Raw genomic sequence first — 115,343 nt, 5'->3', positions numbered from 1 at the left:
CTTTCGGGCTGACCGAGGCATTGATTACGTGTCGTTGGGTCATGCAATGATCCTTAAAACGATGTCATCTCAAGACTAGGCGATGGCATCCGAATAGTGTGTATCCATGAATGAAGATGGCACGATCTGCGCTATACCGCCATGTCCCCGTTGGACGCTGAAAAGATGAAAAGGAGCCCCAGCATAGCTAAATCCGCGCTAGAGGCGATAATGCGCCGGCCGGTTTTTTCAGTTAGCCCTTTTGTCGCTCAAGGAAGTCATTTGTGATGTTCGAGATTCAGCCGATGGACGCCGCCACCTTTCGCCAGCAGACGCGACGCAGCACGATCATCATCGCCGTGCTGTTCCTGGTGCTGGCGATGCTGTTTTCCAGCGTGGCGGTGGCGCTGTTCGGCGAGCCCGGCGGCGATAACCTGCGCTTCAATGTCGGCGGGGTGTTTGTCGCATTTCTGCTGACCGCTGCGTTATTGCGCGGGCGCTTCTGGAATCAGAGCTGGATGGCGCCAGCGGTGTACAGCTGGCGACTCAAGCGCAATCTGATGAGCATCACCAATGTGATGCATCAGGTGACGGCGGCGGTGGAGCAGAACGATCCGACGGCGATGAAGGTTCTACGCTTCTACCATCTGGGATTGACGCAAATGCACGAACTGGACGGTAACTCCAGCGATCACGGGCAGTTGTGGCGCGAAGCCGAAGCGCACAAGGAACGGATGCAGGCGCAGGGACTCGATACCGAGCAGACGCGCCTGGATCGGGCCTGGCTGGAGGCGTTGAAGCCAACTTCGCGCTGAAACGTCCGCAGTACAAGTTTCAGCCAAAGATCAGTGAGCGATGAGTACCTGCACCGGCGCGGGCCCCATCGCCAACTGCCAGCGCTACTGAACCGGCGGCCAATGCCGCATCTCCGCAGGCAAATACGCCGGCGACGCTGGTTTGTTGTGTCGCGTCAGTCTGAATAAACGCTCCCATCGGGCCATCCTCGAATGTACATCCCAATTGTTCAGCCAGCGGGCTGGCCATGCGTGTGCGTGGCATGGCGAACAGGCCTGCAACAGCGATGACCTGACCATCGCTGAGTACCACGTCCGCACGCTCGCCACGGATGTGACTGACCGGCCGGGTTTCCAGGGTTACACCGCGGCGATCCAGTTCCGTCAATTGCTCGGCATCCGGCTCGAACACGCCGTTGGTGAAGAACGTGGTCGGGCCCCAATCCGGCAGTAGCAGGGCGTGATGAATCGACATCGGTGACGTCGCCAATACGCCGATCGCGTCTTGATTCAGTTCATAACCGTGGCAGTACGGGCAATGAAAAACGCTTTGCCCCCAGCGTTGCCTGAGGCCGTCGATGTCCGGCAACTCGTCGATGACGCCTGAGGCCAGGATCAGTCGCTTGGCGCTGAGCCATTGGCCGCTCTCTGTGCGCAAATCGAATCCGCTGTCAGTCCGAGTCGCTTCAACTGCTGTATCCGTTAGCCATTGCACGCTGGGGTAAGCCAGTAATTGTGCGCGTGCTTCGTCAGCAATTTGCCCCGGTGCACGTCCATCCTGGCCGAGGAAACCGTGGGATGTTTCGGCAAAACGGTTGCGTCGCAGGCCCGAATCCAGCACCAACACATTGCGTCGGGCGCGGGCCAGTTGCAGGCCGGCGGACAGCCCGGCATAGCTGCCGCCAACGATGATGACGTCGTACACCATGAGCGAAGCTCCTCTTGAATTTTCAGAGCACACCGTAAGTTACGAGAAATATTGCTGTCAATAGTCTCGTAACTTCAGACCTTGCAAGTGATACTCGGCGCATCTTCGCAACGGCTTGAAAAAAGGATCATCGATGAGAAACGACACGCGGTTATCGCGCATGCTCCATGTGTTGATTCACATGGCCCGCCATGAAAAGCGCGCGACCTCGGAAACCATCGCCGGCATGCTTGGCACCAACCCGGTGGTGGTGCGGCGCACCATGGGTTTGCTCAAGGAGCAGGGTTTTGTGACGTCAGAGAAGGGCCATCAGGGAGGCTGGGCGCTGGCCAAACCGCTGGCGCAGATCACCCTGCTGGATATCCACCAGGCGTTGGGCACGCAGTCGATTTTTTCCATCGGCCTGTCGACGGATCACCCGGAGTGTCTGGTCGAGCAAGCGGTGAACGCCGCACTGACCCGCACTTTCGATGAGGCGCAGGCACTGTTGCTGTCGCGGTTGGGCGGCATCACCCTGGCGGACCTGGCAGCGGATTTCGAGGCCCGCTTCAAGTCAGTCGGCGAGGATAATTAAAGCGGCGAGGCGGCGCGACGATGTTTCCATGAGCGAATTGCCCGCCCGTACACCAACAGGTTGACCGCCAGCACCACGCTGCCGAGCGCCAGTTGAATCTGCGGGGTGAGCCCGGCCGGATAGATGATCGGCCAGATGTAATGCTCGATGAAGCCGCCGGCATATTCGGTCTGCCCGGCGGCGTGACGCATAAGGTTTTCCCAGTACGTCAGCGGGCAGGTCAGATGCAGCACCTCGACCGCCACGCCCCAAGCCGCAGCCGGCAAATGCAGCCACATCAATCGCGGCCATTTGAGGACCAGCAGCCCGCCAAACAGCACGAACAGAATGAATGACAAATGAAACAGCACCAGCCCGTCGGCTGCGATTCGGTACAGCATGTCGTCTCCCTGACGCGGTTGTGAATGGCGCTATGTTACGCCGCTCAGGGCATTAAAGGTCAGTGCGAAAATCCGCGAATTGCGCGCGCATCCGGCCGATTTCCCACAAGTGCGCAAGATTGTTCAAGCCAGATAGGCGAAATGGCTGGCACAGTCTTCGACCGTTTTCCTGGTTGAAGAACGTTTATGTCTGATTCAGTTATGCCGCGCAGTGCGTTCCTTCGCGGCGCTGCGGCGATCATGCCGTTGTCTCTGGCCACCGCGCCTTGGGGGCTGCTGGCCGGCTCCATGGCGATCGAAGCCAACCTCACGCCGCTGCAAGGGCAGGGCTTGTCGAGCATCGTGTTTGCCGGTGCGGCGCAGTTGGTGGCGATCGGCATGCTCAAGGGCGGTGAGGGGATCTTCTCGATTCTGCTGACCACGCTGCTGCTGACCTCGCAGCACTTGCTCTATGGCATGAGCATGCGCTCAGTGATTGCGCCGCTGCCGGGGCGCTGGCGCATAGGTCTGGGCTTTTTACTCACCGATGAGTTGTTTGCACTGACCAGTCAGCATGACCGCCAGCAGTTCAACCGCTGGTATGCGCTGGGCGTCGGCCTGACGTTCTACATCGCGTGGAATCTGTTCACTCTCGCCGGTATTGTCCTCGGCAGCAGCATTCCGGGGCTTGAGCACTTGGGGCTGGATTTCTCGATTGCCGCCACGTTTATCGCGTTGATCACGCCGGTTGTGCGTAACGTACCGACGCTGGTGTGTGTGGCGGTGTCGCTGTTTTGTTCGGTGCTGTTCAGTTACTGGCAATGGGGTTCGGCGCTGGTGTTGTCCGGACTGGCCGGAATGATCGCCGGGTTTATCTGCAACAAGCTGTATCGGGAGCGCACATGATGGTTTGGGCGGTGATTTTTGGTATGGGGCTTCTGGTGTTTCTCAACCGCTACGTGTTTCTCGAACCGCGTTTGCCGGTGCGTCTGAGTAGCAATGCGCGACAGTTTCTCGGGTTTGCGGTACCGGGGATGCTCACTGCGATCTGTGGGCCGATTGTCTTCATGCCCGACAAACAGCTGAATCTGCAGTGGGACAATCCTTACCTGCTTAGTTCGCTGGTGGCGATCGCTCTGGTGATCTACACGCGCAGTACTTTGCTCAGCATGTTGTTGAGCATGGCGTTCTTCTTTTTGCTGCGCTGGTGGCTGTAAGTTGTCTGTTCTACGCTTCAGGGATGAAAGGTTACTGATCACGGGAGGTGCACATGGCGACTGAGCAAAAGCATCCAGAGACGGATGACGAAGACACGGATGAACCGACGCAAGAAGAAATAGAGCGGGAGAAGCACAAGGAGCAGACCTGGAAGCACGATGATGGCCGAGAGCTTTCCGATCCTGACCGCAAGTTTTGAGTGACTTCTACGATAAAGCCCCACAAGTGTGGGGCTTTTTTACGGTTTCAAAGTTCGTCCAACTGCGTGAAATCGGGGTGTGTGGCCCGATATCCCAAGGTTCGATCAATCCACGCATTGAGCTCGTTGACCATCACCGGCGCGTGGCCCGGATACCCTTCAAGGGTGGTGCGCAGGACGCGTTCGATATCGGGTACGGCACGCAGGTTTCGGGTCTTGATGTAGTGGCCGATAAAACAGTCGAGTTCAAAGCGTTCTGTCATGGACAGATAAATACACTCCAGGCCGCTGACCTGTTTGATTGCAAAATCGTCGCGCAACTTATTTCTCTGCAAGGCTTGTAGACGTTAGGGGGTTCCTGGTTTGTTGACTCTTTGGTCAACTGGTATACCAAATGGAAATGCGGCGCGCATGCTAGCCGTAGTGCATCTAAATGTATGTATGACGGTTGAAATGTCAGACAGGCGGTTAGTTCATTCAAACGTGTGTTTTATGTGCGCCGTCTCAAAAATGAAACAGGGGTTGTAACGGCAGTGATTCGCTCTATGAGTTGGTAAAGTTTGCAATAGTTTTATTCCTTATAAAGCTGCGTCAAAAGATCGCAGCCTTCGGCAGGTTCTACATTGATAGACGCGTGAAGTCGGTAAATGTTTAAGTCTGCTCAATAATCAAACTGGCGCCCTGATTGCGTGCGTTACCGACAGCTTTGCCGACTTTGTACCACTCGAACGCTTCGCTACCTTCGCCTTCAAACAGCAGCATTTGCTCGGCGCGTTCAACCGGCGTCGCCGGATCGAGCCATTCGCGCGCCAACTCTGAGCGGAACACCACCGGTCGGCGATCATGGATATCGAGCATGCCGCCGACGGCATCGGCGGTGATGATCACGAAACCGTCGTCATCCCGAGCCGGCGTTTCGGCTGTCAGAAATTGTCCAATGGCCGCGCAGAAAACTGCACCGTGGTCCGCGCGACGGATCAGCCAAGGTTGTCGGGTTTTATCCTCGCTATCGACCCATTCAAACCAGTTGTCCACGGGCACGATCAAGCGATGTCGCCAGATCGCCCGGAAGAACGGGCCATGCGCAACTTTCTCGACCCGGGCATTGATCGGTGGTGGGCGATCCTTGGCCCAGTGCGGGCGCCAGCCCCAGCGCAGATTGTCGGCATGCAGGTGCTGCCCTTGTTGATGCAGGACGGCCAGCGCGGTGGTCGGCGCCGCGTTATAGCGATCAAGCGGCGCATCGCCGACGTGATTGATCAACGCGTCGGGAATGCTCAGCACCGCAACGAAGTCGTGAATGCCACGGTATTGCGAGAGTCTTCCGCACATGGGCCGATCTCCGGTTGGAGAGTTCAGCTTAGTCGCTGGCGCTCTGACCGGTGAAGGTGTCGCGCCAGTTCAAGCAGCGGCGTTCGAGCATGGCGAGTAGGCCGTCGCTGAATTTGCCGAGCAAGGCGAGCACGATGATTGCAGCCAGCACGATGTCCGGCCGCGAGGTTTCGCGGCCGTCACTGAGCAGATAGCCAAGCCCTTTGGTGGCCGCGATCAATTCCGCCGCCACCAGAAACATCCACGCCAGGCTCATGCCACTGCGCAACCCGGTGAACAAGCCGGGGAGGGCGGCCGGCAGCAAGATCCGTCGCACCAACTGCAAGCGACTGAAGCCATAGATGCGGCCGACTTCCACCAGTTTGCGATCAATGTTGCGAATGGCCGCGACCACGTTGACGTACACCGGAAAAAACGCGCCGATGGCGATCAGGACGATTTTCGAGGTCTCGTCGATGCCCAGCCACAACAGCAGCAGCGGCACCCAGGCCAGGCTCGGAATGGAGCGCAAGGCAGCGAAGGCCGGTTCCAGATAAGCCTCGGCTTCGCGACTCAAGCCGACCCAGGCAGCAAATACCAGCGCCAGGCTGGCACCGATGGCAAATCCAAGCAGCACGCGGATCAGGCTGGCGCCGATGTGTTTCCACAGCGCGCCTTCGGCGAGGTCAGTGAGGGTCAGGGCGATCTCGCTCGGCGCCGGCATCTGGTAGGACGGCAGCCAGCCGATGCGTACGATAATTTCCAGCGCGACGATGATCAGCAGTGGGAAGGCCAGGCCCTTGCAGCGGCGCTGCCATGCTGGACTGAAACCCGGAGTGCGCTGGCGTGGCGCAGCGAGCGGCGCGGGCAGGTCTTTGCTGTGAGTGGTCATGGTTTGGCTCCGCTCACGACAAATCCGCGACGGGCGCGGATTTGTCGTGAGGCTGATCGGTTACTGGTGGGCGACGGCTTGCTGCACACCGCTGTCGAGCAATTGATCGATGACTTGATCGACATTCACCCCGCGGCGCACCAGTTCCTCGGAGACCAGAATCGGCGCCGCTGCCTTGGAGGCGCTGATGTCCTGCTGGGTGAGTTGCGGGCTGCTCAGGTCAGTGCGCGACAGTTGCAACTTGGCTACATCCAGCGACAATCCGGACTCCTTGGCGAGAAGGGCGGCGAACTCATCGGGATTTTTCAGCGCCCAGTCGCGGGCCTGTTCGTAGGCTTTGATGACGGTGTCGACGGTTTGCGGATGTTCTTTGGCGTATTGCTCGGTGACGCTGACCACGCCGTAACTGTTGAACGCCGGGTTGCGATACAGCAGGCGTGAACCGGCCTGGACCTGGCTGGCGGCCATGTGCGGATCGAGTCCGGCCCAAGCGTCGACATCGCCTTTTTCCAGCGCGGTGCGGCCGTCGGGATGCTGCAGGTGAACCAGTTCCACGTCGTCTTTTTTCAGCCCGGCCTGTTGCAGACTGCGCAGGGTGAACAGATACGGGTCGGTGCCCTTGGTGGCGGCGATCTTTTTGCCCTTGAGGTCGGCGACGGTCTGGTAAGGAGAATCCTTGCGCACCACCAGCGCTGTCCATTCGGCACGGCTGTAGACGTAGACCGATTTGATCGGGCTGCCGTTGGCGCGGCTTAGCACGGCGGCGAGGCTGGCGCTGGAAGCGAAATCCACGCCACCGCTGTTGAGGTATTCCAGCGAGCGGTTGCTGCCCTGGCTCAGTACCCAGCTGACCTTAGTCTGTGGCAAGGCCTTTTCGAGGAAGCCGAAGTGCTTGAGCACCAGACTGACCGGCGAGTAATAGGCATAGTCGAGATGCACTTCCGCCGGTGCGTTTTCAGCCGCGTGGGCGAGTGGTTGCAGGCTCAGTGCCACTGCGCTGGCAGCCAGCAGGGTTTTGAGTCGAGGAAAGAACGATGTCATGGGGCGCTCCGGCAAAGGCACAGGTTTCTTATGTCCAAAAAGATATTTTCATCGAATGCTTCCTGCATGAATGGAATATTGCAGGCTCTGTGCCATGTGCTTGAAAGCGCCGGTTTATAAGGGTTTTAACGCCAGGTGCAGGATTTCAGCTGTTGCGTGGGCAACAGTGTGATTCGCTACTGTTGCCAAGCAAACAGCAACTATCAGGCGTCATGAGCTTATGCATTTATCGAATTTCAAAACCTTGAATCAACAGCGTTATGGTCTATGCAATTACCTTTGCAGGACTCGCCATGAAGCTTTCTCGTTTCCTCCACAGTGCGTTAATCACTGCACTATTCACCTCGCCGCTTTCCTACGCAGCCGAGCCATTGGTCCTGCATGTCGGCGATCAGAACTACTACAACATCCGTGCCTCGGTGGAGGCATCCGGCGTGTTGAAAGACGCGCCTTATACCGTCGACTGGAAACACTTCCAGGCCGCTGCACCCTTGGCGGAAGCCTTGCAAACCGGTTCACTGGATCTGGGCTTCCTGGGCGATTCCGGTTTTCTGTTTCTGGCCGCCAAGCAGGCGCCGGTGAAACTGATCGGCGTATCGCGGCAAAATCCCGACACCATCGCGTTGCTGGTGCCCAAGGATTCGCCAGTGAAAACCATCGCCGATCTGAAGGGCAAGAAAGTCGCCTACTGGCCCGGCGCCTGGAGCCAGCAATTGACCTTGCGCGCCCTGGAGCAGGGCGGTCTGCCGGAAAACTACGTCGACTTCGTCAAGCTGATGCCGATCGATGCCGCCGCAGCCCTGCCACAGGGCAGCATTGACGCTTTCCCGGTGTGGGAACCGTACATTTCCCAGCAGATCGTGTTCTCCGGCGCGCGACCGATCCTGACCGCAAAAAACCTGATGCCGGGGCTCAGCGCAATCGCCGCGTCGACGCCGTCCATCGACAGCAAACGCGCAGCCATTGCGGATTTTCTCGGGCGTTTGAAGCAGGCGCGGGCCTGGGTCGACAGCCATACAGATGAATACGCCGATCTGTGGGCAAAGAAAGCCAATCTCGATCAGCAGGTGTCGCGCCACTGGTTGCGTCAGGCGCACATGACCGTCGGGCCGGTGGACCAGCAGGCTGCGACGGACCTGCAAAGCACCGCCGATTTTCTGTTCAAGGTGAAAGCGCTGCCGGCACCGTTGGCCACCGCCGGGATTATCGACACGTCTTTTCAGCAGGCATTGGCTCACTGAGCGAGCGCCGGAACCAAACCCTGTGTACCTTATCCAACCTCCGCTCGCGGATCGGGGCGCAAGGATGGATAAGGGCGAGGGAGTTTTGCCAATCGACAACATGACGGCAGCTGCCGTGCTCAAGGCAAAACATGAAATCCGGATTCAAGCTTCTTTGTGCTGCGCTCATTGCTCTCGGACTGGCCGGTTGTATCGCTGCACCGATAGAAATGACTGCGCAAACCGAAACGCGCCTGAAAACCCAGGCACCGGTGCGCTTTCTGTTGACGTTTGACGATGGCCCCAGCGCTTCGAGTTTGTGGAATCCGTCGGCCACGGTGCTCGACAGTCTCAAGGACAACCCGCAGCAGCCGGGTATCAAAGCGGTGTTCTTTGTGCAGACACGCGCGCCGCGAGCGGGCAACAGTGACATCGGCCGCAGCATCATGCGTCGCGAGCATGACGAGGGGCACATCCTGGCGTTTCACACGGCGACCCATTGGCACACCAATCATCGCTTGCTCGACCCACAACAGCTTGAAGAATCGCTGAGCAACGGCACGGCCGATATCGCTGCCATCACCGGCGCGCCACCGACACTGCTGCGCCCGCCGTTCTGGAATTACGACAAGCGCACCTTCGCTGCGTATCAGCAGCACGGCTTGCACGTTTTGCTCACGGATTTAAGCGCCAACGACGGCAAGATCTGGGGCTTCAATGCCAGCCCGCGACGTCGGGCCAACATGTTGCGACAGCTGTCAGAAGTCCGTGAGCGTATTGCCCTTGGTGAATTGCCGACCGTGGACGGCGTTATCCCGGTGGTGGTGACGTTTCATGATCTCAACCGCTATACCGCGCGGCACACGCGCGAATATCTGCAGATTCTGCTGGATAGCGCGTCCGCCACGGGCGTGAGGCTGGCGGACAAACCTTTTTATGATGATCACGTCGCGCTGGAGAAGGCCGCACTGGCGCGCACGGTGGAGAACAGCTCGGAGGCGGTGAATTTGCCCGGAATGTGGAACTGGATCTGGGATCATGACGCGCACTGAGGGTGAGTCGGAAGTTGTGATCCGGTTGGCATTTTTGTATCGAGCAGGACACACATTGCTCATCTATGCTCATCGGGTCGACCGACTCATCGCCTGCGAGGCGTTCAGCCATGCTTGCCATTGACGATATCTGCCGGATTGTCGAATCCGGCTTTCCTGCGTTCAAGTGTGACTGCATTGCAGGCACTCAGGGGCTGCTGCAAATCAAGGTATATGAGCCGGACAGCGGGCGTGTCGAACTGCTGCTCAATGGCGTTTCCCCGGAACACCTCGTCACGATCCGTGACATTTCCAACTTCATCGGTGAATTACGCACCGAGATCAGCGCGGGCCGCCGAGCGTTCGCTGGTTAACGCCTCATAAACGCCGCTGAAACGCTTGAACGATGCGTAACGTCGCTTCGCTAGTGTTCAGATTGCGCACCGCGTCCAGCGGATGCCAGATGCAATCGATGATCTCGTTCTGTGGACGCACTTGCTCAAAGTCCAGCACGGATGCCTCGTAGACATGATGCCGCGTGCTGCCGCTCTGCAACTCCATTAAATACAACACATCGTCGGCGTCCAGGCCGGTTTCTTCTTGCAGTTCGCGCACGGCAGCCTCCGCTCGGGTTTCCCCGTGCTCGACCTTGCCGCCGGGCAATGTCCAGCGGCAGTGGGGTTTGCGTACCAGGAGAATGTGGCGATCCTGCTCGCATATAACGGTTGCACGTACTTTCATCTGTTACCTGTTTTTACTGTTTGTCACAAAATAGAAATAAAACTGCAATATTTGAGCCGAAGCGTGCGACAAAGGTTTCATTGGAGTTTGGAGCGTTCGCTGTGTTGAAAAGTGCCAGATCCTTGACTGTTGCGGCTGGCGACATCCGGTCGGCATTTCGGGCGGGTCAGGGTGTAAGGTAAAAGCGTGAAGCTGGATCTGACCGTCAGCAAAAATGGAGGTATCCATGAGCATGCCGATGTTGAACAAGATGCACATGAACGGCTATGACGTGCTTAGCGTGAACAATGGCCCATGGCGGGTTTGCACTCAGGGCGATCGGCTGGCGTCGTTTGGCAGCCGGGAGGAAGCACTGGCCTACGCCGCCGCGCTGCCTGGCTACAAAAAACGCTCGGCGCGCGTGCAAAGTCACACAACCCACTGACAAGCGGCTGTATCGAAAGAGCCCCGGCATGTGTCGGGGCTTTTGTGTTGGGGGAGGGTGGTCTCAGTGGACCTTGGTCCGGCTGATCGCGCGGGCTTTCACTTCCCGGGCATAGAGTTGCAACCGTTCTTCATCGCTTTGCAGCACCTCACAGGATCTCAGCACGCTTTGCGCATCTGCCTCATTGCCGGATTTGCGCAGTTGTTCTGCGATACGTTTCAGGTCGACCGCCGACCATCTCAAGTCCGATGCGACGCTTTGCAGGTCGCGTTGAAGTTCGTGTTCGTATTCATTGAGCCGCATGATCACCTCCAGAACATTCTCGGTAGAAAAGAGTAGTCGCATTTTTCGTCGATGGGCAAAGCCTGTTCATCATCACGCTGAACGGTTGTGAAAAGTTGTGCAGATTGCGCCAAGGGCGCGTTGCCACGATGGATGTAGAGCCGCTTACACGCTACATTCACTTTTTTCAGATCAGGAATACACCATGCGGATATGGATCGGGAGTCTGGCGTTGGCCATGTTGGCGGGTTGCTCGTTGCCGGCCTCGTTGGTGCCGGGTGAGCCGAATATCAGCAAGACCAGCGCCAAGTCGCCCAAGGACTATGCGGCGTGTTTATTACCGTTGTGGCAGAAGGATGTGGCCAAGACTTCGCAGACATCGATTTCCAACGGCTATCGCATCACGGCGCCGAGCATCATCACTGCGGACGAGATCCTCGACATCGTCAAGTACAAGGACGGAAGCCGGGTTTCGTTGTATCAGGGGCCGCCATGGGCGAAGTCCGGTTCGTTGCGCCAATCGGTGCGTGATTGCCTGTAACGACGCCTACAGAGACAAAAAAAGCAGAAGCCGTATCGTCGGTTTCTGCTTTTTTTTGGCTGCCTGGAGGCTGAAAGGTGTGGATCTGATTCGCGAAATGAACGGTGACAGTTGCGCACGAAGGGGTTCCTCCGTGTGCACTAGGCTTTTGCGGGGCGGTCGATAGTCAGGTCGGCCGGTCTTTCAAGGAGCCTCGGATCATGGATGATCTGGTCAAAGAAGTTATTCCGTTGTTGCAGTACCTGATTCCCGGCTTTTTGTCGGCGTGGATTTTTTACTCGCTGACGGCGTTCAAACGACCGGATACGTTCGGGCAGATTGTGCAGGCGCTTATTTTTACGTTTGTGATTCAGGGCGCGGTATTGGGGATCGGGGCAATTTGTCTATGGGTGGGTTCGAAAGGCTTTTCTGTAGGGAAATGGGATGCTCGGGCGGAGGCACTGTGGGCATTTATTGTTTCAGTATGTCTCGCAGGGCTTTTCTGTTATTTGGCTTCAAACGGGGTGTTGCATGTGTGGCTACGCAAGCGAAACCTGACACGTAAAAGCTCCCATCCCAGTGAGTGGTACAGCGCTTTTGAGCGACAAGATCGCCTTGTCACTTTGCAACTGAATGACGAGAGGCGACTGTTTGGCTGGCCCTTGGAGTGGCCTTCTGGCCCCTCGGAAGGGCAATTTATCTTGCTGAATCCACAATGGCTTGGCGATGGTAGCGAGGTGCTCACTTTTGGCGCCGAATTAATGGTGATAGATTCCTCAAAAGTTCAGTGGGTAGAATTCAATTCTGTCGAGGAGGTTGTTTCATGAGCGCAAAAGCACCCAATCCCATGCCGCCTCACGTGGCGCGTCTTTTCGTGGGTCCAGACGGCAAGCCGTTGGCAAAACCGCTGGTTAAAGGGCCGAGTGCGCCTCCACCGCCAAAGCGCTGATCAGCGTCGCGAGCCACTTAGCCCCAACCCTCAGCAACCGCCCGGCGAATCGCTTCCAGCAACATCGCAAACGCCGGGTTGTCGTTGTTCTCGCGCCAGATCAGGTGCAACTCACTCTGCACCCCTTCGCCCAGATCGATATCGCGAAATACCACATTCTTGAACACCACACTGGTAGCGCAACGCGGCACCAGCGCCAGGCCCATGCCGGCGTTGACCAAGGCCAGAATCGTCAGAGAAGAACCCAGCCACTGCACATAATCCGGCGCGACTCGTGCCGAGCGCAGCATGCCGGTCAGCAATTCGTTGAACGGCGGATACGCGGCGTGGGAGTACATCAGGAACGGTTGTTTATCCAGGTCACTGACCGCCACTTCAGCCGCCGTTGCCAATGGATGTCCACTCGGCACCGCCAATACAAACGGCTCGCGTACCAGGCATTCGGTGGCGTAGCCCGGCTCCAATAACGGCGCACGGGCGATGCCCAGATCGATGCGGCGGGCGCGCAGGGCTTCGTGTTGCTGGTAAGTGTTCATTTCCGACAGATCGATTTTCACCTGCGGCTGTTTCAGTCGCGCCTCGGCGATCACCTTGGGCAGAAACTCATACACCGCGCTGCCGACAAAACTGATGTTCACCGAGCCGATATCGCCCTCGGCAAACCGTCGGGCGGTGACGGCTGCCTGCTGCGCGCGCTCCAGCAGGTTCTGTGCTTCGATGAAAAATGCACGGCCGGCGGCGGTCAAGGCGACGCTACGGGTGCTGCGGGTAAACAGTTCGACACCGAGGTGATGCTCGAGCAATTGAATCTGCCGACTCAGCGGCGGCTGCGTCATGTTTAGTCGCTCGGCGGCGCGGCGAAAGTTGAGTTCGGTGGCGACGGTGGTGAAGCAGCGCAGTTGGGTCAGTTCGAACATTGATCTAATCCGGGTATCAATCGAATGCCAAGTTAGATTAGACGGGATCAATGATCGCCGTCCATGATCGGCCCATCGCTTTACGCCATCCCTAAAAAAACAAGATCGGGAGTCGCCCTTGAAAACCCTCCAGAGTCCGCTGGACGTCACGGTTCTCGCCCGTGCCGCCGCCAAGGTCAAGCGCCACGTGCTGCCGCTGTTCGTGGTGATGTTCATCGTCAACTACATCGATCGGGTCAACATCGGTTTTGTGCGCAGTCACCTGGAGACCGATCTGGGCATCGGCGCTGCGGCTTATGGCCTCGGCGCCGGTTTGTTCTTTATCGGTTATGCGCTTTTCGAAGTGCCGTCCAACATGCTCCTGCAACGTTACGGCGCGCGGGTCTGGTTGACGCGGATCATGTTCACCTGGGGCGCAGCGGCCATGGCCATGGCGTTCGTCAGAGGTGAAACCAGTTTCTATGTGCTGCGCTTTATTCTCGGCGCAGCGGAGGCGGGGTTCTTTCCGGGGATCATTTATTACTTCACCCAGTGGCTGCCGGCCTCCGAGCGCGGCAAGACCATGGCAGTGTTTCTCAGCGGTTCGGCGATTGCTTCGGTGATCTCCGGCCCGGTGTCCGGTGCGTTGCTGCATATCAGCGGTCTGGGCCTGCATGGCTGGCAGTGGATGTTCCTGATCGAAGGCGCGGCGTCGGTGGTGCTATGCGCATTCGTATGGTTCTGGCTGCAATCGCATCCGCGTCAGGCCAAGTGGTTGAGCGAAGAAGAACGCGAAGCGCTGGTGGCGGCGATTGCCGAGGAACAGCGCGCTCGTGAGGCGTCGCAGGTGGCCAAGCCGTCGATGTTCAAGCTGTTGGCGGACCGGCAGATTGCGCTGTTCTGCTTCATCTACTTCTCCATTGCCCTGACCATTTACGGCGCGACGTTCTGGCTGCCAAGCATGATCAAGAAGATGGGCAATCTCGGCGACTTCCAGGTCGGTCTGCTCAATTCGATCCCGTGGATCATTTCGATTGTCGCCATGTACGGTTTCGCGGCGATGGCTGGCAAGTGGAAATTCCAGCAAGCCTGGGTCGCGCTGACGCTGGTGATCGCGGCGATCGGCATGTTCATGTCAACCACTGGCGGGCCGATTTTCGCCTTCGTCGCCATCTGTTTCGCCGCCATCGGTTTCAAGGCTGCATCGGCACTGTTCTGGCCGATCCCGCAAAGCTATCTGGATGCGCGTATCGCCGCTGCAGTGATCGCGCTGATCAACTCCATCGGCAACCTCGGCGGTTTCGTTGCGCCGACGGCGTTCGGCATCCTCGAAGAAACCACCGGCTCCATCGAGGGCGGACTTTATGGCCTGGCGGCGACGTCACTGGTCGCTGCGGTGGTGATCTTTTTTGCCCGCACGGCGCCTGGCGCGAAAGGCAAAAACCTCGCAAAGCCGCATGAGGTCACCGCCGTTGTTGCGACGGCCAGCCCGGCCGCGAGCCACTGAATTGATTGTTGATCTGTCAGGAGCGTTATCTTGAAAATCACCCGCGTAACTGTGACCCCGATTGCCTTCCGCGATCCGCCGCTGCTCAACGCCAGCGGCATCCACGAACCCTTCGCCCTGCGCTCGATCATCGAGATCGAAAGCGACAACGGCTACATCGGCCTCGGCGAAAGCTATGGCGATGCCCCGGCGCTGGCGATTCAGCAGCAGTTGCAGGCGCAGCTGATCGGCCTCGATCCGTTCAACCTCAACCAGTTACGCGCGATCGTGCAGGCCACCGTTGCTGCGAACAAACCGGCCAGTCTTGCCGGTGCCGAACTGGCGCCCGGTTCCCACGCCAGCAAAGCGGTGAGCAATGCCTATTCGGCGTTCGAAGTGGCGTTTCTCGATTTGCAGGCGCATTACCTGAATGTGCCGCTGGTGGATCTGCTCGGTGGCGCGATTCGTGATGAAGTGCCTTTCAGCGCTTACCTGTTCTTCAAGTACGCACAACATGTCGATTCGCCGTACAAACCGGACAACTGGGGCGAAGCACTCAGCGAGCAGCAGATCGTTGCGCAGGCCGCGCGGATGATCGAGGCGTACGGTTTCAAGAGCATCAAGCTCAAGGCCGGTACGTTGCCGCCGGAGCATGAAGTGGCGTGCATCAAGGCGTTGAAAAAGGCCTTCCCGGGTTACCCGTTGCGCATCGATCCGAACGGCAACTGGTCGCTGGAAACCTCGATTCGCATGGCCGAGTTGCTTGGCGATGATCTGCAATATTACGAAGACCCGACCCCTGGCCTCGACGGCATGGCTGAGCTGCACAAGCGCACCGGTCTGCCGCTGGCGACCAATATGGTGGTCACCGATTTCGACGAGTTTCGCCGCAGCATCGCGCAAAACAGCGTGCAGATCGTCCTTGCCGACCACCATTACTGGGGCGGCCTGCGCGACACGCAGACGCTGGCGAAGATGTGCGATGTGTTCGGCGTTGGTGTGTCGATGCATTCCAATTCGCACCTGGGCATCAGCCTGATGGCGATGGCGCATGTCGCGGCGGCGGTGCCGAATCTGGATTACGCCTGCGACACCCATTACCCGTGGCAGGAGCCGGATGAAGAAGTGATCAAGGGCGGCAAACTGCCGATTGTCGATGGCTGCGTGAAGATCACCCGCGCACCGGGGCTTGGGCTGGAGCTGGACCATGAGCAGTTGGGCAAGCTGCATGATCAGTACCTGACGTGCGGGATTCGTCAGCGTGATGATGTGCGGCAGATGCAACGGTACAAGCCGGATTGGAAAGCGGTTAAACCGAGATTTTGAGGTTGCCATTGCCGGCCTCTTCGCGAGCAGGCTCGCTCCCACAGGGGAAATGCATTCCAAGGTGTGGGAGCGAGCCTGCTCGCGAATGGCGGCAACTCATTCTTTCAGAGTGTATGCACCAGCCAATCCCGAAACGCTTTCAGCGACGGCAAATTCTCATTACGCGGCGGATACACCAGGTAATAGCTGCGTCGACTGGTAATCGGCTCACCCAGTTGCAGCAGTTCACCATTCAACAACTCATCTTCGACCAGAATTCGCGGCACCAAACCCACGCCAATATTGGCCCGCACCGCTTGAATCAAGTGCGAGGTCATTTCAAAGCTCGGCCCGATGCGCATGCTGCGATGCGGCAAACCGTGATGGCTGAACCATTCCGCCCACGCCTGTGCATTGCTGCTGACGTTGAGCAGCAGTTGCCCGGCGATGTGTTGTTCGGCGTCGTCGCGCTCAGCATCGGACAGTTGCGCACTGGCGATCACCACCAGTTCCTCGGTGTGCAAGGGCAGGGCGCTCAGCCCCGGCCAGTCACCGCCGCCGACGCAGATCGCCGCATCGATTTCGCTGGTATCGAAGTCGATTGCTTCGATGCGCGAATGCAAATGCACGGTCATGCCCGGGTGCGCGGTGTAGAAATCCTTCAACCGTGGCAGCAACCATTTCGAGCCGAAGGTCGGCAGCGTCGCCAGGCGCAAGCTGTGAATACCCGAGCCGAACGCCATGGCCTGCAAGGTCGCGCTGCGAATCTGCCCAAGCGCTTCGGCGAGTTCGCGCTGATACATGCGCCCGACATCGGTCAGTACCACTTGCCGGCCTTCGCGAGTGAACAAGCGCATGCCGAGCATCTTCTCGAGAATCTGCACCTGACGGCTGACCGCACTCTGCGTCAACGACAATTCATGGGCGGCGCGGGTGTAGCTTTCATGGCGCGCGGCGGCCTCGAAAGCCAGCAATAACGACATGGAAGGGGTGAGTGTGCGCGGATTCATTCGTAAAAGTCATCAATAGCGGGTCGAATTTACGGTTGTCCCGGCGTTCGCCAGCAATGAACATGGGCACCATGAGATGGCGGAGCCTGACGCAATCATTCGTTGCGTACAACTGTTTACCGCCACGCGGCCCGATTTGACCGAGATGACCTGACCGATGATTGCCCAGCTGTCCCCCGCCAAAGCCCTGACCAGCGATTACCAACAGTTCCTCGAAGCCCTGAAAGCCAGCGGCTTTCGCGGTGAAATCAGCGCCGATTACGCCAGTCGTGTGGTATTGGCGACTGACAATTCGATCTATCAGCGCCTACCGCAAGCAGCGGTGTTTCCGCTGGACGCCGAGGACGTGGCGCGGGTGGCGCGGTTGATCGCCGAGCCGGCGTATCAGCAAGTGGTGATCACTCCGCGCGGCGGTGGCACCGGCACCAACGGCCAATCGCTGACCGACGGCATCGTCGTCGATCTGTCGCGGCACATGAACCGCATCCTCGAAATCAATGTTGAGGAACGCTGGGTACGCGTACAGGCCGGGGTGGTCAAGGATCAGCTCAATGCCGCGCTGAAATCCGCCGGGCTGTTTTTCGCCCCGGAGCTGTCGACCTCCAACCGCGCCACCGTCGGCGGCATGATCAACACCGACGCCAGTGGCCAGGGCAGTTGCACCTACGGCAAGACCCGCGACCATGTGCTCGAACTCGACATGGTGTTGCGCGGCGGTGAGCGTCTGCACGGTTTGCCCCTTGAGGAAACTGAGCTTGAAGCGTTGTGCGCCCGTGAAGATCGCGTTGGTGAGGTCTATCGCTGCGCGCGGCAGATCATTGATGAGCAGGGCGAGCTGATCAAAGAGCGTTTCCCCGATCTCAACCGCTGCCTGACCGGTTATGACCTGGCGCACTTGCGTGAGGCGGACAACCGTTTCAACCTCAACAGCGTGCTGTGCGGCGCGGAAGGTTCGCTGGGATTTGTCGTCGAGGCCCGGCTGAACGTACTGCCGATTCCCAAACACACGATGTTGGTGAACATCCGTTACGCCGGGTTCATGGACGCGTTGCGCGATGCCCGTGCCTTGATGGCGCTCAAGCCGTTGTCAATCGAAACCGTCGACTCGAAAGTCTTGCTGCTGGCAATGCAGGACATCGTCTGGCACGGCGTCGCCGAGTATTTCCCGGAAAGCGCCGAGCGCCCGACCCTGGGCATCAATCTGGTGGAGTTCTGCGGCGACGATCCGGAGGATTTGCAGCGCCGGGTCGAAGCGTTCGTCGAACACCTGAGCCGCGATCAAACCGTTGAGCGCCTGGGCCACACGCTGGCGGTCGGCCACGCAGCGGTAAACAAGGTCTACGGCATGCGCAAACGTGCGGTGGGCCTGCTCGGCAACGTCGCCGGTGAAGCGCGGCCGCAGCCGTTTGTCGAAGACACCGCGGTGCCACCGCAGCACTTGGCCGAGTACATCGCCGAGTTGCGCGATTTGCTCGACAGCCACGGTTTGCAGTACGGCATGTTCGGTCACGTCGATGCGGGCGTGCTGCACGTGCGGCCGATTCTCGACATGAAAGATCCGCAGCAAGCGGCGCTGGTGCGCCCTGTGTCCGATGGCGTCGCGGCGCTGACCCAGCGTTACGGTGGCCTGTTGTGGGGCGAACACGGCAAAGGCCTGCGCTCGGAATACGCACCGGCCTTCTTCGGTGAACTCTACCCGGCGCTGCAAGCCTTGAAGGCCGCGTTCGACCCGTTCAACCAGTTCAACCCGGGCAAGATCGCCACCCCGGCCAACACCGGCGCCGCACTGCTGAAAATCGACGAAGTGACTCTGCGCGGCGAACTCGACCGGCAGATCGACGAAAAGGTCTGGCAAAGCTACGGCGCGGCCATGCATTGCAACGGCAACGGCGCCTGCTACAACTTCGATCCCGATGACGCGATGTGCCCGTCATGGAAAGCCACCCGTGAACGCGCTCAGTCGCCCAAGGGCCGCGCCTCGTTGATCCGTGAGTGGCTGCGTTTGCAGGGCGAGGCGGGCGTTGATGTGTTGTCCGATGCGATTCGCAAGCCGGCGTTTTTCAGCACGCTGTGGCAGCGCTGGCGCAACAGCCGTACGCAGGCCGAGGACTTCTCCCATGAAGTCTACGACGCCATGGCCGGTTGCCTGGCGTGCAAATCCTGCGCAGGGCAGTGCCCGGTGAAGGTCAACGTGCCGGAGTTTCGTTCGCGCTTTCTCGAGCTGTATCACAGCCGTTATCTGCGTCCGGCGCGTGATTATCTGATCGCCTCGCTGGAGTACAGCATCCCGTACATGGCGCGGATTCCGGCGCTGTACAACGGTTTGATGGGCGCTGCATTCATTCGCAGCTTGCTGGAACGGGTCGGCGGCATGATCGACGTGCCGTTGCTCAGTCGTTTTGATTTCCATGCGGCGATGCGCCGTTGGCAGGTGCAACCGGCGAAGGTTTCGACGTTGTCGGCGCTGACCGAGGCGCAACGTGCGCGCAGTGTGGTCATCGTGCAGGACGCGTTCACCCGCTACTTCGAAGCGCCATTGTTGGCCGATATGGTCGAGTTGATTTCGCGTCTGGGTTATCAGATTTATCTCGCGCCGTTCAGCGCCAACGGCAAGCCTTTGCATGTGCAGGGCTTCCTCTCGGCATTCAACCGCGCGGCGTTGCGCAATGCGCGGCAGTTGCGTGAGTTGGCCGATGTGGGCGTGCCGTTGCTGGGCCTCGATCCGGCCATGACGCTGGTGTATCGCCAGGAATACCTGAAAGTGCCGGGCATGCAGCAATGCCCGGAGGTGGCATTGGTTCAGGAGTGGTTGCTCAAGGTGATGCCGGAGCAGGCGGCGCAGGATAAAACCGCAGCGTTCCGACTGCTCGCCCATTGCACCGAGAAAACCAACGCCCCAGCCGCGACCCGTCAGTGGGAACAGCTGTTCGAGCGAGCCGGTTTGAGGTTGGCGACGCAAGCCACCGGTTGCTGCGGCATGTCCGGCACGTATGGCCACGAAGCGCGCAATCGCCAAACCTCAGCGGTGATCTACGAGCAGTCGTGGGCACGTCAGATAGACGCGCCGACAGAGCAGGGCGAAGCACTGGCCACGGGCTATTCCTGCCGCAGTCAGGTCAAGCGCCAGTCGGATCAGGCACTGCGCCATCCGTTGCAGGTGCTGCTTGAGGTTCAGCGTCGCTGAGGGATTCGTCCGTGTCCTTGTCCCAGATCAGGCGCGGATCGAAACTCATCGCTGCGAGCATGGTGAACACCACGACCAGGCCGAAAAACAGAATGCCCGGTCGAGGCTCGATATCGCCCAGCGCCTGAAACTTCACCAATGCTGCGACCAGCGCCACCACCAACACGTCGAGCATCGACCAATAGCCGATCAGCTCGACGAAGCGGAATAGCTTCGAGCGCTCTTTACGCGCCCAGGCGCTGTCGCGCTGCACGGTCATCAGCAGCAGCGTCAGGGCGACGAACTTGACTCCCGGCACGGCGATACTGGCGATGAAAATGATCAGCGCGATGTCCCACGCGCCGTGCTCCCAGAACTCCAGCACGCCGCTCATGATCGTGCTGTCGGCGCCGCTGCCGAGCATGGTGGTGTTCATCACCGGCAGCAGATTGGCCGGCACGTAAAACGCCAGCGCCGCGAGCATGTACGCCCAAGTGCGGGCCAGCGAGTTGGTTTTGCGCCGGTGCAGTGGCGCGTCGCAACGCGGGCATTCATGCGGCTCGTCGGTCATGTCGCAGGCCAGTCCGCAGCTGTGGCACAGGCACAGATTGAGTTCGCTGGCAGTCGGTGGCCGTTTCATAGAATGTCCCAGAGGTCGCGAATGTCGCGGCCGGCAATCCTGATCATCATCAGGCTCAGCACGGCCAGCGCGAACAGGCCGATGCCGGGCAACACGTCGAGCAGTCCAGCCAGTTTGAACACCGCCACCATCGCCCCCAGCAAGCAGACTTCGAGCATGCTCCACGGCCGCAGGGTTTCCAGCCAGCGCATGCACAGCTTGAAGCCCGGCGCACGTCGTGAGGACAGCGCGAAGCTGAGCACCCAGATCAGCAGCACCAGTTGAAACGCCGGGGCAATGATGATCGAAATCGCCGCGACCATCGCCATGAACGTGATCGGCCCCTGACTCAGCGCCAGCACCGAATCCCACAGCGTCGCGCTGTTTTTCAGGCCTTTGAGACTGATGCTCATCACCGGGTAGAAGTTGGCAAACAACCACAGCATCGCCGCCGTGAACGTCAGGGCCAGACGCTGTTCGACGGTCAAACCGTTGAAGCGCTGGAGGACGCCGCCGCAGCGCACGCACGAGGTTTTCTGGTGTTTGGCCAGCACGGCTTTTTCGTACACACAATCGCAGTGCTCGCAAATGATCAGGTGTTCGGTGTTGACCATGGACAACGCTCGACAGCAAGCCGCAAGGGCAGGGGACTTGATCACTATAGAAGCCTGAGGCTATTGGGCAACTTGTGCGGCTGAGGTTTCTGAGAATCACTATCGATCGAGCTTGGGTTTTTACTGTTTATTGTTATAAGGTAACGCGAATTTTTAGCGGTGTTCCTGCTGGGCACCTGCTGTTATCCCTTCGATTGCGAAATGCTCATGACGATTGTGCTCCCTCGTTCTGCCCCGTTAGCCACTGGCCGGCTACTGTCCATTGACGCCTTAAGAGGCCTGGTCATTCTGTTCATGCTGCTCGACCACGTGCGCGAAACCTTTTTGCTGCACCGTCAGGTCAGCGACCCGATGGACATTGCCAGCACCGAGCCGGCGCTGTTTTTCAGCCGCACGTTGGCGCATTTGTGTGCGCCGGTGTTTGTGCTGCTGACCGGATTGTCGGCGTGGTTGTTCGGCGAAAAGTACGCGGGAAAGTCTGATGTCAGCGCCTTTCTGTTCAAGCGTGGTCTGTTTCTGGTGTTGCTGGAATTCACCCTGGTGAACTTTGCGTGGACCTTCCAGTTGCCACCGACTGTGATTTATCTGCAAGTGATCTGGGCGATCGGCTTGAGCATGATTGCCTTGTCGCTGCTGGTCTGGCTGCCGCGCTGGCTGCTGCTGACGTTGAGCCTGACGATCATCGCCGGACACAACCTGCTCGACGCCGTGCATTTTCCAGTGGAGTCGGCGCTGCATGTACCGTGGGCGATTTTGCATGATCGCGGCTGGATCGACGTCAGCGACACTCTGCGTTTGCGCACCTCCTATCCGTTGTTGCCGTGGATCGGTGTGATCGGTCTGGGCTATGCGCTGGGGCCGTGGTTTGCTCGCGGCGTTGAAGCGGGTTTGCGTCAGTGGCAACTGCTGATCGCGGGGAGCGCAGGGCTGCTTGGCTTTGTCGGGTTGCGGCTGATCAACGGCTATGGCGAAAAACCATGGGCCGTGGGCGACACGTCGGTGCAAACCCTGATGAGCTTTTTCAACATCACCAAGTACCCACCGTCGTTGCTGTTTATCGCGCTGACCGTGAGCGTCGGGCTGTTGCTGCTACTGGCCTTCGAGCGTGTGCAGGGCCGTCGCTGGATTCGTTGGCTGACGGTGTTCGGTTCGGCACCGATGTTTTTCTACCTGCTGCACCTGTACGCGCTGAAGGTGTTGTACCTGATCGGTGTGGCCCTGTTCGGACTGAATCAGGGCAGCTATTTTGGCTTCTCGTCAGTGGCGGCGATCTGGCTGGCGGCAGCGCTTCTGTCAATTGCGCTGTTCCCGGTCGTGCGCTGGTTCTCGGCGTTGAAGGCCCGTCGTCGCGACATCGCCTGGTTGAAGTACCTGTAAGCGCTAGTGCCGGTTGCGCACGAAGTCGATAAACGCCTTCAGCGCTGCCGGCACATAACGGCGGCTCGGGTAGTACAGGTGCAGACCTGGATAGTACGGGCACCAGTCTGCCAGCACTTGCACAAGGCGCCCGCTGGCGAGGTGTTCGCTGACCATGTCTTCGAACACATAGGCCAGGCCCAGCCCTTGCAGCGCGGGGCCGACCATCAGGCTGACGTCACCGAGGGTCAGCGGGCCGTTGACCTCGATTTCCTGGGCGATGCCGCCGCGTTCGAGTTCCCAGTGGTACATCGAGCCGCTGGGAAAGCGGTGGCGGATGCACGGGAGTCCGTGCAGGTCCTCGGGTTTTTGCGGTGCCGCGTGACGTGCAAAAAAGGCCGGCGAGCCAACCACCACCGAGCGCATTGTCGGGCCGATCGGCAGCGACACCATGTCGGCCTCAAGGCGATCACCGAAGCGCACGCCGGCATCGAAGCCGTTGGCGACGATATCCAGCAGCGCATCGCTCTCGACCACTTCCAGACGAATGTCTGGATACACCTGCAAAAACTCACTGGCAATCGGCAGTAACACCAGTTCGCAGGCTTGCCGCCCGCAGGTGATGCGCAGATTGCCCGAGGGTTTATCGCGGAAATGGTTGAGGTCTTCCAAAGCATCGTCGATGTCGCGGAATGCCGGTTTCAGTCGGGCATACAGGCGCTCGCCAGCCTCGGTCAATGCCACGCTGCGAGTGGTGCGATTGAACAGGCGTACGCCCAGGCGGTTTTCCAGGGCCTTCACCGAATGGCTCAGGGCGGAAGGCGTGAGGCCCAGCTCAATGGCCGCTTTGCTGAAATTCAGATGCTGCGCGGTACACAGGAATACGGACAGATCTGCTGCCGAAGGTGATTTCATCTGTGAATGCCTTTCACAAAGCCATGCAAAATTGTTGGGATTATCACATCAGTAGCACGGCCTTAAAGTCGCATCAACTCATCAAGAAGACCTGGCACCCTCGCCAAAGGTCGCAGACAGGAGGAGTTGAAATGCGTACCTGGTTTATTACTGGCGCTTCACGTGGTTTTGGCACCCTCATCGCAGAACGCGCCTTGAGTGCCGGCGACGCGGTGATCGCCACCGCACGTAATCCGCAAGACATTATCGAGCGCCTCGGCGAGCAACCGAACCTGCTGGCGGTGCGTCTCGACGTCACCCGCGAGGACGAAGCGCATCAAGCGGTCGCTGAAGGGATCAAGCGTTTTGGCCGCATCGATGTGCTGATCAACAACGCCGGTTTTGGTGTGCTCGGCGCCGTCGAAGAAACCAGCGCCAGCGAGACCGAGCGCCTGTTCGCGACCAATGTGTTCGGCCTGCTCAACGTCACCCGCGCCGTGCTGCCACACATGCGTGCACAACGCAGTGGCCGGGTGATCAACATCTCGTCGATCGGCGGCTACCAGGCTTACATGGGCTGGGGTGTTTACGGCTCGACCAAATTTGCCGTCGAAGGCATCACCGAAGCGTTGCATCAGGAACTGGCGCCGCTGGGCATTCAAGCCACGGTGGTCGAGCCGGGTTTCTTTCGCACCGATTTCCTTGATGAGCAGTCGTTGATCAAAACCGCGTTGTTGCTGCCGGACTACGCCGAAACCGTGGGCAAGATGCGTGCATTCGCCGAAGCGGCCAATCATGCACAACCGGGTGATCCGCAGAAGTTTGCCGAGGCGATGCTGGCGCTGGTCAATGCACCGAATCCGCCGCAGCGCCTGGCGCTGGGAAGTGACACGGTGGCGCGCATCGAGGCGAAGAATCGGCTGGTGGCGCAAGAACTGGCCGAGTGGAATGAGCTGGCGCTGTCCACCGATTTCGCCCACTGAACGCCGGAGCTGTGAGAGCGAGGCTGCTCGCTCTCATCTTTTTCGTGCGCAAACTTCGGTGGATTTTTCTGTGTATTTCGCGCCTTGTTCGCTGCACAACGCAGCTTTGTGATTTCTCAAAGGATGGAACGGATGATTTCTGTAACTCAGCTGCACGGAGGGCGCGACAAGTTGCTCATACTCGCGGCGGTTTGCCTTTCGGCACTGGTCCTGCCGTTAAGTTTTACTGGCGGCGCGGTAGCGACACCGGCCATCGGCCGGGACTTGGGCGGCAGTCCGGTGGCGCTGACCTGGATCACCAATGCGTTCATGCTGTCGTTCGGCAGTTTGCTGATGGCCGCCGGCGCATTGGCTGACGTGTACGGACGCAAACGCCTGTTCACCTTCGGTATGTTGCTGTTCACCGCCGCGTCGTTTGCGCAGAGTCTGGCGCCTTCGGTGTTCTGGCTGGATGTGTTGCGCGCCATACAAGGTGTGGCGGGGGCGGCGGCGCTGGCCAGTGGTTCGGCGGCGCTGGCGCAGGAGTTCGAAGGGCATGCCCGGACCCGGGCTTACAGCGTGCTCGGTACGACGTTCGGTATTGGTCTGGCATTCGGGCCGTTGGTGGCGGGTGCGCTGATCGAGGCCTTCAACTGGCGGGCAATTTTTGTCTTTACCGCGTTGATCGGCATGATCGCGATGGTCTTCGCTGTGCCGCGTATGCGCGAAACCCGCGATCCCGATGCCAAAGGTCTGGATTGGCCAGGCACGCTGCTGTTCAGCGCCATGCTGGCGCTGTTCACGTTTGGCCTGATCCAGGCGCCGGACAGTGGTTGGGACAGCCCGCTGGTGATCGGTTTGCTGGGCGCTTCGGCGGTGTTGCTGGCGGCGTTCGTACTCGTCGAAATGCGTGTCGAGCGGCCGATGCTCGATCTGACCCTGTTCCGTTATCCGCGATTCATTGGCGTGCAGATGCTGCCGATCGGCACGTGTTTCTGCTACATCGTGCTGGTGGTGATGTTGCCGCTGCGCTTCATCGGCGTTGAGGGCTTGAGCGAGATCGATGCCGGTCTGCTGTTGCTGGCGTTGTCCGCACCGATGCTGGTGGTGCCGATGCTGGCGGCCTCGCTGGCGCGTTTTGTTTCCGCTGGCATCTTGTCTGGCGCGGGGTTCCTGATTGCTGCCGTGGGCCTGCATTGGCTGAGTCTGTACAACGTCGGTGACGCGAAATTTGCGCTGGTGGTGCCGATGCTGCTGATCGGCATTGGCGCCGGTTTGCCGTGGGGGCTGATGGATGGTTTGTCGGTCAGTGTCGTGCCGAAAGAACGCGCCGGCATGGCAGCGGGCATCTTCAGTACCGTGCGCGTGGCGGGTGAGGGCATTGCCCTGGCGATTGTCGCGGCGGTGCTGGCGTCACTGCTCCACGCTGATCTGTCGAGTGCCGTGCACGTGGTGGCGGGTAGCGCCGAGGCGTCGCTGATTGGCGAGACCGCGCACCGGGTGACCACGGGTGATATGGCCCATGCGATCAACACCGTTCCGGGGCTGGCCAACGAACGTTTGGTGCAAGGTTATGCGGCGGCGTTTCAGTATCTGCTGCACATCCTGACGGTGATCACCCTCGCATCGGCGGCGGTGGTGCTGGGATTGTTGAGCAAGGATCGCAGCGTTGCAGAGCCACAACAGGCTGCCGCATAAACCCAATGTAGGAGTGAGCCTGCTCGCGATGTCGGTGGTTCAGACAATGGAGATGTTGACTGGGCCGGCCTCATCGCGAGCAGGCTCACTCCTACAGGGTTTTCCGGTGTCTGGGTTATTTGCGATCCAGCCAAACGGTCTGGGCGTTGCAGAATTCGCGCACGCCGAAGTGCGACAGCTCACGGCCGAAACCGCTCTTCTTCACGCCGCCAAAGGTCACGCGCGGGTCGCTGGCGGAGTAGCCGTTGATGAACACGCCGCCGGTGTCCAGTTCGCTGGTCAGTTGCTGGGCCAGTGCCACGTTGGCGGTGTAAATGGTCGCGGTCAGGCCGAACTCGCTGTCGTTGGCCAAGGCCACGGCATGCGCGCAATCGCGGGCGGTGATGATCGACGCGACCGGGCCAAACAGTTCCTGTTTGAACGAGGTCATGCGGTCGGTGACATCGGCCAGTACGGTCGGCTCGTAGTAGTTGCCCGGGCCTTCGGACTTGCCGCCGCCAAGCAACAGCGTTGCGCCTTCTTCCAGGGTGTCGCGCACTTGCTGATCGAGTTCATCACGCAGGTCGAAACGCGCCATCGGACCGATGTAGGTTTCGGCAGACAACGGATCGCCGACCTTCAACTTGCGCGTGGCCTCAACGAATTTACGGGTGAATTCTTCGACCACGCCTTCTTCGATGATCAGGCGCTTCGCAGCGGCGCAAACCTGACCGGAGTTCTGGTAGCGACCGATGACGGCGGCTTGTACCGCTTCGTCCAGATCGGCGTCGTTGAGTACGATGAATGGATCGGAACCACCCAGTTCCAGCACGCATTTCTTCAGCGCGGCACCGGCCTGAGCACCGATCGCCATACCGGCACGCACGCTGCCGGTCAGCGTTACAGCGGCGATGCGCGGGTCGGCAATCGCAGTGGAAACGCCTTCCGGGGTGACGTTGATCACCTCAAAAACACCCTCGGCGAAACCGGCGCGAGTAAACGCGTCGCGCAACAGATAGGCGCTGCCCATCACGTTCGGCGCATGTTTGAGCACGTACGTGTTGCCGGCGATCAGCGCCGGTACGGCACCGCGCAGCACTTGCCAGATCGGGAAGTTCCACGGCATCACCGCGAGAATCGGGCCGAGCGGACGGTACTCGATGCGTGCCTTGCCACCTTCAACCTGCGTCGGCTCAGCGTCGAGCATGGCCGGGCCGTGTTCGGCGTACCACTCGCAGAGCTTGGCGCATTTCTCGATTTCACCGCGGGCCTGAGCGATCGGCTTGCCCATTTCCTGGGTGATCATCGTGGCCATGGCTTCGCTGGTTTCACGCAACGCCCCGGCGAGGGCGGTCAATAAGCGCGAGCGATCTTGCAGCGGCTTGCGCTTCCATTTGCCGAAACCATAAGCGGCGCGGGTCAGTGCGGCGTCGAGCGCGGCGGCGGATTCAAACGCGTAAAGACCGATCTGTTCGCCGTTGGCGGGGTTGATCGAGATGGCGTGGGTCTGGCTGGAAATCTGGCTCATGGCGTCGTCCTGCATGTTCGTCGGATGAGCCTAGAGTAGGGTGGTGTTTGTTTTCTGGAAACTGAATAATAAAGATCGTTTCTTTCACGATTGGAGAATGACTGTGGATCTGGTGCAGCTGGAAATCTTCAAAGCCGTTGCCGAACACGGCAGCATCAGCGCCGCCGCCGCGCAGATCCATCGCGTGCCGTCGAACCTGACCACTCGGATCAAGCAGCTTGAGCAGGATCTGGGCGTTGATCTGTTTATCCGCGAGAAAAGCCGCTTGCGTTTGTCACCGGCGGGGTGGAGTTTTCTCGAATACGCGCGGCGCATTCTCGATCTGGTGCAGGAGGCACGTGCGACGGTGGCGGGGGAAGAACCGCAGGGCGCGTTTCCGTTAGGTTCGCTGGAAAGCACCGCGGCGGTGCGCATTCCCGAATTGCTCGCGGCATACAACCAGTTGCACCCGAAAGTCGACCTCGACCTCTCGACGGGGCCATCGGGGACGATGATCGACGGCGTGCTGTCCGGGCGCCTGGCCGCAGCGTTTGTCGACGGCCCGGTGCTGCATCCGACGCTCGAAGGCGTGCCGGCATTCGAGGAAGAAATGGTCATTATCGCCCCGATCAATCACGCGCCCGTCAAGCGCGCAGCGGACGTAAATGGCGAGAACATTTATGCCTTCCGTTCCAACTGCTCCTACCGTCACCACTTCGAAAAATGGTTCAGCACCGACGCCGCCGTACCGGGCAAGATCTTTGAAATGGAGTCCTATCACGGCATGCTCGCCTGCGTCAGCGCCGGTGCTGGCCTGGCACTGATGCCGCGCAAAATGCTGCAGAGCATGCCCGGCAGTGCCACGGTCAGCGTCTGGCCATTGGCGGCGGACTTTCGTTATCTGACCACTTGGCTGGTGTGGCGGCGGGGCACGGTGTCGCGCAGTCTGAGCATGTTTGTGCGTTTGCTGGAAGAGCGCGGTGTGGTGCGGGCAGATGCATGATCGCGTCTGCCGCGCACTTGATCGCCGTTATCGCCCGTCGACGCTGCGCGGCAGTTTCAGCGGATTACTCTCGCGCAATACCTCTGGCAACAACTCATCCGGAAACCCCTGATAAGCCACGGGCCGCAAGAAGCGCTCGATCGAGGTCATGCCGACCGACGTGAAGCGGCTGTCCGATGTGGCCGGAAAAGGGCCACCGTGCACCGTAGCAAAGGTCACTTCCTGTGGGTGGGCGAAGGCGTTGACCACGATGCGTCCGGTGCGCCGTTCGAGGATCGGCAGCAGGCGCCGCGCCAATTCCAGATCGACATTTTCAAGGTGAATCGCCGCGCTGAGCTGCCCCTTGAACGAACGGGCGACGGCCAGCAACTCGACTTCATCGTTGACAGCAACCAATAGCGCCGACGGGCCGAACACTTCGTGGGCCAACCCCGGTTCGCTGAGCAATTGGTGTCCCTCGACTTCCAGCAACGCAGCACGCCCGGCGAGCGGGGCATCGCCCGATGTGCTTGCCGCGATCACCTGCGCGCCGGCACTTTCCATTGCCACCAGACCCTCAACGTAGGCGCCATGAATACCCGGCGTCAGCATTGTCCGTGCCGGTGCCTCGCTGACCCGTTTACGCATGGCGTTGCGCAGTTCATCAAACCCCGCACCGCGGATGGCAATCAGGATCGACGGACACAAACAGGCCTGCCCGACGTTGACCAGCATCCGTTCGATGAAGCCGTCGCCGATTTCGGCGCCGCGAGCCGCCAGCGCCTCGGGCAGGATGAAGGTCGGGTTGACGCTGGTCATTTCGGTGAACACCGGGATTGGCTCGGGGCGCAATTGCGTGCGGCGATAGAGTGCCATGCCGCCCGGTTCGGAGCCGGTGAAGGTCACGGCTTTGATCAACGGATGATCGACCAGCGCTTCGCCAATGGCATTGCCGCCGCCACGCACCATTGAAAAAACGCCTTCGGGCAAACCATGCGCCTGCACGGCTTTGCGAATGGCCCGCGCCTGGATTTCTGAAGCGCCGGGATGCGCGTTGTGTGCCTTGAGAATCACGGTGGCGCCGGCCGCCAATGCTGACGCGGTGTCGCCACCCGCCACCGAGTAGGAAATCGGAAAGTTGCTCGCGCCGAAAATCGCCACCGGGCCGATGGCGATTTTTTGCAGGCGATGATCCATCCGTGGGCGCGGCTGACGCTGGGGTTGCGCCGGGTCGATGGCCAGTTGCAGAAAGCGGCCCCGGCGCACCACGTCGGCGAACTGGCGGAACTGGGTCGCTGCTCGCAAAGCTTCGCCCTCAAGCTGAGCTTCGGGCAGTCCGGTTTCCAGTGCCGCGCGTGCCGCCAGTTCGCTGCGTACTGCGTCGAGGTTGTCAGCGATGCTCTCGAGGAAAGCCGCGCGTTCGGCCAGCGAGGTGTGGCTGTAGCGGTCAAATGCCGCATCGGCGAGTGTCGCTGCCTGATCAACCTGCGCGGCACCGCCGAAGGCGAAGTCCGGTTCAATCAACTGATTGCTGGCCGGGTTCAGCGCTTTCATCGTGCCTTCGGTGGCGACAACATCCGCCGCGCCGATCAGCAAATGGCCGGTCAGACTCATTTCGATTCACCCTGGGCTTTGAGGCGGGCAATCAGTTCGTCAGTGCTGGCAATGACGTGAGCGAATGTCGGGCCGTTGAGTTCGTGGGCGGCGTGCATCATTTCCGCTTTGAAGGCCGCCGTTGCATCGCGGACCAGGGTGACGTGGTAGCCCAGTTCCGCGGCATAGCGCGCGGTGGCTTCGATGCAGGTGTTGGCCAACAGGCCGACGATGATCACGTGGGTGACGTCTTGCTGTTTCAGGCGAAAATCCAGGTCGGTGTTGGCGAAACCACTGGAGCCCCAGTGCTCCTGAACCACAATGTCGCCCTCTTGCGGGGCGAAATCCGGGTGCCATTCGCCGCCCCATTCGCCACGGGCAAAATGATGTATGTGCATGATCTTGCATTGGGTCGGGGTCGGGTGATCCCAGCTTTCGTAGTCGCCTTTTTCCCAGCGGTGATGGGGTACGATGACCACCGGAATTTTCAGCTCGCGCACGGTGCGGTCGAGTTTGCGCAGGTTGTCGAGCAGGCCGTTCTGTTCAGCCATCGGTTTGATCAGCGGGAATATCTTGCCGCCGTCCGAAAGAAAATCGTTGTATGGATCGACCAACAGATAGGCGGTTCTGTCCAGCGGATAGGGGGTATTCGACATGGCGGCTTGCTCCGGCAATGGGATTATCGGTGCACAGGGCTTGTCCCGGCATCGTGTAGATATGATAATCATAGTAACTGTAAAAGAGGCAAGCCCTGATGGCAGTAAACGATAGTCTTCCTGACACGCTGTGCCCGATCTCCCGGGCCGAGACGATTGTCGGCGACCGCTGGACGGTGCTGGTTTTGCGCGAGTTGTTCATGGCCAATCATCGCTATGACGAGATCCAGGCGCAGACCGGCGGTACGCCGCAAATGGTCGCCGCGCGTCTGAAATGCCTGGAAGCGGAGGGGCTGGTTGAGCGCCGGTTGTACAACGAACGGCCGAAACGCTACGAGTACCACCTCACGGCGAAAGGCGAGGCGTTCTACCCGGTGATCATTGCACTGCGGGCGTGGGGAGAGACCTGGTGCAAGGCACCGGAGGAGGGGGTGGCGGTGAACATGACCCACAAAAACTGCAACCACGACGCCGGCCTCGGGCCGCTGTGCGAGCACTGCGGCGAACCCTTGCGTCGGGAAGATCTGATCAGCCAGCCACAAGCAGCCTACGCCGCCGAACGGCAGGCGCGGCGTGAGGCGTTCAAAGGCAAATAACCTCGATCACGGCGTACCGTTTCGACCGTGCAGCACGTAGCCGGGACGTAGGCTCAAACGCTCGTAATAGGCTTTCACTGCGGCAAAATCCGGGTGAGCCAGTGGCGTTTCGAACCAGCGGTTCACCGACAGTCCGATGGGAATGTCCGCCAGGGAAAACTGTTCGCCGCTGACGTAGGCGCCGGTTTTTTCCAGTTGTCGGTCGAGGATGGCCATGGTCTTCGACCACTGCTCAATGCCGTTCGCCAGCGCGGCGTTGTCCTGATAGTCGGGCGACTGGCGCACCAGCGACATGAAGGCGTACGACCACGAGCGATTCAGCTCCGACGCTTGCCAGTCGATCCACTGATCCACCCGCGCTCGGGTTTGCGCGTCAGTCGGATAAAGATGCGAACCGTCATAACGTGCGGCCAGATAACGAATGATCGTGTTCGATTCCCACAGTGTGAAATCACCGTCCTGAATCACCGGCACCATGGCACAGGGATTGAGCGCGAGAAACTCCGAATCGTTGGTCGATCTGAAGCCCGATCCCCAGTCTTCACGCTCGAAAGGAATGTGCAATTCAGCGCAAGTCCACAGCACTTTGCGCACGTTGATCGATGAGGCTTTACCGAGTATTCGCAGCATTGGATGTCCCTTACCCAATCGTCGTCAGGCGTAAACAAATACCACACCGCAACGCAGAAGGCCCGCACAGTGCGGGCCTTCTTTTTCAGCGCATCAATCTCACAGACTGCCCGCCAGTTTGCCGCCCATCATCCGTCGACGGTAAGACGTATCGCGATTGGCCAGCCAGAAATACAGCGGCGAGGTCACCAGCAGTCCCACCAGCCACGACAGATCCGCACCGTTGATGTGCGCCGACACCGGGCCGACGTACAGCGGCGTGTTCATGAACGGGATCTGCACGGCGATGCCGATCGCGTAGGCCAGCAACGCCTGCGGGTTGTAGCGGCCGTAGATGCCGCCGTCGACCTGGAAGATTGACTGGATGTCGTACTGACCTTTGTGGATCGCATAGAAGTCGATCAGGTTGATCGCCGTCCATGGCACCAACACCACCAGCAACACCAGCACCATGTCGACGAAGTGGCCGATAAAGTCTTTCGAGGCACCGACGGCGGCAAAGCAGCAAGCCAGCAACACGATGATCGAGATCACTGCGCGGCTCTTGGCGGTGGGGATCCAGCGGTAGGCGAAGGTCTGCACCAGAGTGATCAGCGACAGCACCGCGCCGTACAGGTTGAGGGCGTTGTGGCTGATCACGCTGAGCAGAAACAGCACCAGCATCAGCGGGCCAATGGAACCGGTGGCGAGTTTTACTGCATCCATGGTGTCCATGCCAACGGGCGTCGCCAGCACCGCGACGGCGCCGAAAATAAACGCCAGACTCGAACCGAGCGCCGACCCCAAGTACGTGGTCCAGAACGTCGACGAGACTTTGACGTCGGCCGGCAAGTAGCGCGAATAGTCGGACACGTAAGGTGCAAACGCGATCTGCCACAGCGCGGCCAGCGACACGGTGGCCAACCAACCGGACAGGTTGAAGCTGCCCCGGGTGAGGAAGTCATCGGTTTGAATATGAGTGAAGATGTAGCCGAAACCCACAACGATGCCGATCCCCAGCACCCAGGTGCCGATGCGGTTGAGCACGTGGATAAAGCGATAACCAATGATACCGATGATCCCCGAACCGACTGCGCCAATGACGATACCGACCGGCACCGGAACGCTGTCGACCACGCCATGCAACGACTTGCCGGCCAGGACGATGTTGGAAGCGAAGAAACCGATGTACATCACGCCAGCAATCAACACCACCAGCAACGCGCCGAGGGAGCCGAACTGCGCGCGACTCTGGATCATCTGCGGAATGCCCATCTGCGGGCCTTGCGCCGAGTGCAGCGCCATCAGCACGCCACCGACCAGATGGCCGACCAGAATGGCGACGATGCCCCAGAGCAGATTCAAGTGAAACAACTGCACGCCCAGCGCACCGGTAACGATGGGCAACGGCGCGATGTTGCCGCCGAACCAGAGCGTGAACAGATCCCTGACCTTTCCGTGGCGATCTTCGGGGGGCACGTATCCTATCGTGTGTTTTTCAATCAGCGGAGCGGAGGTTGCTGCAGGGGTAGCCATGACGAACTCCAAGGCAAGGATGAGTACGTGGACGTACTTCGGCAAGCGCCGGCACGGGCGGCGCATTTCTTGTTGAAGCGATCATGTGCAAAGCACCGCGAGAGATAAATTAGTAAGTTTGTTGCTACAGACCTTAAAAAAAATATGCTCCGGGTGAGGCCTGGCTCCGGTATGTTCAGGCTCCTCTCTTATCTGGATTCACAGCGCTTTGTGCAGGAGTTGCCGAAGGCTGCGACCCTTTGATTTTCTGGAGATTCCCATGGCCGCCTACAACCTGCGCCAGCTCAAATACTTCGTCACCACCGCTGACTGCGGCAGCGTCGCCGAAGCGTCGCGCAAGCTCTACATCGCGCAGCCGTCGGTCTCCACGGCGATCAAGCACCTGGAAGAAAGTTTCGGCGTGCAGCTGTTCATCCGGCATCACGCCCAGGGTGTATCGCTGACGCCCAGCGGCTCACGCTTCTACCGCAAGGCGCTGGAGCTGTTACGCGTTGCCCACGAATTCGAACAGAACGCTCTGGCCGATAACGATGTGGTAGCCGGGCAAATCGATATCGGCTGTTTTGAAACTGTCGCGCCGCTGTACCTGCCGCGCCTGATCGCCGGTTTCAAGGAACGCTGGCCGGGGGTGGAAATCCGCATTCGCGACGGTGAGCAGCAAGAGCTGGTGCAGGCGCTGACCGCCGGCAGCATCGACCTGGCGATGCTGTTCGAGCACGATCTCGATAGCACGATTGAAACCACGCCGCTGATGCCCGCGCAGCAGCCTTACGCCTTGCTCCCGGCGGATCACCGCTTTGCGCAACAGGCGAAAGTCTCGCTGCATGATCTGGTGCTGGAACCCATGATTCTGCTCGACGTGGTGCCGAGCCGAACCTACTTCGTGAGCATTTTCGAGGAGCGCGGGTTGACCCCGCACATTGTGTTCAGCTCCCCATCAATCGAGATGGTGCGCGGCATGGTCGGGCGCGGTTTCGGCTTTTCGATTCTGGTCACCAAACCGTTCAGCGACTACACCTACGACGGCCAGAAAGTCGTCTGCGTGCCGCTGGCGGAAACCGTGACCGGGTCGGGATTGTCGGCAGCCTGGCTGCGGCGGGTGCAACTGACCAAACCGGTGCAGTTGTTTGTCGACCATTGTCGTGAGGAACTGGCCCGACTGTACGCTTGAGAGCAGTCGAGCCACGGTTCAATCGCTGATGAATGTCAGCACTCGTTGGAGCATTTCGTCGCAGGCCTTCAGTTGATCGAGGCTGACAAACTCATCGGGTTTGTGGCCCTGATCCATGCTGCCGGGCCCGCAGACCACGGTCGGGATACCCGCCGCATCAAACAGTCCGCCTTCCGTGCCGAACGCCACCGTGGCGAAATCCGTTGAACCGCAGAACGCCGCAATCAGCTCGGCGGCCTGGCTCTGCGCATCGGTGACCAACCCCGGATAGGCTGATAATTCGCTGAAGCGGATTTCGCTTTGCGCATTGACCGCACGCATGCGCGGCAGCACTTCATGTTCGGCGTAGGCTTTCAGTGCTTGGGCGACGAGGGCCGGATCCTGCGAGGGCAGGGCGCGGATTTCGAAATCGAAACGACAGTCGGCAGGCACGATGTTCAACGCCTTGCCGCCGCTGATCACACCGGTTTGCACCGTGCTGTAGGGCGGGTCGAAGCGCGCATCGTGATGCTCCGGCGCTTTCAGTTGCTGCCCGAGGCGACCAAGCTCAGCGATCAGTTCGGCGGCGTATTCAATCGCATTGACGCCGAGCGGCGCATAGGCCGAATGACACGGATGGCCGTGCACATCGCAGCGCATCGCCAGTTTGCCCTTGTGACCAAGCACCGGTTTCAGTTCGGTCGGCTCGCCGATGATGCACAGCAGCGGTTTGACTGGACGCTGCTGCAAGACCTCGAGCAGCGAACGCACGCCGAGGCAGCCGACCTCTTCGTCGTAAGACAGGGCAATGTGCACCGGCAGGCGCAACGACGCCTGCACCAGCGCCGGCACCAACGCCAGCACGCAGGCAATATAGCCTTTCATGTCCGCCGTACCGCGGCCGAACAGTTTGCCGTCGCGCTCGCTCAGTGCGAACGGCGGCAGCGTCCACGGCTGGCCATCGACCGGCACTACATCGGTGTGCCCGGACAGCACAATGCCCGGTTGATCCACCGGGCCGATCGTGGCGAACAGGTTGGCTTTGCTGCGCTCATCGTTGTAGATCAGCGCGCACGGTACGTCGAAACCGGCAAGATAATCGCGAACGAATTCGATCAGTTGCAGGTTGGATTCGCGGCTGGTGGTATCGAACGCCACCAGCGCCTTGAGCAACTCGACGCTGTTCATCGGTCATCCCCGGCCACCCCATAGCCCGGCGCTTTGGCCGGGTCGAGGGCGCGGTCGATGTAGTCCTGAAGCTGCGGCTGGTAGGCGTCCCAGAGTTGTTGCAACTGGCCGATCGGGTTTTCGTCGGCCCAGTCGACGCGCAGGTTGACGATCGGCCAGGTCTGCTCGCCGACCACCACGACGGCGGCCGAATGCACCGGGCCGGCTTCGCCACCGAGCGCTTGCGCGGCGTGCAGGGCTTTGAGCAGGCGATCAGCGAGTTGACCTTCGCCGTCCTCGAAGGCGCTGACCATGGCTTCGATCACCGAACGCCCGGCGAGCATGTTGCCGGCGGCGACGCACTGCTCGCCGCTGACGGCGTTGTGCACACCGAGGGTTTGCGCACCGCTGAAATGTGCGGTCTGGCCGAGGTGGTTGATCGCGGTGATCTGGCGGTACTGGCTGTAGCCGTTGCGGGTGAGGACTTTGTCCAGCGCATCGTCGGGTGCCAGGCCTTGTTCCATCAAAGCGAGGACTTCCGGGCCGAGGGACGGCAGGGTGATGTTCTGGCTCGACACCGCGCCAACGCCGGGCAGCAGCCACGGGCAGCGCGCACCGACGGCGATGCTGGAGGAACTGATGGCGACACCGAACTGGCCGGTTTCGGCGCAGCGGGCTGTGATTGAAAATGTCATCTAATGAACTCCTTGTGTGTCTGGGCTGGCCTCATCGCGAGCAGGCTCACTCCTACAGGGGAACGCATTTCAAATGTAGGCCTTCGCCTGCTCGCGATGGCCGCGACTCGGTGTGATGCCTTACTCAGGAATCACCGCAATCACATCAATCTCCATCAGCCACTGCGGCTGCCCCAGCGCCGACACCACCAGCCCGGTGGAAATCGGGAAAACACCCTTGAGCCACTTGCCGACTTCGCCATACACCGCTTCGCGATAACGCGGGTCGATCAAATAAGTCGTGGTCTTGACGATGTGGCTCATGTCGCTGCCGGCTTCTTCGAGCAGTTGCTTGACGTTGCGCATGGCCTGTTCGGCCTGCGCGCGCGGGTCACCCAGACCGACCAGATTGCCGTCGAAATCCGTGCCGACCTGTCCACGGACATATACGGTGTTACCGGCGCGCACGGCCTGGCACAGGTCATTGTCCAGGGTCTGGTTCGGGTAGGTGTCTTTGGTGTTGAACATGCGGATGCGAGTGTGGGTGGGCTGACTCATGTGAAACTCCTGAAGATGGTGCGCCCCGGCGCAATCGGCGCCGGCGCGAAAAGAGACATCAAGCGTCGACGGTATCGGCGGCTTTGTTGTGGCTGCTCGAATGCAGTGCGGCTTCACGTTGTTCGGCATCGCGGTAGTCGAGGTACTTGCGCTGGGTGGCGATGTGATCGGCGACGTGTTTGGCGTCGTGCCACACGCCCCAGATAAACGACGAACCCCGGCGCGACTGCCACGGCAGACCGAGGAAATACACACCCGGTTCGCTCGACACGCCGCGCTGATGCACAGGCTTGCCCTTGTCATCGAACGTCGCGACTTGCAGCCAGGAATAATCCACGGCGAACCCGGTGGCCCAGATGATCGACGTGATACCGGCCTTGGCCAGATCCAGATCGGCCAGCGGATTTTTCACGCACTCGGGGTCCGGATAGGTTTCGCGCGCTTCAGGTTCTTCCGGCAGATCGAGGCCGTTGCGCTCGATATAGGCATCGGCGGCATCGAGCAACGCCAGATAATTCTCGTCGCCGCGAGTGAGGTTGCCGACCAGGTCCTGCTTGAAGGTCACCACGCCGTTATTGAACGATTCGGTGACGCCAACCAGGGTCATGCCGCGATGGGCCAGACCACGGAAATCGATGGTGCGCCCGCCATGGGCGCCGCTAACTGCGATGGTCACATGCTCACGACCGGGTTTCATCGCTGCTTGATCCCACTCGCCGAGCACGCCCAGCCACCAGCAGAAATCCCGGTTGCGATAGGCGCGAGGCGGGCGGTCATGGGCGCCGACCGACAGGTAAACCTGCTTGCCGGAACGTTGCAGCTCATCGGCAATCTGCACGCCGGAAGAACCGGCACCGACCACCAGCACTGCGCCTGCCGGCAGTTGCTGCGGGTTGCGGTAATCAGCGGAGTGGATCTGCAACAGACGTTCGTCTTGCGGGGCAATCGCCGGAATCACCGGTTTCTGAAACGGCCCGGTCGCAGCGACCACACGACTGGCTTCGATCACGCCTTCGGAGGTCTCGACGGTGAAACCCGGGCGCCCGACATTGCGCACCACGCTGTTCACTTCAACGCCGGTGCGGATCGGCGCATTGAATTTCTTTGCATAGGCTTCGAAGTAATCCGCCACGCGCTCTTTCGGGGCGAAGCCGTCGGGATCGACGTCATCGAATTCCAGGCCGGGGAAGCGGTCGTGCCACGCCGGGCCGTTGGCAACCAGCGAGTCCCAGCGCCCGGTGCGCCAGCGTTCGGCAATGCGATTGCGCTCCAGCACGAGGTGCGGCACACCGAGTTTGCTCAGGTGTTCGCTCATGGCGACGCCTGCCTGGCCAGCACCCACGATCAGCGTGTCTGTTTTTATTATTGCAGTGGTCATCTCTACATCCTTCCTAGCAAGGCAGTGGGATTCGGGCCGCTGTTGGCTTGTCCGTTTGGCTTGCGGTCAGACTAGGGAGGAGGGGGATTTCGGTAAAATATTATTAAGCTGGGATGTGAAGATAAAAATCTGATGCAGCGCTTGGAAACCCTTGAAACACAGGGGTTGCAGAGAATCGGCTGTGGGGTTGGGAGATAAAAAAACCGTTGGCGTAACGTGCAGTGGTGAGCAGAATCTTCCCCTCACCACTGCGCCGGTTTCAACGATTCAGAAACGCCAGCAAGTCCTCATTCAAGGCCTGCGCGTGCGTCACCACAAAGCCATGTGGCGCACCTGCATAAACCTTCAGTTCGGCGCCCTTGATCTGCGCCGCCGCCTGCTTGCCGGTGGTTTCAAACGGCACGATCTGGTCGCCGTCGCCATGGATCACCAGTGTCGGTACATCGATCTTGGCCATGTCCGGGCGGAAGTCGGTTTCCGAGAACGCGGTCACGCAATCCACGGTGCCCTTGAGCGAGGCCAGCAGCGCAATGTTGAGTGTTTGCGCGAGCACGCCGTCAGAGACTTTCTGGCCTTGATTGGTGCCATAGAACGGCGCGGCGAAATCGGCGATGAACTGCGCACGATCCTTCAACAAGCCAGCCTTGATGCCGTCGAACACCGAGGTGTCGACACCTTGCGGGAAATCGGCTTTCTTGCCGAACAACGGCGTCACCGCGCCCAGCAATACCACACCGGCAACGCGTTCGCTGCCATGACGAGCGATGTAACGGCTGACATCGCCGCCACCCATGGAAAAGCCCACCAGCGTCACCTCGCGCAGGTCCAGATGGTTGATCAGTTGCGCGATGTCATCGGCGAAAGTGTCGTAGTCATACCCGGTCCACGGCTGATCGGAACGGCCGAAACCACGGCGATCAAAGGCAATGGTGCGATAGCCACGGCTGCTCAGGTATTCCATCTGGTATTCCCACATGTCGGCATCCAGCGGCCAGCCATGGCTGAACAGCACGGGTTTACCGCTGCCCCAATCCTTGTAGTAGATCTCGGTACCGTCTTGCGTGGTGAAGGTGCTCATGGAAACTCCTGCGTCAGGGATCGCGCGTGATGCCGAAATGGCGACATTCACTATCAGCGCAAAGCGCTCCGGCTACTTGTATGCAGGTGCTGGTTTTGCGTCGGTCCAGTCGTGAACGTGTTTGGAGTTGTATGATGCAACTGTGAGCCGCGAGGCCAATCGACGAATGCATGGAGTACTCCTACGTGAAACGCAAAAGCTTGCAGGGCAATGCCTGCCCGGTGGCCCGGACGCTGGACCTGATCGGCGACTGGTGGTCGCTGCTGATCATTCGTGACGCGCTAGACGGGATTAGCCGCTTCAATGATTTTCAGAAGAGTCTGGATATCGCGAAGAACATGCTCAGCGCGCGCCTCAAAGGCCTGGTGGAGCAGGGAATCCTGCAAACGCTGCCTGCGGCCGATGGCGGCGCGTATAAGGAATACGTGCTGACTGAGCGCGGCAAAGCCTTGCAGACGGTGATCGTCGCGCTGTCGCAGTGGGGCGGTGAATTCATGTATGCGCCGGGTGAGCCGGGTTCGGTGATGGTCGATGCGAAGAACCGTCAGCCGATTCGCACGCTGGAACTGCGGTCTGCAGACGGTCGCCTGCTGGTGCCTGGCGAGGTGGCGACTCGAATGGGCGTAGCGCACTGAGACTAACTCGCAAATAACCCCGACGAACGGTAGAAACTTAGGTTTGACGTCAAAATGATGGCCATCTAGTATCGCGCCACTATTTTGATATCAAACTCCGTCTCGAGGGATCGAACATGTCCTCACCCGCCCTTGCGGCGCGGTTGTGCATGGCTTTACTGTGCCTGTCTGCGTTTCAAGCTGCCTACGCTGCACCTACTCCCGGTGAAACCGACCTGATCCGCGAACGCCAGAATCGCCTGCTCGAAGAGCAGCAGCGGCGCCTTGAGGAGCTTAAGGATTTACCTGGGAAAAAAGCCGCGCCTGCGCAACCGGTCGCTCCCACGGACACCCGTTGTTTTCCGATCAAGGACATTGAGCTCAAAGGCGCTGAAAGTCTCTCCGAGCGCGACAAGAACACTCTGCTCAAACCCTACATCGGGGAGTGCCTTGGTGTACCGCAGCTCAATGAGTTGCTCAAAGTCATCACCGATTACTACATCGAAAAGGGCCTGGTCACCAGTCGCGCCTACTTGCCACAACAGGACCTGTCTGGCGGCCACCTGAAAGTATTGGTGGTCGAAGGCAAGCTCGAAGGTATGAAGGGTGCCGAGAACAGCAAGCTTTCGGAACGCGAACTGGCCATGGCCTTTCCCGGCAAAACCGGTGATTTGGTCAACCTGCGCGAGATCGAGCAAATGGTCGATCAGCTCAACCGCCTGCCATCGAATCAGGCAAAAATGGAGCTAGCGCCCGGCCAGAACGTCGGTGGCAGCGAGGTGCTGGTCACCAACACGCCGCAAAAACCATGGCGTGCCGGCCTGTCACGCAGTAACGACGGCCAGCGCAGCACCGGCGAGCAGCAGTGGGGCACCACGTTTGATTGGGACAGCCCGCTCGGCCTGGCCGATCAGTTGAGCCTGCGCGGCGGTCACGATGCAATGACCGACCACCAGCACACCTCCAACAACGCCATGCTCAATTACAACCTGCCGTGGGGCTGGTGGAATTTCACCTACACCTACAGCCAGAGCGAGTACCGCTCGCAAATCGCCGCCAATGGCTACAACTTCAAACAGACCGGCGACAGCGAAAACCATCAGTTGCGCGCCGAGCGGGTGATCCACCGCGATGCCGTCAGCAAGACGTCCCTCAGCGCCGGCCTGTCGTACCTGCGCACCAATAACTTCATCGAAGACAGCAAGCTCAAGCTGAGCAGCAACCGCATCAGCGAAGCGCAGTTCGGCATCAACCATGGTCGTCGAATCGGCAGCGCCTTCGTCAACTTCGATGCCGGCATGCAGGAAGGCATCGGTGCGTTCGACGCGCAGGGTAGCCACGACCCTGGTCCGGGTGAACCGGATGCCCGCTACCGCAAATACACCGCGACCTTGAGCTACCTGCAACCGTTCAAGGTGTGGGGCGAATCGTTCAGTTTCAGCAGCCTGATGACCGGTCAGCGCAGTGAAGATGTGCTGTTTAGCCCGCAGCGCACCAGCCTCGGCGGATCGTCGTCGATTCGTGGTTACAAGGATCAGTCGCTATCCGGCGACAGCGGTGGCTACTGGCGCAACGATCTGCGCTGGGCGCGCCCGGTGACCGCCGAATGGCTGCAACCGGTGTTCGCCGAATACGGCACCAGCCTGGGCTACGACCAGGGCGTGATCCGTGGTGATCGCTACAACGGCAATCAGCATGGGCGCATGTCGAGCAACTCGCTGGAGCTGTTCGCCCGTGGTCAGCACGTGGCTGCCAGCGTGACCTTTGCCCATTCCCTGGAACGGCCGGACGCGCTGACCGAGCGCGAAGCACCGATCTACTTCCGCATTGATTTCTTCATCTAAAAACAACTTTTCGAGATCATCGACATGGACGTTCGTCAGTTCGCCTTTCTTGCGCTCCAACCTTCGGCGGCCGTGAAAGAGCACGAGCGCTTTCTGGGCATGCCCAAGCGCGGGCTGGCGTTTCTGCTGGCGAACGTCATGTTCTGGCAACCGATGTGGGCGCAGGCCGACGGCATCGTCGTGGCCAACCCCAATACCTCGCTGGACCGCGCCGGCAACGGCGTGCCGATCATCAACATTGCCACGCCCAATGCCAGCGGCCTGTCGCACAACCAGTTCCACGACTACAACGTTGGTGCGCAGGGCGTCATCCTCAACAACGGTGCGACCCAGACGTCGAGTACCCAGTTGGGCGGCCACATCATCGGTAACCCGAACCTGAAAAACAGCGGGTCGGCGCAGGCGATTCTCAACGAAGTCGTCAGTGGTAACCCAAGCCAGTTGCGCGGTTATACCGAAGTGGCGGGGCAGTCGGCGCGGGTCATCGTCGCCAACCCCTACGGCATCACCTGTAATGGCTGCGGTTTCATCAACTCGCCACGCGTGACCTTGACCACCGGTAAACCGGTGCTCGACAACGGTCGGCTCGATCGCTTCCAGGTCGATCAGGGCAGCGTCGCCATCGAAGGCGCGGGGCTCAACGCGAACAATGTCGATCGCTTCGAAATCATCACTCGCAGCGCGAAGATCAATGCCGAGATTCAGGCACAGAACCTGACCATCGTTGCCGGGCGCAATGACGTCAACGCACAAACCCTCAACGCTACGGCGCGCGCCGATGACGGCAGCGCCAAACCGCAATTGGCCATCGACTCCTCGGCGCTCGGCGGCATGTACGCTGGCGCGATCAAACTGGTCGGCACCGAGGCCGGGGTCGGGGTGAAACTGGCCGGCAATCTGGCCGCCAGTGGTGGTGATATCCAGATTGATGCCAACGGCCAATTGACCCTGGCGCAGACCTCTGCGGCCATGGCCGTCAACATCAAAGCCACGAGCCTTCAGGCGCAAGGTCCGGTTTACGCCGGCAGCGCGTTGAATGTGCAAACTCAAGGTGATCTGACCAGCCTGCAAAACCTCGCCGCGCGCGACAGCATCAACCTCAGCGCCGGCGGCACACTGACCAACAACAGCATCATCGAAGCCGGGGTCAACGCGGACAACAGCCGCAATGGCACAGGCGACGTGATCCTGCGTGCGCAGAACCTCAACAACAGCGGCAAAAGCGTGATCGCCAGTCGTAACGTGACGGCGAACGTAACGCAAACCCTGAACAACCAGGGTGGCTCTTTGACCGCCGGGCAATCCGTCGACATCGTTGCCGGCACGCTGGACAACCAGAACAAGGGCCGCGTGCTCGCTAACACCGCCGTGCAACTGAGCGCCGGTAAAGTTCTCAATACGCAGGGCGTGATTACCAGCAGTGGCAATCTGAAGGCCGATATCGGCGAGCTGAACAACCACGATGGCGAGATTTCCACTGCGGGTAGCCTCGCTATCAACGCGGTCACCCTCGACAACAGCGACGGCCAGGTCACCGGTGACGTTGCGCTGAACATCGGTTTGATCGGTGCGCTGAACAACCGCAACGGTGTGTTGGGCTCTGGTGTGAACGTCAGCATTACCGCCGCCAGCCTGGACAATAGCCACGAAGGCAGCCTCGTCAGTGACGGCAGCCTGACCGCGCGCATCAGCGGTCTGTTCGACAACCAGAACGGTGATGTCAGCGGCAAAGGCATGGTGGACTTGCAGAGCGCCAGTCTCGACAACCGCAGCGGCAGCGTGGTGAGCAAAGACCGTTTGACCCTGCGCAGCGACTCGCTGGACAACCGTGGTGGCAAAGTTCGCGCGACCAAGGATCTGCAACTGACGGTCGGCACACTCGACAACCGGCAGAAAGGCCTGCTCGATGGTCAGGCTGCCGTCAACCTCAGCGGCAGCCAACTGGATAACCGCGGCGGCTTGCTCAGTGCGGCCGGACCGATGATTCTCGGTGTCACGCGTATCGATAACAGCACCGGGCGCATTGCCAGCAAAACCGATCTGACGGCCAACGTCGCGCAGTTCGTCAACCAGGGTGGTGAACTGGTCGCTCAAGGGACTTTGCTGCTCACAGGGCAGGCGCTCGATAACCGTAACGCCGGTCTGGTAGGCGCCACAAAAGCGCTGCAACTGAAGGTCGACGATATCGACAACCGCGGTGGCGAAATCTCCAGCGCGGTCGATGTCACGGTTGCAGGGCAAAGCCTGAACAACAGTGACAGCGGCAAGATTCTCGCCGGAACCACCTTGGGCCTGACCGTGGCCCGCATCATCAACCAGGCCAAGGGACAGTTGTTCAGCCAGGACGCCACAACGCTGCTCGGGCAGACGCTGGACAACAGCGGTGGCAGCTTCGTCAGCCAGCAAGGTGTGGATATTCGCCTCGACAATGCCCTGAGCAACATCGAAGGCCTGATCAGCAGTGAAGGCAAACTGACCGTCAATTCGGCCAGTCTCGACAACACTCGCGGTCATGTGTCGAGTGCCAGTGCCCTCACGTTGACCACGACGGGCAGCCTGAACAATCAGGCCGGCTCGATCGCCACCGACAAAGGCCTGGTCCTCAACACGCAACGTCTTGATAACCGCCAGAAGGGCTTGATCAGTGGCAAAAATGCCACCGCTGTCACCACTGGTGTCTTCGACAATACCGCGGGCGGCAGCTTGATCAGCGGCGACACCCTGAACCTCAACGCCACGCAGGTGAGCAACGGTGTCGGCAGCCGGATCGCCAGCGAAAAGGCGCTGACCGCTACGGTCACCGGGTTCGATCAGCAGGGCGGCCAGTTGTTCAGCAAAACCGCCCTGAGTCTCGACCTCAATCACGGCCAGTTGAACAACCAGAACGGTCTGATCAACGCCCCCGTGCTGGTGCTGAAAAACCTCAAGGACATCAACAACCAGGGCGGTGAGATCTCCAGCGGCCAGGCGTTCACACTGATCGCGCAAAACCTTGATAACAGCAACAACGGCAAGCTCATCAGCAATCAGGGCCTGACCCTGCGCATCGAGCAACTGCTGGCCAGTGTCAAAGGCATGATCTCCGCACAAACCGTCGATATCAGCAGCGTCCGCCTGGATAACAGCGGTGGCATGATCTCCAGCCGTGGCACCCTCGGGGTGACAGTGGACGGTCAACTGCTCAACCAGAGCGGCACATTGATCGCTGATGGTGAGCTGAATCTGAGCGCTGACAGCGTGGACAACAGCGACGGCCAGATCGCCGGTAAAACCGATGTCATCGCCAATGTCGCCAACCTCAACAACCAGCACGGTGAGTTGGTCGCCAGCAGCAGTCTGACGCTGACCGGCGCCAGCCTCGACAACCGCAACGGCGGCCTCGTCGGCGCCAACGACGCGTTGCAACTGAAGGTCGATGCCGTCGACAACCGTGGCGGCGAGCTGTCCAGCCAGGGCGACGTGACGCTGGTGGGCAGCCGTCTGGACAACAGTGACGGCGGCAAACTGGTTGCACAGGGCGCATTGAGCCTGACCGTCGATGAAGTGCTCAACCGGGCCAAAGGCCTGTTGTCGGGCAAGACCGGCCTGAGGTTGACCGGGCACAGCCTCGACAGCAGCACGGGTACGCTGTTGAGCCAGCACGATCTGCAACTCGACCTCACCGGTGATCTGAACAACAGCCAGGGCCTGATCAGCGCTGAAGGCACGCTTGTCGTCAACGCCGCCAGCCTGATCAACAACCTCGGCAGCCTGTCCGTGGGCGGGCCGCTGACGTTGACCACCGCCGGCGTGGTGCTCAACCGGGAAGGGCTGATCGTTACCGACGCCAGCCTGACCCTCAACAGTGCCAGCCTCGATAACAGCAAAAACGGCGTCATCAGCGGCAAAGGCCCGGTGCGAGTGCAGACCGGTGCGCTGGATAACAGCCACAACGGCAAGTTGAACAGCGGCGACACGCTTGACCTGAAAGCCACCCAATTGACCAACCAGGACGGCGGCCGGATTGCCAGCGCCGCTGCCCTGACCGCCAACGTCACCGGTCTGGATCAGCAGGGCGGTCAGCTGTTCAGCAATACGTCGCTGGAACTGGACCTCAATCACGGTCAATTGAATAACCAGAACGGCCTGATCGGCGCACCGTTGCTGATGCTGAAACACCTTGAGGACGTCAATAACGCCGGTGGCGAAATCTCCAGTGCCCAAGCGTTCACCGTGACCGCACGCAGTCTCGATAACAGCAACGGCCAATTGCTCAGCAATCAGGCGGTGACGCTGCGCATCGACCAGGCGCTGAGCAACCTCAAAGGCATGATTGCCGCCGCCGCGCTGGACATCAAAGCCGCCAGCCTGGACAACAGCGGCGGTACCGTGACCAGCCGCGCAAACCTTGATCTGAATCTCGATGGTTTGCTCACTAATCAGAACCTGGGATTGATCAACGCCACTAGTGGCCTGACCATCAACAGTAACGGCTTGAACAACCAGAACGGTTCTCTGCTGGGCAGCGCTATCGCCATCGATTTTGGTGCAGCGAGCGCTGACCTGAACAACGACGGCGGCCTGATCACCACCGAAGGCCAACTGAGCCTCCAGCACCTGCGCGACCTGAGCAACCGCAACGGCAAGATCTCCAGCAGCCAAAGCATCGACCTGAATACTCGCAGCTTCGATAACAGCGGCGGCAAGCTGATCAGCAATAATGTGCTGAACGTCAACGCTGGCGCCGTGATCAACCAGAACGGTCTGATCTCCGGCTTGCAAGGCCTGACCGTCAACGCGGCCAGCCTCGACAACCGCAACATCGGCACACTTTCAAGCGCTGACGGCAACCTCAACGTGACCTTGAGCGGGGACTTGCTCAATAGCGGCAAGGGCGCACTGGTCACCCAGAAAAACCTTAGCGTCAATGCCGCGAATCTGGACAACAGCAACGGCGGCGTACTCTCCAGCGGCGGTGCGCAAACCCTTACCGTCAGTGGTCTGCTGAACAACGCTGCGGGTGGTTTGATTGCCACCGATGCGACCCTGGCAATGCAAGCCATTACCCTGGGCAACGCTGGCGGCACCGTCAATGCCAAACAGGACCTGAGCTTCACCGGGACCACGCTGGATAACACCAGTGGCAGTCTTGTCGGTAGCGCCGCAGTGACCCTTGATCTGCTCGGTGCCCTGACCAACGCCAACGGCAAACTGGCCAGTGGTGGCGCGCTGTTGCTGCAGCGCTCGACCCAGATCAACAACCAGGGCGGGCAATTGGTCAGTCAGGGCCTGATGACCCTGCTGAGCGGTGGCCTCGACAACCGTAATCGCGGCACTGTTGCCGCCAACGGTCTGCTGACGATCACTACACCGGGCGCCATCCAGAACAGCACCGATGGCTTGATTTACAGTCAGACGGGCGACGTACAACTGCAGGCCGCCAGCCTCGCCAATGGCAAAGGCACCGTGCAAAGCCAGGGCGCACTGAGCGTTGTCACTGCTGGCGACATCGATAACCAGAGTGGTCGGATCATCGCCACCAACGGCGACCTGACCATTGACGCCGGGGACCTCGACAGCCGTGGCGGTGTACTCGCCAGCTTGCAAGCTGCGTTTACTGCACGTCTGAGCGGTGTGCTGAAAAATGGCTACGACCTGAACAATAATCGTCAGGGCGGCGTGATCCAGGCCCAGCGCCTGAACCTCAATGCGTTGATGTCGATTGACAACTACGGTGGACGAATCTCCGCGCAAAGCGGCGACGCCATCGTCGTCACCGGCAACTTCGATAACCGCAATGGCGGGCTCTACGCCAAAGGCAAAATCAACGTCACCGGCAACAACTTCGACAACAGCGGCGACAACGACGGTCAGATTGCCGGTCAGCAGATCGATCTTAATCTGAGCGGTGCACTGAACAACCGTCTGGGCATCATCGAGAGCGACAGCACCCTGGCGATCAAGGCGGCGAGCCTCGACAACCAGACGGGTCAGTTGCGTGCGCTGGGCACCAGCGGCAAAACCGCTTTTCAGATTGGTGGTCTGTTCGACAACCGCAACGGTACGCTGGAAACCGCCAACACCGACCTCACGCTCGGCGCCGCTGGTTTCCTCAATGCCGGTGGCAGTCTGTTGCATGTCGGCACGGGCACCTTCGACATCTCCACCAACAACGTGATCAACGCTGGCGGCACGCTGGTGACCCGTGGCGGTTTGACCATCAGCACTGACACCTGGACCAACAGCAGCTCGATTCAGGCCGGACGCCTGACCGTCAACGTCAACAACCTGACCCAGACCGCCAGCGGGCAGTTGCTGGCCTCCAACAGCTTCACCGGTAACGGCGTCAACTGGAACAACGAAGGGTTGCTGGCCAGTGATGGCAGCATGAATGTCGGCTTGAGCTCGGCTTATTGGGGCACCGGTCGTCTCACCAGCCAGGGCGACTTCGGTCTGAGTGCTGCGCAAGTCAGCCTGACTACCGCCACCTCCAGCATCGCCGGTGGGGGGCAGACCACGATCAATGTCGGTGGCCAACTGGATAACGCCGGTCGACTGACCTCCGGCGCGGGCCTGACCATCAATGCCAGCGGCGTGCGCAACTACGGCACCACCGCTGCTGCCGGTGACCTGACCCTCACCACCGGTAGCCTGGTCAACGCCAGCGGGCTGATCTTCAGCGGCAAGAACATGTCGCTGCGGGTCGCCGATCTGAACAACAGCTATGGCAACGTCTACAGCCTCGGCAATCTGACGATTGATCGCGATGGCAGGGGCGGGTGGGCGAACTCCATCGTCAACCGTTCGGCGTCGATGCAAAGCGACGGCAGCATGACCCTCGCGGCGAGTTCGATCCAGAACATCCGTGACGTACTCACGGTCAACAACGCGGGCATCTACACCGCGCGCATCGGTGAAGTCACCTGTATCGAAGAGGTCAACGCCGGCGACTGCAGCGGCAAGCAGAACCATGCGTGGGAGATCGTGCAACGCGAAAAGCTCGAGGTCACTGCGGCGAGCGCTGCGTCGAGTATTACCGCCGGTCGTGACCTGACCATCAATGGCGGCGATCTGCTTAACCAGAGCAGCACCATCGCCACCGCCGGCAACTTCACTGCCAACGTCGCCAACCTTACCAACAGCGGCGTGGAAACCGGTGAAACCGAAACCACCCGCATCTACATGTCCGAGCGCACCCGCGGCGCCGGTGCCTGGTACAACGCGGCAAGCGCCTTCACCAACCAGTACTGGTATGAAAGCAGCGGCTACGACGCCAATAATCTGGGTGGTCTGCAGGGCGGTATCGCCAACTTCATCGGTATGACCGAACGGGAATTCCCGGGACTGGGCAGCACCCGCAAAATTGCCGGCAGCGACCAGAGCTATGCAGCGGTGATCCAGGCCGCAGGCGCGGTCAACATCACCGCGCAAAACAACATTGATAACAGCGTGGTGCGCCCGGGCTACACCTATATTGGCAGTGGTCCGCGCACCGGCACCGGGGCGGGTGGCAGCCAGTTCTCCACGCGTGTGACGGTTAATCAGCAACTGCCACCGAACCTGGCGCAGCAGCAGGTCAACCCGGTAGTGTTGCCTGGCTTCGCGCTGCCAACCGGGCAGAATGGTTTGTTCCGCCTCAGCGGCCAGGAAAACACCGCTCCAGTCGCGACCGGCCCGCAGAGCTGGACCATGGGCGGTGCAGCCGTCAATCCGAGCCAGCGTGATCAAGCGTTGCCGAATGTGCAGACGCGCAACATTCTGCTGACCAATAATGCGTCGGCCTCAGCCAGCAACGTCAACCTCAGCCCGGCCGATCGTCAGGCCCAGCAGCAGAGCGGTGGCGCCAGCGCAATCGACGTCAGCGCCCCGGCGACGGACGCCAGCGGCGCGACGCTGCCGGGTCGTTCCACAGCGTTCACGATCAATCGCGTGCAGGGCGTGCCGGTCAGCAGTGGCCAGTCCAAGCCGCAAAAATACCTGGTTGAGACCAACCCGGTACTGACCGACCTCAAGCAGTTCATGAGCTCGGACTACCTGCTTTCCAACCTCGGTTACGACCCCGATCAAAGCGCCAAGCGTCTGGGCGACGGCTTTTACGAACAGACCTTGATCCAGCAAGCCGTGGTTGCCCGTACGGGGCAGCGTTTTATCGATGGTAAAACGTCTGACAGCGAGCTGTTCAAGTACCTGATGGACAACGCGCTCGCCAGCAAAAACGAGCTCAATCTGGCGGTGGGCGTCAGCCTGACATCCGAACAAGTGGCGGCGCTGACCCACGACATCGTCTGGATGGAAACCGCCGAAGTCAACGGCGAACAAGTACTGGTGCCGGTGCTGTATCTGGCCAACGCCAACAATCGCCTGGCCCCGAACGGCGCCCTGATCCAGGGCAGCGACGTGACCCTGATTGCTGGTCAGGACCTGAACAACGTCGGTACCCTGAAGGCCAACAACAACCTTTCGGCCACCGCCACCAATGATCTGGTCAACAGCGGCCTGATCGAGGCCGGCAATCGCCTTGATCTGCTGGCCGGCAATAACCTGGTCAATAAATCCGGCGGCGTCATTGCCGGTAAAGAAGTGTCGTTGACGGCCACTCGTGGCGACATCATCAACGAACGCACCGTCACCACCCACGAGAGCGACAGCGGCTACCGCAGTGAGCGTAGCGACTTTGTCGACAGTGCTGCGCGTATCGAGGCCGCCAACAATCTGACCATCAAGGCCGGACAGGACTTCAACAACACCGGTGGCGTGCTGAAAAGCGGCCTAGACACCACGATCAGTGCCGGGCGCGACGTCAACCTCGTGTCGGCGGAGCAAGTCTCCGGCGGCCAACGTGGTTTGCACACGGAACAGACCATTACGCAATATGGTTCGGCCATTGATGCCGGTCAGAGTCTGATCGTTAATGCCGGTCGCGACATCACCGCCATTGCCAGCCAGATCGACGCCAAACGCGATGTCGACATGAGCGCCGTGGGCGACTTGACCCTGGCCTCGGCGGCGGATGAAGAGCACTCGTATACCAAGACCAAAAAGGTCACGAGTCAAGAGGACCATGTCAGCCAGGTCTCGACGACACTGACGGCGGGCGGGACGGTCATGCTCAATGCCGGTAAAGACTTGGACCTGATTGCCAGTCGGGTCAGCGCCGGGAATGAGGCTTACCTGACCGCGGGTGCCAATCTTACGCTGCAATCGGCGCAAGACACCGATTACAGCTTCTACAGCAAGACCAAGAAAACCTCCTCCGGGAAGAAAAGCCGTCTTGATGAAGAATCCAGCACCACCAATATCGCCAGCTCAGTAACGTCGGGGGGCAATACAACGCTGGTTGCCAACAACGACATGCTCATCAAGGGCAGCGAAGTGGCCTCTGATAAAGGTGCCGTGAAACTGGTTGCAGGCAACGACATGCAAATCGTTGCTGTCACTGACTCGCAAAGCGTCCGGCATGAAAGCAGCTCCAGCAAAAGTAGTTGGGGCGGCTTGAAGTCGAGCAAGGTCAAGGATCAAGTGTCCGAGACGCAAACGACAGCGGTCGGCAGCATGATTTCGGGTAACACCGTCGATGTGGTGGCCAGTCGAGACGTCACGATTACCGGCTCAGCGCTGGTCAGCACTCAGGATCTGAAGGTGCAGGCCGGTCGCGACTTGACCATCAACGCCGCAGAAAACACTTTTACCCGCAATGAATTGCATAAGGAAAAGAACCGCGACCTGACGGGGGTATTGACCGCCAACAACCTTGGTGTCGATGACATCACAGGCAACCAACATCTGTCGGTCAGCAGTCAGAACCATACCGGGCAGTCGTCCCAGACCACTTTGACCGGTAGCACCATCGGCTCCAGTGCTGGCAACGTCACTCTTTCCAGTGGTCGTGAACTGAGCGTGATCGCCAGTGATCTGGTCAGCACCAAGAACATGAGCCTGATCGGCTCCAAGGTGACCATTGCTGCGGGCATGGAAAGCTCGAGTCAAAGCAGTACTGACAAATCCAGTAGCCTGGGAGTAGGGCGGGTCATTGGTGGCATGATCGTTGACACGGTCAATACCATTCACAACTCGGTCGAAGCGGCGAAAAACGCCGACGACCCGCGCCTTAAAGCGGTCAAATACGCTCAAGCCGCCATGGCGTTGAACGATCTCGGCGGTATGGGGGGAAGCGCCGAAGGTGCAGGTTCCGACTATGGCAAGAAACAGGGTTCCGCCAGCAATGGTTCGTTGATAAAGATCGGTACTGAACTGGCGAACACCCACAGCAAGAGCACCAGCGAGTACAACAGTCAGACAGCGAAACAAAGCACGATCAATGCTGGCCAGAACCTGTTGATCATCGCTGATGGCGGTGCGCCGGGGACCGCCGGTGATATTCATATTGTCGGCAGCAGCGTGAAAGCCGCAGACACCACTTTGATCGCCAAGAACGACATCATTCTGGAAAGCGCGCAGAACACGGCTGACTGGGCCAACAACGGCAGTAATAACAAAACCGCCATTGGCGCTAGCTTCAACCTGGGCGAGCAGAACGGGTTTACCCTTGATCTCGGAGCGTCTGTAGCCAAAAACAAAGGCACCGGCAGCTCGGTCACCCAGGTCAATACGACCCTGGATACCGGCTCTCTCTCCTTGCACAGCGGCAATGACACCACGCTGGCAGGTGCACAAGTCCGAGCCGACAGTATCAAGGCTGTGATCGACGGCAACCTCAACATCACCTCGCGTCAGGACACCGAGACCCAGAGCAGCAAGCAGGGCAGTGCCGGTATCGGCGCGAGCATCTGTATCCCGCCATTCTGCTATGGCGCAACGGTGACCGGGTCTGCAAGCCTTGCCGCCGGCAACATGAACAGCGACTACAAGGCCGTGACCGATCAGAGCGGTCTGTTCGCCGGCCAAGGTGGTTACGACATCACCGTTGGCAAAAATACGACCCTGCAAGGCGCGGTCATTGCCAGTGAAGCGACACCGGACAAGAACCTGCTCAGCACTGATCGCCTGTTCGTCAGTGACATCAAAAACACGAGCGATATCAGTGCCCAGTCGGCCGGCATTTCGCTGTCTTATGGCGGCAAGTCCGGCACCAGTGTCGGCGGCAGCATTCCGCTGGCGCTTGAAGACTCGGATCAGAGCAAGACCCGCAGTGCCGTCAGCGAAGGCACCATCATCGTGCGCAACGCTGCAGGCGTGAATGATCTGGTGGGTCTGAATCGTGATACGGCGCATGCGAATGAGGCACTGGACAAACCTGATCAAAAAGCCATTCAAGAGCGGATTGATCTGATCCAGAGCACGGTCTCGCTGTCGAGAAACATCATCGGCAAAGTGGCCAACGCCCAGCAGCAAGCGGCTGCTGACAAAATGAAGTCAGCCACCACCGACGAAGAGCGCAAGGCTGCGTTCGATGAGTACACGAGTTGGGCGGTGGGCGGTGACAAACGCATCATGGCGGATGTCGCGGCAGGTTTGATTGCTGTGGGCCTGGGAGGCGTGGGCGGTACGACTGCCATCGGGGTCGTCGCTAACACCACGGCTAACGATGCGTTCAAAAAAATCGGCGATTACGCCACGCAGCAAGAACACAATGCCACCGACGCCGTGACTCGAGCGGCATGGGCCGAAGGTGGGGCGGCACGCGTCATGTTGCACGCGCTGGTTGGCGCGGTGATGGGGTTGTCGGGCAGCAGCGTCGCAGCCGGCGCTTTGGGTGCGGGGGTCTCTGCGGCTCTGATGCCAATGATTGCCAAGGCGCTGAAAGAGAGTGGGCTGAACGATAAACAGCAGGATTCGTTAGCCACCTTGATTGCTTCCGGTCTTGGTGCGGCAGCAGGATCTGGCGGAGGAGCAACGGGCTCGATCACTGCAGTTAATAGTGCATCCGGCGTCGATATGTTCAACCGCCAACTGCACAAGCAGCAAGAAATCCCGTTGCTGAAGAAGAAAGCCGACGAGTTGCAAGCACAAAGGGCATCGCGGTCGGGTGCTCGCTGGGAAGATTTGCTGCTGCTCGCCGCGGGTGCTGAAGTAGATGCGGCCGGTCTGGAACATCTGAAAAGCGTCATGCAGAACGCTGTCGGCAATGATCCGGAGTCGAGGAATTTCGCCGAAGATATGGGCGATGCGTATGCAGCAATCACCCAGCTGTCCAATCAGAAAATCCCGCTGACCTGGAGTGATGGTCGACCGATCATTGCCAACGGTGCACCGGTCTATGCGTTCAATGCGACAGATGCACAATTCAACGACTCTACCTTGTTCAACGCTGTAGGGATTTATGGCCCGGGAGCGGTCTACCAGCACTGGAGCCAGTTTGGTAAAGATCAGACTGCGCAGTATGAAAATGAGCTGACCAAGATATCCTCCTACGCATCTGACGTGGCGGATGCTGCAGAGCGCTTGTCGGCAATCGCAGGTAAAGGAATCCTGTCGGTCAGCGCGATCGATGATGCGATCCTCTCAATGACCGGGCTTCGAGGTGGCAAGGTTGTTATTGATGCGGTTCTAGAGGTGTTGGCGAAGAAAGAGGCCGCGAAAAAGTCGATTGCCGAAGCTGTTGTAAAGGACAAGCCGAAAGAATTTAGCGGCGGCAAACCAACAGTCGAAGGTGACCCTTATCATCCAGCAACTGTCGATCAAAGAGTTGAGATCAATAGAATTTTGTACGGGGCCGAAAACCTGGGACCTACTAATCCTAAATGGTTGGAAGTAAAACAGGATCAAGTTGCAGATCTAAGGGCTCTGCTACCTAATGATCTCAAACGCGAAGGTAACGTGGCCGTTGCAGACGTGCATATTGATGGCCTGCCTGGAAAGATGGCTGCTCACAGTGGGGTTGATGATGCCATGAGCGGTTTCGTAGGTAGAGGTAGCGGAAACCTGGACTCCAAGGTAATTAGCAATTCAAGCGGTCACCCTATCGATAGAGAAACGGATGCTGAATACAAAATACTTGACAATATTTCTGACATGCTGGGAGGCTATAAAAACGCCAGCGGGACGATAGATATTTTTAGTGAGCTAAAGGTTTGCGCTAGCTGCAGCAATGCTATTGCACAATTCATGGATCGCTTTCCCAATATCAATGTGAATGTGATCGCGAACCCTAATGGTCATAGAATTTTGAGAGACTGATCATGTCAGCGATTTTAAGTTATAAAGAAATAATGCAGCGAATGTTTTACTACTATCCCATTTACTGCAGGACTAAGATCAGGAAGAACAAAAAATCAGGTTTTTCCTGGGTTGAAGGGGAACTTGAAGTCGGCTATGCATTAAATGAGATGGAAGAAAGTTTTGTTACTCCAGTTGAAAAGCTAATGCTCCAGACTGCCGGGCTTGTGTTGTCGGCGGGAAGAGAGCCCAAGGTCGCTTTTGATTTTTCGGTTGACCATATAAAAGGGATTATTGAGGTGCATGGGTTAGCGTCTCTTATGTCACAGTTGTCTGAGCAAGATGCTGTGCAGGTCGAGTCGGACTTAAAGCTTTTAGACATTATTTAACGATTGCTGCAGGGCAGGTTTATTGAACTCGATAAGTCGGCCCGCTAAGTCTTTACGGGGTAATAAAAAGTGATTAGAGCGGGAATTTTGCTTTCACTGGTTTTCCTGATTGCAGGCTGCCACTCCAACGTCAGAGACTCTTCTCCCAGTCTTTTAAAGGATGGTGTACAACTTCAGCAAAAAACGGCTATGGCAGATGCACAACACGCCAAAGTCATCATGAAAGCGACAGGTTACACGTACCCTGTCGAGTTCTCGGTCCGCCGTGCTGCAGATCCCGATCGGCGAATGGAAGTGCTGGGTACTGTGGTGGATTCCGGGCGGGGCAAGGTGTTCGGCTGGATCGCCAAAGTTAGCGAAGCGGCCAATAGCGCCACGTTCAAACACTTCCCTCAGTTGGAAACGCAAGCCAATGCCGACGAACCCTTCGAGGTGTCGGGGCGTTCCAACGGCATGGGCACCGGCAATACTTATAGCTGCGGGCCGCTGAACAGTAGTTTTACGCCGGAACGAAGCAAGGTCTACCTGGTGGAGTTCCAGTTTGTCGGGCAGGGTTGCGAGCAGCATGTTTACGATGTCAGCCGGCCGGATCAACGAATTGCTGTGACGTCCAAAAACTAAAAATCCCCCGCACGTAGCGACAAGCGGTCGAAACGTAAGATTGACGTCAAAATGATGGCCATCTAATATCGCGCCACTATTTTGATGTCACTTTCGTTTCAAGGGATCGAACATGTCCTCACCCGCCCTCGCGACGAGGTTGTGCGCAGCTTTGCTGTGCAAGTCTCCATTTCATTTCGCTGCCGCAGCATCGACTCCCGGCGGCGCCACTGATACCCGCTGTTCCCCATCCAGAGCCTCGAACACAGGGGCGTCGCCAGTGTGACGTTGCTCATTCCCCGGGACGGCTGGACGCGCTGACCGAGCGCGAAGCACCGATCTATTTCTGCATCGACTTCTTCATCTAAAGCAACTTCTCGAGATCATTGACATGGACGTTCGTCAGTTCGCCTTTCTTGCGTGCCAACCTTCTGCGGCCGTAAAAGACCGTGAGCGCTTTTTGGGCATGCCCAAGCGCGGGCTGGCATTTCTGCTGGCGAACGTCATGTTCTGGCAACCGATGTGGGCGCAGGCCGACGGCATCGTCGTGGCCAACCCGAATACCTCGCTGGATCGTGCCGGCAATGGCGTGCCGATCATCAACATCGCCACGCCCAATGCCAGCGGTCTGTCGCATAACCAGTTCCACGACTACAACGTCGGCGCGCAGGGGCTGATCCTCAACAACGGCTCGACGCAGAATACGGTTACGCAACTGGGTGGGCACATCGTCGACAACCCGAACCTGAAAAACAGCGGTTCGGCACAGGCGATTCTCAACGAAGTCGTCAGCGGCAACCCGAGCCAGTTGCGCGGTTACACCGAAGTGGCGGGGCAGTCGGCGCGGGTGATCGTCGCCAACCCTTACGGTATTACTTGCAATGGCTGTGGTTTTATCAACTCGCCGCGCGTCACGCTGACTACCGGCAAACCCGTGCTCGATAACGGCCGGCTGGAGCGTTATCAGGTTGATCAGGGTTCTGTGGCCATCGAGGGCGCGGGCCTCAACGCGACCAACGTCGACCGTTTTGAAATCATCACCCGCAGCGCAAAGATCAATGCGCAACTTCAGGCGCAGAACCTGACGATTGTCGCCGGTCGCAACGACGTCAACGCACAAACCCTGAATGCCACAGCGCGCGCTGAGGACGGCAGCAGCAAACCGCAACTGGCCATCGACTCCTCGGCACTCGGCGGCATGTACGCCGGGGCGATCAAACTGGTCGGCACTGAGGCCGGGGTCGGGGTGAAGCTCGACGGCAAGCTGATTGCCAGCGGCGGTGATATTCAACTCGATGCCAACGGCCAGTTGAGTCTGGCTGATACCTCGGCCACTGGCGCGGTCAACGTCAAGTCTGCCAGCCTCGACGCACGCGGCCCGGTTTACGCCGGCACCAGCGCTAACGTGCAAACCCAGGGCAACCTCACCAACCGCCAGACTCTCGCAGCCCGCAACAGCATCACTCTCAGCGCCGGCGGCCAACTGACCAACGCCGGGACCATCGAAGCCGGCGTCAACGCCGACGGCAGCCGCAACGCCAGCGGCGACCTGAACCTCACCGCGCAGCACCTCGACAACACCGGCAAAAGCCTTGCCGCCAGCCGCAACCTGACGGTCAGCACCGCGCAAATCCTGAACAATCAGGGCGGCACGCTCAGCGGTCAGAACATCGCCATAACCGGCGGCAAGCTCGATAACCGCAGCGGGCAGATTCTCGGTGACCTGGGCCTGAATATCGATCTCGGCGGTGCGCTGGATAACCGCGACGGCGTGCTCGGTTCGGCACGCACCGTGTTTTTGAAGGCAGCCAGTCTGGATAACCGCGAGGCCGGGGCGCTGGTCAGCGATGGCGGCCTGACTGCACGCATCAGTGCCACGCTCGACAACCGCAACAAGGGTGACATCTCGGCCAAAGGCGCCATCGATCTGCTGGCCGGCACGCTGCTCAACAGCGACGGTAAAGTCATTGGCAAAAGCACCCTGACCCTACGCGGCGACTTGGCTGACAACCGGGGCGGAGTGATTCAGGCCGACCAGCAGTTGACCCTGAATGTCGCGCAACTGGATAACCGCGAAAAAGGCGTGATCAGCGGTAAGCAAGGCCTGACCTATGTTGGCACTCGTCTGGATAACAGCGGTGGACTGGTCAGTGCGGTCGGCCCCGTCAACCTTACGGCTGCGGAAATTCAAAACGCGGCCGGACGGATTTCCAGTCAGGGCGACCTGCTGGCAACCATCGGCCTGCTGCAACAACAGGGTGGTGCGCTGGTTGCCCAAGGCAATCTGAGCCTGACTGGCAAGACACTCGATAACCGCAATGGCGGGTTGGTCGGCACGACAAAAGCGCTGACACTCTCGGTCGACGATGTCGACAACCGCAGTGGCGAAATCTCCAGCAGCTTGCTGATGAACGTCAAAGGCCTGCGTCTGGATAACGGCGACGGCGGCAAAATTCTCTCCGGCAGTAACATTGGGCTGAGCGTCACCAAGCTGATCAACCAGAGCAAAGGCTTGATCGCCGCCACCAAGGGCGCGGTAACCGTTACCGGCACCACGCTGGACAACAGCGGCGGCAATCTCACCAGCCTCAACGGTCTGGTGATTACCCTTGATGACGCGCTGACCAATTCGCTCGGCGCGATCAGCAGCGACGGCACGCTTACCGTCAATGCTGCGCGCATCGACAACAGCAACGGCAGCCTCGGCAGTGCCGGCCACCTGAAACTGACCAGCACTGGCGTTTTGCTTAATCAGGTCGGTTCGATCAACAGCGACAGCCTGCTGACCGTCAACAGCGGCAGTCTTGATAACAGCCGCAAAGGCGTGATCTACGGCCAAGGCAACAGCCGGGTCGAGACCGGCGGATTTGACAACAGCCAGGGTGGCAAACTCACCAGCGGTGCGGCGCTGACGCTCAAGGCAGGGCAGGTCAACAACGCCACTGGCCGCATCGCCAGCCAGCAAGCACTGGATGTCTCGCTTACCGGGCTGGATCAACAGGGCGGTGAACTGTTCAGCAAGACTGATCTGACCCTCGATCTGAATCACGGCCAGTTGAACAACCAGAACGGTTTGATCAATGCGCCCGGCACGCTGCTGTTGAAAAACCTCAACGGCGTAAGCAACCAGGGCGGGGAAATCTCCAGCCAGCAAGCCTTCACGCTCGCCGCGCATGACCTCGACAACAGCAACGGCAAACTGCTCAGTCAGCAGAGCCTGACGTTGCGCATTGCCGCAGCATTGAACAACCTCAAAGGCGTCATCTCCGCCGCCTCGCTGGACAGCCGCAGCGCCAGTTTCGACAACCACGAAGGCCTTGTCAGCAGTCGCGGCGAGTTGTTGCTTACTGTCGACAAGACCCTGAATAACCAACTAGGCACGGTCATCGCTGACGGCCAACTGACCGTCACCGCTGACGATCTGGATAACCGTGAAGGCAATATCGCCGGCAAGGCCGATGCCAATGTGCAGGCGAAAACCGTCAACAACCAGAAAGGTCAGTTGATCGCCACCGGCAACCTCCAACTGGAGGCCGAGCAACTCGATAACCGGCAGAACGGTCTGCTGGGGTCGAGCCAAGGCATGAGCCTGATCGTCGCTGAGCTGAACAATCGCGGCGGCGAGATCAGCAGTAACGGCGATTTGCGGGTTACCGGTAAAAAACTCGATAACAGCGACGGCGGCAAAATCTTCGCCGGCAAGGCCCTGAACCTGACCGTCGACGAAGTGCTCAACCGCACCAAAGGTCTGATCGATGCCGGCTCGCAGTTCAACCTGCAGGGGCGCTCGCTGGTGAACAACGGCGGCGAATTGCTCAGTCAGCAAGGCATGTTGTTAAACCTCACCGGCACCTTTGATAACACCTCGGGCAAGGTCAGCAGTGAAGGCACGCTGACGGTCAACACGACGCAAGTGACCAATGCCGGTGGCAGCCTGTCCAGCGCGGCGGATTTGAAGCTGGACAGCAGCGGCAGTGTCGACAACCAAGGCGGGCAAGTGGTTACCGATGGCGCGCTCGTCCTCGACAGTGCCAGCCTCGACAACCGTCAAAAGGGCACGCTCAGCGGTAAAGGCGCGGTCACCGTGACCACCGGCGCCTTCGATAACAGCAACGGTCAATTGAGCAGCGCCGACACCCTGAATCTCACTGCCGGCCAGGTCACCAACGGTGGCGACGGCAGTATCGGCAGTCAGAACGCGCTGACGGCTTCGGTCAGCGGTTTTGATCAACAGGGCGGCAAGCTGTTCAGCAACACGCAACTGAGCCTGGACCTGAATCACGGCCAGTTGAACAACATCGGTGGTTTGATCAACGCCCCGGGCACGCTGCTGCTCAAGCAACTCAACGGCGTCAACAACCAGGGCGGCACAATTTCCAGCGCCGAAGCGTTCACCCTGACCGCGCAAAACCTCGACAACAGCAACGGCAAGCTCCTGAGCAATCAGGGCCTGACCCTACGCATCGCGGCCGCACTGGACAACGTCAAAGGCATGATCGGCGCAGCCGCCATCGACGCGCGCGCCGCGAGCCTGAACAACAGCGGCGGCAACCTGGTTAGCCGTAGCGACCTCGACCTGACCGTGGACGGTCTGCTGCGTAACGACGGCCATGGGCTGATCAGTGCGGTGCAAACCCTTGATATCACCAGTGCCGATCTGAACAACCGCGACAGTGGTTTGATCAACAGCCAGGGCAACCTGACGCTGAACGCCAGCGGGCTGGATTCCAGCGATGGCGGCGAAGTATCCGCCAGCGGTGACATCGACCTGAAGCTGACGTCCTTGACCCAGAACGGCGGACGTCTGGTGGGTGACAAAGCCGTCACTCTCGATCTGGCCAATGGCGATCTCGACAACCAGCGCGGTTTGCTCACGGCTCAAGGGCCATTGACGCTCAAACGTCTGCGTGACGTGAACAACCAGAGTGGTGAGATTTCCAGCAACCTCGGTTTCGAGCTGATTGCCCGAGCCGTGAACAACAGCGCCGGCAAAATCATCAGCGGTGAAAAACTGCTGTTGCGTGGCACCGACCTGGTCAACCAGAAGGGCCTGATCTCCGGCTGGCAGGGACTTACCGTCAACGCCGACAGCCTGGACAACCGCAGCGGCGGCACGCTCTCCAGCAAGTTCGCCGATGTCTCGGTCGACATCAAGGATGCGCTGCTCAACAGCGACGCCGGGGCCGTCGTTGCCCAAGGCAATCTGGTCGTCAAGGCAGGCAGTCTCGACAACAGCAACAAGGGCAATCTGAGCAGTGGCGCAGGGCAAGTCCTGACGCTGGGCGGCGCACTCAATAACAACCAGGGCCTGATTTTCAGTGGTGCTGCACTGGATGTCGTCAGCACGGCGTTCAGCAATGCCGGTGGCTCAATCAATGTCGAACAGGCATTCACGGCCACGGCCACAGGTCTGGACAACAACGGTGGCCAGATCGCCAGCAACGCCGCGATCACCCTCAACCTGAGCGGAGAGCTGAACAACAACGCCGGCAAACTGGCGAGCAGCGGCGCGATGTTGATCAAGGGTGTGACCGATCTGCACAACCAGAACGGCCAGATCGTCAGCCAGAAAACACTGGAAGCGCACACCGATTCTCTGGACAACAGCAACAAGGGCACCGTCGCGGCGAATGACCAATTGCTGATCACCGCAACGGGCGCCGTCAACAACAGCGCCGACGGTCTGATCTACAGCCAGAATGCCGACGTCCAACTCAATGCAGCCAGCCTGCGCAACGGCAAAGGTTCGATCCAGAGCGAAGGCGCGCTGACCCTCGAAGTCAGCGGTGACTTCGACAACCAGAGTGGCAAGGTCATCGCGCAAAGCGGAAATGTCTTGGTCACAGCGACCAATATCGATAACCGTGGTGGCACGCTGTCCAGCATCAGAGGCGCACTGGAAGCACGCACCGTGGGTGTGCTGCGCAACGGCTTCGACCTGAACAATAACCGTCAGGGCGGCATCATTCAGGCGCAGAGCCTGACGCTTACTGCATTGGCTGGCCTGAACAACAACGGCGGGCGCATTTCCGCGCAGTCGGCCGACAGCAGCATTACCACGGCGGCGCTGGATAACAGCAGTGGCGTGCTGTATTCGAAAGGACTGTTGGGCGTCACCGGCACAAGTCTGGAAAACGCTGGCGGGCAGATCGCTGCCAACCGCATCGACTTCGGTCTCAGCGGCGCGTTGCGTAACGGCACGGGTGTCATCGAAAGCGATACCCAACTGAGCGTAAAGGCTGCCAGCGTCGACAACCAGAACGGTCGTCTGCGTTCGCTGGGCAACACCGGCAAAACCCTGTTCCAGATCGGCGGTTTGCTCGACAACCGCAATGGCGTGCTGGAAACCGCCAACACCGACATGACCCTGGCAGTGGGAGCCCTCTTCAATGCCGGCGGGCAACTCAACCACGTCGGGCGCGGCAAGTTCGACATCTCCACCGCCAATGTCATCGGCGCCGGCGGCAGCATCGTCACCGGCGGGCTGCTGGAACTCAACGCCGACAGCTGGAGCAACTCCAACGTCATTCAGGCCGGTCGCCTGAACGTCAATGTCGGCCAATTCAGCCAGACCGCCAGCGGCAAATTGCTGGCTTCCGATTCCCTGCAGATCCGGGGCGGTAACTGGAGCAACGATGGCTTGATCGCCAGTGATGGCATCCTCGATATGCAAATCGGCGGAACCTACGCCGGCAGCGGCCGCTTGACCAGTCAGCGCGGCGCTTACCTTTCCGTCGCGCAGATGAACGTTGCGGCGGGCGGCAGCTTCGCGGTGGGTGCCACGTCGACCGTCAATATCGGCGGGCAGCTCAGCAACGCCGGGCGCATGACCTCCAGTGAAGACCTGACGATCAACGCGGGCAGTGTTGCCAACTACGGCACCCTGGGTGCGGCGCAGAACCTCATCATCAACACGCCCTCGTTGCTCAACGATCGCGGGCTGATTTTCAGCGGCAACAACATGACCCTCGGCGTCAGCACGCTGACCAACCAGCACGGTGATTTCTACGGTCTGGGCGATGTGGTGATGGGCGGGTATGGCGGCGCGGCGCGGGCAGCGGGGGTGTACAACATTTCCGGCTCGATGGAGAGCGGACGCGGGTTCACGCTGAGCGCCGACGTGTTTGAAAACCGCACAGAAGGGCCGACGGCGTCGGTTGAACGCAAGCTCATTTCCGGGTTCATTGCAGCAACGTGCGGTGACTGCGTTGGCGGCACTTTCAATAACTTCCTTGCCAGCCGCGAGACCTACCAGTTCTTCGACACCGATACCAGCGCCTCGGCGATGTTCAACGTCGGCAAGGATTTTACGTTTACGGGTGGCACGTTCCTCAACAGCAAAAGCACGGTCGCGGCGGGCGGCAACATCACCATCACCGCCGACAGCCTGAAGAACATCGGCGCCAAGAGCGGGACTGTCGAAGTCACGCGCCAGTACAACTTCGAGATGGGCACAGGCACCACGGCGCAATTCATGGCCAACGTGATCATGCCGTACAACCAGCGCAACAACCCTGATTTCCCGTTTGTGTACTACGTCATCGCACCGGAAGGTCTGATCCGTAAAGCGATCGCCACAACCGTGGGCAATGGCATTGTCATCGTCGACGCCGAGACGGGCGAAAACGTCGGCAGTCGCAAATACGGCCGGGCCATGTCTGGATTCAGCGCCGGCTTTGAGACGTCAACGCCATCGATGTATGACCCGAATAATCTGCTGGCATTACCGAGCGAACTGGCGCCTTACGAAAGCCGTCTTGCGGTTGAAACCCCGGTGAACAGCACCGGTGCTGCTGATGCCAATAACTCGCGTAATGCAGTGATTCAGGCCGGCGGCAATGTCTCGATTACCGCGACCCGGGAAGTTGAAAACAGCGTTATCCATCAGGACTACAGCGCCACCGGGGGCACCAACAAGGTCGCCGATACCTCGGTCGGCAACAGCGGCACTGTCGTTGTGCGCATCAACAGCCAACTGCCGCCGGATCTTGCGCAACAGCAAGTCAATCCGCTGAGCTTGCCTGGCTTCTCGCTGCCGACAGGCGAGAACGGTTTGTTCCGTCTGAGCGGGCAGGGCACCAGTGGCGCCACAGCCGGCAACACCGGGCCAGCGCCAACGTGGACAGTCGCCAGTGAGTCGGTGAATGCCCAGGACCACACGGTCGCCGGCAGCAGCGGCGGCCCCCGCAACCTGTTTATCGATGCGCCGGCGCCGGTGTCCGACAGCACACGCGCCGTGGATACATTCCACCGTACGCCAAGCATGGTGCAGACAGTCGCCAGTACGGTCGACGTGAAAGTGCCGGAGAGTTCTGCAGGCACGGGCAACCCGGGCCGCGGTAACGACATGAAAGAGTCGATCGACACTCGTCCGGTCACGCGTGTCACTGGCCTGCCGGACACCACGGCGCCCTCGAACCCGCACAAATACCTGATCGAAACCAACCCGGTGCTGACCGACCTCAAGTCGTTCATGAGCTCGGATTATCTGCTGGAGAAGCTCGGCTACAACCCCGACCAGAGCGCCAAACGTCTGGGCGACGGCCTCTACGAACAACGCCTGATCCAGCAAGCCGTCACCGCCCGCACCGGCCAGGCTTTCCTTGATGGCCAGACCTCCAACGAGGGCATGTTCAAGTACCTGATGAACAACGCCATCGCCAGCAAAGACGCACTCAACCTGTCGGTCGGCGTCGGTCTCACCTCGCAGCAAGTCGCGGCACTGACCCACGACATCGTCTGGCTCGAAGAGCACGAAGTGAATGGCGAAAAGGTGCTGGTGCCGGTGGTTTATCTGGCCCAGGCCAATGGCCGTTTGGGCCCGACCGGGGCATTGATTGCCGGTAATGATGTGACGCTGATTGCGGGGGAAAACCTCGACAACGTCGGCACGCTCAAAGCCACCAACAACCTCTCCGCCACGGCGGGCAAGGACTTGGTCAACAGTGGTTCGATCGAGGCGGGCAATCGTCTGGATCTGCTGGCCACCAACAGCATCGTCAACAAAGCCGGCGGCATCATTGCCGGCAAGGACGTCAGCCTGACCACCCGCACCGGCGACGTGATCAACGAACGGACCATCACTTCGATGGACAACCAATACGGCTCCGTCACCCGGCATCAGGACTTTGCCGATAACGCAGCGCGTATCGAAGCCGCCAACGACCTGACCGTCAAAGCGGCCAAGGACATCAACGTCATCGGCGGCGTGATGAAAAGCGGTCAGGACATGGCGTTGAATGCCGGGCGTGATGTCAATGTGGTCTCCGTGCAGGTCAATGACAGCGTTTCGTTGGGTTCAAGGGCAAGTAGCAGCGATATCACTCAACTGGCCGCCGATATCGATGCCGGGCGTGACTTCAAGGCCGAAGCCAAGCGCGACATCAATGTGATTGCCAGTGAGATCGATGCCAAGCGTGATGTGTCGATGAAGGCTACCGAGAATCTGGTGATTACCTCGGCGGCGGATGAAGAGCACTCGCTCTCAAAAAACAAGCACATGACCCGTCAGGAAGACCATGTCACTCAGGTCATGTCCGGCATCACGGCGGGCGGCGACGTCAAACTGGATGCGGGTGAAGACCTCAGTTTGATTTCCAGTCGCGTAACGGCGGGTGATGAAGCCTATCTGGTCGCGGGCGACCGCCTCGAACTCCTGGCAGCGCAAGATACGGACTACTCGCTCTATGACATGAAGAAAAAAGGCAGCTTCGGCAAGCTGAAGATGCAGCACGATGAGGTGACCGACACCAAGTATGTCGGCTCCGAGATCAAGACCGGTGGCAATCTGACGCTGTCGAGCAAGGGTGATCAGCTGTATCAGGTCGCCAAACTGGAAAGTGGCAACAACATCACGCTGGACAGTGGCGGGGCGATCACTTTTCAGGGGGTCAAGGACCTCCATGACGAAAACCATACCAAGACCAACAACAGTGCTGGCTGGGTGTCCTCCAAAGGTCGCGGCAATACCGACGAGACCTTGCGCCAAACCCAGATGATTGCCAAGGGCAACATCGTGATCAAGGCCGTTGACGGTCTGAAAATCGACATCAAGGATGTGAATCAGCAATCCGTCAGCCAGACCATCGACGCTATGGTCAAGGCGGATCCGCAGCTGGCCTGGTTGAAAGATGCCGAGACCCGGGGGGACGTGGATTGGCAGCGGGTGAAGGAGATTCACGAGTCTTTCAAATACGAAAACTCGGGACTGGGTCCGGCAGCACAAATCGCAATCGCCATCATGATGTCCTTCGTGATGGGACCGGCAGGGCTGGGCCTGGTCGGCGGTGGCTTCGGTGGGGCAGTCGCCACAAGTCTGGCAACCACGGGCGTTACCAGCACCATTAATAACAAGGGTGATCTCGGGGCCGCATTCAAGGAGACTTTCAGTGCCGGAAGCTTGAAAAATGCGGCTATTGCCGGGTTTACGGCGGGCATGCTCGACTATGCAGACACCAACTGGTTTGCGGCTGGGGGCAGTAAAACTGCAAATATCCTGACCAGCAGCAACATTACTGATGTCGCTATCCGCACAACGGGGCGCGCGATTATCTCCAGCGGTATTTCGACCACTATTGGTGGAGGTAGCTTTGGTGACAACTTCGGAGCGGCGTTGCTGGGTGAGGCGAGCAGTGTCGCCATGGCGACCGGGTTCAACTGGGTTGGTGACAACACGATCAAGTTTCCGGATGGCAGTGTTGAAAAAGTTGTAGCTCATGCGCTGATGGGCGGTCTGATTTCTCAAGTGATGGGAGGGGATTTTGCGACGGGCGCGGCGGCGGCGGGGCTGAACGAAGCAGCGATGAATGTGCTTGTTGATTTCGTAGGCGATAACAAAGAACTGCATCAAATGCTTTCGCAGCTTACGGGTCTCGTTGGGGCGGCAGCTGTTGGAGGGGACTTCCAACTGGGTGCCGATATCGCGGGAAGTGCAACGCGGTACAACCACGATTTGCACGAAGGAGCAGCGCGGGATCTCGCGAAACAGGCATTGGGTTTCTGCAATTCAAATCCAGGTAGCTGTGATGTGGGTGTTGATGTTTCAGGACTGACAGTCGAAGACGTTGTTAAAGCGATGCGCGTCGAGGGCTTGCACGGTGCTGGCATTGATGGTGTGAAGCCAGAGGCGATTGCATTCCTGGATGATTTCATATTTTCCAGAATTCCCGGGTATAGAGACACTCTTTACAGTCCAACAGAGTCGGAGGCATCGAGACTCGATACCGAACAGAAATTTACACTGGCTTTTTCGATATTCAACCTCGGTCAGGCGGTCAGAAACTTTGGTAACACTTTGCAAGGTCTGGTGGGACTTGAAGCGGGTGGTGCACTTCTCGTTAAGAATGTGGACGAGGCGACCGCGGGTGGCTTGCCAGAAAAGGCGGTCGAAACGATTAAAGCCCTGCCAGGTCCTCGTCAAATTGATGCGGCTTGGGGAGCCCTCGACTATAAAAAAGGTGGACTTATGATGGGGATTGAACACGTAATGTACCGCCATGGGCCTGATTCAGGATTTCCCGTTAGCAAATTTTCCAAAGGAACTTCGATGAAGGATATTTCTGCTTATGTTGACAATGCGCTGAGATACGGGAAAGTCTCTCAAAATGGGCCAACGGGCTACGTTGTTGAATACAATGTCGGAAAAATAATTGGTACTAATACATTAGGTAATCCGACTAATATTTTGAAGGTTAATGTTCGCGATGGTGTGATTCATACCGCGTTTCCACTGTGAGGTTGTGATCATGAATGAGTTGTTTCAGCGTTTTTTAAGTGAGGAGCTTAATGAAGGTGCTCGTGAGTTATTACGCACTGGGGTTTTAAGTGCGCAAGAGCCCGGTGCTGTTACGTGCATCCGTGAGTTCAACTTCAATTTGTTTGATGTTTTGATTGATTTTGAGGCGCGGGTTGTAGTTGTTCAAGATGTACTGCTACCAGAAACTGACCCGGGTTCAGTAATGTCACTGGATGAGTTCAGAAGTTTGTGTGGGATTTGAAGAAGGGGGAACAAATGGGGTAAATGGGGACAGACCACGTTTAGAAAGTACTCCGAAAACATGGTCTGTCCCCGTTTTCCCGCGGAACGGTACGTGCTGTGATTGGACAGAATTTGCGTCCAGGAAACGTCTGGGAAACCGCAGAGTTGCCCGCACTTCTGAAAAATCCTAAAGTGGATAAAATAGTTACTATTGATCCAGTAACCAGACTCGAGAAAACTATATTTGTAAGAGGTGATTTGTGATTCTTGAAATATCTCGAGGATATCTGAAAATACAGGTGGCTAATAAAGTAGCGACCATTCAAGGCGAAATGTTCTTTCCGGGAGGGGATAAGCTTGGTTTCGTGTTGTATAGGAACTCGTTAAAGCACTGGGATTCACCCCATGAAAATCAAGTTTTAACTGAAGAGGAAGTTCAGATGGTTATTGACGAAATTGAGGCGGAATTCTCGAGAAAGGGACACATGCTTGACGTCGAGAAGTGACTGGGCGGAGCTAACTACCCTTGAAGCGCGTCTGTTGCGGGATAAATGGGGACAGACCACGTTTAGATAAGGGGCGGACCACGGCTTTGCAATTTATTCAAAAAACGTGGTATGTCCCCGTTTTCTCTAAAATTCACTCCCTCGATCCGCCCAAGGACGGGCAGGTAGTTCCTAGGTGTGATAACTGCACTAATATTTCCGGAGTCGAATAATGGAAATGCACGACGAATTTCTGGAAATCAATGATCTTGATTGGTTTGCCTCATGTCGAGGTGGGGTCATCGCTCATTTCGCTACAGGTGGAGATGGGGTTGTGCCTGACGATGTCCGTCAGTCAATTTCCAGATATGAGGAAATTTATGACTACTTCTATTCAAGGCCTGGAGGCGTGGACGTTGAGATAGTAGAAGCCAATTTGGTTGAGTTTGCCGATGAAGCTCAGCGTGCGCGCTATTTAAAATCTTTTGTTGAAATGGCCGGCAGAGGGTTGTTCAGTCATGACGCTTCCGAGCAGGGTGGTTATAAATTAATTGCCAAACCAAAATCGGCGCTAAAGTTAGTGGATCTCCCGAAGTTGATGCAGTCTTCTATTTGTAAGCTACCATTGGAGCTCACTGACTGGATACTTTGCGACGACTTCACTAAAGATTAAATGTAGAAGGATAAATGGGGGCAGACGACGTTTAGAAAGTACTCCGAAAACATGGTCTGTCCCCGTTTTCCCACTAACTGGACCCAACGATGAATACTGGTACCGAATTGAAGGACTGGAATTTTCAGGTGTTGATGCTTATGCAGTCGATGCTGGGCGCTATCACTCCAAATTTCAGAATGGTCGTGCTGTCTAGAGATGAAGACGGCTGGCTAATAAAGTTTTATCTCCAAGATGATGTGGGCGAGGATGTTGAGGAGGTCGATGATATTATCTGCCAGTATTCCGCCTATCAGGACTCTGGCTTTAAGTGTAAGTGGACAATTGTGATAGGTGGTGATGAACTGCCTCTTGTCGCGCAAGCTGATAGGGTTGCATATCGCCGCAAAGAAATTTTTGACTAGAGTAAAATGGGGGCAGACCACGTTTAGAAAGCACTCTGAAAATGAAAGGTAAATGGGACGGAGGTAAATGGGGACAGACCACGTTTAAAAAGTACTCCGAATACGTGGTCTGTCCCCGTTTTCCCCTTACCGATTATGGGAAAAGTAAATGAATCCCATGAAGGCCACGTTTCGTTTATATCTAGCTGTGGTGCTGAGGGCGGTGGTGTTTTTTTACCTCCTCGGATTGGTAGGGAATTTGATAGGCGCGCTTATTATCTTTGGCAAAGATGGGGTTTGGTACTTCCAAAGTGACGCTCTGTTTGTTGCGTTGAGGTTTTCACTCATCTATGGCTTCTTTACCGGAAGCGGTCTATGGATCTTCGCAAAAATGGAGGAGATCAAAAGACGAAAGAAGAAATAGATTTGAGCCCTGATCCGCGGCGCAAGCTGCGTTTCAATCTGAAGCAATCGCGCCGGAGTCGGAAAGCCGCCGTTCAGGGGTAACGTTCACTCGCCGACAAACGCAAAAAAGGGGCGAATTCAAATCGATGAATTCGCCCCTTTTTATTGCCGCTCAATTACGCGGTTCTCAGCGAAACGCCGGCACCACATGCTTGATAAACAGCTCCAACGACTTCTTCTTCTCCTCATGCGGCAAGCTGTTGTCACACCAGAAACTGAACTCATCCACCCCCAGTTCCTGGTAGTACTTGATCCGCGGAATGATCTCCTCCGGCGTCCCGATCATCGCCGTTTTGTGCAAACTCTCCAGCTCAAACTCCGGACGCCCGGCAAACTTCTCTTCCGGGCTCGGCGCGAGGAAACCGTTGACCGGCGTTTCCTTGTTGCCAAACCACGCATCGAAGGTGCGGTAGAAACGCGAAATGGCTTTCGCACCGACTTTCCAGCCATCCGGATTATCAGCGGTGTGCACGTGAGTGTGGCGCAGCACCATCAATTGCGGACGAGGCACATCCGGGTTGTTATCCAGCGCAGTCTGGAACTTGTTCTTCAGGTCGAGGACTTCTTCGTCGCCCTTCATCAACGGCGTGACCATCACGTTGCAGCCGTTGGCCACGGCGAAGTTATGCGAATCCGGGTCGCGGGCGGCGATCCACATTGGCGGGTTCGGCTGCTGGATCGGTTTTGGCACGCTGGTGGAGGTGGGGAATTTCCAGATGTCGCCGTCGTGGGCGTAGTCGCCTTGCCACAGGGCGCGGACCACCGGGACCATTTCGCGCAATGCCTGGCCGCCGCTGGAGGCAGGCATGCCGCCGGCCATGCGATCGAATTCAACCTGATAGGCGCCACGGGCCAGGCCGACTTCCATGCGGCCGTTGCTGATGACGTCGAGCAACGCGCATTCACCGGCGACCCGCAGCGGGTGCCAGAACGGCGCGATGATGGTGCCGGCGCCGAGGTGGATGGTGGTGGTTTTGGCAGCGAGGTAGGCGAGCAATGGCATCGGGCTTGGCGAGATGGTGTATTCCATGGCGTGGTGTTCGCCGATCCACACGGTGCTGAAACCACCGGCCTCGGCCATCAGGGTCAGTTCGGTGAGGTCTTCGAACAGTTGGCGGTGGCTGATGCTTTCGTCCCAGCGTTCCATGTGGATGAACAGGGAAAATTTCATGACGCTTCCTCGGATCTTTTGTTGTTGAGGCTACAAAAATCAGCGGGAGTGAGCGGTTCGCGATCGCGCTGTGTCAGTCGCTTGCTGCGTCGCTTGTAACACTGCTTTCGCGAGCAGGCTCGCTCCCACATTTGATTTGCATAGGGCTGGAGGTTTTGATCAGGCCAGGACGGGCAGGGCGCCCATCTTGCCGTGGCAGTACACCAGCGGTCCGCTGTGCTGTTCGGGGACGATCAGGTTCTTCACCGCGCCGACCATGATGGCGTGGTCGCCGCCTTCGTATTCGCGCCACAGCTCACACTCGATGATAGCTGTCGCGTTGGCGAGGATCGGGTTACCCAGTTCGCTCAAGGTCCACTCGATGCCCTGCGCCTTGTCTTTGCCTTTGCGGGCGAAGGCGTAGGCTTCGCTTTGCTGGCCGCCGGACAGAACGTGGATGGCAAAGCGTTTGTTTTTGATCAGTACCGGGTAGGAGTCAGAGCTGTAGTTGGGGCAGAACAGCACCAGCGCCGGATCCATCGACAGCGAGCTGAATGCACTGGCAGTCAGGCCGACGATCTGACCGTCATCGTCCAGGGTGGTGATAACGGTTACGCCGGACGGGAACGAGCCCATGACTTGTTTGTAGATGGCGGCATCGATCATTGGTCGGTCCTCGGGTGTGGTGCTGCTGTTTTTATGTGTTTGTTGGTCTGATGGTATACCAGTATTCGATCTTTGCAAGGCCTTTTAAGCTGAACCGATAAACGTGCCGCGTTCGTCGGATACTCAGTATTTACGGGGCTTTCGGCTGGTCTGCAGGCCACGGTTTCAGCGAGGATGGCGTATCAGTTGGCGCCGCAAACTACGGATCAGTCTTGTGAATTGTTTGGAATACCATAATATGGTCTGCATCTGAGGGGCGACCAGAGAGTCCCCCCGGTTTGGCTTCATACAACGATAAGAACAGACAAACTCGAGTTCATGCATATGTCCCAGATGTCCCGGCAAGATCCGTTGATCGAGAACCATACGGTCGACTACGTCCCACTCGCGGAACGCCACGGGAAGGCCCGCGACCTATTCACCCTTTGGTTCAGCACCAACATTGCGCCACTGCCCATCGTCACCGGCGCCATGGTGGTTCAAGTGTTCCATCTCGATTTGCTCTGGGGGCTGCTGGCGATTGCGCTCGGGCACATGATCGGCGGTGTGGTGATCGCGCTGGCGTCGGCGCAAGGTCCGCGCATGGGTATTCCGCAAATGGTCCAGAGTCGCGGCCAGTTCGGGCGTTACGGCGCGCTGCTGATCGTGTTCTTCGCCGCGCTCATCTACATCGGTTTCTTTATTTCCAACATCGTGCTCGCCGGCAAATCCATCGTCGGCATCGCGCCGTCGGTGCCGGCGCCGTTGAGCATTCTGATCGGTGCACTCGCGGCCACGGCGATTGGCGTGATCGGCTACAACTTCATCCACACGCTGAACCGCATTGGCACCTGGGTGATGGGCAGCGCCTTGCTCGCCGGTTTCATCTATATCTTTGCCCATGACTTGCCGGCGGACTTTCTCACTCGCGGCAGTTTCAACCTGTCCGGCTGGCTGGCGACGGTGTCGCTGGGGATCATCTGGCAGATCAGCTTTTCGCCGTACGTGTCCGATTATTCGCGCTACTTGCCGGCCGACATCGGCATAGCCAAGCCATTCTGGGCGACTTATCTGGGCGCAACGCTGGGCACGATTCTGTCGTTCAGCTTTGGCGCCGTGGCGGTGCTGGCGACCCCGGAAGGCACCGAGGCGATGGTCGCGGTCAAGCAGTCGACCGGGTGGCTGGGGCCGATTCTGATGGTGCTGTTTCTGCTCAACATCATCAGCCACAACGCGCTGAATCTGTATGGTGCGGTGCTGTCGATAATCACCTCGATCCAGACCTTTGCCAGCCAATGGACGCCGAGCATCAAGGTACGCGTAGTGTTGTCGAGCGTGGTGCTCGCGGGTTGCTGCGTGGTCGCACTCGGTGCTTCGGCGGATTTCATTTCCGAGTTCATCGGTTTGATTCTGGCGTTGTTACTGGTGCTGGTGCCGTGGGCGTCGATCAACCTGATCGACTTCTACCTGATCAAGCGCGGCTGCTACGACATCACCTCGATCTTCCGTGCCGATGGCGGGGTTTACGGGCGCTTCAACCTGCACGCGATCATCGCTTACTTCATCGGCATCCTCGTGCAGTTGCCGTTTGCCAATACCTCGCTGTATGTCGGGCCTTACGCCAATCTGGTCGAGGGCGCGGATTTGTCCTGGCTGGTCGGCCTGGTGGTCACCGTGCCGTTGTATTACTGCCTGGCGACACGCGGCCAGACTGAGCAGAGCAGGGCGGCCAGGTTGGGTTATACCGACTGAGCTGATCCGCTTCACGACAATGCCCGGCCATTCGCCGGGCATTGTTGTTTACGCATCCCGGCGGTCAATCAAATTGGCCACATCGATCCCCTTTTGGCCCATCCCCCACTGTGATCCGTCTACGCTGTCAGCAAGAATCAAAACCATAACCAGACGCTGAACCTTTTTTACCCTTGGCTACCTTTACAGCCGCTGCCGTGTACAGAACATAAAAACCATCGAACTCACGCTGCCTTTTGGGGAACAACCATGGTCACGATGAAACGCATTCTGGGTGCCACTGTGTGTGGGCTGACGCTGTTGGCCAGCGCCGTCCAGGCTGAGCAACGCGAACTGCGCGTGTACAACTGGGCGGATTACATCCTGCCGTCCGTGCCCAAGGATTTCGCCGCAAAAAGCGGCATCAAAGTGACCTGGGACACCTTCGACACCAACGAATCCCTGGAAGCCAAACTGTTGACCGGCAACTCCGGTTACGACCTGGTGGTGCCGTCGAACCAGTTCCTCGAAACGCAGATCAAGGCTGGCGTGTTTCAGAAACTGGATAAATCGAAACTGCCGAACTGGAGCCACCAGGATCCGGAACTTTTGAAACTGCTGGGCAAGAACGATCCGGGCAACCAGTACGGCGTGCCCTACATGGTCGGCACCGTGCTGATCGGCTTCAACCCGGCCAAGGTCAAGGCGGCACTGGGCGACAACGCGCCGGTGGACAGCTGGGATCTGGTGTTCAAACCGGAGAACATGGAAAAACTCAAATCCTGTGGCGTGGCGATGCTTGATTCGCCGACGGAAATCCTGCCGCTGGCCCTGCATTATCTGGGCCTCGACCCGAACAGCCAGAACCCCGCCGACTATGAAAAAGCCAAAGAGCTGATGCTCAAGGTTCGTCCGTACGTGACGTATTTCAACTCGGCCAAGTACATGACCGACATCGCCAACGGTGACATCTGCGTGGCCATCGGTTACTCCGGCAGCTTCTACCAGTTCGGCAACCGCGCCAAAGAAGCCGGCAACGGTGTGGTGGTTGACTGGCGCTTGCCGAAGGAGGGCGCGCCGATCTGGTTCGACACCTTCGCCATTCCGAAGAGCGCGAAGAATGTCGCCGAGGCGCATGAGTTCCTTAACAACCTGCTCGATCCGAAAGTGATCGCACCGATCAGCGACTTCCTCGGTTACCCGAATGCGAACAAGGATTCGATACCGCTGATCAACAAGGAAATCACCGACAACCCGAACCTGACGCCGACCCCGGAAGCGCTGAAAAATCTCTACGTCGTGCAGCCATTACCGCAGAAACTTGAGCGCGTGCGTACACGGGTGTGGACCAACATCAAGTCCGATAAGTAACACCGATCCCCTGTAGGAGTGAGCCTGCTCGCGATAGCGGTCTGTCGGACAACGCGGTGTTGACTGGCAGACCGCTATCGCGAGCAGGCTCACTCCTACAGGGTCTTGTGGTGTGTCATTCCGTGCGGCGTTCGGCATCTCTGGTCATGACCAAGCTGAGCAGGACTGAGCCAAGGATCACCCCACCCACCACCGCCAACGACCACTCCACCGGCATGTGCAACCACGGCATCAACACCATCTTGCCGCCGATAAACACCAGCACAATCGCCAGTCCATACTTGAGCAAGTGAAAGCGGTCCGCCATGTCCGCCAGCAGGAAATACAACGCTCGCAAACCCATGATCGCGAAGATGTTCGAAGTGAACACAATGAACGGATCAGTCGTCACGGCGAAGATTGCCGGGATGCTGTCGACCGCGAACATCAAGTCACTGGCCTCGATCAACACCAGCACCAGAAACATCGGCGTGGCCCAGCGCACGCCGTTCTGCAGGACGAAAAACCGTTCGCCATGAAAGCTACTGGTGATGCGCATATGCCCGCGCACCCAGCGCAGCAGCGGATTCTTGTCCAGATCCGGCTGGTGGTCGGCAAACACCAGCATCTTGATCCCGGTGAAGATCAGGAACACGCCGAACGCATACAGCAGCCATTCGAACTGCGACACCAACCACACCCCGGCGAAGATCATCACCGCGCGCATCACGATCGCCCCGAGCACGCCGTACAACAACACTCGCCGCTGCAGCTCTGGCGGTACGGCGAAGTAGCTGAAGATCATCACGAAGACGAACATGTTGTCGATCGACAGCGATTGCTCGATCAAATAACCGGTGAGGAATTCGAGGGTTTTTTCCCGGGCGATCTCGGCGCCGAACGCACCGTGCAAATACCACCAGAGCAATGCCGCGAAACTCAGTGCCAGCAGGCACCAGGCGATGACCCAGGACAAGGCTTCGCGCACTGACACCCGATGCGCCTTGCGCCCACCGAAGACAAACAGGTCCAATGCCAGCATGGCAAGCACGAAGACGATGAAGGCGCCCCACATCCAAGGTTCGCCGATATTGATGTTTGTGGCTGGCATGTCACGCTCCCTGTCTATTCTTGGATTGGGGTCAGACGGGGCCATGCTAGCGACGACTTTGCGGTAAAGAAAAATCGTTTATTTCTGCGCAACAGTTCGATAAAAACGAACTATCCGCCCTCGTTGACAGCTCGGGCACTTTTTACGGAGCAATGTTTTCAGCGATGAATACCGACATTCTCGAACCTCAAGCGGTATGCAGTCCGATCACCAGCAGCGCGATTTTCATCGTCGCAACGCTGAATGCGGGGACTGAAGCCGCGCAAACCGTGAAAGACTGGTGCGGCGATGTCGCCGGGTTGGTGCGCTCGGTTGGCAAGCGCGTCCCGACAGGCAATCTGACCTGTATCTGCGGTTTTTCCTCGAACGCTTGGGATCGCCTGTTTGGCCATCCGCGCCCGGCGTCGCTGCACGGTTTTCGCGAGTTTGGCGGGGAAGGGCGTCACGCTCCGGCAACCCCGGGTGACCTTTTGCTGCACATTCGCGCCGATCAAATGGACCTGTGTTTTGAGCTGGCCACACAAATCATGGCGGCCCTCGGCGATGCGGTGACCGTGGTCGACGAGGTTCAGGGTTTCCGCTATTTCGACATGCGCAGCATCATCGGTTTTGTCGACGGCACGGAAAACCCGGTCGGGCGCAAGGCTGTCAACTTCACCATCGTCGGTGACGAAGACCCCGACTTCAGCGGCGGCAGTTACGTGCTGGTGCAGAAGTACCTGCACAACATGACAGCGTGGAACGGTTTGAGCGTTGAAGCTCAGGAGCGCGTGATCGGTCGCACGAAACTCTCCGACATCGAACTGGATGACGCGGTCAAACCGAGCAACTCGCACAGCGCGCTGACCACCATCACCAACGCTGACGGCGAGGAAGTGAAGATCCTGCGTGACAACATGCCGTTCGGCCGACCGGGAGCAGGGGAGTTCGGCACCTTCTTCATCGGCTACGCGCGCTCGCCGGAGCCGATGGAGCAAATGCTGGAAAACATGTTTGTCGGCAAACCACCGGGCAACTATGACAAGTTGCTGGATTTCAGCACGGCCGTGACTGGCAGCCTGTATTTCGTGCCGTCAGCGGACTTGCTGGAAGAACTGGCGGATCGCTGATCAGCGAAAAAACTCACCGGGCGTTTCCCCGAACTGCTGACGAAACGCCGCGATAAACGCCGAGGTCGAGTCGTAACCGCAGGCCAGCGCGACGTCGGTGACGCGTTCGCCTTTCTCCAGCGGTGTCAGCGCGCCGAGCAAACGCAAGCGCTGACGCCAAGCACGGAAGGTCAGGCCGGTGTCGCGCAGAAACAGACGCGTGAGGGTTTTTTCGGTGACGCCGAACTTCTCACTCCAGTGGCTCAGTGTGGTCTGCTGTTCCGGGTGTTGTTCAAGGCTCTGGTAGATCTGCTTCAAGCGGGCGTCTTGCGGCAACGGCAACATCAGGTCGATCTGCGGCGCTTCGGCCAGTTGATCGAGGATCACTTGGGCGAGGCGTCCATGCGGGCCGCTCTGGTCGTATTCCACCGGGACCTGACTGAAGGCGCGGATCAGCTCTCTGAGCAGATCGCTGACGCCGAGCACATGACAGCGCTCGAGCGCCCACTCGGCGACGCTGCAATCAATGTAGAGGCTGCGCATTTCCGTGTGCGGCGAGCTGAATACCCGATGCGGCACACCGGCCGGGATCCACACGGCGCGCTCCGGCGGGGCGACAAAGCGGCCGGCGCTGGTCTGGATTTCCAGCACACCTTGAATCGCGTAGGACAACTGCACCCAAGGGTGGCTGTGGCGTCGGGTCAGGGCGCGATTGGGCAGCGATTCGGTGCGTCCGTAGAGTGGGCGCGGCAGGCTGGGCAGCCCGGGAATGCTGCGACGGACGCTCTTGTCATGTCCTTTAGGCGGCATCTTGTGGCCCTTCGGCGTTAGTCGGTAATTGGCAGTCACGTTAGAGTCGTCGGCACGCACTGGCAACCCCCGGATGAACCGACCATGACTCGCCCACGCTTTTTGCCCGACAACTTCACCCTGACGCTGATCGGCGTCGTGCTGCTGGCCAGTTTTCTACCAGCCAGCGGCCAGGTCGCCGTCGGCTTCGGCTGGCTGACCAACATCGCCATCGCCCTGCTGTTTTTCCTGCATGGCGCCAAGCTGTCCCGCGAATCGATCATTGCCGGTGCCGGCCACTGGCGCCTGCATCTGCTGGTGTTCGGCCTGACGTTTGTCCTTTTCCCGTTACTGGGCCTGGCGCTCAAACCACTGCTGTCACCGCTGATCGGCGACAAGCTGTACATGGGCATGCTTTATCTGTGCGCCTTGCCGGCCACGGTGCAGTCGGCGATCGCATTCACCTCGCTGGCGCGGGGCAATATTCCGGCGGCGATCTGCAGCGCGGCGGCATCGAGCCTGTTCGGGATTTTCCTCACGCCGCTGTTGGTCACGTTGCTGCTCGACGTCCACGGTGATGGCGGTTCGACGCTGGATGCGATCCTGAAAATCAGCGTGCAATTGCTGCTGCCATTCATTGCCGGGCAGATCGCCCGGCGCTGGATCGGCGCGTGGGTCGGGCGCAACAAGAACTGGCTGAAGTTCGTTGATCAAGGGTCGATTCTGTTGGTGGTTTACGGCGCGTTCAGCGAGGCGGTCAACGAAGGTATCTGGCATCAGATTCCGCTGTTCGAATTGCTCGGGCTGGTGGTGGTCTGCTGCATCCTGCTGGCGCTGGTGCTGCTGGCATCGACGCTGCTCGGCAAGGCCTTCGGCTTCAGTCAGGAAGACCGCATCACCATCCTGTTCTGCGGCTCGAAAAAGAGCCTGGCCACCGGCGTGCCGATGGCGCAGGTGTTGTTTGCCGGCAGCACGATTGGCGTGTTGATTCTGCCGCTGATGCTGTTCCATCAGATTCAATTGATGGTCTGCGCGGTGCTCGCTCAGCGCTATGCGAAACGGCCGGAATCGGTGCCGGAGCTGATGGCGCAAGTCGATCCATAACACGGCCCACCGGCAGCTCTTACAGAGTCCCCGTGTATTTCACGGCGGCAGCCGCCCGAGAGGGTACGTTGAGCGTGCGCAACAGCGATGACACATGAATACGCACCGTGAACGGGGATATATCCAGTTCGCGGGCAATTTCCTTGTTGGTCTTGCCTTGGGCGATCAAGCGCAGCACGTCCTGCTGACGAGGTGTGAGGTCAGCGCCGGTTTCCAGAGGCAGCAGGCCCGACGGCGCGAACTTCACCAGCACTTCACCTTCGCGAATCGCCAGAATCGCCTGACCGATTTCATCGGGGGCGATGTTTTTGCCGATAAAGCCGTCGATACCGGCGGCCATCACTTCATTGATCAATGCTGGGTCATCGACCATCGACACCACGATCAATGTCGTGCGCGGCAAGCGGCGACGCAGCTCGGCGAGCTGGCTGACGCAGGTCAGGCCGGGGAATCTGAGATCGAGAATCAGCGTGTCCGGCTCGTCACCCAAAGGCAAAAGGGCCAGTACGGCGTCGAGGTCACCGGCTTCCTCAAGGACGGCGTCAGGCAGCAAACGCTCAACCGTGCGCAGCATCGCTTCGCGAAACAGTGGGTGATCGTCGGCTATGATAATTCGGCATGTCATGGCATGACCCTCCCTGGGTCAGGCGTTGCTCAAGGTCTGCACATTAGCACCGAGAGCAAGGGTTGCCTGTAGGCTGCTTCTGAATCTGACGATTGCCGCACAAGGATGTTTCCCGTGAAGTTCGAGAAAAACACCGAACTCGACCAGGCCAATCTGCGCATTATCATCGCCGCTATTGCCGTGGTTTACATACTCGTCCTCGGTTTTTTGCCGGGGCAGCGCTTCGATACGTATTTGCCGGTGGTCACGTATATCTGCCTGTTTTTACTGGCCTCGATAGTGCTGCGCCAAGCGATTGTGCGCTGGCCCGGGCATTACCCGGCGCGGCGGATCTTCGCCATGATCCACGATTACACCGGCACCTGCTTTGGCCTGGTGGTCGGTGGTGAGGCGGCATTGCCGCTGTACGCGGTGATTATCTGGGTCAACCTCGGCAACGGTATGCGCTATGGCTCGCGCTATCTGGCGATCGCCACGGCGCTGGCGTTGCTGTCGTTGCTGTGTGTCTATCGGCTGACACCGGTGTGGCAGGCTCAGCCGTTCATGGTGTTGATGCTGATGATTACCAGCACGGTGATCCCGTTTTACGCGCATTTGTTGCTGGAGCGTACGCGCAAGGCCTCCCAAGAAGCGGTGGCGGCGAATCTGGAAAAGTCGCGGTTTCTCGCCCAGGCCAGTCATGATCTGCGCCAGCCGATCCATTCGATTGGTCTGTTTACTGCGTGCCTGCGTGAATCGCGATTGGGCGATGAGGAGCGACGTCTGGTCGACAACATCGACCGTTCGTTGCTCAACGTCTCGCAGTTGTTCCGCTCGATTCTCGATCTGTACACCCTCGACAACGGCCGGGTTCTGCCCAAACTGCAAACTTTCAATTTAGGTGAATGGCTCGCGGATCTGATTCGTCAGAACGCCGAGGCGGCACGTTGGGCCGGCGTGGAGCTGCGGTTTCGCCCCTGCGAATACTGGGTGTGCAGCGATCCGGCGTTGCTGGCGACCATGGTGCAGAACGTGCTTTCCAACTGCTTCAAATACGGTGCGCATCGGCCGGTTTTGATCGGCGTGCGTCGGCGCGGGGCAGGGCTGGCCATTGTGATTTATGACCAAGGCAACGGAATTGCCGAAGAGCATCTGGCCAAGGTGTTCGAAGAGTTTTATCGGGTGCGGCAAGTGCGTGACAAAGACGTCGAAGGCGTGGGGTTGGGGCTGTCGATCGTCAAGCGCCTGGGGGAGTTGATTGGTGTGGGCGTTACTCTGCGCTCGCGGCTCGGGCGGGGAACAGCGGTGACTTTGTACGGCTTGCCGATCACCGCGTCGCCGCAGGTAACGGTCAATCGGGATGAAGCACGTCAGGTCGGTTTACTGACCGGGTTGAAGGTGTGTCTGGTGGAGGATGATCGCAACGTATTGCTCGCGACTTCGGCGCTATTGGAGCGTTGGGGCTGTGTGGTTCAAGCTGAACTGAGCGGGCGGGATTTGATGACCGACTGCGACATCATCGTCGCCGATTATGACCTCGGCACCCACGCCACTGGCATCGAATGCATCGACGATGTGCGTAAACAACGGGGCTGGGCAGTGCCGGCAATGATCATCACCGGACACGACGTCGAAAAAATCCAGGCCGCGCTACATGACCGCCAGATTGCCATTCTGTCCAAACCGGTGCGTCCGGCCGAACTGCGCGCAACTTTGCGAGCCTTGCGCGATCACCAACCGCGAACCCAACCACTGTAGGAACTGCGGCACGCTGCGATCTTTTGATCTTGATTTTCAGGATCAGGATCAAAAGATCGCAGCCTCGTTGCACTCGACAGCTCCTACAGCGTCAAGCGTCTAGCGCTTGCACAGGTAATCCTGGGTGATGGTGGTCTGCAGGCAGTTGTACTGGCCCATGGTGCGGCAGATGTTTTTCTCGGAGCCGGTGACCTCGGCGTTTTTGTAGCCCCAGGTCTTGCAGCGTTGGGCGGCGACGGTCAGGCCTTGTTCGGCGCTGGTCTGGCCGCTTTCGAACTGGCCCAGTTCATAGGAGACCTGGACGACGCCATCGTTTTTGCTGCCGCCAGTGGCTTCCCATTGTTTCGGCGTGGCGCAGCCAGTCAGGAACAGGGCGCTAAGGGTGAGTGTTGCGATCAGGGTTTTCATGGGCAAACGGTATCCTTTACCGGGCGGGGAAGTTATTGCATAGGAATCGGCGAGGCGCCTTTCGGCAGGCATGACAGCGGCGGCGTCATGATGCCCATGCTAGCCACGGCGATGATTGCGCCACTGGGCAACTCGCAGTTGTATTCGCCGGCCGGGGTGTAGGCGGTGTAGTAGGTGAGGGTGCTGTCGCTGCGGATGTTGTCGATTTTCGACACCGGTTTACCGATCACCGTTTGCGCGCGTTCTTTCATGCTCGCTTCAGTGGGTTTGGCGGTCTGGCAGCCGGCAACGCCGAGTAGCATGGCGCCGACCACGGCGATCTTGCAGAGGTTTGTATGGAGTTTCATGGTGGTTCTTCCTTGGTGTTGTTCTGATTTCCAGGCACAACGATCCCGCACGCTGCGAGCAGGCAACGTTGAGGAACATCGGGGGTTGCTGGGGAATATAACGCCAGCTGGCAGGGCGGTCGATTAGCACAAATGTGCTAGTGCAGTGGGGGATCGACGGCCGTTAGGCGCTTCTCTTCCTGCCCGATTCGGGCAAAGCTCGAATCAGTCTAAAAACACTGAGTCATGCTGACGAGCCTTTGCTAGGCTCAAAGATGTAGGCGAAGACGCAGACTGATGCGCAATCGGATAGCAAGGGGGCGTGGGGCGCGCTCCGAAAGGTACACGGTTAGAAAGATCTCCGCGCTGAGATCCAGCCCTTATGCCGTGTGAAGCAGTCGAGGCCGTACCCTTTCAATTTGGCCCGGTACTGTGGGAAGCCCGATAAACCTTGTAAGCCAGAGACCAGCACTGGCCGCCTACTCGAACACCAAAGCCCGCTTCGTGCGGGCTTTGTCGTTCCTGCAAGGTCAGATCGCTTGCAGCGCCTGCGCCAGGTCAGCGCGCAGGTCTTCGACGTCTTCAACGCCCACCGACAGCCGCACTAGACCATCGCCGATGCCCAGTTTCGCTCGGGTATCAGGCGGAATCGTCGCGTGGGTCATGATCGCCGGGTGCTCGATCAGGCTTTCCACGCCGCCGAGACTTTCCGCCAATGCGAAGATCTTCACGTTTTCAAGAAAACGCCGCGCACCGTCCAGATCACTGTTCAGGTCCACGGAAATCATCCCGCCGAAACCGCGCATCTGGCGCTTGGCCAATTCATGCTGCGGATGCGAGGCCAGCCCCGGGTAGTAGACGCGTTTGACCTGCGGCTGCTGTTCGAGCCACTGCGCCAGATCCAGTGCATTGCTGCAATGACGTTCCATGCGCAGCGCCAAAGTCTTCACCCCGCGCAGGGTCAGAAACGCATCGAACGGCCCGGCAATCGCGCCGACCGCGTTCTGCAGGAAGCCCAGTTTCTCGGCCAGTGCTTCGTTTTGGCCGACCACGGCAATACCGCCGATCACGTCGGAGTGACCGTTGAGATATTTGGTGGTCGAGTGCAACACGATGTCGAAACCCAACTCCAGCGGACGCTGGATGTACGGGCTGGCGAAGGTGTTGTCGGCCACGCAGATGATCCCGCGAGCCCGGCAGATACGGGCGATGGCGGCCAGATCCGACAGGCTCAGCAGTGGATTGGTCGGCGTCTCGACCATGACCATGCGCGTGTCGTCCTGCAACGACGCTTCGAACGCCGACAGATCGGCCAGATCAACGAAGCTGAAGCGGTGCCCGGCACTGCGCTGACGCACCTTGTCGAACAAGCGGAAAGTGCCGCCGTACAAGTCGTTGCCAGAGACAATGTGCGAGCCGGCATCGAGCAATTCCAGCACTGTGGAAATCGCCGCCAGCCCGGAAGCGAACGCAAATGCACGGGTGCCACCCTCAAGATCCGCCACGCAGCGTTCCAAGGCAAAACGCGTCGGGTTGTGCGAGCGCCCGTAGTCGAAACCCTTGTGCACACCGGGGCTGTCTTGCAGGTACGTGGAGTTGGCGTAAATCGGCGGCATCAGCGCGCCGGTGGTCGGGTCAGGCGTCTGCCCGGCGTGGATCACCCGGGTCGCGAAGCCTTGGGATTTATCGTCGTGCTGACTCATGCAAGGGATCTCCGTAATTGGTTGAGCATGTCGGTGCGGGTGATCAGGCCATGGAAACCCGATGCATCGGCAATGATGGCGACGAGACCACGGCTGAGCACCGCTTCCAGCTCGGAAAGGCTGGCACCGGGGGCAAGGGTTTGCAGCTTGTCGGTCATCACGCTGGACACCGATTGGCTGAAGCGCGCGGCGTCTTCGTGCACCGGCAGCAGGATGTCGGATTCGTCGATCACGCCGACCAGTTGCTTGCCTTCCACCAGCACCGGCAACTGCGAAACATCCGCCAGGCGCATGCGCTGGAACGCAGTCAGCAGGGTGTCGCCGGGGCCGACACTGATCACGCGGCCATCCTCGAAGCGCCGGGCGATCAGATCACGCAGGTCACCGTAACCCTTGCGCTGCAACAGGCCTTGATCGGTCATCCACTGGTCGTTGTAGACCTTCGACAGATAGCGCGTACCGGTGTCGCAGACAAAACTCACCACGCGTTTCGGCTCGGTCTGTTCACGGCAATAACGCAGCGCCGCGGCGAGCAGGGTGCCGGTCGACGAGCCGCCGAGAATACCCTCGGCTTTGAGCAACTGGCGGGCGTGATCGAAGCTTTCTTCATCGCTGATCGAGTAGGCGTGACGCACGCTGGAGAGGTCGGTGATCGATGGAATAAAGTCCTCACCGATGCCTTCCACCGCCCATGAACCGGGCGTCGGCATCGTACCGTCGCGGCTGTATTGCGCCATCACCGAGCCGACCGGATCGGCCAAAACCATTTCCAGATCCGGTTGCACGCGTTTGAAGAAGCGGCTCAGGCCCGTCAGCGTACCGGCCGAGCCGACACCGACGACGATGGCGTCCAGGTCATGTTCGGTCTGCGCCCAGATTTCCGGCGCGGTGCTGCATTCATGGGCCAGCGGGTTGGCCGGGTTGTTGAATTGATCGGCGAAGAATGCGCCGGGAATGTCCTTCGCCAAACGGGCGGCGACGTCCTGGTAATACTCGGGATGGCCCTTGCCGACATCGGAGCGGGTGATGTGCACTTCGGCACCCATGGCCTTCAAGTGCAGGACTTTCTCGGTGGACATTTTGTCCGGCACCACCAGCACCACGCGATAGCCTTTGGCGCGGCCAACCAATGCCAGGCCCAGACCGGTGTTACCGGCGGTGGCTTCGACGATGGTGCCACCGGGTTGCAGGCGACCATCACGTTCAGCCGCATCGATCATCGCCAGACCGATGCGGTCCTTGATCGAACCACCGGGGTTCTGCGATTCGAGTTTGAGAAACAGCGTGCAAGGCCCAGTGTCGAAGCGGGTGACTTGCACCAGCGGAGTGTTGCCTATCAGCCCAAGTACGGCAGGGCGTGATTCCTTTGACATTTCTTCACCTCTTAATGGTGTTGATCGCGTTCCAATCGCGGGGAAAAGACTCGCGTGCAACATAGGCTCAGACATCGGCTGTCGCAACCTTTAGTCGGTCGCAAATACAGCCATTTCGATCTAACGATAGATCGAAATCACAGACCTGTTGGGGTGCTTTCGGGTGCGTTTATACGGAGGCGTCATCGAGTTTTCAAAGGGCGTCTACATGGCGACGAACAGCTTGAATTACCGAGAAATTTGCTGCCGCGAAAACCGCTCAGCCTTCTCGCGCGCTCTCAGCTCTGAAGTGTTTACAGGTGACAGGCTGTGATCATTTGATCATGAGGGAAACTTGTGTTGATCAAGATTAAATTGAGTTTGTCTCATTAGTGATCGATGCCGACAATGGCCGCCATCAACAGGACATTGGAGTTGTTTGTTATGGCACTGGCCCATTCCCTTGGATTTCCGCGCATCGGTCGCGACCGCGAACTGAAGAAAGCGCAAGAGGCGTTCTGGAAAGGAGAACTGAACGAGGCAGGCCTGCGTGACGTCGGTCGCGAGCTGCGCAAGGCCCATTGGGACTTGCAGAAAAACGCCGGCATCGAACTGCTGCCGGTCGGCGATTTCGCCTGGTACGACCAGGTTCTGACCCACTCGCTGATGTTCGGTGTGATCCCGGAACGCTTCCGTCCACACGACGGCAAAGCCACTCTGCAGACCCTGTTCGCCATGGCCCGTGGCGTCAGCGACAGTTGTTGCGGCGGTGCGCACGCCCAAGAGATGACCAAGTGGTTCGACACCAACTACCACTACCTCGTCCCGGAATTCAGTGCGGATCAACAGTTCCAGCTGGGTTGGGAGCAGTTGTTCGAAGAAGTCGAAGAAGCGCGCGCACTGGGCCATAACGTCAAACCGGTGATCATCGGCCCGCTGACGTATCTGTGGCTGGGCAAGGCCAAAGGTGCCGAGTTCGACAAGCTGGAATTGCTTGATCGTTTGCTGCCGCTGTACGGCCAGATCTTCGCGCGTCTCGCTGCTCAAGGCGTCGAGTGGGTGCAGATCGACGAACCGATTCTGGTGCTCGACCTGCCGCAGGAATGGAAGAACGCTTTCGAGCGTGCCTATAACCAGATCCAGCGTGATCCGTTGAAGAAACTGTTGGCTACTTACTTCGGTGGCCTGGAAGAAAACCTCGGTCTGGCGGCGAACCTGCCGGTCGACGGTTTGCACATCGATCTGGTGCGCGCACCGGAACAGTACCCGACCATTCTCGATCGTCTGCCGGCCTACAAAGTGTTGTCCCTGGGCGTGGTCAATGGGCGTAACGTCTGGCGCTGCGATCTGGAAAACGCGCTGGCGACGTTGCAGCATGCCCATGAGCGTCTGGGTGAGCGCCTGTGGGTCGCGCCGTCCTGCTCGTTGCTGCACAGCCCGGTGGATCTGGCTCGTGAAGACAAACTGGATGCCGAGTTGAAAAGCTGGCTGGCTTTCGCTGTGCAGAAGTGCAAAGAAGTCGCGGTGCTGGCGCAAGCGGTCAATGAACCTGAAGCGCCGAAAGTGCTGCGCGCGCTGACCGAAAGCCGTTCGGTGCAGGCTGCCCGCGCGGCGTCGCCGCGCATTCACAAACCGGCCGTTCAGGCCCGTGTCGCCGCGATTACGGCCAAGGACAGCCAGCGTCAATCGCTGTTCGCCCAGCGTATTGCCAAGCAACGCGCCGGACTCGATCTGCCGCTGTTCCCGACCACGACAATCGGTTCGTTTCCGCAAACCGCGTCGATCCGTCTCGCTCGCCAGTCGTTCAAACAAGGCAAGCTGACCGAAGCCGAGTACACCGAAGCCATGCACAGCGAAATCCGCCACGCGGTGGAAATCCAGGAGCGTCTGGGCCTCGATGTGCTGGTGCACGGTGAAGCTGAGCGCAACGACATGGTCGAGTACTTCGCCGAGCAACTCGATGGCTACGTGTTCAGCCGTTTTGGCTGGGTGCAAAGCTACGGTTCGCGCTGCGTGAAACCGGCGGTGATCTTCGGCGACCTCAGCCGTCCGAAAGCCATGACCGTCGAGTGGATTCGCTACGCCCAAGGGCTGACCGATAAGGTCATGAAAGGCATGCTGACCGGCCCGGTGACCATGCTGATGTGGTCGTTCCCCCGTGAGGACGTGAGCCGTGAAGTGCAGGCGCGGCAACTGGCGCTGGCGATTCGCGACGAAGTGGTGGATCTGGAAGCCGCTGGCATCAAGATCGTGCAGATCGACGAAGCCGCGTTCCGTGAAGGTCTGCCGTTGCGCCAGGCGCAGTGGCAGCATTATCTGGACTGGGCGACGGAAGTATTCCGCTTGTGCGCCTCGGGTGTGAGCGACGAAACGCAGATCCACACGCACATGTGCTACAGCGAGTTCAATGATGTGATCGAGTCCATCGCGGCGATGGATGCCGACGTGATCACCATCGAAACCTCGCGTTCGGACATGGAGCTGCTGGATGCCTTCGAAGCCTTCGCCTATCCGAACGAAATTGGCCCGGGCGTCTACGACATCCACTCGCCACGCATCCCGGATGCTTCGGAAATGGCGAATCTGCTGCGCAAGGCGGCCAAGCGGATTCCGGCCGAGCGGCTGTGGGTCAACCCGGACTGCGGCTTGAAAACCCGTGGCTGGCCGGAGACCGAAGCGGCGCTGGTGCATATGGTCACCGCCGCACGGCAGCTGCGCAAAGAATTGGCGTAACGCTCTGGCTGCATGAAACACAAAACCTGTGGGAGCGAGCCTGCTCGCGAAAGCGTCTTGTCAGTCAACATCAATGTTGGATGATCTGCCGCCTTCGCGAGCAGGCTCGCTCCCACAGGGTTTTGCGTAAGTCAGGCGATTTTGGATGGCCTCGAGTGACCCGCAATTGTTAATGTGTCCAGCCGCATCCCAGGTGTTTGCCGCTACATGAGTGATCAACCCGTTATCCAGGCAGTGTCTGACGCAGACATTCCTGAAGTTCTCGATTTTGTCTTAAAGGCCCGTGCCGAGCTTTTCCCCAAGCTCAGCGCGACCGGTATGCCTGATGATCTGGCGCGGTTCACCGAGGTTTATTTGCGTGGGGCAGGGCGCTTTCTGATTGCTCGCCACGAAGGGCAGATTGTTGCCTCCATCGGCTATCTCCCTTACGACGGGCGCTTCCCGAACTTGCCCTATCCGAACCTTAAAGTGGTGGAAATCGTCCGTCTGTTTGTCCTGCCATCGCAGCGGCGTTCCGGGTTGGCCGGTGCGATTTATCGATCACTCAAAGACCTGGCACTCGCCGACGGAGTAGAGGTGATCTACCTGCACACCCATCCGTTTCTGCCGGGGGCCATCGAGTTCTGGCAGCGGCAGGGTTTCGAGATCATCGATGTCGACGCTGACCCGGTATGGCAGACAACACACATGCACAACGTCATGAGTGAAATCGAAGAATCTGCGCCCCATCAAACGGGTCCGTCAGGTAATGCGCCCTGACCCCGAAAGTGTCCTGTAACCGCTGCGGTGTCAGCACCTCCAGCGGCGCGCCCAACGCCACCAATCGCCCGCGCTCCAGCACCGCCAGACGATCGCATTTCAACGCCTGATTAAGATCATGCAGCGCGATCAGCGTGGTTACCGTCAGCGCCTGCACCACATTGAGAATGGTCAGTTGATGCTGAATATCGAGGTGGTTGGCCGGCTCGTCGAGCAACAGAATCTGCGGTCGCTGCGCCAAGGCCCGAGCGATGTGAACCCGCTGTTGCTCACCACCCGACAGGCTGCGCCACAGGCGTGTACGCAGGTGCATCGCATCAACGTCGGTGAGCGCCTGCTGGACAATGGCGTCGTCCGCTGCCGACCACGGTTGCAGCGCCGACAGCCAAGGTGTGCGCCCCAGCGCCACAGCGTCGAACACGCGAATGCCGTCATCGGTGTCGGCCTGTTGTTCAACGACCGCGAGTTTTTGCGCAATGCTGCGCCGGGCCATTTTGCTCAAGCGCTGACCTTCAAGCAGGACCTCGCCAGCGCTCGGTTCACGCAGCCCGGCCAGCAACTTCAACAGGGTGGATTTACCCGAGCCATTCGGCCCGACGATGCCCAGTGTCTCGCCGCGCTGAACCTCAAGGCTGACACCATTGAGCAACTCGGCGCCGCGCACCTTGAACGTCAACCTGGAACAACTCAGAACACTGTTCATCGTGCGGACCTGCGGCCAACCAGAATCAAGGCAAACACCGGCGCACCGACCAGCGCGGTAATCACCCCGACCGGAATCACCTGACCCTTGATCAGCGTGCGCGACAGCACGTCAGCAGCAATCAAAAACACCGCGCCGCCCAACGCACTGGCCGGCAGCAGTCGTGCATGCCCGGTGCCAAGCAACAGGCGCGCAGCGTGGGGAATCACCAGGCCGACAAAACCGATCGAACCGACAATCGACACCATCACCGCCGTCACCAGCGCCGCGCAGCCAATCAATAGAATCTGCACACGTCGCACCGGAATGCCGAGGGATGCCGCCGAATCCGCGCCAAAGGTAAACGCATCCAACGCCCGCCGATGCCACAGGCACACGACCAACCCCAACACGGCCACCGGCACCGCCAGCCACACCGACGGCCAGCGCACGCCACCGAGATTGCCCAACAGCCAGAACATGATCCCGCGTGCCTGCTCGGAGCTGGCCGAACGGGTAATCAGAAACGCCGTCAGCGCATTGAATAACTGCGAACCGGCGATCCCCGCAAGAATGATCTGCCCGGTGCCGCTGGCCGAACCGCTGACCCGCGCCAGTACAATCACCAGCACGAACGCCGTGACTGCGCCGGCGAAAGCTCCGACTGACAGCGAGATGAGCCCGGCGCCAACACCGAGCAACGCCACCATCACCGCACCGGTCGAAGCCCCGGCAGAAATCCCCAGCAGATACGGATCGGCCAAAGGGTTACGCAGCAGCGACTGCAAAATCACTCCGCACGTGGCCAACCCGGCACCGCACGCCGCCGCGACCAGTGCGCGGGTCAGGCGATAGTTCCAGACGATGCCTTCATCGATAGGGTCGAGCACATGCCCGGCGCCCCACAGCTTGTTGGCCAGCACTTGCACCACCACGCCCGGTTCAATCGAGGTTTCACCAATGGCCACGCCGGCAATCACTGCAATCAACAGTGTCGCCAGGGCCAGCAACGTACGGATCAGGCTGGCACTCATTGCGACAGGTCATAGCCGTTGATGGCTGTGGCCAGTTGCTCGATGCCGTCGAACATGCGCAGGCTCGCCTGCATGGCCATGGCGTCAAGAATGATGATGCGGTTGTGTTTCACCGCGTCCATGTTGCGTGTCACCGGGTCGCTGCGCAGAAAGGCGAGTTTCTTTTCATAGTCGTCAGCGGGGAAGCGTCGGCGATCCATACGCGCGATGACGAGGAAGGTCGGATTGGCTTTGGCGATGGTTTCCCAACCGACTGTTGGCCACTCTTCATCGGACTGCACGACGTTGCGCACGCCGAGGGTGTCGAGCATGAAATCGGGAATGCCTTTGTGCCCGGCCACGAATGGCTCGATATCCATTTCGGCGCTGGAGAACCACACCAGCGCGCTGGCGTCCTTCAGTTGTTTACCTTGGGCGGTGGCAACCGACTTGGCGAGGCTGGCCTTGAGTTGATCATTGAGTTGCTGACCACGCTCCTGAACATCGAAGATCTGCGCCAGTTGGCTCACGCTCTTGTAAATAGAATCGATGCGAAACGGTGCCAGCCGCGTGCCATCGGCGCCGACGAGGTTGTCCTTGGCCTCGCAATCGGAGGGCAGCAGGTAGGTCGGGATCTTCAGCTCATGAAACTGCTCACGGGTGCCGACCGCGCCTTGCGGGCCGACCATCCATTCCAGCTCCACGGCGACCAGTTCCGGGCGCTTGCCGATCACCGATTCGAAACTTGGCTCGTTGTCGGCCAGGCGCTGGATCTTGTCGTCCTGCGCTTTGTACTTCGTCAGCACATTGTTGAACCACAGTGACGTGCCGACGACTTTATCGCTCAGGCCCATGGCGTAGAGCATTTCCGTGCCGGCCTGGCCGATGGTCACGGTGCGCGTCGGTGCGTGCTGGAAGGTCAGGGTGCTGCCGCAGTTTTCGATCGTCAGCGGATAGAACGTCGGTGCCGCCTGCGCCATGGCGCCAAGGGTCAGGCCGGTGATGAGGGTGGCGATGCGGGGCAGCAGCATGGGGCAGTCTCCAAGGGAACCGTACGGGGAGCGAGGCGGGTACGGATCGGAAACACACCATCGAACGCGGTCAGGGAAACTGCGCAAGGCCGGTCATCAAAAGAAGAAGTACACGGCACGATGTCCTTCCCGGACACCCCGCCGGTTAGTAATCACTGTGCCGGCAGGTCTCCTGACTGATGCGTCATCGCCTGGCTCCGGCCTTCCCGGGGTTCACCCAGTGGCAGTCGTGGAGCAGGCTCGGCACCTACAGTTGCGGGGGCAGTTCCGATCAATGCTGTGCAAGCACCTCGGATTCCCTATTAGTCCCCTTCGGGAACCGACGGCGGCATGGTAGTCGATCGAGCCGCTGAAGGGGAGACGAATCTGCCGTGGCGAGGATCAGTGCTGGCTCATCAAACCGTGCAACACGCCTAAACGCAGGCCCGGTTCGGAGGGCAGCATTTGCGCAATGCCGAACACTTTGAACGCCGCCAGCATCAACACCAGACCGCCGGGTAGAATGCTCTGGCGGTGTGGTTGCAGGCCGGCAAGCTTGAGCTGTTGCACGTTGTTCACCTTCAACAGCAGCAGCGACAGGCGCAGCAGGCCACCGTAGGTGATGCCGTCCTGGCCGAAGTCGTTGAGGCGATTGGCCTTGAGCACTTTGGCCAGCATGCGTGCGGTGCCGGAAGAGCCGATGGTCTGCTGCCAGCCCTGCGCACGATAGCGCCGGGCAACCTTTTCAAACTGCAGGATGGCGAAGCGTTCGGCCTCCTGTAGCGCGCCGGCAGACACGTCACCGCCGCGAAAGAAGCGCGTGCTCAAGGTGCCGCTGCCGATGGCGATGCTTTCGGTGAGTAACGGTTGTGAGCCTTGGCCGAGGATCAGCTCGGTTGAGCCGCCGCCGATGTCGACCACCAGGCGCAGGTCTTCAGCGCTTGGCAAGGCGTGGGTCACGCCGGCATAGACCAGACGCGCTTCTTCATGGCCGCAAATGACGTCGATGGGAAAGCCCAGATGCCGCTCGGCACTGGCCAGAAACAGTTGCGCGTTGTTCGCCTCACGCACCGCACTGGTCGCCACCGCACGGACTCGGCCGGCCTCGAAGCCGCGCAGCTTCTTGCCGAACCGCGCCAATGCCTGCCAGCCGCGATCCAGTGCCAACGCATCCAGCGCACCACCGTCAAAACCTTCGGCAAGGCGCACCGGTTCACGCAGGGTTTTCACTTCCTGGATCTGCAAGCCCTTTCGACTGCGCACCGACTGGCCGATCATCAGGCGAAAGGCATTCGAGCCCAGGTCGATGGCGGCAAACAGCGAGGCGTCGTCTTTCATGGGAATCCTTGCAGAGCATCCGTCGCGAGGCTCAAGACGGTTTGCGAGGATTCTGCCGTGATCTTGATGACATCCTGATGACGGGGCAGGGGCGGTTCAGTGAATGTGTGGCTGTCATGACACTGTCATTATCCGGCGTCTATGCTGAGGCCAATACATCGCGTGTTCTTAAAGTTTTTGCTGCCAGTTTTGGCAGCTTTTTTTTGCCCGCGATTTGGCTGTTGATCGTTCCGACGCTCCGCGTAGGAATGCCTCTAGGGACGCTCCGCGTCCAGTGACGCGGAGCGTCACGGGCTGCCTTCCTACGCGGAGCGTGGGAACGATCAGCCTGTGTGTTTGCAATTTTGGTGGGGGCTTGGCTAATATACGATCCATATACACATCGTATCGGATTCATATATGGGCATCGTAAAGATTTCAGAGGACATGCACGAGAACCTGCGTATCTCCAGCAACGCCCTCAGCCGCTCGATCAACGCGCAGGCCGAGCACTGGATGCGTATCGGCATGCTCGCCGAACTGCACCCCAACCTCGACCACAGCGCCATTTGCCGCTTGCTGATCCGCGCCGAACAGAACGGCGGGCTGGATCTGCAACAACTGACTCAGGAAGCCGTCAGCGCATGAGAAACCAGATCAAGATCAACACCCCGGCCGACATCGCCCAATCACGCGCTGCCGGCAAACTCGCCGCTGAAGTACTGGCGATGCTGGTGCCGCACGTTAAGGCCGGCGTCACCACTGATCAGCTCGATCAACTGTGTAACGACTACATCGTCAACGTGCAGAAAGCCGTGCCGGCCAACGTCGGTTATCACGGCTTTCCGAAAACCGTCTGCGCTTCGGTCAACGATGTGGTCTGCCACGGCATTCCGTCGGGCACGCCGTTGAAGGATGGCGACATCGTCAACCTCGACATCGCGGTGATCAAGGACGGCTGGTTCGGTGATACCAGCCGCATGTACGTGGTCGGTGAGGCGACGCCTGAAGCGCAGCATCTGATCAAGACCACTTACGAGGCGATGTGCGCGGGTATTCGTGTGGTGAAACCGGGCGCAACGCTAGGCGATATCGGCCATGCGATCCAGACGCTGGCGGAGAAAGAAGGCTTCAGCGTAGTGCGCGAGTACTGCGGGCACGGGATCGGCAAGGTCTATCACGATGAGCCGCAGATTCTGCATTACGGCTTTCCCGATCAGGGGATGAAGCTTAAGGCCGGGATGATTTTTACTGTGGAGCCGATGCTTAATGCCGGTAAGCGTCATGTGAAAAACATGCCGGATGGCTGGACGGTGCTGACCAAGGATGGCTCGTTGTCGGCGCAATGGGAGCATATGGTGGCGGTGACGGACACCGGGTTTGAAATTCTCACGGCGTGGCCAGATGAGATTGAAGGCTACCGCGCTATTGTCTGATACCGCGTCGACTGGTTCCCTCACCCTAGCCCTCTCCCAGAGGGAGAGGGGACTGACCGGGTTGTTTTGGCGTTATACATCGACTTGAAAGTCCTGAGTCGAACTCAGGTCCTGAAAAGCCCCCGATCTGCTCCCTTTCCCCCTCGCCCCCCTTGGGGGAGAGGGCTGGGGTGAGGGGGTAGATCCCACAGACAACACGCTATCAGTGAGCGCCGGCAGCCTTGTTCAGATCGCTCTCGGTCCATTCGGTATACACGCAAGCATCAGCGGTAGCCCAGCGCACTTGCACTGGGTCCCCGGCCTTGAGCGGCATGCCGGCGGCGGACAAAGCCTTCACCGTCATCGAAGTGCCGCCCGAGGTGACCACACTGCACGTCTGGCTCTCACCGAGAAACAGCACTTCTACAACCTTCGCTGAAACCTCATTCCACCCCGAAGGCAACGGCTCACTGATCGCCTGCGCCACGCTCAACGCCAGTGCCTTTTCCGGCCGCACCATCAGCAGCACATCCTGATCCGTGTGCAACCCCGCCGTCAGCCGAATCGACAACGACTGCCCCTCAAAACTCGCTGCCGCATTACCCTGAGCCTTGAGTTTGAGGAAGTTCGAATTCCCCAAAAACGACGCCACAAACGCATTCGGCGGATTCTGATAAAGGTCATAACCGCTGCCCAATCCCACAATCTTGCCGTGACTGAAAATCGCGATGCGCTGCGACAAACGCATGGCTTCTTCCTGGTCGTGGGTTACGTAAACAATGGTGATGCCCAGACGACGATGCAATTGGCGCAATTCATCCTGCAGATCTTCACGCAGCTTTTTATCCAACGCACCGAGCGGTTCGTCCATCAACAGAATGCGCGGTTCATAAACCAGCGCCCGGGCGATGGCGACACGTTGCTGCTGGCCGCCAGACAGTTGCGAAGGGCGGCGATGGGCGAACTGCTCAAGCTGAACCAGTTTCAACATCGCATCGACACGCTTGTCGCGCTCAGCCGCCGCCAGTTTGCGAATCGCCAACGGAAAGGCGATGTTGTCGCGCACCGACAGATGCGGGAACAGCGAATAGCGCTGGAACACCATGCCGATGTCGCGTTTGTGCGGCGGCACATTCACCAGCGATTGACCGTTGACGAGGATCTCGCCGCTGCTTGGCGTTTCAAAGCCGGCGAGCATCGACAGCGTGGTGCTTTTGCCCGAGCCACTGGAGCCGAGGAAGGTCAGGAATTCACCGTCCTTGATGTCCAGCGAGATGTTGTCGACGGCAGCAAAATCGCCGTAGTGCTTGTTCAGGTTGCGCAGGCTGACCAGGGGTTTGTCATTCTGCTGGGAAGCGTCTTTGATCACGGCACTCATGTCGTACTCCTGGCGCTCAGGCGCTGATTTCGTTGCGCCGGCGCAGCGCGGCGGCGATGACCATGACCAAGACCGACAAGCCGATCAGCAGCGTCGAAGCGACGGCGATCACTGGCGTCAGGTCCTGGCGCAAGGTGGTCCACATTTTCACGGGAAGGGTTTGCAGGGTCGGGCTGGCCATCATCACGCTGAGCACCACCTCGTCCCACGAAACGAGGAAGGCGAAGAGGGCGCCGGCGACCATGCCCGGACGAATCGCCGGAAAGGTCACCTTGAACACCGCTTGCAGGCGTGAGGCACCGCAGATCACCGCCGCGTCTTCAATCGACTGATCGAACAGCTTCAGCGAGTTGATGATCGAGATGATGGTGAACGGCAGCGCGACGATCACATGGCTGACGACGAAGGCGAACATCGTCCCGGTGTAACCGAGCTTGAGGAACAGCGCGTACACCGCCACGGCGATGATCACCAGCGGCACTATCATCGGCAGGGTGAACAGACCGTAGAGCATTTCCCGGCCGGGAAAGCGCCCGCGCACCAGCGCAAACGCAGTCGGCAAACCAAGGGCCACAGCGCAGATCGTGGTCAGTACAGCAACCTTGAGGCTGGCCGCGGCGGCGTTCATCCAGTCGGGGTTGGAGAAGAACTGGCCGTACCATTTCAGCGTCCAGCCCGGCGGCGGGAACACCAGCCACTGCGACGAACCGAATGACAGCAGCACGATAAACACGATCGGCAACAGCAGGAACAGACCGATCAGCCCGGTGGTTGCATACAAGCCGAAGCGCATGCGCCGGCTCATCGCATTGGGAGTCAGGAGCATGTCGGCTTACCTCGCGTTACTGGCGCCAACCGGGGATTCCGGCTGAAGCTTCAGGTAAAAGTAGAACAGCACCAAAGTGATAGCGATCAGCAACGCAGCGCCGGCACTGGCCAGGCCCCAGTTGAGGAACGATTGCACCTGCTGAATGATGAACTCCGGCAGCATCATGTTCTGCGCCCCGCCGAGCAGTGCCGGGGTCACGTAGTAACCGAGCGACATGACGAACACCATCAAGCCACCGGAGGCCAGACCCGGCCGGCACAGCGGCAGGAACACCCGGAAGAAGTTGGTCCACGGGCTGGCGCCGCAAATCGAGCCGGCCTGCAGGATCATCGGGTCGATGGCCTGCATGGTCGCCTGCAATGGCAGCACGATGAAGGGGATCATGATGTAGCTCATGCCGATCACCACGCCGGTGAGGTTGTGCACCATCTCCAGCGGCTGATCGATGATGCCCATCGCCATCAAGGCCTTGTTGATCACGCCCGAAGCTTGCAGCAACACCAGCCACGAATAGGTGCGGGCGAGCAGGCTGGTCCACATCGACAGCAGCACGATGTTGAGAATCCAGCGTCCCCAGCCGCGCGGCACCAGGGTGATCGCCCAAGCCAGCGGAAAGCCCAGCAGCAGGCTGAACAGCGTTACCAGCCCGGCCACCGAAAAGGTGTTGAGCAGCACCCGGGCATAGGCCGAGTTGGCGAACAATTGTTCATAGTTGCCAAGGCCAGGCGTCGGTTCGAGCACGCCGCGCAACAGCAGGCCAATCAACGGCGCGAGAAAGAACAGGCCGATGAACAGCAGCGCCGGGGCGAGGTTGCCGGCGCCGCGCCAGCGTTGTCTGAGGGACGGGGCTTGCTGCATCGCAACCGCCTGTGTTCCGTGGGCCGAGCCGGCAGCGCCGTTGGCGCTCCCGGTGGCAGTGGAGGGACGGGACGCGGTGGCCGCCATTTTCATTTGACCAGCCATTCGTTCCACCGTGTCGCGATGGCCTGGCCGTTTTTGGCCCAGTACGCGAAATCAAGAGTGATCTGATCCTTAGCGTAGGCAGTCGGCAGGTTGGGGGCCAGCGTCGAATCCAGACGCTCCACACTGTCGAGGTTGACCGGGGCGTAGGCGGTCAGGTTGGAGAAGTCGGCCTGGCCTTTGGCGCTGCTGGCGGCGGCGAGGAACTTCATCGCTGCCTCTTTGTTTTTCGAGCCTTTCGGGATCACCAGAATGTCGGCCATGACCAGGTTCTGTTTCCAGCTCACGCCGACCGGTGCGCCGTCTTCTTGCAGGGCGTGAATACGCCCGTTCCAGAACTGGCCCATGCTCGCTTCACCGGACGCCAGCAGTTGCTGCGACTGCGCGCCGCCGCCCCACCAGACGATGTCTTTCTTGATGGTGTCGAGTTTCTTGAAGGCGCGGTCCAGATCCAGCGGGTAGAGCTTGTCTGCCGCTACGCCGTCGGCCAGCAGCGCCAGTTCGAGCACGCCGGGGCTTGGCCATTTGTACAGGGCGCGTTTGCCGGGGTAAGTCTTGGTGTCGAACAGGGCGCTCCAGTCCTGCGGCTTGTTGCCGCCGAGTTTGCCCTCGTTGTAGCCGAGGACGAAGGAGAAGAAGAACGAGCCGACGCCGTGATCGCTGACGAATCGCGGGTCGATCTTGTCGCGCTGAATCACTTTGAAGTCGAGAGGCTCGAGCAGGCCTTCAGCCGCGGCGCGCAGGGCGAAGTCGGCTTCGACATCGACCACGTCCCACTGCACGTTGCCGCTCTCGACCATGGCTTTGAGTTTGCCGTAGTCGGTCGGGCCATCCTGCACGACGGTGATGCCGCTGGCCTTGCTGAACGGATCGGCCCAGGCCTGTTTCTGCGCATCCTGGGTGCTTCCGCCCCAACTGACGAAGTTCACGCTTTCGGCAGCCATTGCAGCCTGGCCGGTGACGCTGAGCAGTCCCGCAAAAAAGATCGCGGTTGCAGCTTTGTTCAACACCATTTTCACGCCCTCATTGTTGTGTTTTTGAGCGGGCTTGCGTTGTTGCCCGCCTATCGGGAGCAGTAGCCGGACGTTCGTTGGAGTGTCCGGTCTATGGAATATCATATTATGGTATTCCAAACTTTGTGCAAGCACTTTGCCTTACCGGTTATCTGGCGGTTGATGGTTTTTCACTTGAGAGATGTGTAGAAATTTTAGATCCAGCCCCTCACCCCAGCCCTCTCCCAATGGGAGAGGGGGAAAGGGAGCCGATCTTCATGCCGTTCAAGGCCTGAGTTCGACTCGGAATCTCAGGTCGGCGTATAGCGACTAAACAACTCGGTAGGCTCCCTCTCCCTCCGGGAGAGGGCTGGGGTGAGGGCAGCTTCATTCAGTGAACGGAATACTCTCGACCACTTCCAGGTCATACCCTGTCAGGCCAGCGTACTTCAGCGGCGGCCCAAGATGCCGCAGCTTACCCACCCCCAGATTTTGCAGAATCTGCGCCCCAGTCCCCACCTCGGAATAAATCCGCGACTGCGAGCGGCTGAACTGCCGCGGCGGCTGGGTCAATTGCGGCACGCGCTCGAGCAACGCCTGCGACGATTCATGATTGGCCAACACCACAACAACCCCATGCCCCTCAGCCGCGACCCGTTGCAACGCCGCCCACAGCGTCCAGTTGGTCGGCCCGCTGTACTCGGCGCCAACCAGATCCCGCAGCGGATCGATCACGTGCACGCGCACCAGCGTCGACTCTTCACGTCGCAAATCACCCATGACCATTGCCATGTGCACGCCGCCCTCGATGCGATCTTCAAAGGTGATCAGGCGGAACGTGCCATGCACCGTCGGCAACTCACGTTCGCCAATCCGCTCGATGGTGTGTTCGGTGCTCAGGCGATAGTGGATCAGGTCGGCGATGGTGCCGATCTTGATCCCGTGCTTGCGCGCGAACACTTCCAGATCCGGGCGCCGGGCCATGGTGCCGTCGTCGTTCATCACCTCGACAATCACCGAGGCCGGGGTGAAACCGGCCAAACGGGCCAGATCGCAACCCGCTTCGGTATGCCCAGCACGCGTCAGCACGCCACCTTCCTTGGCGCGTAGCGGGAAGATGTGGCCGGGCTGCACCAGGTCTTCAGCGCGGGCATTCGGCGCAACGGCAGCGGCAACGGTGCAGGCGCGATCTGCTGCGGAGATGCCGGTGGTCACGCCAACCGCCGCTTCGATCGACACGGTAAACGCGGTGCTGAACACGCTGCCATTGGCCGGTACCATTTGCTCCAGGCCCAAACGTTGGCAATGTTCGTCAGTCAACGTCAGGCAGATTAACCCGCGCGCTTCACGGGCCATGAAGCTGATCGCCTCGGGCGTGCAGCGGTCGGCGGCCAGCAGCAGGTCACCCTCGTTTTCGCGGTCTTCGTCATCGACCAGCAGGACCATTTTGCCGAGGCGATAATCTTCGATGATTTCTTCGATGCTGTTGAAGGCCATGCTGGACTCTCAGGGTTCGTTGGAAATATATTGGTATACCATAATACAAAATTAATAAAGAGGTCACTATGAAGGCGTACTGGATAGCTCATGTGGATATAGCCGATGCCGATCACTACAGCCAATACACCCAGCGCGCGCCGGCAGCCTTCGCTGAGTTTGGCGCGAAGTTTCTGGCCCGAGGCGGGCGCAGCGAGGCGATGGAAGGACGCGAGACGCCGCAGCGCAGCGTGGTGATCGAGTTTGAAAGCTATGAGAAGGCCGTGGCGTGCTACCACTCGGCGGCGTACCAGGAGGCGAAAAGTTATCGCGAAGAATGGGCGAAGGCAGACATCATCATCGTCGAAGGCATCGGCCCACTCTGAAGCCTAGGGTATTGATCGTTCCCACGCTCCGCGTGGGAATGCCTCTTCGGACGCTCCGCGTTCGGCTTTGAAAGGGACGCGGAGCGTCCCGGGCTGCATTCCCACGCGGAGCGTGGGAACGATCAGACGATCAGATCGTGATCAGCGGATAAAGTGGATCTTGCCGCTATCGTCATTGCCCATGTAAATCCCATACACCCCAGCCTGGCGCTCTTCGATATAGCGCTCGAGAATCTGCCGGATCGCCGGGTAATAGATCTGCTCCCACGGGATGTCTTCCGGCGCGAAGAATTTGTAATCCATGGTTTCGGGCCCGTACTGCCCGGTGATCTCCAGCGCGATCGCGCGAAAGATGATGTACACCTCGCTGATCTTCGGCACGCTGAAAATCGAGTACGGTGAGACGATTTCCGCGCGTACGCCGCTTTCTTCCCAGACTTCACGGAGGGCCGCTTGCTCGGTGGTTTCGCCGCTCTCCATGAAACCGGCCGGCAGCGTCCAGGTGCCCGGGCGCGGTGGGATCGCCCGTTGGCACAACAGATACTTGCCGTCCTGCTCGATGATGCAGCCGGCAATGATCTTCGGATTGACGTAATGGATGTAGCCGCAGCCACGGCACATCAGGCGCTCGTGCGTATCGCCCGCCGGTATCTGCTGACCGAGGTCAGGGCCACCGCATTTCGGGCAATAGCTCGGGCTGAACATATCAGTGACCTATACGGGGTTCTTTCAGCGCGATCGGCAGGGTCATGGCCGGGGTTGCGCCGGTCTCTTCCTGCTTGCGCTTGAGATAGTCGAGCGCTACCGCAGCGGCAGCGCGAACGTGATCGACACAGGCCTGATGCGCCACCAGCGGATCACCGCTCTTGATCGCTTCGACCATTTTTTCCATTTCCTGATTACTCGCGCCGCGACGGTTCTCTTGGGAAACCGAGGTCGCGCGCAGGTAGCTGATGCGCGCCTGCAACTGACGCAGCTGAGTCGCCGCGACATGGTTGCCCGAGCCTTCGAGCAGCACATCGTAGAAGCCTTGCACCGAGTCGATTACTTGCTGCAATTCGCCGTCCTTCAACGCCTTGCGGTTGTCGTCGAGGGCCTTTTCCAGGGCTTTGATGTCCTTGGCCTTGGCGCGCAGGGTGAACAGCTGAACAATCAAACCTTCCAGCACGCAGCGCAATTCGTAGATGTCGACGGCGTCGGCCAACGTGATGATGGCGACACGCGGGCCTTTGGCATCGGCGAACTCGACCAGGCCTTCGGATTCGAGGTGACGCAAGGCTTCACGCACGGAGGTGCGGCTGACGCCCAGGCGATCGCACAGATCGCGCTCGACCAGACGATCACCGGGCATGAGCTGGAAATTCATGATCGCGCTACGCAGTTTATCCAGCACGATTTCGCGCAGGGTAACGGGGTTGCGATTGACCTTGAAGCTGTCGTCGAGGGGCTGGCGTTTCATGGGGTCCGCTCTTTCGGTTGGCTGTCCATGCCAGACGGGCATCTAAACAGCCGAGGGGTTAACTGAGGCTTCGGCGTCGGCTTCGGCAAAGGCTTCGCGGGCCAGCCGGAAACTGTCCACGGCTGCCGGAACGCCGCAATAAATGCCGACCTGAAGCAGAATTTCGCGTATTTGCTCACGACTCAGGCCGTTACGCAAGGCGCCACGCACATGCAGCTTGAGTTCGTGCGGACGGTTGAGCGCCGAGATCATCGCCAGGTTGATCATGCTGCGCTCTTTGAGCGACAACCCCTCGCGCCCCCAGACATGGCCCCAGCAGTATTCGGTGACCATTTCCTGGAGTGGGCGGGTGAAGTCGTCGGCGTTGTCGATTGAACGCTGCACGTAGGCTTCGCCCAATACCTGAGTGCGGATTTTCAGGCCTTTTTCGTACTTTTCGTTATTCATCATTCCTCCAATCCACAGGTGTCCCCTGTGGGAGCGAGCCTGCTCGCGAAAGCGGTCGATCATTCAACATTTACATCGACTGACACTACGCTTTCGCGAGCAGGCTCGCTCCCACATGGGATCTACGTGGCAGTCAGGCCAGTGTTGGCAACGGCCCGAGCTTGCCTTTGTGGTAGATCATCGGCGTCACCGGTTGCTCTGGCAGGATCAGGTTCTTCACCGCGCCAACAATGATCGCGTGATCACCACCGTCATATTCACGCCACAACTCACACTCGATGATCGCCGTGGCTTTGGCGAGGATCGGATTACCGAGTTCGCTCAAATGCCACTCGATGTCTTTGGCCTTGTCCTTGCCCTTACCGGCGAAGGCGTAGGCCTCGGCGGTCTGGTCGGCGGACAGCAAATGGATCGCGAATTTCTTGCTGTCACGCAACACCGGATAAGTGTCGGAAGCATAGTTGGGGCAGAACAGCACCAGCGCCGGGTCAATCGATAGTGCACTGAAGGCGCTGGCGGTGATGCCGACGATGCCGCCATCCGGGTCAACGGTGGTGACCACCGTAACGCCGGACGGGAACGAGCTCATGACGTCTTTGTAAATGCCGGGTTCGATCATTTCGCAGGACTCCTAGCGCATCACAAACGGATCAGGCATTGGCGCCTGGGAAAGGTTGATCCACACCGTTTTCAGTTCGGTGTAGGCCAGCACCGAATCGATGCCGCTTTCGCGTCCATAGCCACTGTTCTTGAAACCGCCGATCGGCGCCATCGCCGACACCGCGCGGTAAGTGTTGACCCAAATGATCCCCGAGCGAACATCACGCGCCAGGCGATGAGCCCGGCCCAGATCGCGGGTCCAGATGCCAGCGGCGAGGCCGAATTGCGAGTCGTTGGCGATGGCCAGCGCTTCGGCTTCGTCTTTGAAGCGAATCACCGACGCCACCGGGCCGAAGACTTCTTCCTGCATGATCTTCATCGAGTTGCGGTCGCACTCGAACAACGTCGGCTCGTAAAACCAGCCTTCGCCGAGATCCGTTGGGCGCTTGCCGCCGGTACGCAAACGCGCGCCTTCAGCGATGGCATCAGCCACCAGACCTTCGACCACCGCCAGTTGCTGTGCGGTGGCCATCGGGCCCATTTCGCTGTTGTCTTCTTGCGGGTTACCGATGCGAATGCGCTGTGCGCGTTCGACCAGTCGATTGACGAACTCGTCGTAGATCTCGTCCTGCACCAACAGCCGTGAACCCGATACACAGCTCTGCCCGGACGCGGCATAGATCCCGGCAATCGCGCCGTTGATCGCGCTGTCCAGATCGGCGTCGGCGAAGATGATGTTCGGCGACTTGCCGCCCAGTTCCAGCGACAGCTTGGCGAAGTTCTCGGCGCTGCTGCGCACCACATGCCGTGCCGTCGCCGCGCCGCCAGTAAAGGCGATCTTGCGGATCAGCGGATGGCGGGTGAGAGCTGCGCCAGTGCTCGGGCCGTAGCCGGTGACGACGTTGACCACGCCCGGCGGAATCCCCGCTTCGAGGGCCAGACGCGCCAGCTCAAGAATGGTCGCCGAAGCGTGCTCGGACGGCTTGATCACAATGGTGTTGCCAGCGGCGAGGGCCGGGGCGAGTTTGATTGCGGTCAGATAGAGCGGGCTGTTCCACGGAATGATCGCCGCGACCACGCCCATGGCTTCGTGCACCGTGTAGGCGAACAGGTCCGGCTTATCCAGCGGCAGCGTGCCGCCTTCGAGCTTGTCGGCGAGGCCTGCGGTGTAGTGGAAGAACTCCGGCAGATAACTGACCTGGCCACGGGTTTCGCGGATCAGTTTGCCGTTGTCGCGGCTTTCCAGCTGTGCCAGTTGTTCTTTGTTTTCCGCGATCAAGTCACCGAGGCGACGCAGCAACTTGCCGCGTGCGGTGGCGGTCAGACCACGCCACGCCGGGCTGTCGAAAGCCGTCTGTGCCGATTGCACGGCGCGTTCGACATCCGCTTCATCAGCGTCAGGCAATTCGGCCCAGGCTTGTGCCGTGGCCGGATTCAGGCTTTCGAAAGTCTTGCCGGAGAGGGCATCGACCCATTCTCCGCCGATGCACATCTGGAAGCGTGCGAGTGTCATGCAACGATCCCCTTTATATGGTTTTGTCGGGAGTGTGCGAATTGGAGAAATTCCAGCAGCGTCTGATTGACCAGACGCGGCGACTCTACGGGCATCATATGCCGTTGCTCGGGCAGCACGGCAACCTTCGCACCGGGGATGCGCCGGGCCAGTTGCTCGGCCATTTCCGGGGTCGAACCCGGATCGAGTTCGCCGGTGGCGATCAGCGTCGGCGCCTGAATACTGCCCAGGTCGTCGGCGCGATACATGTCTTGGGTGGCAAACAATTCGTAGGTGGTCAGGTAACCCTGCGGATCATTATTGGCGAGAGTCTGGCGCAATGCGGCGATCTGCGCCGGATTGGCCGCCTGATACTCGCGGCTGAACCAGCGTGACAACGCCGCTTCGGCATTGGCGTCCGGGCCATGTTCCGCCGCTTGTGCGGTACGGGCGATGACGCCGGCACGCTGTTCTTCGCTGCGGTTGAACACGCTGTTCAAGACCACCAGGCTTTGCAGGCGCTCCGGGTAATGCAGGGCAAAGGCCCGCGCGACCAGACCGCCCATGGAGAAACCGATCACCGCTGCCTGCGGCAGATTGAGGTGATCGAGCAGCTCGAGCAACTGATCGGCATAACCGAGCAGGGCGGTGCCGCTGGCCGGTCGCGGGCTGGCGCCATGGCCGAGCATGTCGTAGGCGATCACCTGGTACTGGCTGGACAGGCCGACAATCTGGCCGCCCCACATTTCTTTGTTCAGGCCCACGCCGTGGATCAAAACCACGGGCTGGCCTTGGCCGGTCGCCAGGTAACTGGTGCCAGCCGGGGTGAGTTCAGCTGTGAGCCGAATCATGGAGCGCTCCTGCAATGCCTTTTTATTGTGATTACTGGGCTTTTTCGGCGGCCAGTTCTTCCAGATCGATGTAGCGGTTACCGATGCGCGGGTGCAGGCGACCACCGTCGGCGCAACCCAGCACGACGACGATTTCGTCGGCGCGCGGCGCGTCTTCGATCTGCATTTCCAGGGTGATGTAGTGCGAACGCTGACCTTCGTCGTCCTTGTGCATCATCGGGATCTGAATCGAGGTGCCCGGGCCGCCGCGCTTGTTGGTGAAGCTCAGGTAGCTCTTGGCGTTGACGGCTTCGCGGTAGTGGTTGCCGAAGCGCAGGGTGTGGATTACGGCGGAGGCGTGTTCGATCTCGCCATCGGCACCGACCACGGCCGCTTTACCGTAGGCCTCGATTTTTTCCGCTCCGCCGATGATGCCGACCAGACGCTCGACCATCAGTGCACCGAGGTCGGAGCAGTTGGCGCGGATCTGCGGCTTGAGGTCTTCAACGAAACCGTTGCCCACCCAAGGATTTTTCATCACCACGGCGAGGCCGACCATGGTCACTGGCTTGTCGGTGGCCTTGCCGCCTTCGATGAAGGTTTCTTCGACATAGCTGACGATCTTGCGAATTTCGAAACTCATGAGCTGCTCCGTTGGGGGATTGAGAGTGTCTGTGCGTCTGATGGTATACCATAATACCGATCGTGCAAGTCCCCTCGACGACTTTTGCCGCATCCATCCGGCGAATGGCGCCGCATTCACTGATAACCGCAAATCCCAAGACCACCTCTAACCCCTGTGGGAGCGAGCCTGCTCGCGAAAGCGGTGGGTCAGCCAATAAACTGGGTGACTGGTGCACCGCATTCGCGAGCAGGCTCGCTCCCACAAGGGAATTCATCTGTTACAGGGAGCTGCTTTCGGTTAACAAAAGATAACGTGGCGCCGATTGTCAGACGTTTCGAAAGCCCGATAGGATGAGCCAGCTTCCGAAGTGGCTCTGGATTGCGGGTTTCAGGACTATGCTCCTGAGCAGCCATCAGCGGAGCACACTTGCGGCGCCCTTGAAGGCCAGATGGCCTAACAATAATAAAGAGGGGAAGGTCTATGAGTCGTTGCCGCCCGCCGGCGTTACGCAACACCGCGTTGCTGGCCACAGCACTCTCGCTGCTGGGCTTTGCCACGTTATCGGCACCGGTGATTGCCGCCGAGGCCCCGGCTGACGTGGTCTATGCCACCGAATCTACTAAAGCCGCGAAAAGCCTGATTCTCGATGTCGTCCACGCTGGTGCGCGCCTGGTCGCGGTCGGCGATCGCGGGCACATTCTTTATTCCGATGACCAGGGCAAAACCTGGACGCAAGCCAAAGTGCCGACCCGGCAACTGCTGACGGCGGTGTACTTTGTCGACGATAAGCACGGCTGGGCGGTCGGTCACGACGCACAAATCCTCGCCAGCGCAGACGGCGGTCTGACCTGGACCAAGCAATTCGAAGACCTCAAACGTGAATCGCCGCTGCTCGACGTCTGGTTCAAGGACGTCAACAGCGGCCTTGCCGTGGGCGCGTACGGCGCGCTGCTGGAAACCACTGACGGCGGCAAGAACTGGGAAGACGTCAGCGACCGCCTCGACAACGAAGATCAATTCCACCTTAACGCCATCGCGGCGGTGAAAGACGCCGGGCTGTTCATCGTTGGCGAGTCGGGCAGCATGTTCCGCTCCGCCGACGACGGCCAGACCTGGGAAAAACTCGAAGGCCCGTATGAAGGTTCGCTGTTCGGCGTGATCGGCACGGCACAACCGCAAACCCTGCTGGCTTACGGCTTGCGCGGCAATCTCTACCGCTCAACGGATTTCGGCAGCACCTGGGAACAGGTCGAATTGAAAGCCGCGCGCGGTGCGCTGGAGTTCGGCCTGTCCGGTGCGACCCTGCTCGAGGACGGCTCGATCGTCATCGTCGGCAACGGCGGTTCGGTGATCAGCAGCAGCGACAACGGCGAGACCTTCAGCGTGTTTAACCGTCCGGACCGCATCTCGCTGTCATCGGTCACCGCTGCCGGCGACGGCAACCTGATTCTGAGCGGGCAGGGTGGTCTTCACACCACACTGCCGAACGGTGCCGAGATCAATAACAAGAAGGCGGGGCTATGACTTCCTTGATCACTCCTCAGCAGGACAAGGCGACATTTCTTGAACGCCTGATTTTCAACAACCGCCCGGCAGTGATCCTGATCTGTCTGGTGGTGAGTATTTTCCTGTTCTGGCAGGCGACGCTGATCCGGCCGTCGACCAGTTTCGAAAAAATGATCCCGCTCAAGCATCCGTTCATCGAGAAGATGATGGAGCACCGCAACGATCTGGCCAACCTGGGCAACACCGTGCGCATTTCGGTGGAAGCCAAGGACGGCGACATCTTCTCCAAGGAGTACATGGAGACCCTGCGCCAGATCAACGACGAGGTGTTCTACATCTCCGGCGTCGACCGTTCCGGCCTGAAGTCGCTGTGGAGTCCGAGCGTACGCTGGACCGAAGTGACCGAAGAGGGTTTTGCCGGCGGTGAAGTGATCCCGCAGAGCTACAACGGCTCGCAGGACAGCCTCGATCTGCTGCGCAACAACGTGCTCAAGTCCGGCCAGGTCGGGCGTCTGGTGGCCAACGACTTCAAGTCGAGCATCGTCGACATCCCGCTGCTGGAGTCCTACCCGGACCCGGAAGACCAGGGCAAGTTGCTCGCGCTGGACTACCGCAAGTTCTCCCATGAACTCGAAGACAAGATCCGCAACAAGTTCGAAGCTCAGAACCCCAACGTCAAGATCCACATTGTCGGTTTCGCCAAGAAGGTCGGCGACCTGATCGACGGTCTGGTGATGGTCGTGTTGTTCTTCGGCATCGCCTTCGTCATCACCCTGATCCTGCTGCTGTGGTTCACCAACTGCGTGCGCAGCACCATTGCGGTGTTGAGCACGACGCTGGTGGCGGTGGTCTGGCAACTCGGTTTGATGCACTTTTTCGGATTCGGACTTGATCCGTATTCGATGCTGGTGCCGTTCCTGATTTTCGCCATCGGTATTTCCCACGGCGTGCAGAAGATCAACGGTATCGCCCTGCAATCCAGCGAGGCCGACAACGCCCTGACCGCAGCGCGGCGTACCTTCCGGCAACTGTTTCTGCCGGGGATGATCGCGATTCTTGCGGATGCGGTCGGCTTCATCACGCTGCTGATCATCGATATCGGCGTGATCCGTGAACTGGCGATTGGCGCGTCGATCGGCGTGGCGGTGATCGTGTTCACCAACCTGATTTTGCTGCCGGTCGCCATCTCCTATGTCGGCATCAGCAAGCGCGCGATCGCCAAGAGCAAGAAAGACGCGAACCGCGAACATCCGTTCTGGCGCCTGCTGTCGAACTTCGCCAACCCGAAAGTCGCACGCATCTCGGTACTGCTGGCGCTGATCGCCTTCGGCGGCGGCCTCTGGTACAGCCAGAACCTGAAAATCGGCGACCTCGATCAAGGTGCGCCGGAGCTGCGTCCGGACTCGCGCTACAACAAGGACAACAACTTCATCATCAGCAATTACTCCACCAGCTCTGACGTACTGGTGGTGATGGTCAAGACCAAAGCCGAAGGCTGCTCGCGTTATGAAGCCATGGCGCCGATCGATCAGTTGATGTGGAAGATGCAGAACACCGAGGGCGTGCAGTCGGCGATCTCGCTGGTGACCGTGTCCAAGCAGATGATCAAGGGCATGAACGAAGGCAACCTGAAATGGGAAACCCTGTCGCGCAACCCGGACGTGCTGAACAACTCGATTGCCCGCGCCGACGGTCTGTACAACAACAGTTGCTCGCTGGCGCCGGTGCTGGTGTTCCTCAACGATCACAAGGCCGAAACCCTGGATCGGGCGGTGCATGCGGTGCAGGAATTTGCCCAGGAGAATAACAAGGACGGTCTGGAATTCATCCTCGCCGCCGGTAACGCCGGGATCGAAGCGGCCACCAACGAAGTCATCAAACAGGCTGAACTGACCATCCTGATTCTGGTGTACATCTGCGTGGCGGTGATGTGCATGATCACCTTCCGTTCGTGGGCGGCGACCCTGTGCATCGTCCTGCCGCTGGTACTGACCTCGGTACTCGGCAACGCGCTGATGGCGTTCATGGGCATCGGCGTGAAGGTTGCGACCTTGCCGGTGGTGGCGTTGGGTGTGGGCATCGGTGTCGACTACGGCATCTACATCTACAGCCGTCTGGAGAGTTTCCTGCGTGCCGGGTTGCCGTTGCAGGAAGCCTATTACCAGACGCTGAAATCTACCGGTAAGGCCGTGCTGTTCACCGGCCTGTGCCTGGCGATTGGTGTGTGCACCTGGATCTTCTCGGCGATCAAGTTCCAGGCCGACATGGGCCTGATGCTGACCTTTATGCTGCTGTGGAACATGTTCGGTGCGCTTTGGCTGCTGCCGGCACTGGCGAAGTTCCTGATCAAACCGGAGAAACTGGCGGGGCAGAAGGGCAATTCGCTGTTTGCGCATTGATCTGAGGGCCTGAAACGACAAAGCCGCAACCTTAGGGTTGCGGCTTTTTTTGTGGCTCAAGATTAAGAGCCCCTCACCCTAGCCCTCTCCCGGAGGGAGAGGGGACTGACCGAGGTGTGCGGCTTGATACATCGACCTGAAACACCGAGTTGATTATGGATTTAAAGCAAATCTCTCGATCGAGATAACAAGTCGATTATGGCTTCACGAGCAAATCGTTCGACTGGAGATGTCGAGTCGGTTATGGATTCACAGCAGATCGTTCAAGTCGGCGTAAATCCCAAATATCCCCCAATCGGTCCCCTCTACCTCTGGGCGGTCCGACGTTTCGGGAGGGCTAGGGTGAGGGCAAGCAGTCTCAAGCCTTAAGTAAGTTCAGCGCCAAGCACAACACTCAAAGCACTACGCGCATCATCCAGCTGCACCAACGTCGCATGCCGAGCCCCCAGCGCATCCCGATTCTCGATCGCCGTCAAAATCGCTTTATGCCGAGGCAACGCCAGCTCATGCAGATTCGGCCGCTGATTCGAATGCTTCAACGCCTCGGCAATCGCCACCGACAACATGTTGCACAGGTTCGCCAGCAAATCATTGTGCGTCGCATCGGCAATCCGGCTGTGGAAATCCAGATCGGGCTGCAACAACGCTTCCGGCGTCGGCGCCGCTTCCATGCGCTGGTACGCCTCACCAATTGCGGCGATGTCCGCCTCTGTCGCATGTTGAGCGGCGAGGGCGGCAGCGGCCGGCTCGATGATGCTGCGAACACTGGTCAGCACATTGAAAAACTCATTTTGCGGGCTGCTTTGCATCAGCCAGTGCAGCACGTCCGGGTCGAGCATGTGCCATTCGCGGCGGGCCTTGACCACAGTTCCCACACGCGGCTTGGAATACACCAGACCTTTGGCCACCAACACCCGCGTCGCTTCGCGCAGCACCGGCCGGCTGACCGCGTATTCCTCGCAGAGCAGGGCTTCGGCGGGCAGTTTGTCGTCGGGCTTGAAGCGTCCGGAGACGATCTGCATGCCCAGTTCCTGGACGATGCGCGAGTGCATGCTTTTGCGGTCGGAGGGTTTGCGGTAATCCATGGGGAACGGCGCGATCCTGAGCGATGGAGATGCCGCGCATCATAGCAGGCACCAGACAATCTTGAGGCGGGTAATGATCGTTCCCACGCTCTGCGTGGGAATGCTGCCCGGGACGCTCTGCGTCCCATTTCAGAGCTGGAACGCGGAGCGTCCCTTGAGGCATTCCCACGCGGAGCATGGGAACGATCGGTGGAGAAGGTCAGTGAGAGTGGCGTGGGACTTCCGCGCCGCGACAGCCGACCAAGAAGTCAAAGTCACAACCCTGATCCGCCTGCAGCACATGGTCGATGTACAGCTGACGGTAGCCACCGACCAACAACTGCTGCGGTGGCTGCAGATCTGCCATGCGCGCCGCCAGTTCGGCATCCGGAATATCCAGGTGCAGACGCCCGGTAGCGCAATCCAGTTCGATCCAGTCGCCTTCCTTCACCGTCGCCAAAGGCCCGCCGGCCGCCGCTTCCGGCGCCACGTGCAAAACCACCGTGCCGTACGCGGTGCCGCTCATCCGTGCATCGGAAATGCGCACCATATCGGTCACACCCTGCGCCAGCAACTTGGCCGGCAAACCCATGTTTCCGACTTCAGCCATGCCCGGATAACCCTTCGGCCCGCAGTTCTTCATCACCAGAATCGAATCCTTGTCTACATCCAGCTCCGGATCGTTGATCCGCGCCTTGTACATGTCGAAGTTCTCGAACACCACCGCACGACCACGATGCTGCATCAATTCCGGCGTGGCGGCAGAAGGCTTGAGCACCGCACCGAGCGGCGCCAGGTTGCCACGGAGCACACAGATGCCACCGTCAGCACGAATCGGATTGTCGAGGGTGCGGATCACCTCGTCTTCGCCATAGATCGGCGCGTCCTTGGTGTTCTCACCGATCGACTTGCCGTTGACGGTCAGTGCATTCGGATTGGGAATCAGATTGGCTTCACCAAGACGCCGCAGCACCGCTGGCAGGCCGCCAGCGTAATAGAACTCTTCCATCAGGAAACGCCCCGACGGTTGCAGGTCGACAATGGTCGGCATGCCGCGACCGATACGCGTCCAGTCATCCAGATCCAGCTCGACACCGATGCGCCCGGCGATGGCTTTCAAGTGAATCACCGCGTTGGTCGAGCCGCCGATGGCAGCGTTCACGCGGATAGCGTTCTCGAAGGCTTCCTTGGTCAGAATCTTCGACAGTTTCAGATCTTCGCGAACCATCTCCACCGCCCGCATGCCGGACATGTGCGCCAACACATAACGTCGCGCATCCACCGCCGGAATCGCAGCGTTGTGCGGCAGGGAAGTGCCGAGTGCTTCAGCCATGCAGGCCATCGTCGACGCGGTGCCCATGGTGTTGCAGGTGCCTGCCGAACGCGACATGCCGCCCTCGGCCGCGAGGAAATCGTCGATGGTAATAGTGCCAGCCTTGACCTGTTCGCTGAGCTGCCAGACCACGGTGCCGGAACCGATGTCCTTGCCCTTGTGCTTGCCGTTCAACATCGGTCCGCCGGTGACAACAATCGCTGGCACGTCGCAACTGGCCGCACCCATCAACAGCGCCGGGGTGGTTTTGTCGCAGCCAGTCAGCAGCACCACGCCGTCAATCGGGTTGCCGCGAATCGCTTCTTCAACGTCCATGCTCGCCAGGTTGCGGGTGAGCATGGCGGTCGGGCGCAGGTTCGATTCGCCGTTGGAGAACACCGGAAACTCCACCGGAAAGCCACCCGCCTCGATCACCCCGCGTTTGACGTGCTCCGCGATCTGGCGGAAGTGCGCGTTGCACGGGGTCAGTTCCGACCAGGTGTTGCAGATGCCGATGATCGGCTTGCCGTGGAACTGGTGGTCGGCGATGCCCTGATTCTTCATCCAGCTGCGGTACATGAAGCCGTTCTTGTCGGCCGTGCCAAACCATTGGGCGGAGCGCAGGGTGGGTTTCTTATCAGACATGATCGATTCTCTTATTGTATGACTATAGTGTTCCAGCTATGGCTTAATCTAAGCGCAAAATCCTAGGTTTGGAAGTGTTGTTGGTGAATTAGTATTACTATATAGTCGTTTTCGACGGAGGGACGGCCCTGACGGTTTGCCGTGAGAGGCGTCCCCCGAGGTTCTATAAAAACAACAATCGGAGACCGATCTCATGAGCCAGGAACTGCGGCTAATCCGGCGCATAACGCTGAAACTGATTCCCTTCCTGATCCTGCTGTACCTGATCGCCTATGTGGATCGCTCCGCTGTTGGCTTCGCCAAGCTGCACATGGGCGCCGACATCGGCATCGGCGATGCGGCTTACGGCCTCGGCGCCGGGCTGTTCTTCATTGGTTACTTCCTCCTCGAAATCCCCAGCAACCTGATGCTCGAACGCTTCGGCGCACGACGCTGGTTCGCACGGATCATGATCACCTGGGGTGCGATCACCATCGGCATGGCCTTCGTCCAGGGCCCGCACAGTTTCTACGTGATGCGCTTTCTGCTCGGCGCGGCCGAGGCGGGCTTCTTCCCCGGCGTTCTCTACTACATCACCCAATGGTTCCCGGTGCGCCATCGCGGCAAGATCCTCGGGCTGTTCATCCTTTCCCAGCCGATCGCAATGATGATCACCGGCCCCGTGTCCGGCGGCTTGCTTGGCATGGACGGCGTCCTTGGCCTGCATGGCTGGCAGTGGTTGTTCATCGTCATCGGTACGCCGGCGATCCTGCTGACCTGGCCGGTGTTGCGCTGGTTGCCGGACGGCCCGCAGCAAGTGAAATGGATGGATCAGGCGGAAAAAGACTGGCTGACCGGCGAGCTGAAAAAGGATCTGCAGGAATACGGCCAGACTCGCCACGGCAACCCGTTGCATGCGCTGAAAGACAAACGCGTTTTGCTGCTGGCGCTGTTCTATCTGCCGGTGACGTTGAGCATTTATGGCCTCGGTCTATGGTTGCCGACGCTGATCAAACAGTTTGGCGGCAGCGATCTGGTCACCGGTTTCGTGTCGTCGGTGCCGTACATCTTCGGGATCATCGGTTTGCTGATCGTGCCGCGCAGTTCCGACCGGTTGAATGATCGTTACGGGCATCTGGCGGTGCTGTATGTGCTGGGCGCGATTGGCTTGTTCCTCAGTGCGTGGCTGTCGTTGCCGGTGGCGCAACTGGCGGCGCTGTGTCTGGTGGCGTTTGCGCTGTTTTCCTGCACGGCGGTGTTCTGGACCTTGCCGGGGCGGTTCTTTGCTGGTGCGAGTGCGGCGGCGGGGATTGCCTTGATCAACTCGGTGGGGAATCTGGGTGGGTATATCGGGCCGTTTGTGATTGGGGCGTTGAAGGAGTACACCGGCAATTTGGCTTCGGGATTGTATTTCCTCTCTGGAGTGATGGTGTTTGGCTTGATCCTGACGGGCGTTGTCTACCGTGTGCTGGAACGCAAACACGTCCTGCCGGTCGACCAATTCGCCGCCAGTGCCCGTGGCGCCACCCGCACCTGACAGACCCACACCGACCCCCTGTAGGAGTGAGCCTGCTCGCGATAGCGGTGTATCAGTAAAAAAGTTGTCAACTGACACACCGCTATCGCGAGCAGGCTCACTCCTACAAGGGGGCGGCGGTGTTTCGAATAACACAGGAGAAAATCATGCATCTGGTTCAATTCGAATTAAGCAACGGCGAGCGCCGCGTCGGCGTGGTCGACAACGGTCTGGTGCGCGAAGTGCAGGACGCGCGCAGCGTGCGCGATCTGGCGCTGGCCGCCATCGAGGCCGGCCACTCCCTTGAGCAGCAAGTGCAGAACCTCGGTCTCGGCATCAGCCACGACTACGCCGAACTGCTCGCGCAACTGCGCATCCTGCCGCCACTCGACCACCCGGATCCGGCACACATGCTGGTCAGCGGCACCGGTCTGACCCACTTGGGCAGCGCCTCGGCGCGCGACAAAATGCACCAGCAGGCCGGCGACGAAGCGACGATGACCGACACCATGCGCATCTTCAAATGGGGCGTGGAGGGCGGCAAACCGGCGGCGGGGCAGGCCGGTGTGCAGCCGGAATGGTTCTACAAGGGGGACGGCAGCATCGTCGTGCGTCCGGGGCAACCTTTCCCGGTGCCACCGTTTGCCGAAGATGCCGGCGAAGAACCGGAGATGGCCGGCCTCTACGTGATCGGCCACGACGGCAAGCCTTATCGCCTCGGGTTCGCGGTGGGCAACGAGTTCTCCGACCACGTCATGGAGCGCAAGAATTACCTGTACCTCGCGCACTCGAAACTGCGCAGTTGCAGTTATGGCCCGGAACTTCGCACCGGTGAATTGCCTCAACACCTTGCCGGCACCAGTCGAATTCTGCGTGACGGCGAAGTGCTCTGGCAGAACGAGTTTCTCAGCGGTGAGGCGAACATGTGCCACAGCCTCGCCAACCTC

At 59.4% G+C, this 115,343-nt stretch carries 96 protein-coding genes and 1 riboswitch (2 of these 97 cut by a window edge); of the genes, 45 read left to right on the top strand and 51 right to left on the bottom strand.

Annotation, left to right across the window (positions count from 1 at the left end; translation table 11 throughout):
* Window positions 1-43 carry the start of a nucleotide 5'-monophosphate nucleosidase PpnN gene (gene ppnN / locus ACOYXJ_RS26860; RefSeq protein WP_150794646.1) on the bottom strand. The gene continues 1,331 nt to the left of window position 1, outside the view, so 43 of the gene's 1,374 nt are visible here — the first part of the coding sequence; its start codon is at window positions 41-43; the stop codon falls past the left edge of the window.
* Window positions 44-266: 223 nt separating this feature from the next.
* On the opposite strand from ppnN, the gene ACOYXJ_RS26855 reads away from it, so the two are divergent.
* A complete protein-coding gene (locus tag ACOYXJ_RS26855) occupies window positions 267-794 on the top strand; it encodes a DUF3087 domain-containing protein (protein ID WP_150794645.1) in 528 nt (175 codons plus the stop codon).
* Between the two features lie 19 nt (window positions 795-813).
* Here the strand turns inward: ACOYXJ_RS26855 and ACOYXJ_RS26850 are convergent, their stop codons facing one another.
* The gene (locus ACOYXJ_RS26850; RefSeq protein ID WP_460372536.1) at window positions 814-1,701 is read right to left on the bottom strand and encodes an NAD(P)/FAD-dependent oxidoreductase; all 888 of its coding nucleotides are present in this window, start codon (window positions 1,699-1,701) and stop codon (window positions 814-816) included.
* 133 nt (window positions 1,702-1,834) lie between these two features.
* Between ACOYXJ_RS26850 and ACOYXJ_RS26845 the strand changes: the two genes are divergently transcribed.
* The gene (locus ACOYXJ_RS26845; RefSeq protein WP_095120329.1) at window positions 1,835-2,275 is read left to right on the top strand and encodes an Rrf2 family transcriptional regulator; all 441 of its coding nucleotides are present in this window, start codon (window positions 1,835-1,837) and stop codon (window positions 2,273-2,275) included.
* Here ACOYXJ_RS26845 and ACOYXJ_RS26840 read toward each other — a convergent pair.
* Window positions 2,272-2,655, bottom strand: coding sequence for a DUF2784 domain-containing protein (locus ACOYXJ_RS26840; protein WP_460372534.1), 384 nt, complete (start codon window positions 2,653-2,655; stop codon window positions 2,272-2,274). The two genes, ACOYXJ_RS26845 and ACOYXJ_RS26840, sit on opposite strands and share 4 nt — an antisense overlap.
* Window positions 2,656-2,841: 186 nt before the next feature.
* On the opposite strand from ACOYXJ_RS26840, the gene ACOYXJ_RS26835 reads away from it, so the two are divergent.
* The 3 genes from ACOYXJ_RS26835 to ACOYXJ_RS26825 are packed head-to-tail and all read left to right on the top strand — an operon-like array spanning window position 2,842 to window position 4,051.
* Window positions 2,842-3,540, top strand: a complete 699-nt coding sequence (locus ACOYXJ_RS26835; RefSeq protein WP_460372533.1) for an AzlC family ABC transporter permease — start codon at window positions 2,842-2,844, stop codon at window positions 3,538-3,540.
* The gene (locus tag ACOYXJ_RS26830; RefSeq protein ID WP_162835977.1) at window positions 3,540-3,851 is read left to right on the top strand and encodes an AzlD domain-containing protein; all 312 of its coding nucleotides are present in this window, start codon (window positions 3,540-3,542) and stop codon (window positions 3,849-3,851) included. The genes ACOYXJ_RS26835 and ACOYXJ_RS26830 overlap by 1 nt, the downstream gene beginning before the upstream one ends.
* Window positions 3,852-3,904: 53 nt before the next feature.
* Entirely contained in the window at window positions 3,905-4,051 is a 147-nt protein-coding gene (locus ACOYXJ_RS26825) for a hypothetical protein (protein WP_176470073.1), read from the top strand.
* A gap of 47 nt (window positions 4,052-4,098) precedes the next feature.
* Here ACOYXJ_RS26825 and ACOYXJ_RS26820 read toward each other — a convergent pair whose 3' ends face one another.
* From ACOYXJ_RS26820 to ACOYXJ_RS26805, 4 genes are all read right to left on the bottom strand, one after another.
* The gene (locus ACOYXJ_RS26820; protein WP_110720437.1) at window positions 4,099-4,371 is read right to left on the bottom strand and encodes a hypothetical protein; all 273 of its coding nucleotides are present in this window, start codon (window positions 4,369-4,371) and stop codon (window positions 4,099-4,101) included.
* 331 nt (window positions 4,372-4,702) lie between these two features.
* Entirely contained in the window at window positions 4,703-5,383 is a 681-nt protein-coding gene (locus ACOYXJ_RS26815) for an SOS response-associated peptidase (RefSeq protein WP_460372531.1), read from the bottom strand.
* 28 nt (window positions 5,384-5,411) lie between these two features.
* On the bottom strand, window positions 5,412-6,254 hold the full coding sequence (locus tag ACOYXJ_RS26810; protein ID WP_460372529.1) for an ABC transporter permease: 843 nt from the start codon (window positions 6,252-6,254) through the stop codon (window positions 5,412-5,414).
* A gap of 60 nt (window positions 6,255-6,314) precedes the next feature.
* Window positions 6,315-7,295: an aliphatic sulfonate ABC transporter substrate-binding protein gene (locus ACOYXJ_RS26805; RefSeq protein WP_460372527.1), complete on the bottom strand. Its 981-nt coding sequence runs from the start codon at window positions 7,293-7,295 to the stop codon at window positions 6,315-6,317.
* Between the two features lie 293 nt (window positions 7,296-7,588).
* Here ACOYXJ_RS26805 and ACOYXJ_RS26800 point away from each other — a divergent pair, with 293 nt between their 5' ends.
* The 3 genes from ACOYXJ_RS26800 to ACOYXJ_RS26790 all read left to right on the top strand — a co-directional run bounded on the left by ACOYXJ_RS26800 (window position 7,589) and on the right by ACOYXJ_RS26790 (window position 9,920).
* A complete protein-coding gene (locus ACOYXJ_RS26800) occupies window positions 7,589-8,536 on the top strand; it encodes an ABC transporter substrate-binding protein (RefSeq protein WP_460372525.1) in 948 nt (315 codons plus the stop codon).
* Between the two features lie 131 nt (window positions 8,537-8,667).
* Entirely contained in the window at window positions 8,668-9,567 is a 900-nt protein-coding gene (locus ACOYXJ_RS26795) for a polysaccharide deacetylase family protein (RefSeq protein WP_460372523.1), read from the top strand.
* Between the two features lie 110 nt (window positions 9,568-9,677).
* The gene (locus tag ACOYXJ_RS26790) at window positions 9,678-9,920 is read left to right on the top strand and encodes a DUF1652 domain-containing protein (RefSeq protein ID WP_102902094.1); all 243 of its coding nucleotides are present in this window, start codon (window positions 9,678-9,680) and stop codon (window positions 9,918-9,920) included.
* Between the two features lie 4 nt (window positions 9,921-9,924).
* Here ACOYXJ_RS26790 and ACOYXJ_RS26785 read toward each other — a convergent pair whose 3' ends face one another.
* On the bottom strand, window positions 9,925-10,287 hold the full coding sequence (locus ACOYXJ_RS26785) for an NUDIX hydrolase (RefSeq protein WP_016971919.1): 363 nt from the start codon (window positions 10,285-10,287) through the stop codon (window positions 9,925-9,927).
* A gap of 226 nt (window positions 10,288-10,513) precedes the next feature.
* Between ACOYXJ_RS26785 and ACOYXJ_RS26780 the strand changes: the two genes are divergently transcribed.
* Window positions 10,514-10,711: a DUF2188 domain-containing protein gene (locus ACOYXJ_RS26780; RefSeq protein WP_460372521.1), complete on the top strand. Its 198-nt coding sequence runs from the start codon at window positions 10,514-10,516 to the stop codon at window positions 10,709-10,711.
* A 63-nt stretch (window positions 10,712-10,774) separates the two neighbouring features.
* On the opposite strand, the gene ACOYXJ_RS26775 is transcribed toward ACOYXJ_RS26780, so the two are convergent.
* Window positions 10,775-11,014, bottom strand: a complete 240-nt coding sequence (locus tag ACOYXJ_RS26775) for a hypothetical protein (protein ID WP_007910805.1) — start codon at window positions 11,012-11,014, stop codon at window positions 10,775-10,777.
* Between the two features lie 184 nt (window positions 11,015-11,198).
* Between ACOYXJ_RS26775 and ACOYXJ_RS26770 the strand changes: the two genes are divergently transcribed.
* Window positions 11,199-11,534, top strand: coding sequence for a hypothetical protein (locus ACOYXJ_RS26770; RefSeq protein WP_102902096.1), 336 nt, complete (start codon window positions 11,199-11,201; stop codon window positions 11,532-11,534).
* A gap of 200 nt (window positions 11,535-11,734) precedes the next feature.
* Complete coding sequence (locus ACOYXJ_RS26765; protein WP_460372519.1) at window positions 11,735-12,340, top strand: DUF6338 family protein; 606 nt, start codon at window positions 11,735-11,737, stop codon at window positions 12,338-12,340.
* A gap of 139 nt (window positions 12,341-12,479) precedes the next feature.
* On the opposite strand, the gene ACOYXJ_RS26760 is transcribed toward ACOYXJ_RS26765, so the two are convergent.
* Window positions 12,480-13,379 (bottom strand): LysR family transcriptional regulator, encoded by a 900-nt coding sequence (locus ACOYXJ_RS26760; protein WP_127926836.1) that lies wholly within the window; start codon window positions 13,377-13,379, stop codon window positions 12,480-12,482.
* A 118-nt stretch (window positions 13,380-13,497) separates the two neighbouring features.
* Here ACOYXJ_RS26760 and ACOYXJ_RS26755 point away from each other — a divergent pair, with 118 nt between their 5' ends.
* Window positions 13,498-14,865, top strand: coding sequence for an MFS transporter (locus ACOYXJ_RS26755; RefSeq protein ID WP_460372517.1), 1,368 nt, complete (start codon window positions 13,498-13,500; stop codon window positions 14,863-14,865).
* Between the two features lie 30 nt (window positions 14,866-14,895).
* Window positions 14,896-16,170: a glucarate dehydratase family protein gene (locus ACOYXJ_RS26750; protein ID WP_123593851.1), complete on the top strand. Its 1,275-nt coding sequence runs from the start codon at window positions 14,896-14,898 to the stop codon at window positions 16,168-16,170.
* A gap of 104 nt (window positions 16,171-16,274) precedes the next feature.
* Here the strand turns inward: ACOYXJ_RS26750 and ACOYXJ_RS26745 are convergent, their stop codons facing one another.
* Window positions 16,275-17,159, bottom strand: coding sequence for a LysR substrate-binding domain-containing protein (locus tag ACOYXJ_RS26745; protein ID WP_460372516.1), 885 nt, complete (start codon window positions 17,157-17,159; stop codon window positions 16,275-16,277).
* A 157-nt stretch (window positions 17,160-17,316) separates the two neighbouring features.
* Between ACOYXJ_RS26745 and ydiJ the strand changes: the two genes are divergently transcribed.
* Window positions 17,317-20,343: a D-2-hydroxyglutarate dehydrogenase YdiJ gene (gene ydiJ, locus ACOYXJ_RS26740; protein ID WP_460372514.1), complete on the top strand. Its 3,027-nt coding sequence runs from the start codon at window positions 17,317-17,319 to the stop codon at window positions 20,341-20,343.
* On the opposite strand, the gene ACOYXJ_RS26735 is transcribed toward ydiJ, so the two are convergent.
* Complete coding sequence (locus tag ACOYXJ_RS26735) at window positions 20,276-20,962, bottom strand: paraquat-inducible protein A (RefSeq protein WP_077573325.1); 687 nt, start codon at window positions 20,960-20,962, stop codon at window positions 20,276-20,278. The genes ydiJ and ACOYXJ_RS26735 overlap by 68 nt on opposite strands.
* The gene (locus ACOYXJ_RS26730) at window positions 20,959-21,555 is read right to left on the bottom strand and encodes a paraquat-inducible protein A (RefSeq protein ID WP_077573324.1); all 597 of its coding nucleotides are present in this window, start codon (window positions 21,553-21,555) and stop codon (window positions 20,959-20,961) included. Before ACOYXJ_RS26730 ends, ACOYXJ_RS26735 begins: the two co-directional genes overlap by 4 nt.
* A 207-nt stretch (window positions 21,556-21,762) precedes the next feature.
* Here ACOYXJ_RS26730 and ACOYXJ_RS26725 point away from each other — a divergent pair, with 207 nt between their 5' ends.
* Window positions 21,763-22,932, top strand: a complete 1,170-nt coding sequence (locus ACOYXJ_RS26725) for a DUF1624 domain-containing protein (protein WP_460372512.1) — start codon at window positions 21,763-21,765, stop codon at window positions 22,930-22,932.
* Between the two features lie 3 nt (window positions 22,933-22,935).
* Here the strand turns inward: ACOYXJ_RS26725 and ACOYXJ_RS26720 are convergent, their stop codons facing one another.
* Window positions 22,936-23,826: a LysR family transcriptional regulator gene (locus tag ACOYXJ_RS26720; RefSeq protein ID WP_460372510.1), complete on the bottom strand. Its 891-nt coding sequence runs from the start codon at window positions 23,824-23,826 to the stop codon at window positions 22,936-22,938.
* A gap of 131 nt (window positions 23,827-23,957) precedes the next feature.
* On the opposite strand from ACOYXJ_RS26720, the gene ACOYXJ_RS26715 reads away from it, so the two are divergent.
* Together ACOYXJ_RS26715 and ACOYXJ_RS26710 are read left to right on the top strand one after the other, a co-directional pair.
* Entirely contained in the window at window positions 23,958-24,788 is an 831-nt protein-coding gene (locus ACOYXJ_RS26715; protein ID WP_460372508.1) for an oxidoreductase, read from the top strand.
* A gap of 132 nt (window positions 24,789-24,920) precedes the next feature.
* On the top strand, window positions 24,921-26,465 hold the full coding sequence (locus ACOYXJ_RS26710) for an MFS transporter (protein WP_460372507.1): 1,545 nt from the start codon (window positions 24,921-24,923) through the stop codon (window positions 26,463-26,465).
* Between the two features lie 115 nt (window positions 26,466-26,580).
* Here ACOYXJ_RS26710 and ACOYXJ_RS26705 read toward each other — a convergent pair whose 3' ends face one another.
* Window positions 26,581-27,972: an aldehyde dehydrogenase family protein gene (locus ACOYXJ_RS26705; RefSeq protein WP_460372505.1), complete on the bottom strand. Its 1,392-nt coding sequence runs from the start codon at window positions 27,970-27,972 to the stop codon at window positions 26,581-26,583.
* A gap of 103 nt (window positions 27,973-28,075) precedes the next feature.
* On the opposite strand from ACOYXJ_RS26705, the gene ptrR reads away from it, so the two are divergent.
* Window positions 28,076-28,954: a putrescine utilization regulator PtrR gene (gene ptrR / locus ACOYXJ_RS26700; protein ID WP_038367964.1), complete on the top strand. Its 879-nt coding sequence runs from the start codon at window positions 28,076-28,078 to the stop codon at window positions 28,952-28,954.
* Between the two features lie 27 nt (window positions 28,955-28,981).
* Here ptrR and ACOYXJ_RS26695 read toward each other — a convergent pair whose 3' ends face one another.
* The gene (locus ACOYXJ_RS26695; RefSeq protein WP_460372503.1) at window positions 28,982-30,547 is read right to left on the bottom strand and encodes an aldehyde dehydrogenase (NADP(+)); all 1,566 of its coding nucleotides are present in this window, start codon (window positions 30,545-30,547) and stop codon (window positions 28,982-28,984) included.
* Complete coding sequence (locus tag ACOYXJ_RS26690; RefSeq protein ID WP_460372501.1) at window positions 30,544-31,182, bottom strand: cysteine hydrolase family protein; 639 nt, start codon at window positions 31,180-31,182, stop codon at window positions 30,544-30,546. Before ACOYXJ_RS26690 ends, ACOYXJ_RS26695 begins: the two co-directional genes overlap by 4 nt.
* Before the next feature lie 98 nt (window positions 31,183-31,280).
* On the opposite strand from ACOYXJ_RS26690, the gene ACOYXJ_RS26685 reads away from it, so the two are divergent.
* Entirely contained in the window at window positions 31,281-31,778 is a 498-nt protein-coding gene (locus ACOYXJ_RS26685) for a winged helix-turn-helix transcriptional regulator (protein WP_110721254.1), read from the top strand.
* A gap of 6 nt (window positions 31,779-31,784) precedes the next feature.
* On the opposite strand, the gene ACOYXJ_RS26680 is transcribed toward ACOYXJ_RS26685, so the two are convergent.
* Complete coding sequence (locus tag ACOYXJ_RS26680) at window positions 31,785-32,408, bottom strand: glutathione S-transferase family protein (protein ID WP_150795485.1); 624 nt, start codon at window positions 32,406-32,408, stop codon at window positions 31,785-31,787.
* A 99-nt stretch (window positions 32,409-32,507) separates the two neighbouring features.
* Complete coding sequence (locus ACOYXJ_RS26675; RefSeq protein ID WP_150795484.1) at window positions 32,508-33,923, bottom strand: purine-cytosine permease family protein; 1,416 nt, start codon at window positions 33,921-33,923, stop codon at window positions 32,508-32,510.
* A gap of 259 nt (window positions 33,924-34,182) precedes the next feature.
* Here ACOYXJ_RS26675 and ACOYXJ_RS26670 point away from each other — a divergent pair, with 259 nt between their 5' ends.
* Window positions 34,183-35,094, top strand: a complete 912-nt coding sequence (locus ACOYXJ_RS26670; RefSeq protein ID WP_095120359.1) for a LysR family transcriptional regulator — start codon at window positions 34,183-34,185, stop codon at window positions 35,092-35,094.
* Window positions 35,095-35,112: 18 nt separating this feature from the next.
* Here the strand turns inward: ACOYXJ_RS26670 and argE are convergent, their stop codons facing one another.
* From argE to ACOYXJ_RS26645, 5 genes are all read right to left on the bottom strand, one after another.
* Window positions 35,113-36,261, bottom strand: a complete 1,149-nt coding sequence (argE, locus tag ACOYXJ_RS26665) for an acetylornithine deacetylase (protein WP_460372498.1) — start codon at window positions 36,259-36,261, stop codon at window positions 35,113-35,115.
* Window positions 36,258-36,935 (bottom strand): DUF1028 domain-containing protein, encoded by a 678-nt coding sequence (locus ACOYXJ_RS26660; RefSeq protein ID WP_460372496.1) that lies wholly within the window; start codon window positions 36,933-36,935, stop codon window positions 36,258-36,260. Before ACOYXJ_RS26660 ends, argE begins: the two co-directional genes overlap by 4 nt.
* A 120-nt stretch (window positions 36,936-37,055) precedes the next feature.
* Complete coding sequence (locus ACOYXJ_RS26655) at window positions 37,056-37,472, bottom strand: RidA family protein (protein ID WP_007910844.1); 417 nt, start codon at window positions 37,470-37,472, stop codon at window positions 37,056-37,058.
* A 58-nt stretch (window positions 37,473-37,530) separates the two neighbouring features.
* Window positions 37,531-38,850, bottom strand: a complete 1,320-nt coding sequence (locus ACOYXJ_RS26650; protein ID WP_460372494.1) for a flavin-containing monooxygenase — start codon at window positions 38,848-38,850, stop codon at window positions 37,531-37,533.
* A 259-nt stretch (window positions 38,851-39,109) separates the two neighbouring features.
* On the bottom strand, window positions 39,110-39,928 hold the full coding sequence (locus ACOYXJ_RS26645; protein ID WP_460372492.1) for an alpha/beta fold hydrolase: 819 nt from the start codon (window positions 39,926-39,928) through the stop codon (window positions 39,110-39,112).
* 185 nt (window positions 39,929-40,113) lie between these two features.
* On the opposite strand from ACOYXJ_RS26645, the gene ACOYXJ_RS26640 reads away from it, so the two are divergent.
* The 11 genes from ACOYXJ_RS26640 (at window position 40,114) to ACOYXJ_RS26590 (ending at window position 70,412) form a co-directional block, all read left to right on the top strand.
* Window positions 40,114-40,563 carry a winged helix-turn-helix transcriptional regulator gene (locus tag ACOYXJ_RS26640; RefSeq protein ID WP_150795480.1) on the top strand — a complete coding sequence of 150 codons (450 nt, stop codon included), beginning with the start codon at window positions 40,114-40,116 and terminating at the stop codon, window positions 40,561-40,563.
* Between the two features lie 116 nt (window positions 40,564-40,679).
* Window positions 40,680-42,386, top strand: coding sequence for a ShlB/FhaC/HecB family hemolysin secretion/activation protein (locus ACOYXJ_RS26635; RefSeq protein ID WP_460372490.1), 1,707 nt, complete (start codon window positions 40,680-40,682; stop codon window positions 42,384-42,386).
* A gap of 24 nt (window positions 42,387-42,410) precedes the next feature.
* Window positions 42,411-55,502, top strand: a complete 13,092-nt coding sequence (locus ACOYXJ_RS26630; RefSeq protein ID WP_460372488.1) for a two-partner secretion domain-containing protein — start codon at window positions 42,411-42,413, stop codon at window positions 55,500-55,502.
* A gap of 2 nt (window positions 55,503-55,504) precedes the next feature.
* Window positions 55,505-55,870 carry a hypothetical protein gene (locus ACOYXJ_RS26625; protein WP_110720912.1) on the top strand — a complete coding sequence of 122 codons (366 nt, stop codon included), beginning with the start codon at window positions 55,505-55,507 and terminating at the stop codon, window positions 55,868-55,870.
* Between the two features lie 87 nt (window positions 55,871-55,957).
* The gene (locus tag ACOYXJ_RS26620) at window positions 55,958-56,491 is read left to right on the top strand and encodes a hypothetical protein (RefSeq protein ID WP_460372486.1); all 534 of its coding nucleotides are present in this window, start codon (window positions 55,958-55,960) and stop codon (window positions 56,489-56,491) included.
* A 370-nt stretch (window positions 56,492-56,861) separates the two neighbouring features.
* A complete protein-coding gene (locus ACOYXJ_RS26615; protein WP_460372484.1) occupies window positions 56,862-68,204 on the top strand; it encodes a two-partner secretion domain-containing protein in 11,343 nt (3,780 codons plus the stop codon).
* 10 nt (window positions 68,205-68,214) lie between these two features.
* Window positions 68,215-68,466, top strand: a complete 252-nt coding sequence (locus tag ACOYXJ_RS26610; RefSeq protein ID WP_150795476.1) for a hypothetical protein — start codon at window positions 68,215-68,217, stop codon at window positions 68,464-68,466.
* A gap of 241 nt (window positions 68,467-68,707) precedes the next feature.
* Complete coding sequence (locus tag ACOYXJ_RS26605) at window positions 68,708-68,953, top strand: Imm74 family immunity protein (RefSeq protein ID WP_110720914.1); 246 nt, start codon at window positions 68,708-68,710, stop codon at window positions 68,951-68,953.
* Window positions 68,954-69,164: 211 nt separating this feature from the next.
* Window positions 69,165-69,605 carry a hypothetical protein gene (locus ACOYXJ_RS26600; protein ID WP_460372482.1) on the top strand — a complete coding sequence of 147 codons (441 nt, stop codon included), beginning with the start codon at window positions 69,165-69,167 and terminating at the stop codon, window positions 69,603-69,605.
* A gap of 89 nt (window positions 69,606-69,694) precedes the next feature.
* Window positions 69,695-70,009 carry a hypothetical protein gene (locus ACOYXJ_RS26595; protein ID WP_150795473.1) on the top strand — a complete coding sequence of 105 codons (315 nt, stop codon included), beginning with the start codon at window positions 69,695-69,697 and terminating at the stop codon, window positions 70,007-70,009.
* 148 nt (window positions 70,010-70,157) lie between these two features.
* Window positions 70,158-70,412 carry a hypothetical protein gene (locus ACOYXJ_RS26590; RefSeq protein ID WP_460372480.1) on the top strand — a complete coding sequence of 85 codons (255 nt, stop codon included), beginning with the start codon at window positions 70,158-70,160 and terminating at the stop codon, window positions 70,410-70,412.
* Window positions 70,413-70,580: 168 nt separating this feature from the next.
* Here ACOYXJ_RS26590 and ACOYXJ_RS26585 read toward each other — a convergent pair whose 3' ends face one another.
* Both ACOYXJ_RS26585 and ACOYXJ_RS26580 read right to left on the bottom strand, forming a co-directional pair.
* Window positions 70,581-71,624, bottom strand: a complete 1,044-nt coding sequence (locus ACOYXJ_RS26585) for an LLM class flavin-dependent oxidoreductase (RefSeq protein WP_460372478.1) — start codon at window positions 71,622-71,624, stop codon at window positions 70,581-70,583.
* 159 nt (window positions 71,625-71,783) lie between these two features.
* On the bottom strand, window positions 71,784-72,269 hold the full coding sequence (locus ACOYXJ_RS26580) for a flavin reductase family protein (RefSeq protein WP_095120372.1): 486 nt from the start codon (window positions 72,267-72,269) through the stop codon (window positions 71,784-71,786).
* Window positions 72,270-72,593: 324 nt separating this feature from the next.
* Here ACOYXJ_RS26580 and ACOYXJ_RS26575 point away from each other — a divergent pair, with 324 nt between their 5' ends.
* Both ACOYXJ_RS26575 and ACOYXJ_RS26570 read left to right on the top strand, forming a co-directional pair.
* Window positions 72,594-74,000, top strand: a complete 1,407-nt coding sequence (locus ACOYXJ_RS26575; RefSeq protein WP_460372477.1) for a purine-cytosine permease family protein — start codon at window positions 72,594-72,596, stop codon at window positions 73,998-74,000.
* A 249-nt stretch (window positions 74,001-74,249) separates the two neighbouring features.
* Window positions 74,250-75,350 (top strand): polyamine ABC transporter substrate-binding protein, encoded by a 1,101-nt coding sequence (locus ACOYXJ_RS26570; RefSeq protein ID WP_460372475.1) that lies wholly within the window; start codon window positions 74,250-74,252, stop codon window positions 75,348-75,350.
* 115 nt (window positions 75,351-75,465) lie between these two features.
* On the opposite strand, the gene ACOYXJ_RS26565 is transcribed toward ACOYXJ_RS26570, so the two are convergent.
* The gene (locus tag ACOYXJ_RS26565) at window positions 75,466-76,440 is read right to left on the bottom strand and encodes a TerC family protein (RefSeq protein WP_258709679.1); all 975 of its coding nucleotides are present in this window, start codon (window positions 76,438-76,440) and stop codon (window positions 75,466-75,468) included.
* 164 nt (window positions 76,441-76,604) lie between these two features.
* Between ACOYXJ_RS26565 and ACOYXJ_RS26560 the strand changes: the two genes are divergently transcribed.
* The gene (locus ACOYXJ_RS26560) at window positions 76,605-77,549 is read left to right on the top strand and encodes a Dyp-type peroxidase (protein WP_460372472.1); all 945 of its coding nucleotides are present in this window, start codon (window positions 76,605-76,607) and stop codon (window positions 77,547-77,549) included.
* Here the strand turns inward: ACOYXJ_RS26560 and ACOYXJ_RS26555 are convergent, their stop codons facing one another.
* On the bottom strand, window positions 77,550-78,338 hold the full coding sequence (locus ACOYXJ_RS26555; RefSeq protein ID WP_064119905.1) for an AraC family transcriptional regulator: 789 nt from the start codon (window positions 78,336-78,338) through the stop codon (window positions 77,550-77,552).
* A gap of 84 nt (window positions 78,339-78,422) precedes the next feature.
* Here ACOYXJ_RS26555 and ACOYXJ_RS26550 point away from each other — a divergent pair, with 84 nt between their 5' ends.
* On the top strand, window positions 78,423-79,421 hold the full coding sequence (locus ACOYXJ_RS26550; RefSeq protein WP_150693596.1) for a bile acid:sodium symporter family protein: 999 nt from the start codon (window positions 78,423-78,425) through the stop codon (window positions 79,419-79,421).
* Between the two features lie 19 nt (window positions 79,422-79,440).
* Here ACOYXJ_RS26550 and ACOYXJ_RS26545 read toward each other — a convergent pair whose 3' ends face one another.
* On the bottom strand, window positions 79,441-80,046 hold the full coding sequence (locus tag ACOYXJ_RS26545) for a response regulator transcription factor (RefSeq protein WP_150795468.1): 606 nt from the start codon (window positions 80,044-80,046) through the stop codon (window positions 79,441-79,443).
* A gap of 114 nt (window positions 80,047-80,160) precedes the next feature.
* Here ACOYXJ_RS26545 and ACOYXJ_RS26540 point away from each other — a divergent pair, with 114 nt between their 5' ends.
* Window positions 80,161-81,783, top strand: coding sequence for an ATP-binding response regulator (locus ACOYXJ_RS26540; protein ID WP_460372470.1), 1,623 nt, complete (start codon window positions 80,161-80,163; stop codon window positions 81,781-81,783).
* Window positions 81,784-81,882: 99 nt separating this feature from the next.
* On the opposite strand, the gene yecR is transcribed toward ACOYXJ_RS26540, so the two are convergent.
* The 4 genes from yecR to ACOYXJ_RS26520 all read right to left on the bottom strand — a co-directional run bounded on the left by yecR (window position 81,883) and on the right by ACOYXJ_RS26520 (window position 85,593).
* Complete coding sequence (gene yecR / locus ACOYXJ_RS26535) at window positions 81,883-82,191, bottom strand: YecR family lipoprotein (protein WP_007918065.1); 309 nt, start codon at window positions 82,189-82,191, stop codon at window positions 81,883-81,885.
* A gap of 32 nt (window positions 82,192-82,223) precedes the next feature.
* Entirely contained in the window at window positions 82,224-82,538 is a 315-nt protein-coding gene (locus ACOYXJ_RS26530) for a hypothetical protein (protein WP_150795466.1), read from the bottom strand.
* A 509-nt stretch (window positions 82,539-83,047) separates the two neighbouring features.
* A complete protein-coding gene (locus tag ACOYXJ_RS26525; RefSeq protein WP_460372468.1) occupies window positions 83,048-84,220 on the bottom strand; it encodes a cystathionine gamma-synthase in 1,173 nt (390 codons plus the stop codon).
* Window positions 84,217-85,593, bottom strand: coding sequence for a pyridoxal-phosphate dependent enzyme (locus ACOYXJ_RS26520; RefSeq protein ID WP_122600142.1), 1,377 nt, complete (start codon window positions 85,591-85,593; stop codon window positions 84,217-84,219). The genes ACOYXJ_RS26525 and ACOYXJ_RS26520 overlap by 4 nt, the downstream gene beginning before the upstream one ends.
* A gap of 423 nt (window positions 85,594-86,016) precedes the next feature.
* Here ACOYXJ_RS26520 and metE point away from each other — a divergent pair, with 423 nt between their 5' ends.
* Together metE and ACOYXJ_RS26510 are read left to right on the top strand one after the other, a co-directional pair.
* Window positions 86,017-88,305: a 5-methyltetrahydropteroyltriglutamate--homocysteine S-methyltransferase gene (gene metE / locus ACOYXJ_RS26515; RefSeq protein WP_460372466.1), complete on the top strand. Its 2,289-nt coding sequence runs from the start codon at window positions 86,017-86,019 to the stop codon at window positions 88,303-88,305.
* 207 nt (window positions 88,306-88,512) lie between these two features.
* A complete protein-coding gene (locus ACOYXJ_RS26510) occupies window positions 88,513-89,064 on the top strand; it encodes a GNAT family N-acetyltransferase (protein WP_460373051.1) in 552 nt (183 codons plus the stop codon).
* On the opposite strand, the gene ACOYXJ_RS26505 is transcribed toward ACOYXJ_RS26510, so the two are convergent.
* From ACOYXJ_RS26505 to ACOYXJ_RS26490, 4 genes are all read right to left on the bottom strand, one after another.
* Window positions 89,003-89,767, bottom strand: coding sequence for an ABC transporter ATP-binding protein (locus ACOYXJ_RS26505; RefSeq protein WP_460372464.1), 765 nt, complete (start codon window positions 89,765-89,767; stop codon window positions 89,003-89,005). The two genes, ACOYXJ_RS26510 and ACOYXJ_RS26505, sit on opposite strands and share 62 nt — an antisense overlap.
* A complete protein-coding gene (locus ACOYXJ_RS26500) occupies window positions 89,764-90,768 on the bottom strand; it encodes a FecCD family ABC transporter permease (RefSeq protein ID WP_191622713.1) in 1,005 nt (334 codons plus the stop codon). The genes ACOYXJ_RS26505 and ACOYXJ_RS26500 overlap by 4 nt, the downstream gene beginning before the upstream one ends.
* 8 nt (window positions 90,769-90,776) lie before the next feature.
* A complete protein-coding gene (locus ACOYXJ_RS26495) occupies window positions 90,777-91,790 on the bottom strand; it encodes an ABC transporter substrate-binding protein (RefSeq protein ID WP_460372462.1) in 1,014 nt (337 codons plus the stop codon).
* 145 nt (window positions 91,791-91,935) lie between these two features.
* Window positions 91,936-92,129, bottom strand: a riboswitch (cobalamin riboswitch).
* Window positions 92,130-92,171: 42 nt separating this feature from the next.
* Window positions 92,172-93,107 carry a Ppx/GppA phosphatase family protein gene (locus tag ACOYXJ_RS26490; RefSeq protein ID WP_460372460.1) on the bottom strand — a complete coding sequence of 312 codons (936 nt, stop codon included), beginning with the start codon at window positions 93,105-93,107 and terminating at the stop codon, window positions 92,172-92,174.
* A gap of 399 nt (window positions 93,108-93,506) precedes the next feature.
* Between ACOYXJ_RS26490 and ACOYXJ_RS26485 the strand changes: the two genes are divergently transcribed.
* Together ACOYXJ_RS26485 and map are read left to right on the top strand one after the other, a co-directional pair.
* Entirely contained in the window at window positions 93,507-93,734 is a 228-nt protein-coding gene (locus tag ACOYXJ_RS26485; protein ID WP_007918027.1) for a ParD-like family protein, read from the top strand.
* The gene (gene map, locus ACOYXJ_RS26480; RefSeq protein ID WP_460372458.1) at window positions 93,731-94,522 is read left to right on the top strand and encodes a type I methionyl aminopeptidase; all 792 of its coding nucleotides are present in this window, start codon (window positions 93,731-93,733) and stop codon (window positions 94,520-94,522) included. Before ACOYXJ_RS26485 ends, map begins: the two co-directional genes overlap by 4 nt.
* 202 nt (window positions 94,523-94,724) lie before the next feature.
* Here the strand turns inward: map and ACOYXJ_RS26475 are convergent, their stop codons facing one another.
* The 5 genes from ACOYXJ_RS26475 to ribBA form a co-directional block, all read right to left on the bottom strand.
* Entirely contained in the window at window positions 94,725-95,879 is a 1,155-nt protein-coding gene (locus ACOYXJ_RS26475) for an ABC transporter ATP-binding protein (RefSeq protein ID WP_095050091.1), read from the bottom strand.
* A gap of 16 nt (window positions 95,880-95,895) precedes the next feature.
* Window positions 95,896-96,705, bottom strand: coding sequence for an ABC transporter permease (locus ACOYXJ_RS26470; RefSeq protein ID WP_007918021.1), 810 nt, complete (start codon window positions 96,703-96,705; stop codon window positions 95,896-95,898).
* Window positions 96,706-96,711: 6 nt separating this feature from the next.
* Window positions 96,712-97,659: an ABC transporter permease gene (locus tag ACOYXJ_RS26465; RefSeq protein ID WP_038368077.1), complete on the bottom strand. Its 948-nt coding sequence runs from the start codon at window positions 97,657-97,659 to the stop codon at window positions 96,712-96,714.
* Window positions 97,656-98,681, bottom strand: coding sequence for an ABC transporter substrate-binding protein (locus ACOYXJ_RS26460; protein WP_460372456.1), 1,026 nt, complete (start codon window positions 98,679-98,681; stop codon window positions 97,656-97,658). The genes ACOYXJ_RS26465 and ACOYXJ_RS26460 overlap by 4 nt, the downstream gene beginning before the upstream one ends.
* A gap of 366 nt (window positions 98,682-99,047) precedes the next feature.
* On the bottom strand, window positions 99,048-100,157 hold the full coding sequence (ribBA, locus tag ACOYXJ_RS26455) for a bifunctional 3,4-dihydroxy-2-butanone-4-phosphate synthase/GTP cyclohydrolase II (RefSeq protein WP_460372454.1): 1,110 nt from the start codon (window positions 100,155-100,157) through the stop codon (window positions 99,048-99,050).
* A 68-nt stretch (window positions 100,158-100,225) separates the two neighbouring features.
* Between ribBA and ACOYXJ_RS26450 the strand changes: the two genes are divergently transcribed.
* Window positions 100,226-100,522, top strand: a complete 297-nt coding sequence (locus ACOYXJ_RS26450; protein ID WP_460372452.1) for a DUF1330 domain-containing protein — start codon at window positions 100,226-100,228, stop codon at window positions 100,520-100,522.
* Window positions 100,523-100,663: 141 nt separating this feature from the next.
* Here ACOYXJ_RS26450 and ACOYXJ_RS26445 read toward each other — a convergent pair whose 3' ends face one another.
* From ACOYXJ_RS26445 to ACOYXJ_RS26415, 7 genes are all read right to left on the bottom strand, one after another.
* Window positions 100,664-101,227, bottom strand: a complete 564-nt coding sequence (locus ACOYXJ_RS26445; protein ID WP_007918003.1) for an NUDIX hydrolase — start codon at window positions 101,225-101,227, stop codon at window positions 100,664-100,666.
* A 1-nt stretch (window position 101,228) separates the two neighbouring features.
* The gene (locus ACOYXJ_RS26440) at window positions 101,229-101,981 is read right to left on the bottom strand and encodes a GntR family transcriptional regulator (RefSeq protein WP_077573257.1); all 753 of its coding nucleotides are present in this window, start codon (window positions 101,979-101,981) and stop codon (window positions 101,229-101,231) included.
* Between the two features lie 42 nt (window positions 101,982-102,023).
* Window positions 102,024-102,428 carry a carboxymuconolactone decarboxylase family protein gene (locus tag ACOYXJ_RS26435; protein WP_150730906.1) on the bottom strand — a complete coding sequence of 135 codons (405 nt, stop codon included), beginning with the start codon at window positions 102,426-102,428 and terminating at the stop codon, window positions 102,024-102,026.
* Window positions 102,429-102,561: 133 nt separating this feature from the next.
* On the bottom strand, window positions 102,562-103,047 hold the full coding sequence (locus tag ACOYXJ_RS26430) for a flavin reductase family protein (RefSeq protein WP_150707613.1): 486 nt from the start codon (window positions 103,045-103,047) through the stop codon (window positions 102,562-102,564).
* 12 nt (window positions 103,048-103,059) lie between these two features.
* On the bottom strand, window positions 103,060-104,541 hold the full coding sequence (locus ACOYXJ_RS26425) for an aldehyde dehydrogenase (RefSeq protein WP_008088056.1): 1,482 nt from the start codon (window positions 104,539-104,541) through the stop codon (window positions 103,060-103,062).
* Window positions 104,538-105,371: an alpha/beta fold hydrolase gene (locus ACOYXJ_RS26420; RefSeq protein WP_460372449.1), complete on the bottom strand. Its 834-nt coding sequence runs from the start codon at window positions 105,369-105,371 to the stop codon at window positions 104,538-104,540. Before ACOYXJ_RS26420 ends, ACOYXJ_RS26425 begins: the two co-directional genes overlap by 4 nt.
* A gap of 31 nt (window positions 105,372-105,402) precedes the next feature.
* Complete coding sequence (locus tag ACOYXJ_RS26415) at window positions 105,403-105,993, bottom strand: amino acid synthesis family protein (protein ID WP_007917992.1); 591 nt, start codon at window positions 105,991-105,993, stop codon at window positions 105,403-105,405.
* A 462-nt stretch (window positions 105,994-106,455) separates the two neighbouring features.
* Here ACOYXJ_RS26415 and ACOYXJ_RS26410 point away from each other — a divergent pair, with 462 nt between their 5' ends.
* Window positions 106,456-107,499, top strand: a complete 1,044-nt coding sequence (locus ACOYXJ_RS26410) for a WD40/YVTN/BNR-like repeat-containing protein (protein ID WP_273914990.1) — start codon at window positions 106,456-106,458, stop codon at window positions 107,497-107,499.
* Complete coding sequence (locus ACOYXJ_RS26405) at window positions 107,496-109,880, top strand: efflux RND transporter permease subunit (protein WP_102902171.1); 2,385 nt, start codon at window positions 107,496-107,498, stop codon at window positions 109,878-109,880. Before ACOYXJ_RS26410 ends, ACOYXJ_RS26405 begins: the two co-directional genes overlap by 4 nt.
* Before the next feature lie 365 nt (window positions 109,881-110,245).
* Here ACOYXJ_RS26405 and ACOYXJ_RS26400 read toward each other — a convergent pair whose 3' ends face one another.
* Window positions 110,246-110,965 carry a FadR/GntR family transcriptional regulator gene (locus ACOYXJ_RS26400; RefSeq protein ID WP_102902172.1) on the bottom strand — a complete coding sequence of 240 codons (720 nt, stop codon included), beginning with the start codon at window positions 110,963-110,965 and terminating at the stop codon, window positions 110,246-110,248.
* A 199-nt stretch (window positions 110,966-111,164) separates the two neighbouring features.
* Window positions 111,165-112,901 carry an IlvD/Edd family dehydratase gene (locus ACOYXJ_RS26395; protein ID WP_007917984.1) on the bottom strand — a complete coding sequence of 579 codons (1,737 nt, stop codon included), beginning with the start codon at window positions 112,899-112,901 and terminating at the stop codon, window positions 111,165-111,167.
* A gap of 193 nt (window positions 112,902-113,094) precedes the next feature.
* On the opposite strand from ACOYXJ_RS26395, the gene ACOYXJ_RS26390 reads away from it, so the two are divergent.
* Both ACOYXJ_RS26390 and araD1 read left to right on the top strand, forming a co-directional pair.
* Window positions 113,095-114,417, top strand: coding sequence for an MFS transporter (locus ACOYXJ_RS26390; protein WP_038368111.1), 1,323 nt, complete (start codon window positions 113,095-113,097; stop codon window positions 114,415-114,417).
* A gap of 146 nt (window positions 114,418-114,563) precedes the next feature.
* A protein-coding gene (araD1, locus tag ACOYXJ_RS26385; RefSeq protein WP_150730912.1) for an AraD1 family protein crosses the window boundary here: on the top strand, window positions 114,564-115,343 show its 5' portion. 213 nt of this gene lie beyond the right edge of the window; 780 of the gene's 993 nt are visible here — the first part of the coding sequence; it begins with the start codon at window positions 114,564-114,566; its stop codon lies off the right edge, out of view.

This window comes from Pseudomonas sp. Tul2A7 (assembly GCF_054790505.1).
This window is presented reverse-complemented; position numbering and strand designations above follow the sequence as displayed.

Bases quoted from the DNA above. Each gene is read 5' to 3' on its own strand.
- ACOYXJ_RS26440 (WP_077573257.1), bottom strand. From the start codon at position 101,981: ATGAAACGCCAGCCCCTCGACGACAGCTTCAAGGTCAATCGCAACCCC.
- ACOYXJ_RS26470 (WP_007918021.1), bottom strand. From the start codon at position 96,705: ATGCTCCTGACTCCCAATGCGATGAGCCGGCGCATGCGCTTCGGCTTG.
- ribBA (WP_460372454.1), bottom strand. From the start codon at position 100,157: ATGGCCTTCAACAGCATCGAAGAAATCATCGAAGATTATCGCCTCGGC.
- ACOYXJ_RS26815 (WP_460372531.1), bottom strand. From the start codon at position 5,383: ATGTGCGGAAGACTCTCGCAATACCGTGGCATTCACGACTTCGTTGCG.
- ACOYXJ_RS26615 (WP_460372484.1), top strand. From the start codon at position 56,862: ATGGACGTTCGTCAGTTCGCCTTTCTTGCGTGCCAACCTTCTGCGGCC.
- ACOYXJ_RS26800 (WP_460372525.1), top strand. From the start codon at position 7,589: ATGAAGCTTTCTCGTTTCCTCCACAGTGCGTTAATCACTGCACTATTC.
- ACOYXJ_RS26565 (WP_258709679.1), bottom strand. From the start codon at position 76,440: ATGCCAGCCACAAACATCAATATCGGCGAACCTTGGATGTGGGGCGCC.
- ACOYXJ_RS26845 (WP_095120329.1), top strand. From the start codon at position 1,835: ATGAGAAACGACACGCGGTTATCGCGCATGCTCCATGTGTTGATTCAC.
- ACOYXJ_RS26390 (WP_038368111.1), top strand. From the start codon at position 113,095: ATGAGCCAGGAACTGCGGCTAATCCGGCGCATAACGCTGAAACTGATT.
- ACOYXJ_RS26460 (WP_460372456.1), bottom strand. From the start codon at position 98,681: ATGGTGTTGAACAAAGCTGCAACCGCGATCTTTTTTGCGGGACTGCTC.
- ACOYXJ_RS26775 (WP_007910805.1), bottom strand. From the start codon at position 11,014: ATGCGGCTCAATGAATACGAACACGAACTTCAACGCGACCTGCAAAGC.
- ACOYXJ_RS26735 (WP_077573325.1), bottom strand. From the start codon at position 20,962: ATGAAACGGCCACCGACTGCCAGCGAACTCAATCTGTGCCTGTGCCAC.
- ACOYXJ_RS26675 (WP_150795484.1), bottom strand. From the start codon at position 33,923: ATGGCTACCCCTGCAGCAACCTCCGCTCCGCTGATTGAAAAACACACG.
- ACOYXJ_RS26505 (WP_460372464.1), bottom strand. From the start codon at position 89,767: ATGAACAGTGTTCTGAGTTGTTCCAGGTTGACGTTCAAGGTGCGCGGC.
- ACOYXJ_RS26680 (WP_150795485.1), bottom strand. From the start codon at position 32,408: ATGCTGCGAATACTCGGTAAAGCCTCATCGATCAACGTGCGCAAAGTG.
- ACOYXJ_RS26560 (WP_460372472.1), top strand. From the start codon at position 76,605: ATGAATACCGACATTCTCGAACCTCAAGCGGTATGCAGTCCGATCACC.
- ACOYXJ_RS26580 (WP_095120372.1), bottom strand. From the start codon at position 72,269: ATGATCGATGCCGCCATCTACAAACAAGTCATGGGCTCGTTCCCGTCC.
- ACOYXJ_RS26720 (WP_460372510.1), bottom strand. From the start codon at position 23,826: ATGAAATCACCTTCGGCAGCAGATCTGTCCGTATTCCTGTGTACCGCG.
- map (WP_460372458.1), top strand. From the start codon at position 93,731: ATGAGAAACCAGATCAAGATCAACACCCCGGCCGACATCGCCCAATCA.
- ACOYXJ_RS26625 (WP_110720912.1), top strand. From the start codon at position 55,505: ATGTCAGCGATTTTAAGTTATAAAGAAATAATGCAGCGAATGTTTTAC.
- ACOYXJ_RS26690 (WP_460372501.1), bottom strand. From the start codon at position 31,182: ATGTCGAATACCCCCTATCCGCTGGACAGAACCGCCTATCTGTTGGTC.
- ACOYXJ_RS26525 (WP_460372468.1), bottom strand. From the start codon at position 84,220: ATGAGTCAGCACGACGATAAATCCCAAGGCTTCGCGACCCGGGTGATC.
- ACOYXJ_RS26555 (WP_064119905.1), bottom strand. From the start codon at position 78,338: ATGCCGCCTAAAGGACATGACAAGAGCGTCCGTCGCAGCATTCCCGGG.
- ACOYXJ_RS26655 (WP_007910844.1), bottom strand. From the start codon at position 37,472: ATGAGTCAGCCCACCCACACTCGCATCCGCATGTTCAACACCAAAGAC.
- ACOYXJ_RS26850 (WP_460372536.1), bottom strand. From the start codon at position 1,701: ATGGTGTACGACGTCATCATCGTTGGCGGCAGCTATGCCGGGCTGTCC.
- ACOYXJ_RS26780 (WP_460372521.1), top strand. From the start codon at position 10,514: ATGAGCATGCCGATGTTGAACAAGATGCACATGAACGGCTATGACGTG.
- ACOYXJ_RS26435 (WP_150730906.1), bottom strand. From the start codon at position 102,428: ATGAATAACGAAAAGTACGAAAAAGGCCTGAAAATCCGCACTCAGGTA.
- ACOYXJ_RS26635 (WP_460372490.1), top strand. From the start codon at position 40,680: ATGTCCTCACCCGCCCTTGCGGCGCGGTTGTGCATGGCTTTACTGTGC.
- ACOYXJ_RS26410 (WP_273914990.1), top strand. From the start codon at position 106,456: ATGAGTCGTTGCCGCCCGCCGGCGTTACGCAACACCGCGTTGCTGGCC.
- ACOYXJ_RS26855 (WP_150794645.1), top strand. From the start codon at position 267: ATGTTCGAGATTCAGCCGATGGACGCCGCCACCTTTCGCCAGCAGACG.
- ACOYXJ_RS26650 (WP_460372494.1), bottom strand. From the start codon at position 38,850: ATGACCACTGCAATAATAAAAACAGACACGCTGATCGTGGGTGCTGGC.
- ACOYXJ_RS26685 (WP_110721254.1), top strand. From the start codon at position 31,281: ATGGCAGTAAACGATAGTCTTCCTGACACGCTGTGCCCGATCTCCCGG.
- ACOYXJ_RS26760 (WP_127926836.1), bottom strand. From the start codon at position 13,379: ATGTTCGAACTGACCCAACTGCGCTGCTTCACCACCGTCGCCACCGAA.
- ACOYXJ_RS26520 (WP_122600142.1), bottom strand. From the start codon at position 85,593: ATGTCAAAGGAATCACGCCCTGCCGTACTTGGGCTGATAGGCAACACT.
- ACOYXJ_RS26745 (WP_460372516.1), bottom strand. From the start codon at position 17,159: ATGAATCCGCGCACACTCACCCCTTCCATGTCGTTATTGCTGGCTTTC.
- ACOYXJ_RS26645 (WP_460372492.1), bottom strand. From the start codon at position 39,928: ATGAGCACCTTCACCACGCAAGACGGTACCGAGATCTACTACAAGGAT.
- ACOYXJ_RS26835 (WP_460372533.1), top strand. From the start codon at position 2,842: ATGTCTGATTCAGTTATGCCGCGCAGTGCGTTCCTTCGCGGCGCTGCG.
- ACOYXJ_RS26765 (WP_460372519.1), top strand. From the start codon at position 11,735: ATGGATGATCTGGTCAAAGAAGTTATTCCGTTGTTGCAGTACCTGATT.
- ACOYXJ_RS26840 (WP_460372534.1), bottom strand. From the start codon at position 2,655: ATGCTGTACCGAATCGCAGCCGACGGGCTGGTGCTGTTTCATTTGTCA.
- ACOYXJ_RS26400 (WP_102902172.1), bottom strand. From the start codon at position 110,965: ATGGATTACCGCAAACCCTCCGACCGCAAAAGCATGCACTCGCGCATC.
- ACOYXJ_RS26825 (WP_176470073.1), top strand. From the start codon at position 3,905: ATGGCGACTGAGCAAAAGCATCCAGAGACGGATGACGAAGACACGGAT.
- ACOYXJ_RS26550 (WP_150693596.1), top strand. From the start codon at position 78,423: ATGACTCGCCCACGCTTTTTGCCCGACAACTTCACCCTGACGCTGATC.
- ACOYXJ_RS26595 (WP_150795473.1), top strand. From the start codon at position 69,695: ATGAATACTGGTACCGAATTGAAGGACTGGAATTTTCAGGTGTTGATG.
- ACOYXJ_RS26695 (WP_460372503.1), bottom strand. From the start codon at position 30,547: ATGAGTCTGACCGGCCATTTGCTGATCGGCGCGGCGGATGTTGTCGCC.
- ACOYXJ_RS26405 (WP_102902171.1), top strand. From the start codon at position 107,496: ATGACTTCCTTGATCACTCCTCAGCAGGACAAGGCGACATTTCTTGAA.
- metE (WP_460372466.1), top strand. From the start codon at position 86,017: ATGGCACTGGCCCATTCCCTTGGATTTCCGCGCATCGGTCGCGACCGC.
- ACOYXJ_RS26395 (WP_007917984.1), bottom strand. From the start codon at position 112,901: ATGTCTGATAAGAAACCCACCCTGCGCTCCGCCCAATGGTTTGGCACG.
- ACOYXJ_RS26490 (WP_460372460.1), bottom strand. From the start codon at position 93,107: ATGAAAGACGACGCCTCGCTGTTTGCCGCCATCGACCTGGGCTCGAAT.
- ACOYXJ_RS26465 (WP_038368077.1), bottom strand. From the start codon at position 97,659: ATGAAAATGGCGGCCACCGCGTCCCGTCCCTCCACTGCCACCGGGAGC.
- ACOYXJ_RS26430 (WP_150707613.1), bottom strand. From the start codon at position 103,047: ATGATCGAACCCGGCATTTACAAAGACGTCATGAGCTCGTTCCCGTCC.
- ACOYXJ_RS26420 (WP_460372449.1), bottom strand. From the start codon at position 105,371: ATGATTCGGCTCACAGCTGAACTCACCCCGGCTGGCACCAGTTACCTG.
- ACOYXJ_RS26770 (WP_102902096.1), top strand. From the start codon at position 11,199: ATGCGGATATGGATCGGGAGTCTGGCGTTGGCCATGTTGGCGGGTTGC.
- ACOYXJ_RS26830 (WP_162835977.1), top strand. From the start codon at position 3,540: ATGGTTTGGGCGGTGATTTTTGGTATGGGGCTTCTGGTGTTTCTCAAC.
- ACOYXJ_RS26485 (WP_007918027.1), top strand. From the start codon at position 93,507: ATGGGCATCGTAAAGATTTCAGAGGACATGCACGAGAACCTGCGTATC.
- yecR (WP_007918065.1), bottom strand. From the start codon at position 82,191: ATGAAAACCCTGATCGCAACACTCACCCTTAGCGCCCTGTTCCTGACT.
- ACOYXJ_RS26795 (WP_460372523.1), top strand. From the start codon at position 8,668: ATGAAATCCGGATTCAAGCTTCTTTGTGCTGCGCTCATTGCTCTCGGA.
- ACOYXJ_RS26445 (WP_007918003.1), bottom strand. From the start codon at position 101,227: ATGTTCAGCCCGAGCTATTGCCCGAAATGCGGTGGCCCTGACCTCGGT.
- ACOYXJ_RS26725 (WP_460372512.1), top strand. From the start codon at position 21,763: ATGACGATTGTGCTCCCTCGTTCTGCCCCGTTAGCCACTGGCCGGCTA.
- ACOYXJ_RS26570 (WP_460372475.1), top strand. From the start codon at position 74,250: ATGGTCACGATGAAACGCATTCTGGGTGCCACTGTGTGTGGGCTGACG.
- ACOYXJ_RS26705 (WP_460372505.1), bottom strand. From the start codon at position 27,972: ATGAGCCAGATTTCCAGCCAGACCCACGCCATCTCGATCAACCCCGCC.
- ACOYXJ_RS26475 (WP_095050091.1), bottom strand. From the start codon at position 95,879: ATGAGTGCCGTGATCAAAGACGCTTCCCAGCAGAATGACAAACCCCTG.
- ACOYXJ_RS26415 (WP_007917992.1), bottom strand. From the start codon at position 105,993: ATGAGTTTCGAAATTCGCAAGATCGTCAGCTATGTCGAAGAAACCTTC.
- ACOYXJ_RS26585 (WP_460372478.1), bottom strand. From the start codon at position 71,624: ATGAAATTTTCCCTGTTCATCCACATGGAACGCTGGGACGAAAGCATC.
- ACOYXJ_RS26790 (WP_102902094.1), top strand. From the start codon at position 9,678: ATGCTTGCCATTGACGATATCTGCCGGATTGTCGAATCCGGCTTTCCT.
- ACOYXJ_RS26660 (WP_460372496.1), bottom strand. From the start codon at position 36,935: ATGACATTTTCAATCACAGCCCGCTGCGCCGAAACCGGCCAGTTCGGT.
- ACOYXJ_RS26510 (WP_460373051.1), top strand. From the start codon at position 88,513: ATGAGTGATCAACCCGTTATCCAGGCAGTGTCTGACGCAGACATTCCT.
- ACOYXJ_RS26610 (WP_150795476.1), top strand. From the start codon at position 68,215: ATGAATGAGTTGTTTCAGCGTTTTTTAAGTGAGGAGCTTAATGAAGGT.
- ACOYXJ_RS26730 (WP_077573324.1), bottom strand. From the start codon at position 21,555: ATGGTCAACACCGAACACCTGATCATTTGCGAGCACTGCGATTGTGTG.
- ACOYXJ_RS26530 (WP_150795466.1), bottom strand. From the start codon at position 82,538: ATGAAACTCCATACAAACCTCTGCAAGATCGCCGTGGTCGGCGCCATG.
- ACOYXJ_RS26545 (WP_150795468.1), bottom strand. From the start codon at position 80,046: ATGACATGCCGAATTATCATAGCCGACGATCACCCACTGTTTCGCGAA.
- ACOYXJ_RS26495 (WP_460372462.1), bottom strand. From the start codon at position 91,790: ATGCTGCTGCCCCGCATCGCCACCCTCATCACCGGCCTGACCCTTGGC.
- ACOYXJ_RS26810 (WP_460372529.1), bottom strand. From the start codon at position 6,254: ATGACCACTCACAGCAAAGACCTGCCCGCGCCGCTCGCTGCGCCACGC.
- ACOYXJ_RS26805 (WP_460372527.1), bottom strand. From the start codon at position 7,295: ATGACATCGTTCTTTCCTCGACTCAAAACCCTGCTGGCTGCCAGCGCA.
- ACOYXJ_RS26425 (WP_008088056.1), bottom strand. From the start codon at position 104,541: ATGACACTCGCACGCTTCCAGATGTGCATCGGCGGAGAATGGGTCGAT.
- ACOYXJ_RS26590 (WP_460372480.1), top strand. From the start codon at position 70,158: ATGAATCCCATGAAGGCCACGTTTCGTTTATATCTAGCTGTGGTGCTG.
- ACOYXJ_RS26785 (WP_016971919.1), bottom strand. From the start codon at position 10,287: ATGAAAGTACGTGCAACCGTTATATGCGAGCAGGATCGCCACATTCTC.
- ACOYXJ_RS26670 (WP_095120359.1), top strand. From the start codon at position 34,183: ATGGCCGCCTACAACCTGCGCCAGCTCAAATACTTCGTCACCACCGCT.
- ACOYXJ_RS26715 (WP_460372508.1), top strand. From the start codon at position 23,958: ATGCGTACCTGGTTTATTACTGGCGCTTCACGTGGTTTTGGCACCCTC.
- ACOYXJ_RS26600 (WP_460372482.1), top strand. From the start codon at position 69,165: ATGGAAATGCACGACGAATTTCTGGAAATCAATGATCTTGATTGGTTT.
- ACOYXJ_RS26710 (WP_460372507.1), top strand. From the start codon at position 24,921: ATGATTTCTGTAACTCAGCTGCACGGAGGGCGCGACAAGTTGCTCATA.
- ydiJ (WP_460372514.1), top strand. From the start codon at position 17,317: ATGATTGCCCAGCTGTCCCCCGCCAAAGCCCTGACCAGCGATTACCAA.
- argE (WP_460372498.1), bottom strand. From the start codon at position 36,261: ATGAACAGCGTCGAGTTGCTCAAGGCGCTGGTGGCGTTCGATACCACC.
- ACOYXJ_RS26575 (WP_460372477.1), top strand. From the start codon at position 72,594: ATGTCCCAGATGTCCCGGCAAGATCCGTTGATCGAGAACCATACGGTC.
- ACOYXJ_RS26630 (WP_460372488.1), top strand. From the start codon at position 42,411: ATGGACGTTCGTCAGTTCGCCTTTCTTGCGCTCCAACCTTCGGCGGCC.
- ACOYXJ_RS26450 (WP_460372452.1), top strand. From the start codon at position 100,226: ATGAAGGCGTACTGGATAGCTCATGTGGATATAGCCGATGCCGATCAC.